The sequence below is a fragment of the Fibrisoma montanum genome (assembly GCF_003583365.1).
Classification (GTDB): domain Bacteria; phylum Bacteroidota; class Bacteroidia; order Cytophagales; family Spirosomataceae; genus Fibrisoma; species Fibrisoma montanum.
The window spans coordinates 57,672-173,014 of the sequence record NZ_QXED01000010.1 but is presented as its reverse complement, the minus strand read 5'-3'; the positions used below and the strand labels follow the sequence as shown (position 1 = coordinate 173,014).

The 115,343-nt window shown below is 54.3% G+C and carries 92 protein-coding genes (2 of these 92 cut by a window edge); 47 read left to right on the top strand and 45 right to left on the bottom strand.

Annotated elements, in window-relative coordinates; genetic code table 11:
- Both DYU11_RS27635 and DYU11_RS27630 read right to left on the bottom strand, forming a co-directional pair.
- Positions 1 to 794, bottom strand: the 5' portion of a protein-coding gene (locus DYU11_RS27635) for a TspO-related membrane protein (protein WP_119670977.1). It extends 79 nt beyond the left edge of the window; the window shows 794 of its 873 coding nt (coding positions 1-794); the start codon lies at positions 792 to 794; the stop codon falls past the left edge of the window.
- A 96-nt stretch (positions 795 to 890) separates the two neighbouring features.
- Positions 891 to 1,547, bottom strand: coding sequence for a MarR family winged helix-turn-helix transcriptional regulator (locus tag DYU11_RS27630; RefSeq protein ID WP_119670976.1), 657 nt, complete (start codon positions 1,545 to 1,547; stop codon positions 891 to 893).
- Positions 1,548 to 1,681: 134 nt separating this feature from the next.
- Here DYU11_RS27630 and DYU11_RS27625 point away from each other — a divergent pair, with 134 nt between their 5' ends.
- The 17 genes from DYU11_RS27625 to DYU11_RS27545 all read left to right on the top strand — a co-directional run bounded on the left by DYU11_RS27625 (position 1,682) and on the right by DYU11_RS27545 (position 27,958).
- Positions 1,682 to 2,074 (top strand): BlaI/MecI/CopY family transcriptional regulator, encoded by a 393-nt coding sequence (locus DYU11_RS27625; protein ID WP_119670975.1) that lies wholly within the window; start codon positions 1,682 to 1,684, stop codon positions 2,072 to 2,074.
- Complete coding sequence (locus DYU11_RS27620; protein WP_119670974.1) at positions 2,071 to 3,600, top strand: M56 family metallopeptidase; 1,530 nt, start codon at positions 2,071 to 2,073, stop codon at positions 3,598 to 3,600. The genes DYU11_RS27625 and DYU11_RS27620 overlap by 4 nt, the downstream gene beginning before the upstream one ends.
- Positions 3,597 to 5,006 (top strand): M56 family metallopeptidase, encoded by a 1,410-nt coding sequence (locus tag DYU11_RS27615; protein ID WP_119670973.1) that lies wholly within the window; start codon positions 3,597 to 3,599, stop codon positions 5,004 to 5,006. The genes DYU11_RS27620 and DYU11_RS27615 overlap by 4 nt, the downstream gene beginning before the upstream one ends.
- A 520-nt stretch (positions 5,007 to 5,526) precedes the next feature.
- Entirely contained in the window at positions 5,527 to 8,598 is a 3,072-nt protein-coding gene (locus DYU11_RS27610; RefSeq protein ID WP_374756011.1) for a SusC/RagA family TonB-linked outer membrane protein, read from the top strand.
- Between the two features lie 39 nt (positions 8,599 to 8,637).
- Positions 8,638 to 10,164, top strand: coding sequence for a RagB/SusD family nutrient uptake outer membrane protein (locus DYU11_RS27605; RefSeq protein ID WP_119670971.1), 1,527 nt, complete (start codon positions 8,638 to 8,640; stop codon positions 10,162 to 10,164).
- A 199-nt stretch (positions 10,165 to 10,363) separates the two neighbouring features.
- A complete protein-coding gene (locus DYU11_RS27600) occupies positions 10,364 to 13,072 on the top strand; it encodes a c-type cytochrome (RefSeq protein WP_119670970.1) in 2,709 nt (902 codons plus the stop codon).
- Positions 13,073 to 13,271: 199 nt separating this feature from the next.
- Positions 13,272 to 14,057, top strand: a complete 786-nt coding sequence (locus tag DYU11_RS27595) for a 3-keto-disaccharide hydrolase (RefSeq protein WP_119670969.1) — start codon at positions 13,272 to 13,274, stop codon at positions 14,055 to 14,057.
- A gap of 101 nt (positions 14,058 to 14,158) precedes the next feature.
- Positions 14,159 to 15,229, top strand: coding sequence for an aldose 1-epimerase family protein (locus DYU11_RS27590; protein WP_119670968.1), 1,071 nt, complete (start codon positions 14,159 to 14,161; stop codon positions 15,227 to 15,229).
- A gap of 69 nt (positions 15,230 to 15,298) precedes the next feature.
- Entirely contained in the window at positions 15,299 to 16,522 is a 1,224-nt protein-coding gene (locus DYU11_RS27585) for a class I mannose-6-phosphate isomerase (protein ID WP_119670967.1), read from the top strand.
- Between the two features lie 168 nt (positions 16,523 to 16,690).
- Entirely contained in the window at positions 16,691 to 17,752 is a 1,062-nt protein-coding gene (locus DYU11_RS27580; protein ID WP_119670966.1) for a sugar phosphate isomerase/epimerase family protein, read from the top strand.
- Positions 17,753 to 17,778: 26 nt separating this feature from the next.
- The gene (locus DYU11_RS27575; protein WP_119670965.1) at positions 17,779 to 18,951 is read left to right on the top strand and encodes a Gfo/Idh/MocA family protein; all 1,173 of its coding nucleotides are present in this window, start codon (positions 17,779 to 17,781) and stop codon (positions 18,949 to 18,951) included.
- A gap of 184 nt (positions 18,952 to 19,135) precedes the next feature.
- Positions 19,136 to 20,635 (top strand): sugar ABC transporter ATP-binding protein, encoded by a 1,500-nt coding sequence (locus tag DYU11_RS27570; RefSeq protein ID WP_119670964.1) that lies wholly within the window; start codon positions 19,136 to 19,138, stop codon positions 20,633 to 20,635.
- A 4-nt stretch (positions 20,636 to 20,639) separates the two neighbouring features.
- On the top strand, positions 20,640 to 21,617 hold the full coding sequence (locus DYU11_RS27565) for an ABC transporter permease (RefSeq protein ID WP_119670963.1): 978 nt from the start codon (positions 20,640 to 20,642) through the stop codon (positions 21,615 to 21,617).
- A gap of 91 nt (positions 21,618 to 21,708) precedes the next feature.
- Positions 21,709 to 22,656 carry a sugar ABC transporter substrate-binding protein gene (locus DYU11_RS27560; protein WP_119670962.1) on the top strand — a complete coding sequence of 316 codons (948 nt, stop codon included), beginning with the start codon at positions 21,709 to 21,711 and terminating at the stop codon, positions 22,654 to 22,656.
- Between the two features lie 70 nt (positions 22,657 to 22,726).
- A complete protein-coding gene (locus DYU11_RS27555) occupies positions 22,727 to 23,620 on the top strand; it encodes a ThuA domain-containing protein (protein ID WP_119670961.1) in 894 nt (297 codons plus the stop codon).
- Between the two features lie 4 nt (positions 23,621 to 23,624).
- Positions 23,625 to 26,828, top strand: a complete 3,204-nt coding sequence (locus tag DYU11_RS27550; RefSeq protein WP_119670960.1) for a PVC-type heme-binding CxxCH protein — start codon at positions 23,625 to 23,627, stop codon at positions 26,826 to 26,828.
- Positions 26,829 to 27,067: 239 nt separating this feature from the next.
- Entirely contained in the window at positions 27,068 to 27,958 is an 891-nt protein-coding gene (locus tag DYU11_RS27545) for a sugar phosphate isomerase/epimerase family protein (RefSeq protein WP_119670959.1), read from the top strand.
- 44 nt (positions 27,959 to 28,002) lie between these two features.
- Here DYU11_RS27545 and DYU11_RS27540 read toward each other — a convergent pair whose 3' ends face one another.
- Positions 28,003 to 28,737: a LytR/AlgR family response regulator transcription factor gene (locus tag DYU11_RS27540; protein ID WP_119670958.1), complete on the bottom strand. Its 735-nt coding sequence runs from the start codon at positions 28,735 to 28,737 to the stop codon at positions 28,003 to 28,005.
- 93 nt (positions 28,738 to 28,830) lie between these two features.
- A complete protein-coding gene (locus tag DYU11_RS27535; protein ID WP_119670957.1) occupies positions 28,831 to 29,904 on the bottom strand; it encodes a sensor histidine kinase in 1,074 nt (357 codons plus the stop codon).
- Between the two features lie 256 nt (positions 29,905 to 30,160).
- On the opposite strand from DYU11_RS27535, the gene DYU11_RS27530 reads away from it, so the two are divergent.
- Positions 30,161 to 31,210, top strand: a complete 1,050-nt coding sequence (locus DYU11_RS27530; protein WP_229366082.1) for a DUF5694 domain-containing protein — start codon at positions 30,161 to 30,163, stop codon at positions 31,208 to 31,210.
- A 110-nt stretch (positions 31,211 to 31,320) separates the two neighbouring features.
- On the opposite strand, the gene DYU11_RS27525 is transcribed toward DYU11_RS27530, so the two are convergent.
- The 15 genes from DYU11_RS27525 to DYU11_RS27455 all read right to left on the bottom strand — a co-directional run bounded on the left by DYU11_RS27525 (position 31,321) and on the right by DYU11_RS27455 (position 47,357).
- Complete coding sequence (locus DYU11_RS27525) at positions 31,321 to 34,617, bottom strand: M4 family metallopeptidase (protein ID WP_119670956.1); 3,297 nt, start codon at positions 34,615 to 34,617, stop codon at positions 31,321 to 31,323.
- Positions 34,618 to 34,634: 17 nt separating this feature from the next.
- Positions 34,635 to 35,114: an FAD-binding oxidoreductase gene (locus DYU11_RS27520; protein ID WP_119670955.1), complete on the bottom strand. Its 480-nt coding sequence runs from the start codon at positions 35,112 to 35,114 to the stop codon at positions 34,635 to 34,637.
- A 566-nt stretch (positions 35,115 to 35,680) separates the two neighbouring features.
- Positions 35,681 to 36,568, bottom strand: coding sequence for a helix-turn-helix domain-containing protein (locus tag DYU11_RS27515; RefSeq protein WP_119670954.1), 888 nt, complete (start codon positions 36,566 to 36,568; stop codon positions 35,681 to 35,683).
- A gap of 74 nt (positions 36,569 to 36,642) precedes the next feature.
- Entirely contained in the window at positions 36,643 to 37,467 is an 825-nt protein-coding gene (locus DYU11_RS27510) for an SDR family NAD(P)-dependent oxidoreductase (protein ID WP_119670953.1), read from the bottom strand.
- A gap of 370 nt (positions 37,468 to 37,837) precedes the next feature.
- The gene (locus tag DYU11_RS33875; RefSeq protein WP_262697183.1) at positions 37,838 to 37,969 is read right to left on the bottom strand and encodes a recombinase family protein; all 132 of its coding nucleotides are present in this window, start codon (positions 37,967 to 37,969) and stop codon (positions 37,838 to 37,840) included.
- 16 nt (positions 37,970 to 37,985) lie between these two features.
- Positions 37,986 to 38,246 (bottom strand): recombinase family protein, encoded by a 261-nt coding sequence (locus tag DYU11_RS33870; RefSeq protein ID WP_262697182.1) that lies wholly within the window; start codon positions 38,244 to 38,246, stop codon positions 37,986 to 37,988.
- Positions 38,247 to 38,372: 126 nt separating this feature from the next.
- Positions 38,373 to 40,394 carry a hybrid sensor histidine kinase/response regulator gene (locus DYU11_RS27500; protein WP_119670952.1) on the bottom strand — a complete coding sequence of 674 codons (2,022 nt, stop codon included), beginning with the start codon at positions 40,392 to 40,394 and terminating at the stop codon, positions 38,373 to 38,375.
- 238 nt (positions 40,395 to 40,632) lie between these two features.
- Positions 40,633 to 41,517 carry an SDR family oxidoreductase gene (locus DYU11_RS27495; protein WP_119670951.1) on the bottom strand — a complete coding sequence of 295 codons (885 nt, stop codon included), beginning with the start codon at positions 41,515 to 41,517 and terminating at the stop codon, positions 40,633 to 40,635.
- 134 nt (positions 41,518 to 41,651) lie between these two features.
- The gene (locus DYU11_RS27490; protein WP_229366081.1) at positions 41,652 to 42,299 is read right to left on the bottom strand and encodes a Crp/Fnr family transcriptional regulator; all 648 of its coding nucleotides are present in this window, start codon (positions 42,297 to 42,299) and stop codon (positions 41,652 to 41,654) included.
- A 440-nt stretch (positions 42,300 to 42,739) separates the two neighbouring features.
- Entirely contained in the window at positions 42,740 to 43,165 is a 426-nt protein-coding gene (locus DYU11_RS27485; protein WP_119670949.1) for a hypothetical protein, read from the bottom strand.
- Between the two features lie 35 nt (positions 43,166 to 43,200).
- Positions 43,201 to 43,578, bottom strand: coding sequence for a nuclear transport factor 2 family protein (locus DYU11_RS27480; protein WP_310589511.1), 378 nt, complete (start codon positions 43,576 to 43,578; stop codon positions 43,201 to 43,203).
- A 75-nt stretch (positions 43,579 to 43,653) separates the two neighbouring features.
- Positions 43,654 to 44,415, bottom strand: a complete 762-nt coding sequence (locus tag DYU11_RS27475) for a nuclear transport factor 2 family protein (RefSeq protein WP_119670947.1) — start codon at positions 44,413 to 44,415, stop codon at positions 43,654 to 43,656.
- A gap of 197 nt (positions 44,416 to 44,612) precedes the next feature.
- Positions 44,613 to 45,482, bottom strand: a complete 870-nt coding sequence (locus DYU11_RS27470; protein ID WP_119670946.1) for an AraC family transcriptional regulator — start codon at positions 45,480 to 45,482, stop codon at positions 44,613 to 44,615.
- Positions 45,483 to 45,761: 279 nt separating this feature from the next.
- The gene (locus DYU11_RS27465; RefSeq protein WP_119670945.1) at positions 45,762 to 46,268 is read right to left on the bottom strand and encodes a hypothetical protein; all 507 of its coding nucleotides are present in this window, start codon (positions 46,266 to 46,268) and stop codon (positions 45,762 to 45,764) included.
- A 567-nt stretch (positions 46,269 to 46,835) separates the two neighbouring features.
- Positions 46,836 to 47,357: a SixA phosphatase family protein gene (locus tag DYU11_RS27455; protein ID WP_119670943.1), complete on the bottom strand. Its 522-nt coding sequence runs from the start codon at positions 47,355 to 47,357 to the stop codon at positions 46,836 to 46,838.
- A 106-nt stretch (positions 47,358 to 47,463) separates the two neighbouring features.
- On the opposite strand from DYU11_RS27455, the gene DYU11_RS27450 reads away from it, so the two are divergent.
- The 3 genes from DYU11_RS27450 to DYU11_RS27440 all read left to right on the top strand — a co-directional run bounded on the left by DYU11_RS27450 (position 47,464) and on the right by DYU11_RS27440 (position 50,994).
- A complete protein-coding gene (locus tag DYU11_RS27450; RefSeq protein WP_119670942.1) occupies positions 47,464 to 48,846 on the top strand; it encodes a sensor histidine kinase in 1,383 nt (460 codons plus the stop codon).
- Between the two features lie 49 nt (positions 48,847 to 48,895).
- Positions 48,896 to 50,557, top strand: coding sequence for an FAD-dependent oxidoreductase (locus DYU11_RS27445; RefSeq protein WP_119670941.1), 1,662 nt, complete (start codon positions 48,896 to 48,898; stop codon positions 50,555 to 50,557).
- 164 nt (positions 50,558 to 50,721) lie between these two features.
- Entirely contained in the window at positions 50,722 to 50,994 is a 273-nt protein-coding gene (locus tag DYU11_RS27440) for a UBP-type zinc finger domain-containing protein (protein WP_119670940.1), read from the top strand.
- Positions 50,995 to 51,068: 74 nt separating this feature from the next.
- Here the strand turns inward: DYU11_RS27440 and DYU11_RS27435 are convergent, their stop codons facing one another.
- Positions 51,069 to 51,476 carry a T9SS type A sorting domain-containing protein gene (locus DYU11_RS27435; protein WP_119670939.1) on the bottom strand — a complete coding sequence of 136 codons (408 nt, stop codon included), beginning with the start codon at positions 51,474 to 51,476 and terminating at the stop codon, positions 51,069 to 51,071.
- A 210-nt stretch (positions 51,477 to 51,686) separates the two neighbouring features.
- A complete protein-coding gene (locus DYU11_RS27430; RefSeq protein WP_119670938.1) occupies positions 51,687 to 52,937 on the bottom strand; it encodes a nuclear transport factor 2 family protein in 1,251 nt (416 codons plus the stop codon).
- Positions 52,938 to 53,110: 173 nt separating this feature from the next.
- Here DYU11_RS27430 and DYU11_RS27425 point away from each other — a divergent pair, with 173 nt between their 5' ends.
- The 3 genes from DYU11_RS27425 (at position 53,111) to DYU11_RS27415 (ending at position 55,554) form a co-directional block, all read left to right on the top strand.
- On the top strand, positions 53,111 to 54,118 hold the full coding sequence (locus tag DYU11_RS27425) for a sensor histidine kinase (RefSeq protein ID WP_147368051.1): 1,008 nt from the start codon (positions 53,111 to 53,113) through the stop codon (positions 54,116 to 54,118).
- Positions 54,115 to 54,825, top strand: a complete 711-nt coding sequence (locus tag DYU11_RS27420) for a LytR/AlgR family response regulator transcription factor (protein WP_158600378.1) — start codon at positions 54,115 to 54,117, stop codon at positions 54,823 to 54,825. Before DYU11_RS27425 ends, DYU11_RS27420 begins: the two co-directional genes overlap by 4 nt.
- 108 nt (positions 54,826 to 54,933) lie before the next feature.
- Positions 54,934 to 55,554 (top strand): HAD family hydrolase, encoded by a 621-nt coding sequence (locus tag DYU11_RS27415; protein ID WP_119670935.1) that lies wholly within the window; start codon positions 54,934 to 54,936, stop codon positions 55,552 to 55,554.
- An 86-nt stretch (positions 55,555 to 55,640) separates the two neighbouring features.
- Here DYU11_RS27415 and DYU11_RS27410 read toward each other — a convergent pair whose 3' ends face one another.
- The 3 genes from DYU11_RS27410 to DYU11_RS27400 all read right to left on the bottom strand — a co-directional run bounded on the left by DYU11_RS27410 (position 55,641) and on the right by DYU11_RS27400 (position 61,289).
- A complete protein-coding gene (locus DYU11_RS27410; protein WP_119670934.1) occupies positions 55,641 to 59,528 on the bottom strand; it encodes a PAS domain S-box protein in 3,888 nt (1,295 codons plus the stop codon).
- Between the two features lie 497 nt (positions 59,529 to 60,025).
- On the bottom strand, positions 60,026 to 60,763 hold the full coding sequence (locus DYU11_RS27405) for a GAF domain-containing protein (protein WP_119670933.1): 738 nt from the start codon (positions 60,761 to 60,763) through the stop codon (positions 60,026 to 60,028).
- 73 nt (positions 60,764 to 60,836) lie between these two features.
- Positions 60,837 to 61,289 (bottom strand): hypothetical protein, encoded by a 453-nt coding sequence (locus DYU11_RS27400; protein ID WP_119670932.1) that lies wholly within the window; start codon positions 61,287 to 61,289, stop codon positions 60,837 to 60,839.
- Between the two features lie 121 nt (positions 61,290 to 61,410).
- Between DYU11_RS27400 and DYU11_RS27395 the strand changes: the two genes are divergently transcribed.
- Complete coding sequence (locus DYU11_RS27395; RefSeq protein WP_119670931.1) at positions 61,411 to 61,707, top strand: SCP2 sterol-binding domain-containing protein; 297 nt, start codon at positions 61,411 to 61,413, stop codon at positions 61,705 to 61,707.
- 99 nt (positions 61,708 to 61,806) lie between these two features.
- The gene (locus DYU11_RS27390; protein ID WP_119670930.1) at positions 61,807 to 63,243 is read left to right on the top strand and encodes a Gfo/Idh/MocA family protein; all 1,437 of its coding nucleotides are present in this window, start codon (positions 61,807 to 61,809) and stop codon (positions 63,241 to 63,243) included.
- Positions 63,244 to 63,333: 90 nt separating this feature from the next.
- Here the strand turns inward: DYU11_RS27390 and DYU11_RS27385 are convergent, their stop codons facing one another.
- Positions 63,334 to 64,131, bottom strand: coding sequence for a carbohydrate-binding family 9-like protein (locus DYU11_RS27385; protein ID WP_119670929.1), 798 nt, complete (start codon positions 64,129 to 64,131; stop codon positions 63,334 to 63,336).
- 194 nt (positions 64,132 to 64,325) lie between these two features.
- A complete protein-coding gene (locus DYU11_RS27380; protein WP_119670928.1) occupies positions 64,326 to 65,249 on the bottom strand; it encodes an SDR family oxidoreductase in 924 nt (307 codons plus the stop codon).
- A gap of 112 nt (positions 65,250 to 65,361) precedes the next feature.
- On the opposite strand from DYU11_RS27380, the gene DYU11_RS27375 reads away from it, so the two are divergent.
- Positions 65,362 to 65,724, top strand: a complete 363-nt coding sequence (locus DYU11_RS27375; protein WP_119670927.1) for a winged helix-turn-helix transcriptional regulator — start codon at positions 65,362 to 65,364, stop codon at positions 65,722 to 65,724.
- A gap of 84 nt (positions 65,725 to 65,808) precedes the next feature.
- On the opposite strand, the gene DYU11_RS27370 is transcribed toward DYU11_RS27375, so the two are convergent.
- The 4 genes from DYU11_RS27370 to DYU11_RS27355 form a co-directional block, all read right to left on the bottom strand.
- Positions 65,809 to 67,188, bottom strand: a complete 1,380-nt coding sequence (locus DYU11_RS27370; protein WP_119670926.1) for a RagB/SusD family nutrient uptake outer membrane protein — start codon at positions 67,186 to 67,188, stop codon at positions 65,809 to 65,811.
- A gap of 13 nt (positions 67,189 to 67,201) precedes the next feature.
- The gene (locus DYU11_RS27365; protein WP_119670925.1) at positions 67,202 to 70,219 is read right to left on the bottom strand and encodes a SusC/RagA family TonB-linked outer membrane protein; all 3,018 of its coding nucleotides are present in this window, start codon (positions 70,217 to 70,219) and stop codon (positions 67,202 to 67,204) included.
- A gap of 231 nt (positions 70,220 to 70,450) precedes the next feature.
- Positions 70,451 to 72,352: a YgiQ family radical SAM protein gene (locus tag DYU11_RS27360; RefSeq protein ID WP_119670924.1), complete on the bottom strand. Its 1,902-nt coding sequence runs from the start codon at positions 72,350 to 72,352 to the stop codon at positions 70,451 to 70,453.
- 186 nt (positions 72,353 to 72,538) lie between these two features.
- The gene (locus tag DYU11_RS27355; protein ID WP_119671030.1) at positions 72,539 to 73,039 is read right to left on the bottom strand and encodes a MarR family winged helix-turn-helix transcriptional regulator; all 501 of its coding nucleotides are present in this window, start codon (positions 73,037 to 73,039) and stop codon (positions 72,539 to 72,541) included.
- A 171-nt stretch (positions 73,040 to 73,210) separates the two neighbouring features.
- Here DYU11_RS27355 and DYU11_RS27350 point away from each other — a divergent pair, with 171 nt between their 5' ends.
- The 4 genes from DYU11_RS27350 (at position 73,211) to DYU11_RS27335 (ending at position 77,726) form a co-directional block, all read left to right on the top strand.
- Positions 73,211 to 74,299, top strand: a complete 1,089-nt coding sequence (locus DYU11_RS27350) for an HlyD family secretion protein (protein WP_119670923.1) — start codon at positions 73,211 to 73,213, stop codon at positions 74,297 to 74,299.
- Between the two features lie 105 nt (positions 74,300 to 74,404).
- Positions 74,405 to 75,982, top strand: coding sequence for a DHA2 family efflux MFS transporter permease subunit (locus DYU11_RS27345; protein WP_119670922.1), 1,578 nt, complete (start codon positions 74,405 to 74,407; stop codon positions 75,980 to 75,982).
- 28 nt (positions 75,983 to 76,010) lie between these two features.
- On the top strand, positions 76,011 to 77,357 hold the full coding sequence (locus tag DYU11_RS27340; RefSeq protein WP_119670921.1) for a TolC family protein: 1,347 nt from the start codon (positions 76,011 to 76,013) through the stop codon (positions 77,355 to 77,357).
- Between the two features lie 111 nt (positions 77,358 to 77,468).
- Positions 77,469 to 77,726: an acyl carrier protein gene (locus DYU11_RS27335; protein ID WP_119670920.1), complete on the top strand. Its 258-nt coding sequence runs from the start codon at positions 77,469 to 77,471 to the stop codon at positions 77,724 to 77,726.
- Between the two features lie 57 nt (positions 77,727 to 77,783).
- Here DYU11_RS27335 and DYU11_RS27330 read toward each other — a convergent pair whose 3' ends face one another.
- From DYU11_RS27330 to DYU11_RS27295, 8 genes are all read right to left on the bottom strand, one after another.
- Complete coding sequence (locus DYU11_RS27330) at positions 77,784 to 78,494, bottom strand: 2-phosphosulfolactate phosphatase (protein WP_119670919.1); 711 nt, start codon at positions 78,492 to 78,494, stop codon at positions 77,784 to 77,786.
- Positions 78,495 to 78,533: 39 nt separating this feature from the next.
- Positions 78,534 to 79,622: a glycine cleavage system aminomethyltransferase GcvT gene (gene gcvT / locus DYU11_RS27325; RefSeq protein WP_119670918.1), complete on the bottom strand. Its 1,089-nt coding sequence runs from the start codon at positions 79,620 to 79,622 to the stop codon at positions 78,534 to 78,536.
- An 81-nt stretch (positions 79,623 to 79,703) separates the two neighbouring features.
- Positions 79,704 to 80,294 carry a transporter family protein gene (locus tag DYU11_RS27320; protein ID WP_119670917.1) on the bottom strand — a complete coding sequence of 197 codons (591 nt, stop codon included), beginning with the start codon at positions 80,292 to 80,294 and terminating at the stop codon, positions 79,704 to 79,706.
- A 118-nt stretch (positions 80,295 to 80,412) separates the two neighbouring features.
- Complete coding sequence (locus DYU11_RS27315) at positions 80,413 to 81,042, bottom strand: outer membrane beta-barrel protein (RefSeq protein ID WP_119670916.1); 630 nt, start codon at positions 81,040 to 81,042, stop codon at positions 80,413 to 80,415.
- Positions 81,043 to 81,184: 142 nt separating this feature from the next.
- On the bottom strand, positions 81,185 to 82,657 hold the full coding sequence (locus DYU11_RS27310; RefSeq protein WP_119670915.1) for an energy transducer TonB: 1,473 nt from the start codon (positions 82,655 to 82,657) through the stop codon (positions 81,185 to 81,187).
- 70 nt (positions 82,658 to 82,727) lie between these two features.
- Positions 82,728 to 83,387 (bottom strand): deoxyribose-phosphate aldolase, encoded by a 660-nt coding sequence (locus DYU11_RS27305; RefSeq protein WP_119671029.1) that lies wholly within the window; start codon positions 83,385 to 83,387, stop codon positions 82,728 to 82,730.
- Between the two features lie 134 nt (positions 83,388 to 83,521).
- Complete coding sequence (locus DYU11_RS27300; protein WP_119670914.1) at positions 83,522 to 83,980, bottom strand: CHRD domain-containing protein; 459 nt, start codon at positions 83,978 to 83,980, stop codon at positions 83,522 to 83,524.
- 223 nt (positions 83,981 to 84,203) lie between these two features.
- Positions 84,204 to 86,195: a pseudouridine synthase gene (locus tag DYU11_RS27295; RefSeq protein ID WP_119670913.1), complete on the bottom strand. Its 1,992-nt coding sequence runs from the start codon at positions 86,193 to 86,195 to the stop codon at positions 84,204 to 84,206.
- A gap of 298 nt (positions 86,196 to 86,493) precedes the next feature.
- Here DYU11_RS27295 and DYU11_RS27290 point away from each other — a divergent pair, with 298 nt between their 5' ends.
- Together DYU11_RS27290 and DYU11_RS27285 are read left to right on the top strand one after the other, a co-directional pair.
- Positions 86,494 to 88,503, top strand: a complete 2,010-nt coding sequence (locus DYU11_RS27290; RefSeq protein ID WP_119670912.1) for an acetoacetate--CoA ligase — start codon at positions 86,494 to 86,496, stop codon at positions 88,501 to 88,503.
- 225 nt (positions 88,504 to 88,728) lie between these two features.
- Positions 88,729 to 90,366: a S41 family peptidase gene (locus DYU11_RS27285; protein ID WP_229366089.1), complete on the top strand. Its 1,638-nt coding sequence runs from the start codon at positions 88,729 to 88,731 to the stop codon at positions 90,364 to 90,366.
- Between the two features lie 94 nt (positions 90,367 to 90,460).
- On the opposite strand, the gene DYU11_RS27280 is transcribed toward DYU11_RS27285, so the two are convergent.
- On the bottom strand, positions 90,461 to 90,913 hold the full coding sequence (locus DYU11_RS27280; RefSeq protein WP_119670910.1) for a hypothetical protein: 453 nt from the start codon (positions 90,911 to 90,913) through the stop codon (positions 90,461 to 90,463).
- Between the two features lie 17 nt (positions 90,914 to 90,930).
- Positions 90,931 to 92,820 carry a T9SS type B sorting domain-containing protein gene (locus DYU11_RS27275; RefSeq protein ID WP_119670909.1) on the bottom strand — a complete coding sequence of 630 codons (1,890 nt, stop codon included), beginning with the start codon at positions 92,818 to 92,820 and terminating at the stop codon, positions 90,931 to 90,933.
- A gap of 228 nt (positions 92,821 to 93,048) precedes the next feature.
- Here DYU11_RS27275 and DYU11_RS27270 point away from each other — a divergent pair, with 228 nt between their 5' ends.
- Entirely contained in the window at positions 93,049 to 93,636 is a 588-nt protein-coding gene (locus tag DYU11_RS27270; protein WP_119670908.1) for a hypothetical protein, read from the top strand.
- Positions 93,637 to 93,733: 97 nt separating this feature from the next.
- On the opposite strand, the gene DYU11_RS27265 is transcribed toward DYU11_RS27270, so the two are convergent.
- Together DYU11_RS27265 and DYU11_RS27260 are read right to left on the bottom strand one after the other, a co-directional pair.
- Positions 93,734 to 94,597, bottom strand: coding sequence for an SDR family oxidoreductase (locus DYU11_RS27265; protein ID WP_119670907.1), 864 nt, complete (start codon positions 94,595 to 94,597; stop codon positions 93,734 to 93,736).
- A gap of 78 nt (positions 94,598 to 94,675) precedes the next feature.
- On the bottom strand, positions 94,676 to 95,245 hold the full coding sequence (locus DYU11_RS27260; RefSeq protein ID WP_119670906.1) for a Crp/Fnr family transcriptional regulator: 570 nt from the start codon (positions 95,243 to 95,245) through the stop codon (positions 94,676 to 94,678).
- Between the two features lie 462 nt (positions 95,246 to 95,707).
- On the opposite strand from DYU11_RS27260, the gene DYU11_RS27255 reads away from it, so the two are divergent.
- Positions 95,708 to 96,004, top strand: coding sequence for a type II toxin-antitoxin system HigB family toxin (locus tag DYU11_RS27255; protein WP_119670905.1), 297 nt, complete (start codon positions 95,708 to 95,710; stop codon positions 96,002 to 96,004).
- An 11-nt stretch (positions 96,005 to 96,015) separates the two neighbouring features.
- Positions 96,016 to 96,417: a helix-turn-helix domain-containing protein gene (locus DYU11_RS27250; protein WP_119670904.1), complete on the top strand. Its 402-nt coding sequence runs from the start codon at positions 96,016 to 96,018 to the stop codon at positions 96,415 to 96,417.
- A gap of 319 nt (positions 96,418 to 96,736) precedes the next feature.
- On the opposite strand, the gene DYU11_RS27245 is transcribed toward DYU11_RS27250, so the two are convergent.
- Together DYU11_RS27245 and DYU11_RS27240 are read right to left on the bottom strand one after the other, a co-directional pair.
- Positions 96,737 to 98,251, bottom strand: coding sequence for a flavin-containing monooxygenase (locus DYU11_RS27245; protein WP_119670903.1), 1,515 nt, complete (start codon positions 98,249 to 98,251; stop codon positions 96,737 to 96,739).
- A gap of 57 nt (positions 98,252 to 98,308) precedes the next feature.
- On the bottom strand, positions 98,309 to 99,028 hold the full coding sequence (locus tag DYU11_RS27240) for a hypothetical protein (RefSeq protein WP_147368050.1): 720 nt from the start codon (positions 99,026 to 99,028) through the stop codon (positions 98,309 to 98,311).
- A gap of 144 nt (positions 99,029 to 99,172) precedes the next feature.
- Between DYU11_RS27240 and DYU11_RS27235 the strand changes: the two genes are divergently transcribed.
- The 4 genes from DYU11_RS27235 to DYU11_RS27220 all read left to right on the top strand — a co-directional run bounded on the left by DYU11_RS27235 (position 99,173) and on the right by DYU11_RS27220 (position 105,549).
- On the top strand, positions 99,173 to 101,089 hold the full coding sequence (locus tag DYU11_RS27235) for a sensor histidine kinase (RefSeq protein ID WP_119670901.1): 1,917 nt from the start codon (positions 99,173 to 99,175) through the stop codon (positions 101,087 to 101,089).
- Positions 101,086 to 102,984 (top strand): sensor histidine kinase, encoded by a 1,899-nt coding sequence (locus DYU11_RS27230; RefSeq protein WP_119670900.1) that lies wholly within the window; start codon positions 101,086 to 101,088, stop codon positions 102,982 to 102,984. The genes DYU11_RS27235 and DYU11_RS27230 overlap by 4 nt, the downstream gene beginning before the upstream one ends.
- Before the next feature lie 92 nt (positions 102,985 to 103,076).
- The gene (locus tag DYU11_RS27225; protein WP_229366080.1) at positions 103,077 to 104,927 is read left to right on the top strand and encodes a sensor histidine kinase; all 1,851 of its coding nucleotides are present in this window, start codon (positions 103,077 to 103,079) and stop codon (positions 104,925 to 104,927) included.
- On the top strand, positions 104,911 to 105,549 hold the full coding sequence (locus DYU11_RS27220; RefSeq protein WP_119670898.1) for a response regulator: 639 nt from the start codon (positions 104,911 to 104,913) through the stop codon (positions 105,547 to 105,549). The genes DYU11_RS27225 and DYU11_RS27220 overlap by 17 nt, the downstream gene beginning before the upstream one ends.
- 281 nt (positions 105,550 to 105,830) lie before the next feature.
- On the opposite strand, the gene DYU11_RS34025 is transcribed toward DYU11_RS27220, so the two are convergent.
- A complete protein-coding gene (locus DYU11_RS34025; protein WP_374756010.1) occupies positions 105,831 to 106,073 on the bottom strand; it encodes a hypothetical protein in 243 nt (80 codons plus the stop codon).
- Between the two features lie 325 nt (positions 106,074 to 106,398).
- Between DYU11_RS34025 and DYU11_RS33725 the strand changes: the two genes are divergently transcribed.
- The 7 genes from DYU11_RS33725 to DYU11_RS27185 all read left to right on the top strand — a co-directional run.
- On the top strand, positions 106,399 to 107,034 hold the full coding sequence (locus DYU11_RS33725; protein ID WP_229366079.1) for a site-specific integrase: 636 nt from the start codon (positions 106,399 to 106,401) through the stop codon (positions 107,032 to 107,034).
- Positions 107,035 to 107,141: 107 nt separating this feature from the next.
- Positions 107,142 to 107,402: a tyrosine-type recombinase/integrase gene (locus DYU11_RS33720; RefSeq protein WP_229366077.1), complete on the top strand. Its 261-nt coding sequence runs from the start codon at positions 107,142 to 107,144 to the stop codon at positions 107,400 to 107,402.
- A gap of 731 nt (positions 107,403 to 108,133) precedes the next feature.
- A complete protein-coding gene (locus DYU11_RS27205) occupies positions 108,134 to 108,748 on the top strand; it encodes an RNA polymerase sigma factor (protein ID WP_119670897.1) in 615 nt (204 codons plus the stop codon).
- Positions 108,749 to 108,862: 114 nt separating this feature from the next.
- Positions 108,863 to 109,993, top strand: a complete 1,131-nt coding sequence (locus DYU11_RS27200) for a FecR family protein (protein WP_119670896.1) — start codon at positions 108,863 to 108,865, stop codon at positions 109,991 to 109,993.
- 211 nt (positions 109,994 to 110,204) lie between these two features.
- Positions 110,205 to 113,615, top strand: a complete 3,411-nt coding sequence (locus DYU11_RS27195) for a TonB-dependent receptor (protein ID WP_158600377.1) — start codon at positions 110,205 to 110,207, stop codon at positions 113,613 to 113,615.
- 67 nt (positions 113,616 to 113,682) lie between these two features.
- Positions 113,683 to 115,155 carry a RagB/SusD family nutrient uptake outer membrane protein gene (locus DYU11_RS27190; protein WP_119670894.1) on the top strand — a complete coding sequence of 491 codons (1,473 nt, stop codon included), beginning with the start codon at positions 113,683 to 113,685 and terminating at the stop codon, positions 115,153 to 115,155.
- A 164-nt stretch (positions 115,156 to 115,319) separates the two neighbouring features.
- Positions 115,320 to 115,343: the 5' portion of an endo-1,4-beta-xylanase gene (locus DYU11_RS27185; protein ID WP_119670893.1), read on the top strand. The gene runs 1,068 nt beyond the window's last position; 24 of the gene's 1,092 nt are visible here — the first part of the coding sequence; it begins with the start codon at positions 115,320 to 115,322; its stop codon lies off the right edge, out of view.

The window sequence follows — 115,343 nt, the reverse complement described above, 5'->3', positions numbered from 1 at the left end:
GCCGGTGCCTGCTGAGCAGTGGTCTGCGCATCCCGGAGCCGCTGGACGAAAACGCCGGCCAGCGCTACGGCCCAGGCAGCGGCCACAGCGGCAACGTCATCGTTACGGCCGCGCTGCTTAGCCGCAATGCCAACGAAGGCCGCGATGAGCGTAACGAGGTAGTACGGATCATTCAGTCGTTTTGAGACAACGATTCCCAATCCGCCGGTAGCCGATAAAATACCGTATGCCCAACGCCGGGCCGTTGCGGGCGACACGCGATAACCAGCCTGAAGCAGTAGGTTAGCCCCGCTGACGACCGTAGCTGCCGTTAACCAGCCGGTATACAGGCTAATCGATTTACGCAATGTATTTTCCGGTTCCGGTACTGCCGTCCGGCCAATTTCCAGCTGGCGATGCAGGCCCAATGACAGGGGCAGCAACGAAATGGTGGTTAACCCACCGCCTACCCGGCTGGACAAATCGGATTTTGAAAAGAAGTAGCCAAACACCAGATTCAATACGTAGTTGGCCCAGAGCCAGGGCCGGGCTTTGGCATAGCGAGGGTTATTGGCCTGCGACGGAAGGGCCTGGTGGACCGCCAGACCGATGGTGCCGGTGTAGATAACCGGCCAGGCAATCCCAAACGTAGCGTTGGCGGGTGTAGTCAGGTTTAAGTCCAGTTCCCGTTGCTGTTCGTCCGCTATGTCTGTGCGGAAAGCCCCCCGTTTTGGCCGACTGAAAAAGAAAGTACCGATGATGCTGCCGATCACAAAAGCGGCTGTAGCGTAGCGTTCAAGCTGGTTGTTTTTCATAGCGACTGCTGGTTATTCAGACATTATGAAAACAACGTAACCGCTTGTATTTTGTTCAATTTTGTACTTAATTAATTGATGTGATATGATATGGTATTAAATAACGTTGCTTTGAATTAAATCTGAAATCGAGTTGTCGCGGTCATTCAGGAATATAGGATTATGGAAGGTGTGCAGTTTTTGTAGTAGGCCGACCAGTACCATTTTCTCGGCAGTAGTCAGGTTACCACCCATGAGAACGGCAATCTGCCCCATGACCGGCCACATGCCCATCAGGAGTTCCTGTCCTTTGGGGGTCAGTTGCAGTCGTTTGCTGCGCTTATCCGTTTCATCGGCATACTGCTCCACCAGCCCGTTGGCCAGCAATCGCCGGATGATTTCGGTGCCGGTGGTTTTCTCGTGAATATTGCGCTCGATCAGCGAAATCTTGGTCATAGGCTGGTGTTGCCACAAAGTTGCCAGGTACGTAAAATCGTCGTAGGTAACCAGGGGCGTATTTTCCAGGCCTTTGCGGGCATACACCCGTGAGTAGCGATACAGATATCCGATCATGATACCGATGTAAACGTCGGGTGTCTGGTACGCATCGTGGGTATAGTCGCTATGCTGAGCGTGTTCGGCGGCCGAGGTGATCAGGTGCTGATTCAACCAGGCTACAAAATTGAACAGCGTTTGCTGATCGGAGTCGGGCTGTTGGTGCTCAAAGCTTTCCAGGTGACCGATCAGGTCCTGAATGAGCTGGTAATTTTTCATAACGACGGGGGCTGAATGGTTCTTCCGGCGAAAGTACAAAACCGGGCGGATAAAAAAATAAACAAAATAACTAAAGCATTAGTTGTGAAACTAAATCATTAGTCATACCTTTCGTTCGCTAAAGCACAGACCGTATGCAGCTCCGTGAACTTACCAAAGCCGAGGAAGAAATTATGCGCGTCCTCTGGAAGCTTAAGAAGGGCTTCGTGAAGGACATACTGGCCGAGTTGCCGGAGTCGGACCGTACCGACGGACCGGCTAAACCGGCCTACAACACCGTGTCGACGATTGTCCGGATTCTGGAGAAGAAAGGGCTGGTGGGCTACACGGCCTACGGCAAAACACACGAGTATTATCCGTTGATTACGGAGGAGCAGTACCGGCGTTTCCAGACCGAGCAACTGATGACCAACTATTTCGATGGATCGCTGAAGAAGCTGGTGTCTTTTTTCGTCAGGGAGAAGAACCTGAGCCTGAAGGAAGCCGATGAGATTATTCAACTCCTGAACAAAGAGAAAGACCAATGAGCGCCCTCGACTATTTTCTCAAGGCCAACCTGTTCCTGCTGCTGTTCTACGGCTGCTACTGGCTGCTGCTACGTCGGCATACATTCTTTGGGCTGAACCGGGCGTATCTGCTCGGCGCAGTGGCAACATCCTTGCTGCTGCCGTTGGCTAAACTGCCTGGCCAGGCTGCCGAGACGATTCCCGTTCCGGTGGGCGTCATTGCCTTGCCAATGGTTGAAGCAGCACCGGCGGCTTCCGTACAGGCTCCTGTAGAAACAAATTGGGAGCAGATAGGCCAGTGGGCGTACGTAGTGGTGGCGGTGCTGCTGCTCGTGCGGCTGGGCGCTCGTTTGTATCGATTGGTTCGTCTCATTCGCCGATCGCCACGGGAGTCGCATGACGGCTTTGTACTGGTTCGGCCGAGTGACGAACAGTTGCCTACGTTTTCGTTCTTTCGCTACGTAGTGTTGAACCCGGCCGATGAGCACAACGAACTGATCGTGCGTCACGAGCTGGTGCACGTTCGACAGTGGCATAGCGCCGACATACTCGCGCTGGAAATGCTGAGGGCCGTGTGCTGGCTGTGCCCGGCGCTGTGGTTATACGACCGGGCCATCCGTCAGATACACGAGTTTCAGGCGGATCAGGCGGCTGCGCAAACGACAACCTACGCTCATTTTCTGGTGGCGTACGCGTTTGGGGTTCAGCCCGACTCCCTGGTCAATGGCTTCTTCAATCCGTCACTGCTGCGGCAACGGCTCCGGATGCTGGGTCGGCGGGCAACGAGCCGGTGGGCACTGGGTAAATATGCGCTCGTGCTGCCGCTGGCGCTTGGTCTGTTAGCCATGACCAGCGTGCCGGAGGAAGTCGTGGCAATTGTGGATGAACCCGCTGATAAGTTCATTACAATTTCTGGCCGTATAACCGCCCCTGATGGTAAACCGTTGCCAGGAGCAACTATTGAGGTAAAAGGAGCTACCCGTGGCACATCCACTGATCTGCAGGGGCGATACGTGTTCTCCCATGTGTTTGGAAAAGACACGCTGGTCGTAGGTTTCGTTGGTTTTAAAAACCAGGAAGTGCCCGTAAACAACCGGACGGTGATCAATGTGCAACTGGCTCTTCAGCAGAAGAAAGTGGGTCAGGGCAGTAGTACAAAGAACCGACAAAACCCGGAAAAGCAGCAGGACAAACGGACAAGTATGGTGGCACCCTCACCGTCAGGTTCGAGAAAACCGCAGTTTACCGCCATACATGACAATAGCCCTAACGCCAGGTACTTACTCGTTAACGAAAGGCCGCGTTCGTATCCTGCTGTCGATTCAATGTTCAATAAAGGGCGAGCCAGCATACGAATCCGGGGCCTTGGTCCATTCGGGGAAGATCCGTTGTACATTGTAGACGGCGTTCATACTACGGCCGATACGCTGAAGAGCCTCAATCAGAAAGACATTCAGAGCGTTGAGGTGATCAAATCTAATTTTTCGACTACGTATGGTGCAAAAGCAAAAAATGGTGTTGTCATCATAACCACGAAGAAATCATGAGCGCCCTCGATTATTTCCTCAAGGCCAACCTGTTCCTGCTGCTGTTCTACGGCTGCTACTGGCTGCTGCTACGTCGGCACACGTTCTTTGGGCTGAACCGGATGTATTTGCTGGCATCACTGGTCGCTTCGTTGGCTTTGCCGTGGATTGACGTTCCGAATCAGGCCAGTCAGACACTGACGGTAAACGTAATGACGCTGCCGACGATTTCGGTAGGGGCAACCACCGAATCACTGGATTTAGTTTCGCTGCCAATGCTGCTGTGGCTGGTGTACGGCATCGGTGTCGTTTTTATGCTTTTTCAGCTTGGACGTAACGTCTGGTGGGTGCATCAGATCATAAATCGTGGCCAACGACACAGTGTGTCGACGTATATAGGTATACGTTTGCCTGATGATGTAGTTAGCTCGTTTTCGTTTGGCCCGTATCTGGTGCTGAATCGCAGTGATGCCCTGGCGGCCGACGAGGCTGTGCTACGTCACGAAGAAGCCCACATTCAACAGATGCATACAATTGATGTACTGCTTGTAGAATTCATGCGGGCCGCGTTCTGGTTCAATCCGGTGCTGTGGCTGTACAAACGATCGCTGCAGCAGGTGCACGAATACCTCGCCGACCAGGCTGCCAGCCGACTTATGAGCTCGTCGGATTACGCCCGGACGCTGGTAGCCTACTCGCTCAACGTACCGGTGGCCGCCCTGACTACCGCTTTTGTATCAATTAGTAACCTCAAACAACGAATCCATATGTTACAGAAACCTGCAACGCACCGCCGGGCTTTGCTTAGCTACGCGGCCGTGCTGATCCCGGCAACACTGCTCTGGATGTGTACCCAGAAAGACACCGAACTGACCTCTGAGAAGGGAGAAACCATTGAGGTGAACCAACCCGCCCGGCAAGCTGGTGTTGACGGCGAAATTTACACGGTAGTAGAAAATCAGCCGGAGTTTACCGGCGGCATGGAAGGGTTAATGGAGTACCTCAGTAAGAATATACGGTATCCAGCTGCGGCCGAACGCGCCAACGTGCAGGGAAGGGTATTCGTCAATTTCGTTGTCACGAAAGAAGGTGATATTGCCGATGTTAAGCTATTAAAAGGAATCGGCTTCGGGGCTGACGAGGAGGCCATTCGCGTTGTACAGAAAATGCCGCGCTGGAAACCGGGTTCGCAGAGTGGAGAGCCGGTGAATGTGCGATTTAACTTGCCAATCAATTTCCAGTTAAAAGCTGCCAAGCCGTCGACAGGTGAAGGTCAAGCAAGTCAATCCGGTGTGAAACTGTGGATCATTGACGGGAAAGAATACACGAACGAAGCCTATCAAAAACTCAATCTGGACCCCAACACAATTGAGCGTATGGATGTCGACAAAGAAAGAGGGGTTGTATCAATCACAACAAAAGAATAAGAAGCGGACTCTAACCAGGTAAGGCATACAAAAAAGCCCGTCAGGTATCTGGCGGGCTTTTCGCATTATCCGTCTTTACGTTATTTAATTCTCTACACTAATGACGATCAAAAGTAGTGTTCGTCATGTTTTGCGGCCCTGTTCTTAGTAAACGGTTGTTCCGGCTCATCCCTGTCCCGGTTTTCCTTCGGCTGCAACGTGTCGTTTTCTGATTATTAGTTACACAATACGTGTCAGAAGGCTCATTCATATGTGGGAAAGCTGAAAGTATTTATAAAAATATTTACAAAAGCAGGTAAGTATAGGAAAGTTGAGTATCGGAATGTGATAATATTTGACTCGCTATTGCTTACTGAACGCTTATAGTTCATTTACCTGAACCCTTAATCCTAATTCTATGAAACGTATCTATCAGGTTGTGACCGTTAGTATGGTGGCCGGTTTCTGCACAGGCTTTGTTCATGGACAAAGTAGTAACAGACAACCGGCTCTTACACGCCAGGACGGGCAGCAGGTTGCCATGAATACACGCAGGCAGCCCGAACAAAATAAGAGTACGTCTGTCGCCGAAATTCCTGTATCGGGCAAAGTGACCGATGAGCAGGGCAATGGCCTTCCGGGCGTAAGCGTGGTGGTGAAAGGTACGTCGCAGGGAACCACAACCGACAGCCAGGGGAGTTTCCGGCTGGCGGTGCCTAACACCAACGCAACCCTGGTCTTCAGCTTCGTGGGCTACGGCCGGCAGGAAGCGGTGGTTGGTACGCAGACGACGTTCAACATCCGGCTCGTTCCGGACGATCAGACGCTGAACGAGGTGGTGGTCGTCGGTTACGGTAGCCAGGTGAAAAAAGAAGTGACGGGTGCCGTACAGACCGTGAGCGCGCAGGAGATCAAAGACATTCCCGTGTCGCAGGTCGGTCAGAAACTGCAGGGCCGGTTAGCCGGGGTACAGATCAACCAGACCACCGGCCGGCCGGGAGCGGGTATCAACATCCGGGTTCGGGGACAGGTTTCGGTAACGGCCGGTAGCGATCCGCTGTATGTGGTCGATGGGTTCCCGATTACGGGTAACATCGCGCAGTTGAACCCCGACGAAATTGACGACATTTCTATTCTGAAAGATGCCGCTTCGACCTCGCTTTACGGATCGCGGGCGGCCAACGGCGTAGTACTGATCACGACCAAAAGAGGAAAAAGCGGTAAGACCAACATCAGCTTTAACGCCTTCGCTGGTACGCAGCAGGTTCCGGAACGCGGCCGAATCAAGATGCTGAACGCTCAGGAATTTGCGCAGTTCAAGAAAGAGTATTACGAAGATCAGGGCCAGGCCGTACCGACTGAGTTCCAGAATCCGGCAAGCTGGGCCGACAAAGACAACGACTGGTATGGTGCCGTTCTGCGGGATGCACCGATTCAGAGCTATAACCTGACGATTTCCAGTAACACCGAGCGCTCAAATACATCGCTGGTGGCCGGTATCTTTAACCAGGATGGCGTAGTGATCAACAACAAGTACAAGCGCTATTCGCTGCGGATGAACTCCAACTACAACCTGTCTGACAAAATCACGGTTGGTTTCAACGTAGCGCCTTCGTACGTATTTGACAATACGCCCCGGACCGACGGTGACCGCGGTACGGGTATTCTGTTCAACGCCCTGCATACCTGGCCGGTGATGCCTATCCGGGACGACCAGGGTAATCTGACGCTGGTGAACCGCTTCCCTGGCAGCACGGGTAACATTTTTTCGTATCCGAACTGGGTACGGGCCGCCAGTGAGCTGACCAACGAGACCAAGAATACGAACCTACTTGCCAACGCCTATGCGCAGTATTCACCGATTCCGGGCCTGACGCTGAAGTCGACCATCAACGTCGAATACCTGAACTCGCGGTTCTTCTTCTTCAACCCATCGACGGCAACCAGCCAGATCAACGTGCCCATTCCGACGCTGGCCGTTTCGATCCGCCAGAACCGGGAAGACATCTCCTGGCTGAACGAGAACCTGGCTACGTACACCCGGAGCTTTAACGATGCGCATAACTTCGAGTTACTCGCCGGTTTTACGCAGCAGCGTTATAGTCAGGATATAACCCGTATTCAGGCCGATACGTACGCCGATGATCGGCTACCGACCATTCAGGGGGGGCTGAACATAAACCGTGCGGGTTCTACCAATGCCATAAACCAGTGGAGCCTGTTATCGTATCTCTCGCGCCTGACGTACAACTACAAGGGCAAATACCTGTTTACGGCAGCTATCCGGACCGATGGTTCGTCGCGCTTTGGGGCTAACAACCGCTGGGGTACCTTCCCGTCGGTTTCAGCAGGTTGGGTAATTTCCGACGAAAATTTCATGAAGACCTTTACCCCGGTTTCGTTTGCCAAAGTGCGGGCCAGCTACGGAATCATTGGTAACAACAACATCGGTAACTACACCCAGTACGCGCTGGTGAATAATACGGTGAACGCAGCGTTTGGCAGCACGGTTGCGCCGGGAGCGGTGGTTACCTCCATTGCCAACCCCAACCTGGGCTGGGAAACCACCAAGCAGCTCGACCTCGGTCTCGACCTGGGCCTGCTGAACGACCGCATCAGTTTTGTGTACGACTTCTATACCAAGCGGACTACCAACCTGCTGTATGCCGTTCAATTGCCGCAGGAGTCGGGCTTCACGAACTTCAACGACAACATTGGTGAGATTAAATTCTGGGGTCATGAGTTCGCGCTGAACACCCGCAATACCACCGGTAAGCTGAAGTGGAATACCAACGCCAATATCTCCTTCAACCGGAACCAGGTGGTAGCGCTGGCTCCCGGCATCGACCGGGTGTATGGCTTATTCCACATCACGCAGGTAGGCCAGCCTTTTGGTCAGTTCTACGGGCTGGTCAAGGACGGCTTCTACATGAGCGCCGAGGAGCTGAGAAGTTCGCCCGTTATCCCCGGCCGTTCGGCGGTCGGTACGATCAAGCTGAGGGACGTGAACGGCGATGGCGTAATCACGTTCGGTGGTGATACCGACGACCGGGCCATCATTGGAAACCCCTTCCCGAAGTTCACGTACGGGATTGTGAACGACCTGCGCTACGGCAACTGGGATATGTCGATTACGGGTTCCGGTTCCTACGGTAACCAGTTGTGGGTGCGTCACCTGTACAGTACGGCGAACCTGGATGGCGTGTTCAACATGGTGGCCGGCGTAAAAGACCGCTTCCGGGTGGATAGCCGGGGCAATGTGATCACACCGGGCAAGGGGATGTTCGGGGCCACCAACGGCGGTGGTAACTTCACCGGCATCGAGCGCGACTGGCCCAGTTCGCTTTTTGTAGCCGATGCCTCGTTCTTCACCATCCGGAACATCACGCTGGGCTATACCTTCGGCGCTCTGAGGAAATTTTTCAATTCGGCCCGGGTGTACGCTTCGGCTCAGCAGGTATATGTGTTCACGAAGTACACGGGTGGCCCGAACCCCGAAACCAGCGCTCAGAACGATGGCCAGGGTGATGGCGGTAACCTGAGCCAGGGGGTCGACCTGTCGAACTACCCGGTTCCGCGTACGTTCACCGTTGGTGTTAACCTGAATTTCTAAGTTCCGGCAATCAGTCTTTCATCCTTACCCGACTACAGAATGAAAAAGAAAATCCTTTTAGCAAGTCTGATCGGCCTGTCTGTGACGAGTTGCAACAACGATACGTTTCTCACCGTGGTGCCCGAGACCGCGTTGAGCTCGGCTACTTTCTTTACCAAAGAAGCCGACTTTCAGCAGGCGGTGAACGCCATTTACGTACCGCTGCGGCCGATGTACAACGAAGCGGCCTGGGCTCTGGAGGAGATGCACTCCGACAATACCTACTACGCCCGGAACGTGCTGTTTGGGGCGGTGGATAACACCCAGAATCTGGCCGACTTTGCCATACTGAATGCCGGCGGGCTCAGCGCCAATACGATTATTCTGAACATATACCGTCTGAACTACCAGATCATTGCGCGGGCTAATCAGGTGCTTGCTCTGATTGATAATGTGTCGTTTGGCACCGATCAGCGAAGTACCGACTCGAAGAATAACCTGAAGGGACAGGCCTATTTTCTCCGGGGTTTTGCGTACTTCAAGCTGGCTCAGTTGTTCGGCAAAGCGCCCCTGCACCTGACCCCGGTAGCCGACCGCGAAGGGGCGGCAAAGCCCCTGGCACAAGCGACTGAGTTGTACGCGCAGGTGGAAAAGGATGTTGCGGAAGCGATCAAACTGCTGCCGCTGAAGAAGGATCAGGAAGGGGGACGGGCAACCTCGGGGGCCGCCCGAATGCTGCTGGCCAACCTGTACATGGTTCAGAAGAAATGGCCCCAGGCCGAAACCCTGCTCCGGGAGATCGTCACCAGCGGGGAGTATTTGCTGCTGCCCGATTACAATGATGCCTTCTCGACCACGACGGGTAACAAAAACAACCGGGAGTCGGTCTTTGAGGTGCAATACATCGAAGGGCCGGCCGGTCTGAACGGGAACCAGATTTACCGGTTTATTCCGGCACCGATCACGGCCGATGAGCTGAGGCCCATTACCGGTACGTCGAACCCGCAGGCAATCTCCGGCGAAAACAACAACGTTCCGACGCCGGATATCATTGCCGCCTACGAGCCGGGCGATAAGCGGAAAGACATATCCATCGGTACCGTGACGCTGAGCCAGAGCTTACGGGCTAATAAAACCTACCCGTACATCAAGAAGTACGCCCGGCCTCACTCGCAGCACAACAATACGGGTCAGAACTGGCCGGTGTATCGGTACGCTGAGGTACTGCTGTTCCTGGCCGAAGCCCTGAACGAGCAGGGTAAAACGGCCGAGGCTGTCCCGTTCCTGAATCAGGTGCGCAGCCGGGCGGGGCTGACGGCTGCTGCGGCTGGTTCGCAGGCCAGCCTACGTGAAGCCATCTTTAGAGAAAGACGCGTTGAGCTGGCGTTTGAAAATAAGCGGTGGTATGACCTGGTCCGGACCGGTCGGGTTAACGAAATTATCACCGCCTACGGCGCCCGCATCAAGGCCAACCCGCAGGAGTATTACTTCCCAAGCGGTGCGGTGCCCCCACCGAACGCGTTCACTAATCTGGAGGTGTATTATCCATTGCCGGCCGTTGAAGCTGCGCTGACTCCAAACTTCTGACCAGCAGTCCTTCCGGCGGCTCGATTAAGCCGCCGGAAGGACTGCTGGTAAACGATATTTTGGTTCGTGCCCGCAAATTAATCAGTAGAATAAGCCGGGTATCTATCTCTTAGTAATGCCTGAAAAAGCCAACTGCGGCTATAAATCAGACAAGAACTCGGGCCAATGGAATTCTGTCAACCCCTTATGCAACATCACCATGTTTTCTAAAGTCAACAAGGCCAAACTCGGATTAGCCGTCGTGGCCCTCGTTCTGATCGGAACGTCCTGGATTAGCATGCAGAGCTCGGAATCGGCGAAATCAGCGCCCGACAATCCTAAGCTGGATAAACTAAAACTACTCCCTGGTTTTAAAGCCGAACACCTGTATAGCCCATCCGACAACAAACAGGGGTCGTGGGTGGCGATGGCATTCGACGATAAAGGCCGGATGATCACCTCCGACCAGTACGGGTTCCTGTACCGGCTCGAAATGCCGCCGATCGGGTCGGGTGGACAGCCTAAAATCGAAAAGCTTCAGATAGGGGCTGTGCAGCCCGGCGATACGAGTTCAAAAGTAGGCATGGGCTACGCGCAGGGTCTGTTGTACGCCTTCAACAGCCTGTACGTCATGGTGAACAACCGGGAGAACAAGAACTTTGAAAAGAGCAGTGGGTTGTATCGCCTGCAGGATACCAACGGCGACGACCAGTTCGACAAAGTAACGCTGCTGAAAGCCCTGAAAGGGGAGGGCGAACACGGGCCGCACAGCATCGTGCTGTCGCCCGACAAGCAGTCGCTTTACGTGATCTGCGGGAACCATACCGACGTTCCGGAAATGGATGCGTACCGGCTGCCCGCCAACTGGCAGGACGATAACCTGTTTCCCAAAATTACGGATCCGCGTGGTCATGCCGCCACCCGCAACGCGCCCGGAGGGTGGATTGCCAACATCGATCCCGAGGGCAAACGCTGGGAGCTGGTCAGCGCCGGCTACCGCAACGCATTCGACATTGCGTTCAACGAGGCCGGGGATATGTTTACCTATGACTCGGACATGGAGTGGGATTTCGGTTTGCCCTGGTACCGGCCTACGCGTATCTGCCACGCGACCAGCGCCAGTGAATTTGGCTGGCGTACGGGTAACGGCAAGTGGTTGCCGGCTAATCCCGACAACCTGCCTCCGGTGCTGAACATCGGACAGGGGTCGCCAACCAACCTGCTCTACGGCCAGAACGCCCGGTTTCCGCAAAAATATCGCCAGTCGCTGTACGCCTTCGACTGGAGCTTCGGCATCATCTATTCCATTTATCTGAAACCGAAAGGCGCTTCGTATGAAGCTGAGCGCGAAGAATTCGTATCGGGGTCGCCACTACCCCTGACGGATGGCGCCATCGGGCCGGACGGCGCCCTGTACTTCCTGACGGGTGGTCGTCGGCTGGAATCGGACCTGTATCGGGTGTACTACGGCGGGTCTGAGTCGACCCAGGCCGTTGCCAAAGCGCCGGCTTCTTCTAAAGAGCGCCAACTCAGAACGGAACTGGAGCAATACCACGGCAAACCCAATCCGGCAGCTCTGGCAGCCGCCTGGCCTAACCTGAACCACCCGGATCGGTTTGTCCGGTATGCAGCCCGGCTGGCCGTTGAACACCAGCCCGTGAGCCAGTGGCAGGACAAGGCGTTGACGGAAACCGATCCGCAACGGGCAACGCAGGCAATCATTGCACTCGCCCGGCATGGAGATGCCGCTCTGAAGGGCAAACTGCTGAATGCCCTGATGAAGATCAACATGGGTTCGTTGTCCGAAGCGCAGCAGTTTGATCTGGTGCGGGCGTTTGAACTGGTGTTTACGCGCATGGGTATGCCCGACCCGGCCGACAAAGAAAAGGTGATTGCTTACCTGAATCCACGCTATCCAGCTAAAACTGCGCTGATGAACCGGGGCCTGAGCCGGGTGTTAATTTACCTCGAAGCACCGGGCGTCGTGTCGAAAACGCTGGCGCTGATGGACCTGAAGGATGAACCGGGCAGCAAGGATCTTGGGCTCGAAACCGCTACGGCCTCGTCGGATCTGATTCTGCGCAACCCGCAGTATGGGCTGGACATCGCCAAGATGCTGGAGAAGGTACCACCGCTGCAGCAGACGTTCTACGCCGTTATGCTGAGCCGTCAGGAAACCGGCTGGACGCCCGAACTCCGCAACAAATACTTTACCTGGTTTGCCAATGCATTCAAATACCAGGGTGGCCGCAGCTACGTCGGCTTCATCGACAGAGCCCGCAAACTGGCCATGGCTCATGTGCCCAAAGACCAGGTTGCGCGGTACGATAAGCTATCGGGTGGGGAGCTGCTGACTAAGTCCGGCAATGATCTGGCCCTGGACTATACGCCCAAAGGACCGGGCCGTCCCTGGAAGCTCGACAATGCGGTGGCCATAGTGGACAGTGCTATGGGGAGTCGGGATTTCGATCGGGGTCGAAAAATCTATTCGGCCGTGCTGTGCAGCCGCTGCCACTCGATGCGGGGCGAAGGCGGAGACATCGGGCCGGACCTGACCCAGCTGGGTACGCGCTTCTCGAATAAAGACATGCTGGAAGCGATTATTCATCCCGACAAGGCCGTATCAGACCAGTATGCGTCGACCATTTTCTTGCTGAAAAACGGTCAGTCGGTGCTGGGGCGGCTGGTAAGCGAAGACAAAGTGAATTACTCGATTTCACAGAACCCGTTCGCGCCGGATCAGCTACGCAAGATTCCGAAGAAGGACGTAACATCGAAGAAGTATTCGACCGTGTCGATCATGCTGCCGGGGCTGATCAACAGCCTGAATCCCGACGAACTACGCGACCTGATGGCGTATCTGAAGTCGGGCGGGAACCAGAGCCACGAGGTGTATAAGAGCACAGACGGTGGCGCGAAGGGCAAGTAAACACATGCCTCCGAATACCGTAGCGTGAAGCTATGTCAAGTGCGGTCGGATTCAACACCCCACTGCACTTGACACAGCCTGGCTGCATTTGTAAAGCATACGTACTGAACCGCCTAGCAGAGCTGACCCGGCAGGCTCCTGAAACTTACCGGGTCGTACATCACAGAGAGAGGCTATCAACCATACTCCGGTCAATAAAATGATTGAAAGAAAAGCACCCGCGTCCATACAATTACTACTCATTCTGGCTGCCGTACTGATCGGTGGATTTATTACCGACGGCCGGGCTCAGGGCAAAAAGGATAAAGAGGGGTTCGTGCAGATATTCGACGGTAAATCGCTGAAAGGCTGGGACGGTGATCCAACGTACTGGCGGGTTGAAAACGGCAATCTGGTCGGCGAAATTACGCCCGCGACGCTCCTGAAAACGAATTCGTTCATCATCTGGCGGGGTGGCGAACCCGCTGATTTTGAGTTTAAAGGTGAGTTCAACATCACCGAAGCGGGTAACTCCGGCATCAATTACCGGAGCGAACAGCTGACCGACGTACCTTTTGCGCTCCGGGGGTATCAGGCCGATATCGATGGAAAGAACCGCTATACCGGTCAAAACTACGAGGAACGTAAGCGGACTACGCTTGCTTATCGTGGCGAAAAGGCAAAAATCAACGCGTACGACGGACCGTCAACGCCCGAGGGCGTCAGGGCCAACGTGAACAGGAATGCGTGGAACGGCCGCACGGTAGTAGGTTCATTGGGTAACTCTGACTCCCTGAAGACTTTAATTAAGAGTGAGGACTGGAACACGTTTCACCTGATTGTGAAAGGCAATCACCTTCAGCACTACATCAACGGCGTGCTGATGAGCGATGTCGTTGACGAAGATACCGTCAACGGCAAAGGTAAAGGGTTGCTTGGCGTTCAGGTACACGTAGGGCCGCCGATGAAAGTGCAGTACCGGAATCTGAAGATAAAGCAGTTGTAATTCATATTACCCCTAATCAGCCTGAGGGGCGAATTTGGCACGATACGATTCGGATTCAACCGTCACGTTCAGGCAGTATGGGGGTTAGGCAGACTTGAATTTTGACACAGTATCCCTGGAAAGACAAAGTATCGAACCCGGCTCAACTGGGCGGCATCGAAACGTCGGTGCTCGACAATGGCGCTGGGCGGGGCGTCCGGATCGCCTGGATCAACACCGGCACGGGCCTGCGCTACAAGGTGGTGCTAGACCGGGCCATGGACATTGCCGAAGCGTTTTACAACCAGCATAGTCTGGCGTGGCTCAGTCACTCCGGTACTACGTCACCTCAGCCATTTACTGAGCGGGGGATTAACTGGCTCCGGACGTTTGGCGGGGGGCTGCTGACGACCTGTGGCCTGTCGCACGTGGGTGGTCCTGAACAGGACGAATACGGCGAGCGGGGCCTGCATGGGTACATCAGCAACACCCCAGCTGAGATAGAATCCATCATCCAGCCCGATCCAGCTATTGGCAAACTCGACTTCAGCATAACCGGCCGGATGCTGGAAACGACCGTGTTCGGCCCGAGTCTGGAACTGAAACGAACCATTTCGGGAACACTCGGGCAGCCGGTGATTCGGATTCACGACGAGGTAGTAAACCGAGGCAACGCAATGGCTCCGCACATGCTGCTGTACCACGTCAATTTTGGCTGGCCACTGGCCGACGAGGGTACGAAAATCATCTGGCAGGGTGAGTGGCAGGCTCGTGAGGGAGGGATTAACGGCGATATTTTCCGCGACGATTACGACTTCCGTACGTGCCCGGCTCCGCTCGATGCGCACAGCGGTACGGGCGAAGCCGTAGCATTTATCGACCCCGCGCCCGACGACGCCGGTCAATGCGCGGCCGGCTTGTACAATGAAAAAGCAGGCTTTGCGGTGGCCCTGCGATTCCAGAAAAGCCAGCTACCGTGGCTCACCAACTGGCAGCACTGGGGCAGGGGTGAGTACGTAACGGGCGTGGAGCCGGGCACTCATCCGCCCATTGGGCAGGCCAAAGCCAGGGCTGACCAATCGCTCCTATTTCTGGAACCGGGCGAACGTCGCAGCTACGATCTGGACATTGAGGTGCTGCACAATCAGGCTCAGATCAACCAGTTCACTAAACAGAAATCAATCAACTTGTAATCCGTTTGCCGTTTGTGGTAGTAGTTAAGTTGCTGCCGACAAACGACAAACCACAAACACGAGTCCTTAATGGAAACAACGACGAACGTAAGCTTGGCGGAAAAAGCGCTGGAACAAGGCAAAGGCATCCTGCGGCTGGCCCCCACCTGGGTACCCCGGTCATTCTGCGTACCGGGTCGACGTATCAAGCTGCACCCCGACGATTACTACGTACTCGGCGGAGTCCGCGGTGGTATCGATGAACGCTGGTTGTCGTCAACAACCCCTGCCAAAAACGGGCCGCTCACCGGCGAGAACGAGGGCTTAAGCATGATCGTCTTCAACGACGGTGGTCAGGAAGTACAATTCCTGCTGCGCGATGCCATTGACGAGTTGCAGGGCGCGATTATTGGCGAACGGCTGTGGAATGAGTACCAGAGCTGGCCCATGTATTCCAAGTTTTTCGATAACATGGGGCCGCTGCCGCACCACGTGCACCACAACGACGAGCAGGCCGCCCTGACCGGTCAGTTAGGCAAACCCGAAGCGTATTATTTCCCACCGCAACTTAACAACCACGGCGGAGACTATCCGTACACCTTCTTCGGCATCGCGCCCGGCACCACGAAAGAACAAATCCGCGAGTGCCTGATGAATTTTACCAAAGGCGACAACAAGATCACCAATTACTCGTCAGCGTATCGGCTTGAGCCGGGTACAGGCTGGGACGTTCCGCCGGGACTGCTCCACGCGCCGGGTAGTCTGTGTACCTACGAACCGCAGAAAGCCTCCGATATTTTTGCCATGTACCAGTCGCTGGTGAACGAGGCCATTGTTCCTGAAGAACTGCTCTGGAACGGTACCCCCCAGGACCGCATCGGCGATTATGACCTGCTCATGGAAGCCATTGACTGGGAACTCAACACCGACCCGAACATGATGGCGAACCGGTATATGGTACCGAAGCCCGTGAAGGACATGGCCGAGATGGAAGCCGAAGGCTACATTGAAAAATGGGTCTGCTACAAGTCGGATGCCTTCAGTGCCAAGGAACTGACCGTACTGCCGGGCAAAACGGTAACGATTCGGGATAGTGCCGCCTATGGACTCATCATGATGCAGGGCCACGGCAAAATGGGCGTATGGGACATCGAAACGCCCGCCCTGATCCGCTACGGTCAGTTGACCAACGACGAGTTTTTCGTCAGTGAGCAGGCAGCTACGGAAGGCGTAACCATCACGAACCCGTCGACAACCGACCCAATCGTAATGCTCAAACACTTCGGACCGGGCAACCCTGACCTAGTTCTATAAAAATTTGTGCTGGGTGGTTTGTAGTTTGTAGTTCGTGGTTTGTGCCGGGCCGCCGGGAGGTTTGTAGTTATTGTCGCATCCTGGCTCTTGCGCAGCAACTACAAACCACGAACTACAAACCACAAACCGCCCGGAACAAACCACAAACCTTAAAAACCATAACCTCTCATGAACGACAACAATTTCCCCAAACTCCACAACGCTACCTGGCCAGGGCTCGTTGGGAAAGGCGAAAATTCGGAGCCGCCTATTTCGTTTGATGACATGCTGAACATGACCGCTGCCGCCGAGGTGGACGGTGTAAAGTTCGACGGTATCGATATTGGGCTGATGCCTCCCCATTTCGACGTCGACACCATGACGGATGACGACATCAAACGCCTGGCAGATAAAGTTGCGTCCAAAAACCTGAACATTGGCAGCATGGTAGCGCCCATTTGGGGAGGCCCCGCCATGGGCAGCAAAGACGACCGGGCTATGTTTGTCAACATGGTACGCCGGTCCTGCGAGATTGGTCAGCGCCTGCGCGAACTGGGGGTTCGTCCCTACGGTGTTATCCGCATCGATTCGGCCAGTTCCCCGCAGGAGTGGGAAAAAGACCCGGTGGGTAATTCTAAACTGATTGTAGAGACCTTCCAGCAAGCCTGCGACGTAGCCGCCGATTTTGGTGAGCGCCTGGCCGCTGAGGGCGAAATCTGCTGGGGGGGTATGCACAGCTGGCGGGTAATGGTCGAAACCCTCGAAGCCGTAGACCGTCAGAACATGGGCTTCCAGGCGGATATGGCTCACACGCTGCTGTACCTGATGGGCTACAACCATCCGGAGGACCGTATTCTGCCCGAAAACTTCGACTGGAACGACCGCGCTACGTTCACCGAAGCCCTCAAGACCCTGACCCGGGCGCTACGTCCCTGGACCATCGACTTCCACGTAGCTCAGAACGACGGTACCGTATTTGGCTCCGGCTCGCACGACAAAACCGGTCGCCACTGCCAGGCTACGGACCCTAATGGCAAGCTCGACATCGTGACCGATGCGGGCCTGTGGCTCCGCGACGAGAACGGCGAACTGACCAAAGCGTTCAAGCACATCTGCTGGGATGGCTGTATGTTCCCCAATGCCGTTATGACCAACCAGCAAACCTGGAACGACATTCTGGCTACCATGATTAAGGTGCGCCAGCGGCACGGCTGGCACCAGCAGGAGGAAGTAGCCGCAGGCACAGTGTAATTTGAACGTCAACCATCATACGCAACATGTCAACCAGGAAAGACTTACGAATTGGAATAATTGGCACGGGCTTCATGGGGCGGACGCACTCCAACGGCTACAGCCAGGTCAGCCACTTTTTCCCCGAGCTGCAATACCGGCCCATCCTGAAAGCCGTCTGCTCCCGCAATGCCGAAAAGGTGCAGACCTTCGCCGACCAGTGGGGCTACGAGTCTGTTGAAACCGACTGGCGGGCCCTGATCGCCCGCGACGATATTGACGCCGTCGACATCTGTACGCCCAATGATTCACACGCCGAAATCGCCATTGCGGCCGCCGAAGCCGGGAAGATGGTGCTGTGTGAAAAACCATTGGCCCGTACTGTGGCCGAAGCGCAGCAAATGCTCGACGCTATCGAAAAGGCGGGTGTGGCCAATACCGTGTGGTACAACTACCGCCGATTACCGGCCGTTACGCTGGCCAAACAGCTTATCGACTCCGGGAAGCTGGGTAAGATTTTTCACTACCGGGCTAACTTCCTGCAGGACTGGACCATCAGCGCCGATGTGCCGCAGGGTGGTACGGGCACCTGGCGGATGGACGTTGAAGCAGCCGGTTCCGGCGTAACGGGCGACCTGCTGGCTCACTGCATCGACACCGCCATGTGGCTGAACGGCAGCATCACCGACGTATCGGCCGTGACGGAAACGTTCGTAAAAGAACGGATGCACGCCGTGACCGGCAAAGTGCAGCCGGTTGGTATCGACGATGCCTGTATTTTCCACTGCCACTTCGAGAACGGCTCGCTGGGCCTGTTCGAGTCGACGCGCTACGCCCGCGGCCACAAGGCGCTGTACACCTTCGAAATCAACGGCGAGCACGCGTCGATCCGCTGGGATCTGCATGATTTGAACCGGCTGGAGTATTTCGACCACCGCGACGAAGGCATTGTTCGCGGCTGGCGGTCTATCCACGTAACCGACGGTGATCAGCCGTACATGAACAAGTGGTGGGTGCCGGGCCTCGGCATCGGTTACGAGCACAGCTTCATTCACCAGGTTGCCGACTTCCTGAAGAGTCTGGAAACCGGAGAACCCTGTTCGCCAACCTTCCAGGACGCGCTCGAAACCCAGAAAGTATGCGAAGCCGTGCTTGAATCGGCGGCTTCCAGAAGCTGGAAAGATACCGGCGTAGGCACCACCGTCAGCCAGGAAGCGTAAGTGATTTCTTGATTTTTGTCATGCTGACGAAGGACGCATCTCGGGTAACTAACTAAATGGCTCATCCGAAGATGCTTCCTCCGTCAGCATGACAAAAATAGGTATATTAATTATAATGCATTAATAATCAATATATTAGTGCCAGTCATGTGAATGGCTGGCACTTCTGAATTATACCCCAGATATGCTTTCTGACCGGGACTACCTGCTCACTATCCGTGGCTTAACAAAAACGTTTTCGGGCGTGAAGGCGCTGGATAACGTCGAACTGACCGTGCGGGAAGGCGAAGTCCATGCACTGATGGGGGAGAATGGGGCCGGCAAATCTACCCTGATGAAAATTCTGATGGGCTTGTTAAGCCCCGACTCGGGTGAGATTACGCTCGAAGGGCAGGCGTTGAAAAATGGCAGCGTCAACGAAGCCATGAAGCGCGGCATAGCCATGATCCACCAGGAGATTATGGCGGTGCCGGAACTGACTGTAGCGCAAAACATTTTTCTGGGGCGCGAAACGACGGGCGGCCTGTTCGGCTGGCTGAACGACAACCGCCTGAACCAGCAGGCAAAGCAGCTCCTCGACCAGATAGGCGTCAGCATTCGCCCCGATACGCAGATGAAGTACCTGAGTGTGGCCGAGATGCAGATGGTAGAAATTGCGAGGGCCATTTCCAACGACGCCCGCGTCATTATCATGGATGAACCAACGTCGGCGTTGTCGGACAAGGAAGTCACTACGCTGTTCGGTATCATCCGGGACTTGAAGCAAAAGGGCGTGGCCATCATCTACATCTCGCACAAGATGGACGAGATTTTTACGATTGCCGACACCATCACGGTTTTGCGCGATGGCCAGTACATCGGTACCAGACCAGCCGCCAAACTCGACATCGATACGTTGATTGCCATGATGGTTGGCCGGCAGCTTGACAGCCTGTTTCCGGAGTCGACTATCCGCACAGGGAAAGAAGTCCTCGCCGTTCGTCAGCTCAGTCGGGCGGGGGTATTCTCGGACGTGAGTTTCACGGTACACGAAGGCGAGGTGCTGGGCATCGCCGGGCTGATGGGGGCCGGCCGGACCGAGATTGCTCGTGCTATCTTTGGGCTTGATCGCATCAGCAGCGGTGAAATCCGGATCAAAGGCCAGCCGGTGACGATACGGTCACCACAGGATGCCATTCAGCACGGCATTGGCTACGTTAGCGAAGACCGGAAGGGGTGGGGCTTTGTACCACGGTTGTCGGTAAAGCAGAATATTACGTTAGCCAGCCTGCAAACCTACGCCAGCGGACTTTTGATTCGGGAGAAGAGCGAAACCGAGGCCGCTACCAAACTAATTGCCGATCTGCGCATCAAAACGGCCGGCCCGGATCAGGAAGTGATGTATCTGAGCGGTGGCAACCAGCAGAAGGTAGTCATCGCAAAGGTCTTGCTGGCTTCGCCGGACGTGATCATCCTGGATGAGCCCACCCGCGGTATTGACATTGGCGCTAAAGCCGAAATTTATAAACTCATCAACCAGTTGAAAGCCAACGGCATCGCCATCGTTATCATCTCGTCCGAACTGCCGGAGATCCTGGGATTAAGCGACCGGATACTGGTGTTGACAAAAGGAAAACAAACGGCGATGCTTTCCAGGGAAGAAGCGACGCAGGAAACCATTATGGCGTACGCCATGCACTATTGAACCCATGAAAAACGCGATCGATACCTACTTCAAACCGGTGCGGGAGTCGTACAAAACCCGCGTCAGCCGCCTTGGAAAAGCCGGGATTTTTGTGGCGTTCATCGTGATTTGTGTTATACTTTCGCTGGTCACACCCCGCTTTCTGACCGTCCCGAACCTGATGATTATCGTGACGCAGGTATCGATCAATGCGTTGCTGGCGTTCGGAGTTACGTTCGTTATCATCACCGGTGGCATCGATCTGTCGCTAGGTTCAATGGTGGCCGTAACGGGCGTAGTCGCAGCCCTGTTCGCCCGCCAGGATACGTATCCGGTGATCGTGCCCGTTCTGGCCGGATTGCTGAGTGGTGTGCTCTTCGGGGCTTTCAACGGGTTCGTGATTACCCGCAGCAAAGTCCCGCCGTTTATCGTTACGCTGGGCACCATGACCATCGGGCGTGGGCTGGCTTTGATCCTGAGCAAAGGCCGACCAATCTCTAACTTATCCGACTCATTTAATTTTATCGGGGGCGGTCAGGTGCTGGGCGTACCCATGCCGATCATCATTCTGATCAGTATGTTCGCGGTTTGCTCTGTCATCCTGAAAAAGACCGTACTGGGGCGCTATATGTACGCCGTGGGAGGCAATGAGCAGGCAACCAGAGCGTCGGGTATCCAGATTAGCAACATCAAAATGGCGGTTTACACCATGAGTGGCCTGCTGGCAGCTCTGGCCGGGATTGTCCTGACCTCGCGCATCACGACGGGCCAGCCCAACGCCGGAGCCGGGTTTGAACTCGACGCCATTGCCGCGGCCATCATCGGAGGCACCAGTACGTCGGGCGGCACCGGAACCATGACGGGTACGTTGATTGGCGCCTTGCTGATCGGCGTCATCAGCAACGGTCTGGATTTACTCAACGTATCGTCGTATTACCAGCAGGTTGTGATGGGCGTCATCATCATCGGTGCCGTTGTGCTGGATAGTGTGAACCGGAAGTAGTCCGGGCCATCTTTGGGTCAAGCTCCAGCTTGGCCTGTTAATGTAAAGCTGTACTACTAAGGCCAAGCTGGAGCCTGGCCCAGACAATACCATGAAATCGACAGTCCTGACCTTAGTTATCACGGCATCACTCCTTACCGGCTGTAGTAACCAATCCACCGAAAACAGCCAGGGCGACGGGGGCAAAAAACTCGTTGTGGGGGCTACCATGCTCAGCATGCAAAACGAGTTTATCGTCAATGTCAACGACGAAATGGCCAGGAAAGCCGAGCAGGCCGGCGTTGATCTGATCACCGTGGATGCGGAGCGGTCGGCGTTGAAGCAGGTCGAGCAGGTGGAAAGCTTCATCGCCCAGAAAGTCGACGCTATCATCATGAACCCCTGCGAAGTGGAGGCCAGTTCGCCGGCCGTAGCAAAAGCCCTGGCCGCGAAGATTCCCATCATCAACGTAAACTCCGAAACCAGCACCAAACCGTCGGCCTTTGTCGGTTCCGACGATGTGGAATCCGCCCGCATGGCGATGACGTTCATTGCCGAAAAACTCGGCGGAAAAGGGAACGTCGTGATGATGCACGGGTACATGGGGCAGGCTGCCCAGATCAAACGGGAGCAGGGCGCCCGGGAAATTTTGAAACAGTATCCCGGCCTGAAGCTCATCGCCCACCAGACCGCCGAATGGGACCGGGCCAAGGCCATGAGCCTCATGGAAAACTGGATTCAATCCTACGGGACCGAAATCAACGCCGTATTTGCGCACAACGACGAAATGGGTATGGGTGCCGTAAAAGCCCTGACCGACGCCGGACTGAAAACCAAAGTCATTGTTGTCAGCATCGACGCCATTCCGGATGCATTGCAGGCCGTTCAGAAAGGAACGCTGGACGCTACGGTGTTTCAGAACGCCGAACAGCAGGGGTCGAAAGCCATCGAGGCTGCCGTAAAACTGGCTAAAGGCCAGTCGGTTGAGAAAGAAACGCTGATCCCGTTTCAGCTGGTCACGAAAACCAACGTGGCTCAGTTTATGAAAAAGCCCGACTAACCGAACCGGGTAAATTCGGGAAAAATTCGTCTTTTCTTCATAGTCTATCAGTTGACTTAAACCTGCCTTCATGAAAACCCAACGCCGAGATTTTTTACAACAGGCTGCCAGCTTACTGGCGGTAGGCGGCCTGTCGACCTGGACGGATTCCGTTGCCGCTTCGGCGAGCAATGCCAATAAACCGTACGTCGTGTTCGTAACCGGCGATCATGAATACAGCAGTGAAGAAACAATGCCGCTGTTTGCTGCCGAACTGGAAAAAAACTACGGCATGCGGACAACTGTCCTGAAGTCGGTGCCGGACTACAACGGCGAAAAAGACATTCCCGGTCTCGAAGTCCTGAAAGAGGCCGACCTGGCGGTGTTTTTCCTGCGGTGGCGCTTGCTGCCCCAGGAGCAGCTCAATCACATCGAGAATTACCTGAAATCCGGTAAGCCGGTGATGGGTTTCCGCACGACCACCCACGCGTTCAACTACCCGGAAGGCGACGACCGTCGGCGGTGGAATGCCTTCGGAGAGTTTGCGTTTGGGAGTCCTCCGGGCTGGGGCGGTGCGGCCAAGCATACGCACTACGGCCACAACAGCACCACCGACGTAACGGTCATACCCGAAGCCGCCAAACACCCCATCCTGACCGGCGTTGAGCCGAGCTTTCACGCAGCCTCGTGGCTGTATCGGGTCAAGCCGGACTACCCACCCAAAGGGGCGGTGCCCCTGCTGATGGGCAAAGCGGTTAATCCCGACAAGGAGGCTACTGAGAATCCAGTGGCCTGGACCTGGCAGAACCAGTGGGGCGGTAAGGCGTTTCTGACCACGCTGGGCCACCCCGAAGACTTCCGGGAAGAGCCGGTGCAGCGCCTGGTTATCAATGCCATTCATTGGGAGCTGGGCCAGCCGGTGCCGAAGCGGTGGAAAGGTAAAATGAACATCAACGTGCCGTATGGCCACCCTAAAAAATCGTGACGGTATGAAGCGGCTTATTCTCCAGAAAAGAAATATCTACGGTCTGCTCGTCGTCCTGGCCCTGGTCATTGGATTTAGTGCGTTCCGGTTCTACAGCGCCCAGACGCTGCAGGTGAAGCAGGGCGCCCGTATTGTCCTGCTGGGCAACAACCTGGGCTCCCGGATGATGAATTACGATCATTTCGAGACCGAGATGCACCTGCGCTACCCCGATAGTCAGCTGTACATTCGTAACATGTGCGACGGGGGCGATACGCCGGGGTTCCGGCCCCACGCCAGCCGGTTTTCACCCTGGGCTTTTCCGGGCGCCGAGAAATTCCAGACCGAGCTGGCTACGCCTTCCGAGAGTGAAGGACATTTTGACTCGCCGGACCAGTGGCTTACCCGCCTGAAACCGGATGTGATCATCGCCTTCTTCGGCTACAACGAATCGTTTCAGGGACCGGCCGGGCTGGCCAACTACAAAGCTGAACTCGATGCGTTTGTTAAGCATACGCTGAAGCAGCCCTACAACGGCACGACGCCCCCGCAACTCGCGCTTGTTTCGCCGATTGCGTTCGAGGATTTGTCGGCCATGTATGACCTGCCGAACGGTAAAAAAGAAAACGTGAACCTGGCACTGTACGCCAAAGCCATGAAGGAAGTGGCCGATCAGAACAACCGGAACGCCGGAACGGTCATCTATGTCGATGCGTTCACGCCCTCGCAGAAGTGGTACCAGGACAGCAAAGAACCGCTGACCATCGACGGCTTTCAACTGAACAACGAAGGCTACAAAAAGCTGGGCGTTTTGCTGGCCGACCAGGTCTTCGGCAAGGTGCCGGTCAAGGCAGAAGCCAACCGCAAGCTGGTGTACGACGCCGTTATCGAGAAAGACTGGATGTGGCACAACGACATCAAAATCCCGAATGGTGTGCACGTCTACGGCCGTCGCTACAACCCGTTCGGGCCGGACAACTACCCGGCAGAGATCGAGAAGATTCGCGAGATGACGGCGAACCGGGATACCGCGATCTGGCTGGCGGCTGCCAAAGGGCAAAAAATGGACCTGGCTGCCGCCGATGCCCGGACCCGGCAATTGCCCGAAGTAAAAACGAATTACAACCCTCAGAAAAACGGTAGCCTGACGTATCTCTACGGGCAGGATGCGCTCAGCAAACTGAAAGTGCCGGAGGGTTATAAAATTGAACTGTTCGCGTCGGAGAAGGAGTTTCCTAACCTGGCTAAACCGATGCAGATGTCGTTCGATAACAAAGGCCGGTTGTGGGTGGCCTGCATGCCGAGTTACCCGCACTACAAGCCGGGTGATCCGAAGCCGGACGATAAGATCATCATTCTGGAAGATACCAACAACGACGGCAAAGCAGACAAGGAAACGGTTTTCGCTGATAAACTGCACCTGCCGCTGGGTTTCGAAATTGCACCGGAGGGCGTGTACGTATCGCAGGGTACGAACCTGAAGCTGTACGTCGATACCAACGGCGACGACCGGGCCGATAAGAGTGAGATCCTGCTGAGTGGCTTCGATGATCACGATACCCACCACAACAGCCACGCGTTCACCACCGATCCATCAGGAGCCATCTATTCCGGCGAAGGCGTGTTCCTGCATACGAACGTAGAAACACCGTACGGCCCCGTTCGGGCTACCAACGGCGGCTTCTACCGCTACGCCCCCCAGCTTAAAAAACTGGAACGTACCGCGCAGCTGGCCATCCCGAACCCCTGGGGTATTGCCTTCGACGAGTGGGGCCAGCCCTTCTTTGCTGAAACGTCGAGCCCCGACTTCCGCTGGATGCTGCCCGGTACGGTGCTGCCGCGCTACGGTGAATCGACGCACAAATCGAAGCAGTTGATCGAGGAAGCCCACCGTGTGCGACCAACCTCCGGGGTCGAGTTTGTATCGAGCCGCCACTTCCCGGACGAGGTACAGGGCGATTTTCTGATCAACAATACCATCGGTTTCCTGGGTACCAAAATGCACACGCTCGAAGACGAGGGCACAGGTTACAAGAGCCGCCACCGGATGGATCTGATCGTGAGCGACGACCGGAACTTCCGGCCGGTGGACATGGAGTTTGCGCCGGATGGCTCGCTGTATGTCATCGACTGGCATAACATCCTGATCGGGCACATGCAGCACAACGCCCGCGACCCGCTGCGCGACCACATGCACGGACGGGTGTACCGAATTACGTACCCGTCGCGGCCGCTGGTGCAGCCCGCCAAAGTCGCCGGTGCATCGATTGACGAACTGCTGGACAATCTGAAACTACCCGAATACCGCACCCGCTACCGTACCCGTCGCGAACTGCGCGGCCGGAACACAGATGAGGTGTTGGCGAAGCTGAATACGTGGGTGGCGAAGCTCGACAAAAACGACCCGCGCTACGAACACCACCTGCTCGAAGGGCTGTGGGTGAGCTGGGGCCTGAACAAAGTGGATCAGAAACTCCTGCGCCAACTGCTGAACGCAAAGGATTACCGGGCCAGAGCCGCGGCTGTTCAGGTCGTACGTTACACCGGTCACCAGGTGGCGGATCAGGCTAATCTGCTGATGCAGGCGGCTCGGGACGACAACAGCCGGGTTCGGTTGATGGCCATCGTGGCCGCTTCCTGGCTTGGCCCGGAAAAAGGGCTGCCGATTCTGGCCGAAGCTCAGAAGAAGCCACTGGACGACTGGATGGTACACGCCCATGAAGCGGCTGTGGCGCACCTCAAAGGCGAACCGGTCAAGAAAGAAAAGGAGATTGCCACGACCTCGAATCTGCGGGGCGAAGACCTGGCGCTGCACACGCTCGGTAAGCAGCTTTTTGCCAAGGAAGGGTATTGCATCACCTGCCACCAGCCCGATGGCAAGGGGCTGGCCGCATCCGGCTTCCCGCCGTTGTCGGGTACCAAATGGGTGCTGGGCGACGAAGAGCGGCTGATCAAAATTGTGCTGAAAGGCTTGATGGGACCGATTGAGGTAAATGGAAAAACCTACCCCGGTCAGGTTCCCATGACACCCTACGGCGGGTTGATGAACGACCGCGAGGTAGCCGCCGTGCTGACGTACGTGCGGAATGCCTTCGGTAATCAGGCCGCGCCGGTCTACCCCGATAAGGTAAAGAAAGTCCGGGCGACTATCGAAAGCAAAAAGGATTTTTACACTCCTGAGCAGTTGCTTAAGGAACACCCGATGGAAAAAGATGTGTCGGCCCGATAATACTGTGCCGTGAATTATAGCCAATGATACGGAATCAAAATCAGCGGATTTCTGTCATCCCGACGACAGAAGGGATGACAGAAACAATGAATCAATGGCTTAGCTAACAAGTTATTACCTCACTAGCATCCATAATTCATGTTGCTTCAGGGTCAGGGTTTCAGGTTCAGCTTGTCAGCCCGGCTGACGTTTAAGTTGGAATGTTGACCTTGACACGTAACATGTCAAACCAGTTTCCTATGCCTTCAGCAACTGAATCAACACAACGCTCACCCATCGGCTTCAACCTGTTAGCCTGGTCGGCATCGATATCGGAGAAGATGCATCCCATTACCGAACGGCTCAAAACCATAGGCTACGATGGCATCGAATGCTTTATCGACAACCAGGACGTCAGCGCATATCGGCAATTTGGCGATCACCTGAATCAGCTTGGCTTGCGGAGCACGACCGTGATGGTGATCGGGCCGGACGAGAACCCGGTGAGCGAATCGCCTTTGGTTCGGGAGAAGGCCGTTACGTACCTGAAAGGGGCCATCGACCGAGCCCACGCCATGGGGGCCACGCTGATCGCAGGACCTATGCACTCGGCCTTCGCAACTTTCAGTCGACGGGAGCCGCAGCAGGACGAATACGCCCGCAGTGCCGAAGTACTTCATGCCGCGGGTGAGTACGCCAGACAGGCCAATATCGTGCTGACACCCGAAGCGCTCAACCGCTTTGAGTGTTACCTGTGCAACACCATGGCACAACTGGAGTATCTGATCCGGCTGACCGACCACCCGAACGTACGGGCCATGTTTGACACGCACCACGCCAACATGGAAGAGAAACGCTTCCCGGACGCCATACGTACCATTGCGCCGGTGCTGGCCCACGTCCACATCAGTGCCAACGACCGCGGTACGCCCGGCGACGACCACATTCCCTGGGACGAAACGTTCCGGACGCTGGCTGAGGTGAACTATACGGGCTGGATGACGATAGAAGCCTTCACGCGCAACGACGTTGATTTTGCCAATTCAATCGGGGTCTGGCGCGAATACAACGACCCGTGGCACATCGCCGAAAAGGGCCTGCCGTTTATCAAAACGATGCAGGAAAAGTACGCGAAAAAGGAACTGGTCTGAGATCGACCGGCTGGAGTGTTATTGTTGATTCTGTAAAGCCGGAACTACCCATCTACCCGACGAAAAAACTCGTCGCGGTACGTATCGCCGATAGGGATCACCGCCTTACCGATATAGATTCGGTTGCGCTCGATGGACTCAATTCGGTTGAGGGCGACGATGTAGGATTTATGCACCCGCACAAAGCGACTGACTGGTAGTTTCTCTTCCAGGTGCTTCATGGTCTGCAAGGTCAGCAGGCGCGTGGGGTTGGCAGGCTGGCCCGTGTACAGCGAAACGTAGTCTTTCAGCCCCTCGGCATAGAGAACGTCGCTCAGATCGACTCGCTGGAGCCGGTATTCCGTTTTAACGAAGATAAAGTCGGGTATACCCTCAGCCGCCGGGGCTACCTCGGTAGGTTGACGCGGTTCCGGGTGGGAAACGGCACCCGGGCCAGGGAGGAGCTTCTGCACCGCCCGGTAGAATCGCTCGAATGAAATGGGTTTCAGCAGATAATCCACTACGTCGTGTTCGTACCCGTCGAGAGCGTACTCCGAGTAGGCGGTGGTCAGGATAATACGGCAACGGTTACCAACAATCTTAAGAAACTGAATCCCCGTTAGCTCCGGCATCTGGATATCCAGCAGTACTACGTCCACCTCACCGGCCTGCACACGCTGCAAAGCCGCAATAGGGCTGGTTGTGGTGCCAACTAACTCAAGAAACGGCACTTTACCCACGTAATCACCCAGGATCGTGAGCGCCAGCGGTTCGTCATCAACGACTATAGTACGGAGCATGGCGAATAGGTGAATGTTGTATTGGAAGTTTAGGGGATGAACAACTCAGTAATAGGCACAATCAGTCAACCGGTACTGCCTCGCGCCGTAAACCTACAAACGTACCGCAAGCCGGCAGGCGTAGGTCTGCTCATCGTCGTCAATGTGCAGCGTGTATCGGTTGGGGTACAACAAATCTAAGCGTCGGCGCACATTCGGCAACCCAATGCCCCCCGTAGTATCTTTCTGATGGTGGCTTTTTTTGTTTAGAATGTCCGCCTGTAGCTGCCCCTGCCGTACGCTGAGGTGAATGACAAGGGGCTGCTTAGGGTCGGTCAGGTCACCGTGTTTGAAGGCGTTTTCCACGAACGAAATGAGTAGCATCGGTTCTATACGATACAGGTCGGTGTTGCCCTCAACGTCAAACTGTACCTGCGCGTTGGGGACCCGAAGCTTTTCCAGATCAACCAGATTCTGCACGTATTGAATCTCTTTTGTGAGCGGGACTTTGTGGGCTGTTTCTCGGGAAACGGAGCCGTTGCCGGTTGGTGCTGGTGCGGGGCCGGTACTTTCATAGAGCATATAGCGCATCAGGTCCGACAGCTTCAGGATAGCGCCCGGTGCGGCATCCGACTTGGTGTAGGCCAGTGCGTAGATGTTGTTGAGCGTATTGAACAGAAAATGCGGGTTAATCTGCGACTTCAGAAACGCCAGTTCGGCCGTTGTTTTCTCGCTGACCAGCGCCTGTCGCTCCTGCTGATGCACAAACCAATCTTCGATCAACTTGAAGAGGATGCCCAGCCCAACGGCGGTAAAGGCGTAGTATTGATTATCCTGAACGTAGTACCTAATCGTCAGGTTGCTGGGGTCATAATTGATAGAATTGAATAGGATGGATGCCAGTTGCTGCTCAATCAGGTAACGAACCGCGACGAAAAAAAACAGCGCCCCGACCGAGCCGACAAGAGCCGCCCAATACTGTCGACGGTCCAGGAAACGATTCAGGATAACGACATGCTCGAACCAGGCCGTGAGCAGAAAGACCAGGTTGAAGGTGATCCCAAATAAACTATACTGGTAGCCCGTTTGGCTGGGGTTGATGAGGTTCAGCGAAATGGGTAGTAACAAAAGCCCGACATACAACAAGTTGCGAACGCGGGCGCGGTTGGGTCGAAGGGATACAGTCATGGGTATTGCTGTAAAGTCGAAAGAAGGAGCGGAATACCTGTTGTAAACGGCTATTCTGGCATGATACAAACGTCTGACCTGGGGAACGGAATCCCAACGCCGTTCGACCAACTCCCTTTTTTTGCCGACCAACAGCCCCCGCACTTTCGTCAGGTGTTGGACGATTAAACCGGCGGGTTGGTCGAATTGAGTCGTTGACTGCCAGGGGGCTGCTTCACTTTTGTGTCATCAATCGCACAACAAAAAACGCAACCCCATGAAAACGTTCATCACCTTCGCTCTCTTTCTCTTCGCCTGCTTTGCCAACGCCCAGAACCAACCCCTCGACGTATTGATGGTAGGAACATCGCACAGCTACGGCAAGCAGCCCGTTGAGAAATTCGACGTACTCATCGACAAGATCGCTGCTTTCAAACCCGATGCCGTATTTGGCGAATTTCTGTCGGCCGAGGATTACGACGCTATCAAGGAGTACTGGAATAAGAAGGCAACTGAAAAACGTTTTGCCTATCTCAACAGTCTCAACTATCCGACGCCCGCCAACCCGGATCGGTTCATCCGGCAAACGCTTGAACGGCTGCGCAAACACCCGAACCTGCATCAGGATCGGATGAAACTGGCGCGGGCGTTGTACCTCAAACACGACATTGCCAATGCCCGGTACCAACTATACCGGCTGGACAAAGCCCGGCCGAACTTTGGCCCGGAGGAAGTGGCGGCTTACCAGGCTATTCTGGGCGTACCGGATTCGTTGTACAGCAATCGCTCCAACGAATACCACAACCTGGTGTTTCCGCTGATGGACAAACTCGCCATCGATCAGCTTGGCGCGATGGACAGCCAACGCCACGATCTGGCCTGGCAAGCCGCCTGGGACAAAGCAGATGCTTTATTTCGTACCTGGGAGAAAACGATGGACGATACGACCTCGGCCGATGCCCGGCGGTATGCCGCGCTGATCGCCCGAACGAAAGCGCTGGGTAAGGCCGACAAGGAAGCGGGCCTTGCGGGGAAAGAAACGTGGTATATGAACTCACCCGACGGCGACGAACTCCTCAATATTGTGAATTTCTACGGTGCCCGGCGGTTATTTGGTACCAAAGGGTTTCCTGAGAAGGAGGTTGAGGCCATGCTCGCCCAATGGCAAAACCGCAACGACGACATGGTACGCAATACCGTTGAACGGGCTCGCAAAGCCGGCGCAAAACGGGTGGTTGTGTTTGTCGGCGCAAACCACCGAAAAATCATGGTCGACGGTTTTAAGGCCACTCCGGGAGTGACCGTTCATGAGCTGAATTCGTTGTGAGGGCTGGATTGACTAACCTCACCCCAACCCCTCTCCTTTTGAAGGAGAGGGGCTTTTGACTCTGTGTTTGTAACGAAATTCTTTCGTTGGATGGGAATTTACCGCACCAGTTATTCCTTGACCACCTTCCGGTTCACGACACCGCTTGGTGTCTGGACCTGGAGCAGGTACAGGCCCTTGCTCAGTTGGCCCAGATCGAGCGTTACCGTACTGGTGCGGCTGCGGGGCGTTGTCTGCACGGCCGTTGAACCGCTCAGGGTCGTCAGCGTGAGGGTCTGGATCGGGGCGGTCGTCGGCAATTCCACGGTCAGGGTGCTGCCGGCGGGGTTGGGGTACACCTTCAACTGGTCGGCCAGCGTCGGTTCGAGCCCCAGAACAGCCAGCACCGTAAACGTACGGTCAACCGGTGTGGCGGCATTGAACGTTGTGTTGCCTTCCTGCGAGGCCCGGATCGTCACGGTACCCGGTCCCGTAATTTTGAGTTTGGTACCGGTAATCTGAGCCGGTCCGCTGCGTACGGTGAACGTAACCGGCAGACCCGACGAGGCCGTGGCTTTCAGCGTTACGTCGCCCTGATCGGTATAGCGGTCGGTGATGGCGTCGAAGGTGATCGTCTGGCTGGTTTTCGTTACCGCCCGCTGGCCCTGGGTGTACCAGACCGGCCATTTGGCGTCGGTGTAGAGCACGGTAGCATTGCCGACCACACTCAGCTTGTCAGCGGCCAGATTAATACCCGCTACGTCTTCGCGACCACTGGTTTCGGTGCTGAATACCAGTCGGTTGTCCAGACGCGAGAAGCTCGGGAAGCCCAGCGTATTGTTTTCGTACATCACCTTCAGGTTGCCTTTGCTGAGGTCGCCCCCGAGGACGTAGTAGGTGTCGTCGTTTTCGTTGAAGTAATCGAACGCAATGATGTCGGGTGAGTTCTTTGAGAACGACGGGTTACCAATGCTTTCGCCCTCGTCCAGGCTGGGAATCAGCTTCTCAATCTGGCCATCGGCGAAGTTGTTGGCGGCTTTGTCCCACACATGAATGAAACCCACGTCCCAGTAATCAAGCGGATTACCATCGGCTTTGGTCAGTTCATTATACGCGTCGTACACGACGTATTCGCCGGAGAAATCCCATTCAAAGGAGTCGGCATATTGAACATCGCCGGTCTCTACGCCTTCGGTATAGGTCGGGTTATACAGTTTGAACTGCTTCCATTTCTTCAGGTCGTAGCTGTACACCCAGATCGACGCGTCTTTCTCGTTGGTCAGAGCCGCCAGCTTTTTCCCATCTTTCGAAATCGTGACGTTGTCCCAAACGGCCTGATCCGTCAGCTTTTCTTCTTTCGGGGTTCCGGTCAGGTTAACAGCCCGGATGTAGTTGTCCGACGATACGTAGTACGCAAACTGACCATCGTCCGTAACGCTCGGCCGGTGGAGCAGCGAGGTTGCCGTTTTCTTATCAAATTTGGCCGGTGTCACGGCTACGTCCGTCGAGTACAGGTTCTGGCTTTCCGTATCGGTGAGCAGGAGCAGGTCGCGGCCGTTGGCTACCGGTACGTCAGGCTGTTTGCCGGGGTCAGGATTCTGCGTGTTCTCCGTAATGCCCACGGCGTCGAAGGCGGCTTTGGCGGCCGCTACTTCCGCGCCGGTGGCTCCGTACAGATCGCCCGTGGCTTTGATCACCGCCAGCCGCAGGTCCAGAAACTGCGACGTCCGGACGAGGTAATTCGTCAGCGCCCGGTAGTAGACCTTCTCGGCTTTGTCTTTGCCGACGCTGTTGTTGGTGGCAAACAGGTAGAAGGCATAGTTGCTGATGCCGCTGTTGCTGTGTACCCCGCCGTTGTCGTCGGTCGTGTTGTTATACTGCGCCATCGTTTTGGGCTGGTACCCACGGGTGCCCTGACCGTTCTGGTTGGGGTTCGACAGGCTCCGCATCGCGCCCGACGGATAGACCTGCGTTTTAACGATGTCTTCGCCCAGGGTCCAGTCGTCGCGGTCGATCATCGCCCCGAAAATGTCGGCAAACGACTCGTTGAGGGCCCCCGACTGGTTCTTGTACTGCAGGTTAGCCGTGTTCTGAATGACGCCGTGAGTCATTTCGTGACCGGCGGCATCGAGCGCCCCGGCCAGCGGTTTGAACGCTACGTTCCCGTTGCCGTACGACATAAACTTGCCGTTCCAGTACGCATTGTCGACACCTTTACCTTTGTCGTCGACGATGTTGATAACCGATATGATTGTGCCCCCGTTGCCGTTGAGCGCGTTCCGGCTGAAGGTCGTGCGGTAGTAGTCGTAGGCGATTCCGGCGTTGTAATGTGCCGATACGGCGGTCGCGTTCCAGTTGGTGTTGTTGGTAGACGTAATCTGGTACGTTTTCTCGTTATCGCCGTAGGTTTCGCGGGCATCCAGCGTCCAGATGGCCCCCGTTGGGCTGCCCGGCATGGTCGACCCTTTGGCGTTGAACATGGGCCGTGAGGCATCAATCAGGTAGTAGCCACCCTCGTGCTGATAGGTCTGGAAGGTACGCGAAACGCCGTTGAGGTCCCGGGCCGTTGCTTTGGATGGCCCGTCGAGTGAGCAGGTATGGTTGTATTTGTCCAGTACTGCTCCTGTCCGGGCGTCGATCACGTACTCCCAGCGTTCGAGCAGGTTGGGCCTGACGGTCAGTTGATACGCCAGGGCGGCTCCTTTCTCCGATGTAAAGACGCACAGTTCGCCCTCCACCGGTTTCATGTCGAACAGATTCGCCCCGAACGTACGAACAAGGGCTTCTTTGCCAACGTCTTTGAGGGCGCGGCTGCCGGCGTCGCTCAGCGACAGTGCAGGCTTCGTGGACAGGGTAGTCGGTACGGGTTGGTAACGGCCGTTCAGTACGGTTACCTCGCCATCGGTCAGGTGAGCAACCAGTTCGCCACCCAGCACGGGCAGTCCCTTGTGGGTTTGGGTCAGGCGCACGTGGGTCTGCCCCAGGTCGTCGGCTTCCGAGCGCATCACCTTGAAGCTGGCTTCGGGATTGTCGATGTTCAGCAGGGTGCGGACCTGCCCGAGAAACTGGTACGTTGCCGCCGTCGCGCTGACGCGGGCGTTCCGGTTGGTCCGGCCGGGCGATTTGGCGGATGGCTTACGCTCGATGAAAACCGGCAGACCCGTGGCCGTATCGCGAACCACGCGTAACCGCAGGGGCTGGCTGACCAGTTGCCGCCCGTTGGCCATCAGAGATTGCCCACCCAACCGGCTGCTGGGCAGGGGCGCTATGTCGGCACCCAGTTTTTCGGCCAGGCCGGGCGTTGGGGCCGCGGTCTTGTACTTGTGCGTAAAGCCCTGAGTGGTTGAATGTGGCTGCGTCAGACCCGGTTGCTGGGCCAGTACGGCAGAGGATAAAAGGAAGGTGAACGGGAGTAGATGTGGTTTCATGTGGTTACTGGATAGCGTTACAGCCGCGATGACGCCGGGATCATGGCCATGAATGAGGTATAAAAGCGTGGATAAGCGCCGGGAACGGCGGTATCGGGAGCACCCCAGGTGACTTTATACGTTTGCCGCCCTTTTTTCCAGCCGACAAACGTGTAGGTGTTACCGGGGTTATCGAACCGGGTCGACTTGATTTTGCAGGCGTTTTCCAGGGCGGTGAATACCCGTTTGGTGTTGGCAGCCGTTTGCTGACCAATGAACCGGAACCCCGAATCCTGGCCGCGCTTTCCGAACAGCCTGCCGTTATCGAGCAGGTAATACGTTGTCGATTCGCCGGTGAAGCCACCGCCTGTGCCGACCATGATTTGCCGGCCCGAGTACGTAGCCGGGGTTTTGGTCGCCGACGTTTTGCGAACCGTTACCGGTACGGTGCCGGTTGATTGAGCACCGGCTGCGGTGACGAGTAAAGCAATCAGGAACGTGTAGAACAGGCGTTGCATACGGGACTGGTTGATTGGGTGGTTCAGGTGGATCCGTTGCGGAGGGGACCGTAACGCTCGTTGACAAAGGTATCAGCGAGTAATAGTGGGGGCAATACTGCATTTGCATGATTTGTCATTATCAAATCATGAACCGGAGAACCGGATGCCTAAAGCGTACTGAATTGTCGCGGACCGGGCGGTTCGGGTCGGTCAGGAGGCCGCCTTATTTTGTCAGGGGAGATTGGTCAGCAGCAGGTTACAACCGCTGGCATTTGCCCGAATGGAAGGGAGCACATTTACGAAGTGGTTCGTTGCTGCTTTATAAGGGCTAGTTTGCCGTCCACTCGTTCTTACAATAGTGCAATCAGGCCACTGGCCGGTAGTGTGTACTTTTATGATGAGTGTTGAAGAACTAAGATCAGGTTCGTTGATTGTTCGTAGACTGCTATATTCCTTCTTCAGAAAGAGCCTTTTGTAAGAATGTTTTCAATTAAAACTGTCCAGTGGTTCCGCTCCGACCCTGCCGGGGAGCCGGTACCGACCACGCGGTCTACTCCTAGAACAGGCCAACGGCACGAAGATGTTCAATTCAACTGATGCTTTTTATACTGGTTGGGACTGATCCCGGTCTGCTTCTTGAATAAGCGGGAGAAGTAAGGGGGGTTGTCAAAACCAAGTCGGTAGGCGGCCTCCGAAACGGTATAATCCTCACTATTGAGCAAATTCTTGGCCTCCGAGACTAAGGTGATGTGGATGAGCTCCAGGGCAGTTTTCCCCGTTTCCTGCTTCAAAAGATCGCTCAGGTACCGGGCCGACATGTTCAGCTCAGCCGCAAGTTTGGCCACTGTAGGTAATCCTCTTTCGGATAAAGAGCCTTCTTCCAGGTACGCTGATAAAATGGCATTGAACTTGGTGGCTGTTGTTCCCGAGCCAATCGTACGGTTTAGGAATTGCCGTTTATAAAATCGCTGGGAGTAGTTGAGCATCGATTCAATATGGCCCAGAATAATGTCCCGGGTGAACTCGTCCTGGTTGTTGGTATATTCAGTCTCTATTTTCCTGAAAAGCTCCCAGATAATCTGCTGCTCCTTAGGGGATACATGGAGTGCCTCATTCAGTTCGTAATTGAAATAGCTGTACTTCTTGATGGCCGTATGCAGCGAATGGCCGCTTAGATAATCGGCATGAAACCAGATCTCGAAGCCATCACTTTCCAAAGCGATGTCCTTCAGTTGAATGGCCTGTTGCGGTTTCAAAAAATACATCGATCCGCTCTGGTGGTCGTAGCGTGTCCGGCCGTAACGGATCTCCCCAGAGCGAAGTTGTTTTAAGGCGATAATATAGAAATCCGTTGTCACTTCATAGCTGAATACGTTCCGCAACGGGTTGCAAGTAAACAGCGTCAGTAGCGGATTTTCCGGGCCTGGATACTTATTGCAGGCATGTACATCACTCAGGCTTTTAAAATGCATCCTAGTAAATGGTAAGATCAGCCCACGCACAGGTGTGGGCTGACCGGTTATCAACGAACGACTACGTCAGGCCACTAAAGGCCATGTGCCTCTCTAGCAACGATATTCCACTCTTCCCAGTTAGCCAGGCGCTGCTGATAAACCGCTTTGGCCAGTGGGAGCGCTTTTTTGCCCAGAAACAGGCGCAGCGGAGGATTGGTTGCATCTACCAGTTTCAGGATTGCTGCCGCCGTTGCAGTGGGATCGCCGTAGGTATCGCTTTCGGTCATGGCTGGATTTGAATAGAGTGCGGTCCGGACCTGGTCATAGGCGGCAATAGGCTTACTTTGAATCGTGGATGCCGTGAAGTCGGTAGCAAATCCATTGGGCTCTATGATCGTGACATGAATACCCATGTCTTTAGTTTCCAGGGAAAGGGCTTCACTAAAGCCTTCAACCGCAAATTTACTGGCGCTGTAGATACCCACGGAAGGAAACGTATACACACCCAGTGCACTGGATAGTTGCAGAATATGGCCGCTGCCTTGTGCTCTTAGAATGGGTAAGGCCGCCTGGGTAACCCAGAGTGAACCAAACAGGTTGGCTTCAATAATGTCCCTCGAGTCCTGCTCGCTGAGTTCTTCCACCATGCCAACCACACCCATCGCAGCATTATTGATGACCACATCTACCCGCCCAAACTGAGCTTTTGCCTTTTCCAAAGCCGAAAAGCAGGCGGCCCTGTCGGTTATATCCAGTTCCAGGGGCAGCACTGCGTTGCCATACTTTTCGACCAACTCGGTTAGTGCGCTGGCTTTTCTGGAGGTAACCACGACCTGGTCTCCCCGCTCTAAAAACGCTTCCGCCCAAATTCTGCCAAATCCGCGGGATGCCCCGGTAATAAAAATTGTCTTAGCCATTGCCTCTTCTATTTTTGATGAGACAAAATTACCCGGCTAACTACCCGTGTTCCTTATACAAAACAACAGAATACGGATACGTTTTTACGACGAAACGAAAGAACCAAAAGGAAGCTGTTCCAATGCTGATTTGCAAAGGATGACTGGTGAGAAAAGTGTCGCGAAAAACGCCCATTCTGAGAAACAACGTCCTTCATGAATAACGGTCATTTCCCTTCTTGCCAAGCTAAATACCGGTAAACCGTCGCTCGACTTATGTGAAATGATTGGCCGATCCAGCAATCGTGTTTAGTTTATTGGCATACATGGTCTTAACCGCTCGTGCTTTTATTTGAGCTTCTGGAGTGAGACCTTCAGGACGGCCGCCAATTCATCTTCGTGCACGGGCGGCAGCCAGTCCAGCTTTGGTTCGCTCCCGAATCAGGTCACGTTCGAACTCGGCCAGCGAAGCAAATAGATTAAATACTAAGCGGCCTTGGGTGGTGGTAGTATCGATGGCCACCGTGGCGCGGCATCATTCAGACTGCGGAATCCAATATCTCTGCTCTGGAAGTCCCCAAAGTAAAAAGCTCCTTAAGGGACCGGCCTAATTGATCCAACTTCCAAACGATGGTGTCTCCTTCCCTAAGCACATCCAGCATTTTCTGTAGCTGCGGTCGTACCTTAGCCGAAGACACCTTTTCCTGAAAGATTTTCTCACAGCCAGTCTTTTCCAGATCATCCAATTGCAGGGACAAAGTTTGGTCCTGTGTTGATACGCGTGCATAACCAAACAACATAGCGGTACCCGATCCGGCGAAGCGGTTTAAAAGAACGTACTGGTCATGAAAACTTTCCCGTCTTATATTGGAGAGTCTTTTTAAGAGAATAACTAAAACGGTGATTACATAGTGGACGTTGTTTTCTTAAGCGGTATGCCCACCGGGTATGCTTCTGGCTAACACCTCTAGAAGTAGACTATAATCCACCGGTTTTAGCAGATGCTCATCAAAGCCAGCCGCCCGACTGCGTTGCATATCAGCTTCCTGACCAAAGCCCGTTATCGCCACAATTGTGATGTGATCGCCCCAAGGCTGAGAACGAATGCGCCGACTGACGGCATAGCCATCCAGAGTAGGCATACCAATGTCCAGCAGGATCACCTCCGGCCGTAAGGATTCGGCCGCTTCCAGACCCTCGGGACCACCATACCGCACGTGCACCTCGTAGCCATTCATCTCGACCAACCGAGCGGTCATGTCGGCTAAGTCTTTGTTATCATCCACCACCAGCACGCGGCCACGGGATGAGCCAGACAGCGTTTGGGCTGGCCGTTGGGCTGGTGGCGCGGATACTCTGGTCAACGGCAGCTCAATCCGAAACTCACTCCCCTGGCCAGGTCCCGCACTATAAACCGCAACGCTACCGCCATGTCCCTGCACTAATTGCTTGACCACGGCCAGGCCTAGACCCAATCCACCCTGCGGACGATCCAGCGAGGTGTTGCCCTGAACAAAGACCTCGAATATGGCCGCTTGTTCCTCTTCAGGAATGCCTATGCCATCATCCTTCACGCGCAGCAGGGCATTCGGCCCCTGAGCTTCCAGACTTACCCAGACGTGCCCCCCTTCCAGCGTGTACTTAGCCCCATTGGTCAACAGATTCATCACCACCTGAGCCAGCCGAGTAGTATCGCCTTCTACGTACAAGGGCTCAAAAGGCAAGTGAGCCAGTAACTGGCGGTTGCTTTCCTGGTAAAGTGGCTGAGCCCCTTCGACCGTCTGGCCAACGAGCTCACCCAGGTCGATTCGTTTTCGCTCCAGCTTGATCTTACCCTGTCGGATGCGGCCCACATCTAACAGGTCATCGACCATTCGTTTGAGATGACGGGTTTCCCGACTCATGAGCCTAACGGCTTTGTCATACGATAAACTCGAATCGGCTCCCTGGGTTAGTTCCAATAGCAGCAAGGTATTGGTTACGACAGCCAATGGGTTACGCAATTCATGACCGAGCATGGCCATAAACTCATCCTTGCGACGATCTTCCTCCCGCAGGGCTTGCTCGGCGCGGGCTCGTTCCAGGGCTGCCCAGGTCCGCTCCGCCGTTTCCTCGACCAGGGCCACTTCCTGAGCCGTCCACTGGCGAGGCTGACCATGATGCACGGTTAGGCTAGCTACCCAGCGCCCCCCTTTTCGCAAGGGGATACCGATAATGGAAACGACTCCAGCGGCCAGATACGACCGCAAATGCTCATCGGATTCGTCTACCTGATGGATGTCGGCTAACACCAGTGTTTGGCCCAAGCGTTGCGAGTCCGGCGTTTTTCCAAAATCGCTCAACTGAAAGCAGCCAATCATTTGGGGAAAGGGGGGCTGCACATAATTGGCGGAAATGACAAAATGAGCCTCGTCGGGCTCTACTTCGGCATATAACACGCGGTCTACCTGTAAGTGCTGGCCCAGGCAATGCAGGGCCGCCCGCTGAATTTGCTCGGCGTCCGCCAGCGGCCGTAGCGCATCGCTCAACGTCAACAGATAGGCCTGTTGGTTTTCTGCTTTTTTGCGTTGGGTGATATTGTCAAACAGGGCACCGATCCAGTAGGGGGCTTCCTGCTTAACTCGAAACACACTAACGGCCATCCAACAATCGAGCGCTGCTACATAGTGCTCAAAGTGGGTGGGTTGCCCCGTCAAGGCCACCCGCTCATAGTGTTCGAAAAGTTGGGGTTCGACCGGAGGTACTAGTTGCCGAATGGTTTTGCCCTCTGGCTGGTGTATGCCGAGTTGCTGTTCAAAGGCTGAAGTGGTCAACAAAAACCGAAAATCAGTGGCCGTCCCAACTGGATTATCTATTTTTTCCAGCAAACAAAAGCTCTGCAAACTATGCTTAAACGCTGTGCGATAGACCGAAAGCAGCGCTTCGGTTTGTGGTCCGGGTGTATCCATCAGTTATTCCGGAAATTTTAAAAAAAACCGACTACTATCCGCTTTGTTTAGCATAAAGTGGTCCGGAAATCAAGGGGGGCTAACTATCTATCTTGCGCCAGTTAATGGATTCGTACTGTTCCCTAAAACGCCCATTTATTTACAACTATGTTTGGTCAATCTATACTGGCCATGTCGTTATACACAAGTGCCCGGGCACGTAGAGGTACGTATCCGGGCACTTGCGGAATTGAGTAAATCAGTGCTCGAAATAGTGGCCCGCGTTGAGGTCATCAATCAGGCCGGGGTGCGTGGGCTGCCAGCCCAGTTGTTCCCTGGTTTTTTCGCTGGATGCCGGACCATCGAACTGAATAAATCGGCTCATCCAGTCGAAGTGACTGACCGCTTCTTCAGGGGAGATCGAAACCACGGGCAGGTTCAGATGTTTGCCGATCAGTTCCGCAATCTCCCGAATGGGGATGCCTTCGTCACCGATGCTGTTGTACAGGCTCCCGGCCGTTCCTTTTTCCAGCACCAGCCTGAACAGATGAGCCGCATCAAGCCGGTGTACAGCGGGCCAGCGGTTACTGCCATCGCCTACGTAGGCCGATACGCCTTTCTGCCTGGCCGTGTTGATGATGTACGGCATAAAGCCGAAATCACCTCTGTCGTGAACCGAGGGAGGTAGCCGAATGACCGACGCATGAACTCCGGCTTCCGCCAGCGACATGGCCGTTGCTTCTGAGGCACGCGGGAAGTCGGGTGCGGGATCATCTTCGGTGGCGGGAATGCCATCGGTTCGTAACCCCAGTATGCCGCCGGTAACGACAAGCGGACGGGTAGACCCTGCCAGAGCGGAGCCAAGGGTCTCAATAGCCCGTTTGTCGGTTTCGGCAGCCGCCAGATAGTTGGCAAAATCGTGAACAAAGGCCGTATGAATCACGCCATCTGCCTCTGTAGCCCCTTTTTTTAAACTGTCAAGGTCTTCCAGATTGCCCAATAGAACCTCAGCACCAGCCTCCGTGAGTGAGTTAGCTGAGGCTTCTGAACGAGCAAGCCCTATAACCTGATGGCCTGTACGTAATAGTTCCTGTACAATGGCCGAGCCGATGAAGCCTGTGGCTCCTGTTACGAATACACGCATAGTTATCAATGATTTGGTTGTTGACCGGATGCCGCGCCATCCTGTACCTGTGATCAGGTTGAGGTTTTCTCGGCACCCTTATTTCATCGGCCAAAATTGATACGTAGGCGGGCGGCAAACGAGGACATTTGTCCCTATTTTAAGGAACGCTGAAGCTGCGACTGCCGGATGCGGGTGAGGGTTTTGACGGAAACGCCCAGGTAGGATGCCACCATGCGCAACGGTACACGTAACAGAATGCCGGGGTAGGTCTTTATGAAATCCTCATATTTCTCTTCCGGGGTGGAGCTAATGACTTTATAAAGGCGATTCTGGCTGGAATACAGGTTTCGGGAGATGAGCTGATCGGAGAACGTTTTAAGGGCCGGAATCTGGTTGTGTAGGGCGTCAAACTGATCTCTGCTCCACATCATGAGTTGACTGTCTTCCAGGGTATCAATGTAGTAAGCCGATTGGATACGGTTCGTATAGCTTTCGCCTTCGGTCGTCCAGGTCAGTTCCGGCGAAAACTTCATGATGTATTCGTTGCCGTCGGCACCTATCCGATAGGTTCGCAAAAAACCAGTGATGACAAAGAGTTTAAAGCGGCAGATTTCGCCTGCCTGCAACAACGTTTGTTTTCGGGGGACGGTCTTTTCCGTCGCAGCCGCGCCGATCAGTTTGATCTCCTCATCAGACAAGGCGATACCCTGCGCTTTCATGTATTTTTCGAAAACCGTAATCATTTCCTCCTGCGATGAACGTAGTTTGAAACCGCTTTTAACCGAGGGAAGTTCTAGCATTCGAGTACCTGGCCTATCATTCTCTTATTTGTTGCTTAGTATATCGTGAATTTCGGATAAATGCCAGAGCGGTCCGCTGATAGATAGACAGATTTACTCCTATTTGTTAGACGGTGTAGCCATTGAAGCGCCTAACCATATGTGGTCAACGGATATACCGTACATTCCGATGGCCAACGCATATCTGTTTGCAGGCTTACCCAGATGGCTTAGCTTTTGAGCGCGGTTTAGCCAGGTACTTTCATTTTTATAACTATAGCCGCAAACACCAGTCGCTGGATTACCAGACGCCAGCCCAATGGTCTATTGAGGGTACAAAGGGGAAGAAAATACAGTTTCGCAGTCGGCTGGTATTATTCTAAATTGCACCACTGTATGTTGCTTGAATTAGTTATTCCCAGACTTTTGCAAGAGCCACTGGCATTATATCAGTTAAGTAATCAATTCTTGGTACCGGAGCCGCTTACGATAATGCCAGTATTATGATAGATGAGATAGGGATTGGTAGTCGATGAAATTAATTTTGTGTACAGCCTAGCAGGATTAAAGGCTTCCCCACAAGCCTTTTGGAACGCGTCAATATCTACTATAGCCTTTACCCTTACATCAGCAGAACGCTTCTCAAGTGCTTTAATCAAACCTACTATCAGCCTGGCGTTGTCTCGACTAGCTTTACAAATAAACAGATCGACACCGCTCTCTAACTGATAATACAAGCCTATCACTTCATCACTCAGGTTACAACTGGTGAGCTGCTTAGTTTGATTTCTGGCTTCTAGCAAGACCATACAAGCCAAAGTGGTAAGTCCCACTAAGAATAGAAGATGTGTCATTAGGTCGGCTTCCATGAATCGTTGTAATGCCATAGTAGTAAAGCTAAGGGCCGTTTTTGTGAGGACTGTTAGAAAAGTCCATTATTGTTGGCAGACTCGCCGGAGATGATCTGCAACACGTCCCAATGTTCGACAATCTTGCCGATTTTATCAAATCGAAAAATGTCAATACCGGCGTAATCTGAATCGCCCGGCCACTGCTGAAAGCAATGAAGCACGACTAGATTACCTTCGGCTATGACGCGCTTGATGGTGACACGCTTGCCCGGATACTCCACTGCCATACGCTCGAAGTAAGCAATGAAGCCTTCCTTCCCATCGGCTACATGCGGGTTATGTTGAATGTAAGTATCGCCCACATAGCGGGCGACTGCTTGAGCGGGTTGACACTCGTTGAACATCAGTTCGTAGAAGGCAACTGCCGTTTGTTTGTTTTGCTCAATCATGTTCATAGGCCGTTTGGTTAAAGCCCCTTCACCAATCGGTCTGATTGGTGAAGGGGCTTAGCAAATGATTACCGTTTAGAACTTACCATTGTTGTTTTTCCACTCTGACTTGGCCGGAATGGTCTCGATGGTATCCCAATGCTCGGCAATCTTGCCGTTCTCCACGCGAAACAAATCATAAAACGAGGTGGGTTTTCCACCAAAGCTTCCTTCGCTCTGCACCAGCACGAAGTTGCCTTCGCCAAGCACTAAGTGAATCTTGTCGTATTTCATGGTGATACCCTGCTTCGCCATTGCTTCCAAGGCTTTGCCTAATCCTGATAGACCATCGGCAATTTGAGGGTTGTGCTGGATGTAGCTGTCACTATTGAAATAACCCGCGAGCTTTTCCATACGTCCGTTGACTAGGATGTCATCGACAAAGGAACGAACGAGCGTTTTGTTAGCCTGCGTTTTAGCCTGATCGATAGCTTGGGTAGGGCCATCGGTCATCGTGTGGCCACTGGGATTGGCCGCCGTTGGTGTTCCTTGCAGATTGTCCCAGTGCTCTACGATTTTCCCGTCCTCAAAGCGGAAAATATCAAACCCAATTTTAGGGCCGAAAAAATTATAATCGGTATGGGTGAACACATAGGCGCCATCTTCAAAAGTCCGAACCGTATTAACCTTAGCCGATCCTTTCGGTAACTGCGCCAGTAATGCCCCGAAGCCTGCCAGCCCGTCAGCGGCCCCTAAATTGTGTTGGATGTACTTAGCAGGGTTGATAACGGCAACGGGGCCCGCTTGGCCCGTTTCGATACTTTTTAGCAAAGCGAGTGTCTGATCTTTCTGGCTCATACGTGTTACTTCTTTTTGCGCGCAACTAGTGGTGCTTATGCCTAGCCCAATAGCGAGGGATAGCCCTACCGCGGCTTGTGATAAATTCATGACAGTTAGCGATTTGTCGTTTTCTTTTGACAATGCAAAGGTCATTCACCCAGCCGCCTGGGAAAAGATAGAAATGAGAGAAAGAATGATCAAAACGCGAAATTTGCTCACCTAACGAATGCTTTTCGAAATTCAGCCGGTGTCTGGCCGAGCTTCTGCCGAAAGAAGCGGGTGAAATTGGTCGGCTCCTCGAAACCAAGCGCGAATCCAATTTCTTTGATGGACTGATGGGTGTGCACCAACAAGCGTCTGGCTTCGAGAATGAGCCGCTCCTCTAGAAGTTGTTTGGGTGATTTGCCAACGGTTGCCGCCGTTGCCTGCTGAAGCCGCCGGTGTGTAATGCCCAGCTGATTGACGTAGTACTGAACCGATTTTTGTTTCGTAAACTGCTTTTCCAACAGTTCATTGAACAAAAGCGTGTAATCCAAACTTGGCCCCTTTTTAATTTCGGAGAAGCCCTGATTGCGTCGTTCTCGATCTGCTAACAGTAATAGATTATGGAGTAGGTTTTTCAGAACTAGCTCGTGAACCGCGTCGGCGGGGACAACTAACTCATCCCGCAATTGCCGAAAGACAAGTGACAGATCGGTTTGCGTCTGGCCCAGTTGAAGAGTAGGAATATCCAATAGGTCGTGAAACAGGATAGTTTGGCGCAAAAACTGGGCATCTTGGGGGGTGTGGCTGAAAAAAGCGTCGGTAAATAGCAACACCCATCCGTCATACTGGCCGGACTGATCAAAAAGGTGAACGCGATTCTTATTGATGAATAATAGCGTATCAGGCTGGATTGGAATTGGGATAAAATCCACCGTATGAACGGGTGTACCCTGGGTAAACCAGAATATATGATAAAAATCGGCTCGGTGAGGCTTGATGACCTTTGCTTTATGCTCTTGAAAAATAGTGGAGATCGCCACTAGTTCAATTTCAAGCGAAAGACCAGGCTTGAAATCATAGGTTTTGATCGGGTCTGCCACAGCTAAAAAACATGTATTGGGCCAAGTCGCATCAACTAATGACCGACAATCCAGCTTATAATAGGGTAGGCCTTAATTTGTGCATGGCACAAACATCTCTTTAAACGCTTGTTTCTGGCGGGAATTACCAAAACTCGACTGATTACGTTAGTTCCAGCGATGCTCTATCTCGAGAATAAGCGTATAGTTTTTAAAGTAGACCTGATTTTGTGAGACTGGTTTTTCTTCCAAACGACGAATCGCCTTAATCATGAATTGAGATTCAGATCGGAGACTGCTTCAGTTGGTCTTTGTGAACTCGACTGACATGCGGGCTACGTATTTTGGTAGCTCTGACGTACCACTCGTATAAGTTGGGGGAGCAAACACATAAGCAGCCCAATTCGGAGACTTATCGGGTGCAGAAGGAGCTGCAATAACAAGTTCGCTTCCTAACTGATTATTCGGCTGTGAGGTGTCTGTTTCCAACGTCAGGTAGTATCCCTGTGGCTTTGTCAGCACATCTACATTCTCATAAGTGGTGTCTCTGGCGGGTGAGTAAAAGTCGTTAGCTGGAGCTTGCACTCTAACTCGTACTTTGTCGGACGAAATGCGTTCAATCTGAAACGTTATCGTCTTCCCATTGATAGGGTAGACTTTCACACTGGGGATACGTGATAGAGTAGCCGTATAAAGGCCTGCAATGACTTTAGCGGCATCGGGAGCCACTACTGGTTGAACGACTGGTGCATCGTGTTTACAGGCAGCACACAGAGTAATTCCCAAAATAATCAGTTGCTTTTTCATGCTGTTAAGTGTTTAGGCAATTGGTAAAACCCTTTGTTCCCGGGAGCGCTGAAGAGGCTTATTTTAGATTATTTACTTCTTCTAACAAAGAAGGTAAATAAATACGAATGTTCGACTTTAAAAAGTAACAAAATCTAGTCATTAGGTCGGTTTACCATTGAGCCCAGTAGAACAAACTCAATATGCCGGCCCACATCACTGCGGTATACAAGCGATTGGGCATTACAATCACCATGTAAACGGCCGATACCCAGAGGCAAAGTTCCTGGCTGACTAGATCGCTTACCTCATGAAGACGCGTAACCCCATACCCAGCCAACGCGAGCAAGATAATCTTTAGGGGACGCCGTTTCAATGGGAAAATGGTTTGCAGATACGCTTTCATACTAAAGCTGAGATCATCTTTTGTTGCATAAGTACGATGGCTGACGGGCTTTTGAAACAGCCACTGTATCTATGAATTTAAAGATTTACAGTATAGTTCTGTCACCTATTCTGATGTCAGGATGACGGAAAGGCCTGTTGGATGTTCGGAAGTTAGCCGTAAATAGCGTTACCAGATGCGGCTTATGGAGCCGTCGGCTGGCCGTACGTCCGCTGATCGAGGGACACGGATTTGCCGAACGGTTTCTGTTTGATGCGTACAACCAGCAGGTTATCAAAGTCGCCGGACTCAATCTTAGATAGGGTCGGCTGGGTACCCAGGCCTTTCGCCAGGTCGAGGATCGTGTTGCTGTGGCCCACCACCAGTACGTCTTTTCCCCGGATGCGTTGGAGCCGCTCAACGATCCGCTGCGTCGATTGCGCCGGATAGTTGACAATCGGAAGGCCTGTCTGTCTGGCCAGCGGTTCGGCGGTTTGTCGGGTACGGCGGTACGGCGTCGAGAAGATCGAGTCGATACCGGCGCTGCGTAAGGTTTCGGCCAGGGCTGCGGCCCGTTCGTGTCCGGCCGGGGTGAGATCGGTCGAGTCCGTTTCGTTTACCTTTTCGGCATGGCGGACAATATAGACGGTTGTGGTGGCGCAGCCGGAGGCCATCAGATAGATAAGCCCGGCCGTAATGTATTGTACGAAGGAGAGTATGCGCATGAGTGGGAGATTTTTAGCAAATTACCTGCAAGTAAAGCCACAACGCGAATTGTAACTAATCAGATCTGGTTTTCGTTACGGTCTAACCAACTCCTTTTCCCATCGTATGCCTTCCGTCGAAACCCTGAAGCAGTTTCCGGCCTTTTCCGCCGTTCCGCCCGAGCAACTCCGGTGGCTGCTCGACCGCGCCGAAGAAGAATCGTACCCCCGTGAGCACGTCATTACCAAACCCGGGGAACCGATCGATTACCTGACGCTTGTACTCGATGGGCGCATCCGCATCGACGGTGGCCCGAACGGACAGGCCGACGAAATTGCCGTGTATGACCCGCATAGCATTCTGGGCTTGCTGCCGTTTTCGCGCCTGGTCAAAGCCGTAAGCCGGGTGGTGGCCGAACAGCCATCGCACGTACTGCTGCTCCACCGCAACCACCTGCATGAGATGCCCGCTGCCTGCTACGAACTGACCGAAGCGCTGGTCCACCAGATGACCACCCGGGTCCGTGATTTTACGAAACTCGTGCAGCAGAATGAAAAGCTGACGTCGCTGGGCAGGCTGTCGGCGGGGCTGGCCCACGAACTGAATAACCCCGTAGCGGCCGTGGTGCGGTCGGCCGATACGCTTAGAGAACACATGCGGGCCACGCCCGATGCGTTCAAAGCCATTATGCGCCTGGACCTGAGCGACGAACACGTGGACGCCGTCAACGAAGCCCTGTTCCGGCGGCTGGATCAGCCCCCTCCGGCCCTGACCCTGATTGAGCGGAGCAATCTGGAAGATGAACTCACCGACTGGCTTGACGACCACGACGTACCCGATAGTCTGGATCTGGCCGGCCCACTGGTCGAGTATGGGTTTAAGGTCGAGGATCTGGACTGGGTACTCGACCGGGTGGGTGACAACAACATCGGCGGAGTGACCAACTGGCTGGTTAATAACCTGGTCACTGAGAAACTGGTCATGGACATCAGCGAGGCCTCCAAACGCATCTCGACGCTGGTGGGATCGATCAAAAACTATACCCACATGGATCGGGGGGCGGGCCGCGAAAACGTCCGGCTAGGCGAAGGCATCCGCAGTACGCTGACGCTCCTGAATCACAAGCTCAAAGCCAAGCACATCAGCGTTGAGATGAACGTACCGGACGATCTGCCGATGATTTGCGGATACCCGGGCGAACTGAATCAGGTCTGGACGAACCTGATCGACAACGCCATCGACGCCCTGCCCGACGGCGGTAAACTGATGATCACGGGCGAAATCGACCGGGAGTTTGTCCTGACCAAAGTAATTGATAACGGTACCGGCATTCCCGACGACGTAAAAGATAAAATATTTGACCCGTTCTTTACGACTAAAGGCATAGGGCAGGGCACCGGCCTGGGCCTCGATATTGTGAAGGGCATTGTCAAACACCACAATGGTTCCATTAAAGTTCAGTCGCAACCCGGCCATACCGAATTCAGCGTCTGCATACCGATTGAATGATTGACTATTAATTCAATCATTCAACAAGTCAGTCATATAAGTAGCTCCCATGAAACTACCCATCATCCTTTCGATTGACGATGACCCGCAAGTGCTGCAGGCCGTTCAGCAGGATTTGCGCAAACAATACCGGAAGCAGTACCGAATCATCTGTACGACATCAGCCCAGGAGGCACTGGATTCCCTGACCGAACTGAAGAAGAAAGGCGAAGTGGTCGCTATGTTCCTTTCTGACCAGCGGATGCCCGAAATGGCCGGCGTGGATTTCCTGACCAAAGCGAAGGCTATCTATCCCGAGGCCAAACGGGCGTTGCTGACGGCCTATTCCGACATCGATGCGGCTGTGCGGGCGATCAACGAAGTGCAGCTGGATTATTACATCGCCAAGCCCTGGGATCCGCCCGAAGAAAAATTATATCCGGTACTCGACGATCTGCTCAGCGACTGGCAGTCGAACCACAAGCCGGATTTTGAAGGGCTGCGTCTGATTGGCTACCAGTTTTCGCCCCGGTCGCACGAACTGAAGGATTTTCTGGCCGGAAACCTGTTTCCGTACCAGTGGCTTGATATCGAAACGAACTCCAAAGCGCAGGAGTTGCTAGACCTCTACAGCGTCGACCGCAAAGACCTGCCGGCCGTCGTACTCGCTGATGGGACTGTGCTGTCCCACCCCAGCCTGAGCGAACTGGGCGAAAAGCTTGGCCTGAAACCGAAAGCGATGGAGTCGCTCTACGACCTGGCCATTATCGGTGCCGGACCAGCCGGGCTCGCGGCCGCCGTATACGGCGGCTCCGAAGGACTGAAAACCATTCTGATTGATAAGCGGGCTCCGGGTGGACAGGCTGGTACCAGCTCCCGCATCGAAAACTACCTCGGGTTTCCGTCGGGGCTGAGCGGGGCCGATCTGGCACGACGGGCCATTACGCAGGCGCAGCGCTTCGGGGTAGAGTTTCTGGCTCCGCAGGAAGTGGTCGAGATCAGTTCGCAGGGGCAGTACAAGCACATCCGGATGGCCGACGGCAGCGAAGTGCTGACCCGCGCCATTCTGCTCAGTACGGGGGTGGCGTACCACAAACTTGAGAACGAAAGCCTGGATAAATTCACCGGCGCGGGTGTTTACTACGGTGCTGCCACCACCGAAGCCTACGCGTTCAAAGGGCAGCCGGTGTACATCGTCGGGGGCGGAAACTCGGCCGGTCAGGGGGCCATGTACCTCTCCCGAACAGCCTCGGAGGTGTTTATCTGCATCCGCCGGTCCAACCTGGGCGAAACCATGTCGCAATACCTGATCGAGCAGATCAAAAAAACGCCGAACATCACGCTGCTGCCCTGCACAGAGATAGTGGAAGGTCTGGGTAATGAGCGGCTGGAGTGCCTGGTGCTCGAAGACATGAACACCCAGGAACGGCGGACCGTGAAAGCCGGTGGCCTGTTCATCTTCATCGGTGCCAAACCCCTGACCGACTGGATTGAGATGGACATCATCAAAGACAACCGGGGCTTTATTGAAACCGGCCGGAGCCTGGCTCGCTACGATGACTTTAAGCGGTCGTGGAAGCTGAATCGGGAACCCTACGCGCTGGAAACGTGCAGTGCCGGCATTTTTGCCGCCGGCGACGTGCGCGCTGGGGCCATGAACCGCGTTGCTTCCGCCGTAGGAGAGGGAGCCATGGCGGTTAGTTTCGTGCACAAGTACCTGGCCGAGAACTGAGTTTGTGGTTTGTGGTTCATGGTTTGTGGTTCATGGTTTGTGGTTGCTCCGCTGTTCGTACCATCCCCGTATAACCACGAACTCTAAAACTACAAACCACAAACTCTAAAACCACGAACTACAAACCACAAACCACTACGTTATACTTAAAACCAACCTGCTTTATGCCTAAACAACAGGTATGCAGCCATCTGGCCGAATTGACGGAGATCAAACCTGCTCAGGCGTACGTTTGTGATGAGTGCGTGAAAGTAGGCGGTACGTGGGTACATCTGCGCACGTGCCAGACCTGCGGCACTACACTCTGTTGCGATTCATCGCCGTCCCGTCATGCTACCCGGCACTTTCACGCGTCGGGCCACCCGGTAGTAGCATCGGCCGAACCGGGTGAGCGCTGGGTGTGGTGTTATACCGACCAGCAAATGGCGCAGTATTAACAGGCATTTCTGTATACATGCAAACGCGCCCCGGTCAGCTGACCGGGGCGCGTTTGCATCTGTAGTTATGTTGTTTACTGCAGGCTGATCGTACGCTCAACCACAGGGGCCTTTGTTGATACCGAGAACGGATACGTATTTGAAGTCTGTCCGTCGTTTACTTCGACTTTATATTGACCGTCGGTTACCTGCTGGAGGTTGAATTTAACCCGGTAGGTACCTGCCTTGCGGCCCAGCGACTGAGCTGCCAGCTCGTTGCCTTTGTTGTCAACTACCCGAATCTGGAGTGCTTTGGTAGCTGGTTTCTCAATGATTACGTTCAGAACGTCGTAGTTAGCCGTCGGGAAGATCGCTACCTGGTATGAAGCTTCAGTTTTCTTAACGACTACGTCGTCGAAAGAAGGAGTCGTTGTTTTAGCATCGGCGGCATAAGCGGTTGTCAGAGCTAAAGCGACCAGCAGGGATTTGAAAACAGTTTTCATGGCGTGTAAATGGTTTTTGTGTTGTTCTTTGTTGTTTACGTTTCAAAGGTATGGCGGCTTCAGAACGTGCACACTATGGAGTTACGTCAATGGTTAAAAATCAGGGGTGAACCGTACAAAATTCGGTTTGAATGGTTTTGTGTTGATTGTGTACGGTAAAATGGCCTAATAATGCGGTTTATTACCAAATAAAGTAGAAGTACGCAATATTTAACTGTCAAACTGCGCAGAACTACGCAATCGTTCTACAAGCCGGTCGAACTGCCTAATAATATGAACGTTTTCCTGTAGAGGTTTTCCCCGCTTTATCCGTCCGAACAGTAGCGTCTTTCCACCATCGGTCAGGGTGGGTGCGAACTCGGCGTCGGCCGTATTGACGTCGGCTCCGAGGTTCTGTGGCCGGCTCCACCGACCATTGCGATTGAACGCAATCACCAGGTCGCCATCGCCGTAGTCCTGCTGGCTATCACGCCCGACGTAAATCATGAAGTCCTCATCCGGCGCGATGCAGGGGTTCCCTTCGTAATCGGTGGTGTTTACCGTATTACCGAGGTTTTCCGGCTTCTGATAAACGCCATTGCGTTGAACGGAGCGCCAGATGTCAGTTTTACCCAGTCCGCCCTGCCGGGTAGACGAAAAATATAAGGTACCGTTGGCAGCTACGCTCGCGTAAAAATCGGATGAGTCGGAGTTGACCGTAGCGCCCAGGTGATACGGATCGCTCCAGCCCCGGTTAGTCCGGCGAATAGCCCAGATGTCAAAATCGCCGGGTTGGCTTCGGCCGGGTTTGGGTCGGGTTGAGTTGAATACCATCAGGTTGCCGTCCGGCGAAAAGAACGGATCAATGTCTTTGTAAGTGCCCGAAATGCTGGCTTTAGCTGGTTTCTGCCAGTGACCATTCTGCCGGCTGGTCGTGAACAGGTGCAGCGTGTCCCGCCCGCCGTACGATTTGACAAAATAAGCCGTCTGCCCGCCGGGGGCGATAGTCAGACCAAATACGTCGTTGGTGGAAATTGTATCCGGTGCGTATAGCGGGGCTTTGTCGCTGCGGTTGAAAATTTTGCTCACGACCTGCCAGCGCCCGTCGATCTTCAGCAGGTTGAAATAATCGATGAACGTGTGGGTTGGAGCGTTGATTTCGAGCTTGGCCTGAGCGGCCGTTCCCGTGATGTCAATGGACAGAATGCGGGTCGTGCGGTTAGCACGCTGGCCAGCCGATCCTTTCGCACGGTTCAGGTAGTCGGCAATGGGCACGTCGCGGAACTGGCCCGTGGATTTGTCCACAAACTTCATCGTTGCCGAAGGGTGAAAGGCCCGAATCAATCGGGTTGTGTCGCCAAAGGTGCCGCCGTCTAGGTAGTCGAGTACGGTTGCTTCAACCTGGGCACGTTCAGTTTGCTGGGCTGCGACCGGCAGGCAGCCAGTCAGGAGCAGGAGGACGGTTGTCAGATGCGTTTTCATCAGAAGAGACGATTTGTGTCGGCAAGTTTCCGTAACGACGTAGCGATCAGCAAGTAAAGTAGACACCTGCCCTGGTTTTTTCGGCCGGATGGCTCAACGACCGTCCGTCGAAAAAATAAGCCCACCTGTCGAAAAACCGGTCGTTGCCCGGTTGTTTCCAGTATATTCCCGGAATGAAACAGCCTGTATTACCGTGGGTCCAGGTGGGAGTGTGGGTGATGGTGTACCTGCTGCTGCTGGTGTACACAATCCAGAAGTGGAGCGACTGGCCCTATGGGTTCACGTACACCACCGTTGGGGTCGTGTTCTACATTATGACCGTGTATCTGCACGCGAACTGGTTGTTGCCACGCTATTTTTACCGGGGACGTCGTAGTTTCTATGCGCTGTTTGCCGGTTTGCTGCTGGTTGGGCTGGTTGCTCTGCGGATGTGGGTGGAGTACGAACTGCTGTTTACCCGGATGAACCGGCATCCCTTTTTCGGATGGAATTTTGCCCATGCCGCCTTCGATGCAATCACGATCCTGCTGGCGTTTCTGTTCGGATTCCTGCTGCGGGTGGCTATCAACTACGTGGATCTGCTTCAGCGCGAAGAGCGGTTACGGAGCCGGCAAACCGCCAGCGAACTCGCCCTGCTAAAATCGCAGGTGCAGCCGCACTTTCTGTTTAACACGCTGAACAACATCTACGCCCTGGCCGTGGCCCGGTCGGAGCAGACAGCCGAGGTAGTAGCCCGGTTGTCGGACATCATGCGGTATTTCGTCGACGAAGCGCCCAAAGACCGCGTACCTCTGTCGTCTGAAATGACCTTTATACGTAATTACCTCGAACTGGAGCAGATTCGGCTGCGTTATCCGCTGCCGGTGCAGGTCTGCATCAACGTCGTCAATCCAGCACCCGCCATCCCGCCCATGCTGCTGATCCCATTCGTGGAGAACGTATTTAAGCACGGCATTGATAAAACCCGCCCCGACAACGAAGCGGAGATCCGGCTGACGTACCAGGAGGAGCGGCTGGATTTTCTGGTGCGGAACAAAGTCTTCCAGACGTCGGAAGGGCCATGGCGCGGGCTGGCCAATCTGCAGCGTCGGCTGGAACTGGTTTACCCCGGCCGCTTCGAGATGCGGGTGTTTCAGGAGAAAGAGTATTTTTATGCGTCGCTTGCCATTTCTCGTCCATGAACCTGACCTGCCTGATCGTCGATGATGAACCACTGGCCGTGCAGTTGCTGGAGGGGCATATTCGCCTGACGCCCTTTCTGACTCATGCTCATACCTGCTACCACGCCCTTGAAGCGCTCAAGTGGCTGGAAACGAATACGGTCGACCTGATTTTTATGGACATTAACATGCCGTATCTATCGGGAATTCAGTTGAAGGTACTGTTGCCGATCCAGCAGCCGGTCATTTTCACAACGGCTTATTCCGACTATGCCGTAGAGAGTTATGAACTCAACGCGATAGACTACCTGCTGAAACCCATTACGTTCGACCGCTTCCTGAAAGCCGCCATGAAGGTCCGCAAGACTGTGGAGCAGGCTCAGGCACCGCCGGTTTCGGCTGCATCTGAGCCGGAAACGCACATTTATATCAAATCGGGCAAGGACTACCTGAATGTGGCATACAACGACATTTTGTACATTGAAGCGTTGAAAGACTACGTCACCGTTGTAACGCCAACCACCCGGATCATCGCCTACAAACGCCTGAAGGATCTGGAGCAAACGCTGCCCGACCAGTTCAGCCGTGTACATCTGTCGTACATCGTCAACCACAACAAAATTCAGAAAATGGTGGCAAATCACATCTGGATTGGCGCGCAGCAGATTCCGCTCAGCGATACGTACCGAACGGCGTTTCTGCAACGGATTGAGCAGCAGCTTTGGTAGCCGGTGATTCCACGTTCGAGCCATTCGGGGAGTGAAAATCAGCCGGTGGTGCAGGCAAATCATCGATGATGTGATAATTTGCAGCGGCCTGCCTAGTGCCGATCAGTCATGACGACAACACAACCTATCAAAGCCCTCTTTCTCGACATTGGGGGCGTATTACTGACCAATGGCTGGGACCGGAATGCCCGGCGCCGGGCCGCCGATCTGTTCGGCCTCGATCACGACGAACTGAACGAACGCCACCACCTGACGTTCGATACGTACGAAGAAGGCAAACTAAGCCTGGACGATTACCTGAAGCGGATCGTTTTCTACGAGGAACGCTCGTTTTCGGAGCTGGAGTTTACCCGCTTCATTATGGAACAGTCGCAGCCGTTTCCCGACATGATTCAGCTGATCAGCCAGTTGAAGCAGCGCCACGGCCTGAAACTGCTGGCGGTGAACAATGAGGGTCGCGAAATCAACGAGTATCGTATCAAACAGTTTGGGCTCGGTGCGTTTATCGATGCGTTTGTGTCGTCCTGCTACGTTCATTTTCGCAAGCCCGATACCGATCTGTTCCGGCTGGCGCTGGATGTAGCGCAGGTCGACCCGCAGCAGGTCGTTTACATCGATGATCGACACATGTTTGTGGAAGTAGCCCGGTCGATGGGCATGAACTGCCTGCATCATACCAGCTATGAGTCGACCCGGCAGGTGCTGGCAGATTATGGCCTGTCGCTGTAGGAGGAGGTAGCGTTGGTTCGGTTGGATACGGTAGCGGCCGGTGCAGTACCGGCCGCTACCGTATCCCGTCTATGCGCCAGCCGTGGCTACATGGGTTGCTGCACAGGCAGGATAACATGGAACGTAGCGCCCTGTCCCTCAATGGATTCGGCCCAGATCTCGCCCTGGTGGTTCACCACAATGCGCTGGCACAACGCCAGGCCAATGCCGGTTCCTTCGAAGCGCTGCCGGTGGTGGAGCCGCTGGAACAACCCGAAGATTTTCGGCGCAAACGCCGGATCGAAGCCAATGCCGTTGTCGGCGACGATGATTTCGCAATGCGGTACCTGCTGGTTCAGGTGCTCGCGGGCCGCCAACTCCCCGGGGGTGAGCTGACGGGCTGATATGGTAATGACCGGTGGTACGTTGTCCCGCACAAACTTGAGGGCATTGCTGATCAGGTTGTAGAACAACTGCGTCATCTGCAAAGGAATGGCGTCGATGGTGCCAAGTTCGTCGTAGTTGACGCGGGCCTTCTTCTGGCTCAGCAGCAGGTCGAAATCCTTTAAAACGGCCGTAACGGTGTCGGTCAGGTTGACAGCCCGGACAAACCGGGATTCCTGATTGGTGCGCGAAAAGTCAAGAATGTTCTTGATCAGCACCGACATTCGGTGGGCTGATTCCCGCATCTTGGTCAGGTAATCGAGATCTTCCTGGCTGATGTTCGATTGCAGTCGCTCGGAAAGCAGGCTGGCGTAGAGCTGAATCTTGCGCAACGGCTCCTGCAGGTCATGCGACGCTACGTAGGCATAGCGTTCCAGTTCCTGGTTCGATTGCTGAAGCTGTAGGTTCGATTTTCGGAGTTCTTCCGTGCGTAGCTGAACCTGACTTTCCAGTTCATGCTCCGTCATCCGCTGGGCCGTAATGTCCTGCGAGGTGCCCCGAATCAGGTACGGCATCCCCTCTTCGGTAAACAGCACGCGGGCCTGCGTACGTAAAATGCGCTCCTGACCGGTTTGCTGGTTCACAATGGTGTATTCCAGATCCATCCGTCCGCCCGATTCGGGGTGCATGGCCGCCAGAATCTTCTGGTCAACCTGCTCCCGATCTTTTTCATGGATGCACCTGGAGATGAACTCGGGCGTAACTGCTTCGGTAGCACCCAGCCAGTCTTTCACCCGGTCGGAGGAGGTCATATCGCCGGTCACCAGGTTGGTTGTCCAGGTGGCCAGCTCGGCCAGATCAACGGCTTCGCTGAGCCCCTCCTGCACTTCCTGCAGCTTTTGTTTGGCCAGCACGTGGTGCGTTACGTCGACGGCCATGTTCAGAATGGCGTACACCGTCCCGTCAGCGTCGTGCAGTGGTTTGTAGGAGAAAGTGAAGTAAAAGCTCTGCAACACGCCGTCAACCACCAGATCGGCGCGGTCTTCGGTGGCCCGGTACGTTACACCGGTGGTATACACATCGGTCAGCAGCTGATGGAACGGCTGCCCTTCCAGTTCAGGCAATGCGTCGCGCAGCTTTTTGCCGATTACGGATGCGTCTTTGCCCCATAACCGCAGCATGGCTTCATTAGCCAGCTGGATGACCATATCCGGACCGGCGTAAACGGCCGTGGCGAAGGGCGCATCCAGGACTAGATTCCGGAATCGTTTTTCGCTTTCTTCCAGTTCTTTTTTCGCTTTGACCTGCGGAGTAACCTCCGTAGCCACCGTCAGCACGCCGTTGATGGAGCCGTCGGTATCGCGGACGGGTGCGTAAACGAAATTGAAGAAGCAATCTTCCAGCTGGCCCTTGCGGTAAAGTTTGACGGGCGTTTCGTAGCCATAATACGGATTGCCGGATGTGTAAACGCCTTTGTACAGGTCAATAAACCCCTGATCTACAATTTCGGGAAGCGCTTCGGACAGGGGCATGCCTATGATTTCGGCGGTCCGGCCCAGCATGTTGAGCATGTAATCATTGGCCGATTCGAAGATCAGCTCAGGGCCCCGGTGCAGAACGATGGCAACTGGTGCCTGCATGATCATACTCCGGAACCGTTCCTCGCTTTCCATCAGGGCCCGTTGGGTAGCCATTTCCGGGCGCATGTCCCGCATAACGGCCCCTACGGCAATCGGATTGCCACTGACGGGATCGTCGATCCGGATCGTGTTGTTGAATACCGGAAAAATGTCGCCGGTTTTCAGGTTGCGGACCAGCATCTTGCCCGACCAGCGGCCGAGGTTCATGACGGAGGGCAGTACGTCCTGCTCTACCTGCGAAAAATGCTCGGGCGCGTGGAGGTCGGAGATGGGCGTTTCCTGTACCTGTTGAAACGAATCGAAACCGAGCATTTCCATCCCGGCTTTGTTGAGGTAGGAGTTTCTGCCATCCAGTTCCAGAATCGACATGAGTTCAACGCTGTTGTCGACCAGCGTAAGCAGTTTTCGCTGGGCTTCTTCGGCGGCTAGTTCCGGGCGCAGGTCGCGCATGGTGAAGCCCCGGCCGATGGGCTGGCCCGTACGCAGATCGTCGATCCGGATTCCGCTGGCGTGGCAGGGAATCGATTCGCCCGTCTGGAAATGCCGCAGGGCTACGCGCCCCGACCAGTGCCCTTGTTTCAGCAGGGTCGGAACGGCGACGTCGCGGATGAGGCTGAACTGCTCCGGTGCGTAAAAATCAGCCACAATTTTTTCGGTAACCGAGTCTGCTTCGCCAAGGCCGACGAGTTCCCGGCCGGCCCGGTTAACGTAGGTAACTCGTCCGTCGAGCGTGGCAATCGCCATAAAGCTCTGGCTGTTTTCGACCAGCGTCAGGAGCTTTTGCTGTTCGTCCCGCAGCGCTACGTCGGCGGTAATGTCTTTAACGATGGAGAAGAGGCTTTCCGGGCGCCCGGCATCATCGTAGCTGATGGTGGACTGGCTGTCGGTCCAGATGACCCGGCCATCTTTCCGGACCCAGCGACGCTGGACATGTATGGTATTTTCCGCGCCGGGCGGTACGGTTTGCAGCCGATTATGAAAATCAGGGAGTTCGTCGGGGTGCAGAACAAGGGTGAAGTTGCTGGTCTGGAGCTCGTCGGCCCGATAGCCGGTCATCTGGCAAAACGCCTTATTGAACTGGATAAACGTACCGTCGGGTTCAGAGATAACGATCCCTACCGAGGCATTGTCGAAGGCCGTCTGAAACCGGTTTTCAACTTTCCGCACGGCATCTTCCCGGCGTCGCTCTTCGGTAATGTCGAGCATGGTTCCGGCGAATCGATACGGTCGGCTCTGGTCGCCGGCCGACACTTTGCCCCGGCAGCGAATCCACCGCAGGTGCTTATCTCCGGCCCCGACGATGCGGAACTCGCGGGCGAATCGACTGCCTGACCCCGTCTGCAACGCCTGCTTCATTCCTGCATCGACCTCGGCGCGATCGTCAGGGTGGACGTGGTCCAGCAGGTCGGCGAGCGCGATGAACTCCCCGGCCGAATAGCCGAAGAACGACCGGCAGCGCTCGTCCCATTTCAGCAGGCCCTTTGCCGGGTTCAGATTCCACGTGCCCAACTCGGCCGACTCCAGGGCAATGTGCCACTCTTCCTGTTTTTCCTGCTGTGCCTGCTGCAACCGGATGCGGTCGGATATGTCGGTCATTGAACCCACCATCCGGATGGCTTTGCCGTGGTGGCGAATGGTGAACCCTCGGTCGTAAACGTAGGCGTAAGAACCGTTAGCCAGCCGAAACCGGTATTCGTCCGACCACTCGCTGCCTTGCTCGATAACTTCCTGAATTCGTTTGACAACCCGTTCTTTATCGTCGGGGTGAATGCGGTCGTACCAGAATTCTACCCCCGGTTCAATCGCTTCTGTCTGGCTGCCAAACAACGTTTCAAACCCCTTATTCCGCCAGATCTGGTTAGTCTGCAGATTCCAGTCCCAGAAAATATCATGAGTCGCCCGGGCCATAAGGTCAAAACGCTCATGGGCCGATGTGGTGTACTCTTCAACGGGTTTTTGGTGGTCAGGCATGCGTACCTTTAACTTAATTGGTGTTTACGGAAAAGAAAGTGCAGCGCATAACCCATTTGTTACCTGAACAATACACGGTTTGATGAATGTACAGCAAGAAATGGCCGGGACGCTGCTTCATAACGAACGTGCCGCACCAGCAGCCGTCTGCAATGAACAGTTCAGTGCCCCGAATATACTAAGATCCCCGGCTCGTTAAAACTCATACTCTATACTACTGAAAACCAGCGGGCTTTGTTACTTCCCAGGCTGGATACTGATTGCCGGAGGTACTTGAAAAACAACAAAATAGCCCACAGCGAAACACCGTGAGCTATTCGGCTATTCCATTTTGTACTCAATGGATGAGACAAAGTTACAGAATTATACGTCAGAATAGATTTTGCGTATCACCCAAAACTGGTCAGGCGGACCAGTTTTGGGTAAAATTGATGCTGCTACACCTGGAATCGGGTAGTCCCCAGCAGGAAAGAGAATGGGTTATAAGGGTGTATTGCTTATTTCGCCGACCCCTTACCCGTATAAAGAGTCTTCAGCAGTTGACCGAGGGAGTGGCCGTTCTGTTGAATGGCAGAGATGTGGGGTGCCTGATCGGGACGAGGGTCATTGTCGGCCAGGGTATTCGACGCTGTAATGATAGACTGAAGCAGTGGCTGAGCATCGGTCTGGAGCGCATACCTGGTCGTGATGATGGCCTGGTGGTCGGCTTTTTGTTTTTGCCGGGCTTCATCGAGTGCCATTTGTGTTTTACGGAGTTCAAACTGCGTACTAACCCATTTCGCCAGAGCCTTGAGTGACATCAGCTGGTTGTCCGTAAGGGTTCGGGGGCGGTGGTCAATAACGCACAGAGAGCCGAGCGCATGCCCCTCGGGATTTACCAGCGGTACGCCGGCGTAGAACACCACGCGCGGATCGCCGACCGTGTAGGGATTGTCGAAAAAACGATCGTCGGCCCGGGCGTCCGGAACGATAAAAATTTCGTCGGGCTTTAGAATAGCGTGGGCGCAGAACGAGTAGTCGCGGTGGGTTTCATCGTCGGCCAGTCGCTGTTTTGATTTAAACCACTGGCGGTCTTTATCCACGAGGCTGACCAGCGAAATAGGCGTCCGGCAAATCTCCGAAGCCAGCCGCGTTATGTCATCGTACACATCTTCCGGCAACGTATCAAGGATGTTGTATGACGTTAAGGCTTTCAGGCGGGCCGGTTCGTCGTCGGGTAGGGGAGCTGATTTCATCAGATAAGTACGGTGATAAACATCAAAGATAGCGACAAATCCGAACGCAATTGTAACGGCCCGGCCAGAAGCGCTAGCGCATGTCGCGGAGGTTAAAGCCGTAGAGCACAGCGAAGATCACACTGAAAAAGACCCCGAATGTATGCAGGAAGGCGTCGCTGCCGGCCAGTACGAACGGCAGAATCAAGCCGATCAGTACGCCCAGCAGATAAACCCAGAACCCAATCCGGCGGAGCTGAAACATCAGGATTGCCCCAATCAGTGTCAGCAGCGAATAGGCAAACTGGGCAATGGCCAGCGACCGGATCTCTTCCGGATCGCCGGGCATCGGCGCATCCCCCGACGACCGGTCTTCGAAGTATTCGGTAGGCTGTTGTTTTTGCTGCTCGGGGGTTAACGTCCGTTTGATGTAGGGCGTTTGCGAAATGGCATCCGTCCGCCAGAACGAAACGGCCGAATCGATGAGGCCCCAGCCGCAACTCAGAAAGGTTAATACGCAAAGAAGGGTTAGAAATTGGGAACGCATGCTAGCAGGCGGGCTATGACCCGCTTTTACTCGTTTGAAACGGACAACCGTCCGCTATACCTAAAAACCTTATTTTCGTGCGAGAGTTTCAATAGTGAAAACTCAACAACTTGCAATTCGTATGAACCTCCAGGAACTAACTGAACAGATCCGCACCAAAGCTACTCACGCCGACAGCCTGAACGCAACGGCCAAGATCGTAACCGAACAGGGTGTCGTTTACATCGATGCCACCCAATCGCCGGCCGTTGTGTCGAACGACGACCAGCCCGCCGACTGCGAACTGCACGTCAAGGTGGATGATCTGGTGCGGATGGGCACCGGCGACCTGAACCCCATGATGGCGTTTATGTCCGGCAAGTTAAAAGTAAAAGGCGACATGGGCGTAGCCATGAAGATGGGCCAGGTGATGGCGTGAGGTTAATGAGTGAATTAGTAAATGAGCGAGTTAGTGAATAAGCGATTCCGTATATTCGCTCATTCGCAATTCACTAATTCGCTCATTCGCTCTTTGACTATGCCTAACCCCTCACGACGTAAATTTCTGCAAACCAGTGCCCTGACGGCGGCTGCGTTTTATATCGTGCCGCGGCACGTATTAGGAAAGGGTTTTACGGCACCCTCCGACAAACTGAATATTGCGGCCGTCGGCTGTGGCGGGAAAGCCGATTTTAACATTCAGCAGGCGTATAACAACGGCTCCGACAACATCGTCGCCCTGTGTGACGTTGACGACCGGCAGTCCAAAAAATACCGCGAAAAGTTTCCGTCCGCTCCCTATTTCCAGGATTACCGCGAACTGCTCGATAAATCGGGTAAGACGTTCGACGCGGTAATCATAACCACGCCCGACCATATGCACGCGCCCATTGCGATGGCCGCCATGCAGCTTGGCAAGCACGTGTACGTAGAGAAACCCCTCACCCACGACATTTATGAGGCCCGGATGCTGACGGAAGCCGCCCGCCGGTTTAAGGTAGTGACGCAGATGGGCAACCAGGGCAGTAGTGGTGATGCGACGCGGATCATCGAAACGGCCATTCAGAACAAGACGATCGGACACGTACATACGGTCTATTGCTGGACCAATCGCCCCGTCTGGCCGCAGGGGGTGAAGTCGCCTAAAGATAAAGGCGAGTCGCAGCCGGTTCCGCCCGAAGTGAACTGGCCGCTGTGGCTCGGTACGGCCCCGGCGCGGGCGTATCACGAAGCGTATATGCCGTTCCGGTGGCGGGGCTACTGGGATTTTGGTACGGGTGCCCTCGGCGACATGGGTTGCCACTTCATGGACGTACCGTTCCGGGCGCTGAAGCTCAAATACCCGACCTCGGTCGAGTGCAGTGTTGGGTCGGTGTACGCCGATTTCTTTCAGGAAGCCTTCTTTGACGATGTCTGCCCACCCTCGGCCGCTGTTCACCTTACGTTTCCTTCGGAAGATCGGAAGGTGAAAGAGATTAAACTGTCGTGGTTCGACGGCGGCATCCGCCCGCAGCTACCGGAAGGCGTCGCGTACGAAGATGTTTTTCGCAGCATCGATGGGGGCGTTTTGTTTATCGGTACGAAAGGGATGCTGGCGGGTAATCTGTTTGGCAACGACCCGATTCTGCTCCCCCGCGACAAGTTTGAGAACAAACCCCTGCCGACGCCCGAAAAACCGCTCGTGGAGGGTAAAACCGAAGGCCACCAGCAGCAGTGGGTCAAAGCCTGCAAACAGGGCTACGGGGCCTACACATCGTCCTCGTTTGAGGAAGCCGGACCACTGACCGAAACGGTGCTGATGGGCAATCTGGCTACCCGCAGCTACATGGCCCGCGAAGACCGGGCCGACGGACGCGGCTCTACCTTTCCGGGTCGGAAAAAACTGTTCTGGGACGGCGAACACATGCGAATCACCAACTTCGATTTCGCCAACCAGTTCGTGAAGCGCCAGTACAATGGGGGGTATTCTTTATAAGGGGACAAAAGGAGGAAAGGGAGGAGGGAGGAAAGGCGTTCTACCACTGGAAAACGACGGTCCCTGCTACATCATCAATACGGCCCGGTGTCAGCTTTGAAACTCCACAACGCTCCAGCGGTCGGGCTGGTGGGTATCGTACAGCCCGTGCGGGGTCATAACCATGGCCGGGTGAGGCTGCACTTCCTGACCCGAAACGGTCAGCTTCTGGAAGCGGCCGAGGAAAAGCCGCCACTGATCGCCGGGCTGCGGTGGGAGCGAGCGGCCATTGGCCAGCCACGTCAGGCTTTGCCACGGAATGGCAATTTCCAGGCTCCAGCCCCGGTCGATGTCGCTGTTGTCATTTAACGTACCGTCGATCTGAACGGCCGTTTGCAGTCCCGGCATATCGTAGTTCAGAAACGCCCAGCGCGTACCACGGGGATGAGTGCCGTGCCAGAACGAAGGGCCGCTGCGGTCGTAGTCGCCCCCGAAGGTCATGGCCTGCGGCTGGTGGACGTCGAAAAGTGGTACGTCGAACCGGCCACCCCGCTGGTAGGCGTCGCGCCAGATGAAAAACACTTCGTAAATGGTGTTGCGGGCGTTTACCTCCAGTTCGTAGTAACAGTCGCCCCCGTCGATAAAGAGTTCGAGGTCGTTTTCGAGGAAAATGATTGAATCACGCTGGGTCAGGTGGGCTTCCACAAAGGGTTCTTCGGTTGCAAACGCGACGTAGAGATGGGTGTCGTTCCAGAGAATGGCCGCCCGCGTATCATAAAGGCCGGCCGCGCCGGTAACCATGTCGACAAAGCGCTGACTCCACGTAGCCGACTGCCAGACCGGTTTGGTGGTGTCGCCGTTGATGGCTATGGTCTCGTCGATTTTTCGGGCAATGTAAGGCTGTATCATGGCCGATTATTTAGCCAAACATACGGCGAATCCCGTTATGTCGATGCCGTTACCATCAGGACCAACCGACTAATTCGCCCGATCGGGTAGGGGCACCCATCGGTACTGCCCGCTACTCCGCCGAAAAACACACGTACCCAGCCCGGCATTGGTATAGTCAGACTAGGTACGTATTCGAATAAACTCTGTTCAATCTAAACCGGAACGGGCGCGGCAAAAACGGCTTTGTGCCGGGCAACCCATTCGCTGATGGACGTCATCCGAACGGGGAGCTTGTCCAATACCGGCTGCATATCCGCCCGGAAGTCCGGGCGCTGGTCGGGGAAGTCCCACATCCGCTGGTATTCGCTGGCCGCAGCGGCTCCTGCCCCTGGCCCGAACAATTGATCCAGAATACCCCCGAAGTCGCGTGGCGGCATGGCGTAGTAGTCGATGGGGCGGCCTAATCCTTCGGAAAAGGCCCGGGCCAGGGCGGGACCATTCGGGTTTTCCAGACCGCTGATCGGCCAGTTGGCGCCCGCTAGTTCGGGGCGTTCGAGGGCGGCCACAACCAGGGCACTGACATCGTCGGAGGCAATCCAGCTGATCGGCATATCGCCCGGGGCCGGGTACGCTACCCGATTTTCGTTGGCAACGAAGGGGGCCGTCCAGGGGCCGAGCAGGTTTTCAAGGTAGGCACTGGGCTGCAGCACGACGTAAGGCAAGCGGCTGCCTTGCAGGTAGTCCAGGATGTCAATGCGTACGTCGATCGATGGATTCCCCGTCCGGACGGGCAGAATAAACCCGCTCGTGTTCCAGACCAGCAGCTTTACCCCGGCGGCTTTAGCGGCATCGATTGCCTGACGGCCGTAGTTGATCACCTCGGCGGGGTTAGCGAAAAACGGGATCAGCAACGACACAGCATCCATGCCCTCGCTGAGTTCGCGCAACCGGTCGGCGTCGGCCATGTCGCCCTCTACAATAATTGCTCCGGCCTGCGCATGGTGCGTTGCCTTGTGGGTCGAGCGGGTGAGTACGTACGGCTGATGGCCGCGTTCCAGCAGCCGCGTCGGGACCGCGCCGGCCTGCGAGCCCGTGGCACCGTAGACAAGTACGTTAAGCGGTTTGTTGATATTCATGACGGATCGTTTAGTTAAACTACGCCACAAAGGTGAGAGGGAGTTGGTATACAAATTATATGGCTATACTTTTGTATAGTACTATACTTTACAATAGTCGCTGAGAATCAACATGAAAGAAACGTACTGCACGGCGCACCTCCGCTCGATCTCCGATACGCTGGAGCTTATTGGCGGCAAATGGAAGCTGCTTATTCTGACGTTATTGTTCTCGGAAAGTCCGATGCGGTTCAGCGAAATCGAACGGGCCATTGGTACCATTACGCCCCGGATGTTGTCGAAGGAACTGAAAGAGCTTGAAATGAACGAGCTGATTGAGCGACGCGTGTACCCAACCATGCCCGTATCGGTAGACTACCGCCTGACTGACTACGGTCGTTCGCTGGATAGCGTGATGGTTGCGCTGGGCGATTGGGGAAAGAAACACCGCAAACGGATCATGCATCCGGTAGTGGTGGAGAGCCTGCCGGCCTGATACCGTATTGCCGAAAAGCACCGAAGCCTTTGGACAACGTGTGTCCAAAGGCTTCGGGTTTATCCGGGTTGCAGAGTTGGGCAATCAGCGATTCTTTACGTACTCGTCCCAGTTGATTTCTGCCTGCGGACGGGCCAGTTGCCGGAAAATGGTGCCCCGATCGATCGTTACATCTACGTTCTGGGCGTTAAGCCGATCGTAGCGACGCAGATCGACCCAGCGGTGCCCCCAGGGCTCGGCCCAGAGTGAGTACCGGCGCTGAAACAGAATTTCGTTGATCAGTGCATCGCGGGTCGTAGCGCCGGTGTAGGGACCAATGCTGGCGGCTGTCCGCACCCGGTTGATCGCGGCAACGGCGGCCGTTGTGTTGCCTAACTGCGCGTTGGCTTCGGCCAGGATCAGAGCCAGCTCTTCGCTGCGGATAAACTTAACCTCGCTCGTGTTGACTGGAAACCGCCGGTCCTGAAACAGCCCGGCCAGGGACGTACCGTCGGCGGTAACCGCAACGGGCGCGGTTCGCCGGAAGAACTTGGTCCGTACCCGCGCATCGCCGGGGATCGTGTCCCGCAGCACCGACGGATGAACGACCATCATGGTGGTTACGTTGGCGTTCAACACAAAAAACAGCGGGTTGAACGAGTCGGGAGGAGCGCCGTAGGTATGGGCCGGTCCCGCGTCCAGACTACCCGTTGCGTTGTAGAACGAGCTGTTTACGGCCGAGATTGCCCCCTGCCAGTCCTGCTGGTACACAGCCAGCCGGGCGGCAATAGCGCGGTTCATCTGACGTAGGGCGGCAATTGTCCCGAATCCATTTCCGGTAAAGCCACTCGTCAGGCGCAGGGGGAAATTGCCCGTACCCGCGTTGGAGAGTTCCGTATCGCCTTCGTCGATGATGCGCTTGATCTGGGCCAGGGCTTCGTTGATGGGCAGAAAGGGACCTGGATTCTGCAAGTCGCTGACGTCGATCCGGATGCCGTTGTCGTATTGCCCCATGGCCACAACCAGGTACTGATACGCCATCAGCGTTTTGGCAAAGCCGGATACGGCGTTCTTTTCCTGATCCGTAAACGCATTGGTATTCCGAACGGCGTCAATCGTGGTCAGCGCCTGCCGAATTGCAAAATAAGGGTTCTGATACGTAGGCAGATAGCCGAACATATTGGCCGTTGCAGTGCGCCCGTTTATACCCAGCCAGTCGGTTTGCCAGCGTGGGTCGGAGGCATTGAGGTACCAGAGTTCGCGACCCATGGTGCCATACAGCATCGTTACGGTAAATACGTAGTCGCGGTGGCGCGATTCCAGCCCGGTAACCAGGTTCTGCACCTGTGTCCGCGAGGCATTCTGGGATACACTGCCCAGCGACGGGTTATTGGGATCGTTCGGGGCTTCCAGTTCAAAGAAACTGCAGGCATTCAGCAGGAGCAGCCCTGCGAGCATCGGTATGTATATAAGAAGTTTTTTCATGGGTCAATACGGCTTAGAATTCAACAACGAGATGGCCAAAGAAACGACGCTGCGTGGGGTAGGGGGCAATGTCGACCCCTGAGCCAACGGCCTGCACGCCAAACGTAGAGGTTTCCGGGTCGTAGCCGAAGTATTTCGTAAACGTCAATGGATTCTGGCTCGATGCACCGATGCGGATCCGCGACACGCGGTTGCTGAACCACTTGCCGAAAGACTGTACCGGCAGGTTGTAATAAACAGCGACCTCGCGCAGCCGGACGTACGACGCATCCTGCACCCAGCGGTCGGCGCCGTTGTGCGGAGCCAGGCCGCGCTGCCGGCCATTGGGAGTGCCATCCCCGTTGTCGTCATCGTTCCAGTCGGGCGTTGTGCCGCCCGAATCCATCAGGAACTGCGTCAGGTTGATGTTGTCGCCCCCTTGTTTCCAGTGCCAGAGCATATTGATGTCAACTTTGCCGAACAGCGTGAACTCGTTCAGCCACGACATCTGAAAATCGGGCTGGCTGTTACCCAGGACAAAAGCCCCCGTGCGTACATTCTCGGCCAGCGGGGTGTCGGTGGCATCACGTGCCGGCCGGGTTCCGACGATGGTCGTGGGCGAGAACCCTTCCTGATACAGGAACGTACCCAGGGTTACCCCAAACGCCCCCAGGTTGTACGGCGGAATACCCAGCCGGGTCAGCAGCAGGTTATTACGCCACCACATCAGCCGGGTGTTCCAGCGGAAATTGGCGAGCTGTGCCGGGACAACGCTCAGGGCCAGTTCAATCCCCCGGTTTTGCAACTGAGCCAGGTTCGTCGGAATGGTGCTGACACCAACGGCGGGCGATAGCTGCAGGTTCTGGAGGTTGCTCCGCGTCTGCTTGTCGTAATACGTGGCCTCCAGCGAAATGCGGTTGTTGAACAAGCCTAAGTCGAGCCCAAACTCCAGTTCGCCGGCCCGCTCGGGTTCAATGACATTGTTGCCCGCAGCCGTGGTGACGACTGATCCCAGCAAACCGCCGATATTGGCCGAGTTGAGTGGGGTGAAGGTTGTACCGAAAGCCGGTACCCCCGCCGTTTCGCCGTAGGCTACGCGGGGTTTGATCTGCGAGAAAATCTTGGCTAGACCCGACGACTGGATGAAGTTGAAGTTGGCCAGGTTGACGGCCAGCGAGGCTTTGGGAAACGCCCAGAAGCGGTTGGCATCGCCGATAAGTGTCGATTTGTCGAAACGAATGCCTGCCGTAGCAATGATTTTATCCTCCCAGTTGGCTTCCTGCTGGGCAAATACGCCTACGTCGGTAACCGACTGGAACCGCTGGTCAAAAATCTCCTGGACCGTTCCCTGCCGCAGGTTGTTCTGCCCCCCGGCCAGACCCCGCGACCGGTTGAGCAGGCGGTCCTCCCGGAAATTCAGACGAACAACCCCTACCTGTGACGTGAGGTTGACGCGGCTGACGTTCCAGTTAAGTACCAGAGCCGCCTGCAGGTTCGTGTTAACGTTTTCGGTTTTTCCCCAGATTACGTCGCCCGGGTTGCCCTGCGCCCGCTGGAATTGTAAATCCTCAGGCAGGTACACCTGTGTCGTGTTCTGCGCAAAATCCAGCCCGCCCTGGCCGATCAGCTTCAGCACGGCCCGCTCCGATTTGTAGAGATTAGCCGTCAGGTTGAACGACTGAATGAAGCGGTTTACGTTGGAGTTGTTAATGCCCCGATCCGTAACGGCCACCGGATTCTCCGAGAAATACGGGTTGTCGGGATAGCGACCGCTGGCATCCGGGAACAGGCTAAAATAATTGGGTACGTAGGCGATGTTGTAGCCGATACTGGCCCCGGAGTTGTTCTGGTTGCCGGTGAACCCCCGGTCGGTGTTGCTGTTGATGTAGTTGGAGCCAACCGACAACGTAATGTCCTGGGTCAGTTTATGATCGATGTTAGCCCGGATAGAGTACCGTTTGAAGCCCGTCCGCCGGATGATGCCTTTCTCGTTCGTGAAGGCTCCCGAAATGTAAAACCGGGTTTTGTCGTTACCGCCCGACAGGCCCAGCCGTGTGTTCGACAGCGGGGCCGTATTGCCATAGAAATACTTTTCGTAGTCGTACGTCTGCCCATTGGCCGCCCGGAACCGATCCAGTTCGATCGGCCGACGGGCCGCGGCAAAGAACGTATTGATCTTGGCCTCCGACCAGCTATCAACGCCCAGCAGCCGCTGCGCTACGGCAAATCCGTAGTCCTGCGCAAAGGTCAGGCGGGTTTTGCCGGCGGTGCCCCGCTTGGTGGTGATGATGATAACACCCGCGTTGGCACGAGTCCCGTAGATGGCCGCGGCTGAAGGTCCCTTCAGTACCTCGACCGTTTCGATGTCGTTGGGGTTGATATCGGAAATCCGGTTGGCTGCGTCGTCCTGGGTTTCAACGGCCGATGCGCCGGTCAGGTTGCCCCGGCCAGTACGGTTCACGGCGTTGTTGGCGTAGACGCCATCGATGATATACAGGGGCTGCGAGGCTCCCACCAGCGATGAAATACCCCGCAACTGAACGGAAACGCCACCGCCCGGTGCGCCACCGTTGGTGTTGATGTTTACGCCCGTCAGTTTGCCGTAGAGGGCATTGTCAACGGTTTGTATCTGCGTTGTACCGATCAGCTCCTTGGCCGAGACCGTCGATATGGCGTTGGCGAGGTTCGATCGTTTTATGCTGGTTGCGAGCCCCGTCACAACCACTTCTTCCAGATTGGCAACGTCTTCAGTGAGTGTAACATTCAGGGTGTTGCCTGAGCCAACGGCTACTTCCTTGGATTGAAAACCAATTGACGAAAAGACCAGCGTAGCATTGCGCTGCGTGACGTTGAGCGTGTACGTTCCGTCGGCCGTACTGGTCGTACCGGTAGAGGTGCCTTTCACCACAATGTTGGCCCCCGGGATCGGCGTACCGTTTTCTGATTTGATTGTACCACTTACTGTTGTCTGAGCAAAAGCGACTGCGTGTAACAGGCACATCCCCGACCACAGCACAAACCTGGCCAGCAGGCGATAGGTAGTTGTTCTCATGAATGGATATGTTTAGGTTGATGATTTATACCCAATATGGGTGTGATATATTGGGCGCATTAAAATAGCGTTAAAAACTAGATTAATAAAATAGTATGTAAGAATATGAATACAATTTGGGTATAAACGCAACGCGGTGGCCCCCAATCGAAGGCCACCGCGTTACGTATATACAATACCTATAATTACTTATGTAAGGCCGCGGGAAAACTACAGGCGGCCGATAGGAATTTATCGCTTCTTGTTCCGGGAGTCGAACGGCTTTTTATACGTCGATTTTTTGGCGTCTGGTTTTTTAGGAGCCCCTACCAGCTTTTCGGCCAGATCGGGGCGGTTCAGCTTGTTCAGCCGATTCCGAATCCAGTCCCTGAATTCAGGTTTATACCAGAAGAAGTAGCGGTTCTGCGCCTGTTTTTCGTCGCGGGTTTTCGCCGTTTTGACCGGCTTCAACGTGTACGGATGAACTCCGGAGTAGTATATAACCTCAGCCACCGTCATGGGGGTGGGCGTAAAGTCCTGCACCTGTTCGAGCTGGAAACCCATATCCTTGGTTTCAGCGGCCAGGTTCGCCATGTCCTGCTCTTCGCAGCCGGGGTGCGATGAAATGAAGTAGGGAATCAGCGGCTGCTTCAGGTTGTGCTTATCCTGAATCTTGTCGTATTTCTTCTTGAACAGCTTGAAGTACTTGAACGACGGTTTGCGCATGATCCGTAGCGTATCATCCGACGTATGCTCCGGCGCTACCTTCAGCCGACCCGATACGTGGCGCGTAACGAGCTGCTCCATGTATTCGTCGTGGTTGCCGTCTTCATTGTTCTTGTTGAAATCGTCGACCAGCAAATCGTAGCGCACACCTGAACCCACAAACGCCTTCTTAATCTTCGGGTTGGCGTCGACCTTGCGGTATAGCTCCGTCAGCGGTTTGTGCGACGTATCGAGGTTCGAGCAGATCACCGGGTGAATGCAGCTTGGGCTCTGGCAGCGGGCGCAGATCGACTCATCCTTACCCTTCATTTTGTACATGTTCGCCGACGGTCCACCCAGATCGGAAATATACCCTTTGAATTCCGGGTGCTTTGTGATTTCGTCGACTTCCTTCAGCACCGACTTCTCACTTCGCGAGGCAATGAACTTACCCTGGTGCGCCGAAATCGTGCAGAAGCTACAGCCGCCGAAACAGCCCCGGTGCATGTTGACCGAGAACTTGATCATCTCGTAGGCCGGAATCGGACCCCGCTTTTTGTATTTCGGGTGGGGCAGACGCGTATACGGCAGATCGAACGATTTGTCGATTTCGGTTTCGTCCATCGTTTTGAACGGCGGATTGATCACCAGAATCTGGTCGCCCACCTGCTGCGTAATCCGGTTGGCCTGCCACTTGTTCGACTCCACCTCCACAATCTTGAAGTTGGCCGCGTACCTGATCTTGTCCTGCAGGCAGACTTCATGGCTGGACAGTTCAACCGTTTCCCAGTTGTTGTAATCGCGGAGGTCGCCGGTTTTGGTATCGTGCAGAAATGCCACCTGGTTGATGGTCCGCATCGATGAAAACGGCACCCCTTTCTGTACCAGTTTCAGAATCTCGCGCAGGGGTTGTTCACCCATGCCGTACACGAGCATATCAGCCCCCGAATCGACCAGGATGGAGGGCATGAGCCGGTCCTGCCAGTAATCGTAGTGAGTGACCCGGCGCAGCGACGCTTCGATACCGCCGAGCAGCACCGGTACGTCGGGATACAGTTCCTTTAGGATTTTTGAATACACGATAGTCGCGTAGTCGGGGCGGAAACCCGCTTCGCCACCGGGCGTGTAGGAGTCATTGGAGCGCAGGCGCTTGTTGGCCGTGTAATGATTGACCATCGAGTCCATGCACCCGGCCGTAACCCCGAAGAAGTATTTCGGGCGGCCAAATTTCTTGAAATCGCGCAGGTCGTCTTTCCAGTTCGGCTGGGCGATGATGGCTACGCGAAAACCTTCACTCTCCATAATCCGACCAATCACAGCCGTGCCAAACGCCGGGTGATCCACATAGGCATCGCCCGACACCAACACGATATCGACTTCGTCCCAGCCTCTCTTCTCTACTTCCTGCTTCGTCAGCGGTAACCAGTCGGTAATTGGTCGTTCAAACATGAGTACGTGCAATAGTCTACCTGAGAAACATCGAAATTACAAAATAATTCCATCCACACGGGCCTGAACTGTCGTTTTTTAGCCGCGTGCGTCTGGGTTATTTAGTTGGCAGCGAATGAATTATGGGGAATTGAGAATTCTATAAATCTGGTTGAGAGAAGCGCTGTTCAAACCGTAGCTGCCGCACTATGACTGAGTGCGGCACTCGTTGTCTTTATCCAGTTCCGTAACCAGGTCAACCATCGTATCGATGACCATCTCCATACGGTCGTGGCCAACAATGGCGTCGAAGTGGTTACGGGCTTCCTGCATACACTCCCGCAGCGCGACGAAAAGCTGCTTCCCGCGCTCGTTGAGAAAGATCACGCTCGACCGGGAATCGGTCGGGTGTTTCTGCGTATAAATATACCCTTCGGTTTCCAGCAGACTGACAATTTTACTCATCATCTGCTTGGTCACGCAGGCGCGTTTGGCCAACTCATTATTTGTAATGCCTGTTTCGTTGATGTTAGCCAGAAACATCAGGTAGCTCATTTTGAAATCAGTATAACCCATCGCGTGCAGGCGGGGCTCAATGAAGTTATCCATGAACCGTTTCAAACGCCAGATCAGACGGCCCAGGGCCCGGCCCCGGATGAGCTTAAACTCCTCAAAGTCAAACGCTGTATTGTCTTTTTCGACGATCATATTGGCAAAATAAAATAATTCGCATGAATTCACGAACAATGTCTGTACAAATATAGTCAACTTTCTTGACTATGTAGTCAACTCGGTTTACTTTTGCGACAGGATAGTCAAATAGGTTGACTACATAGTTTATTTTCAACAAGCATCCAATCAGCAAGCAGATATACGTTCATGGCAACCGAAGAACCCAATTCATTTCGCAAGAACTTATTCCGCATCATCATCGGCATTGTGTTGCTGGCGGGCGCCTTCTACGGCTTTCAGTCATACCGCTACAATCAGAAGTTTGAAACAACCGATAACGCTCAGATTGAAGGTAGTTCAGCGCCCGTTCTGGCGCGGGTGTCGGGCTACGTTCAGGAAGTAAATGTAGCCGACTACGCAATGGTTAAGAAAGGGCAGGTCATTGCTACCATCGATCCGCAGGAATACGGTGTGGCTCTGCAGCAGGCGGAGGCCGATTATCAGTCAACCGTGGCTGATTTGCAGACGGCCCGGGCAGAACTGGCCAATGCCCAGGCGAACCTGCGGAACGTACAGGCCGGTCTGAAGGTAGCGCAAACAAACGCCGAGGTGCAGGAGATCCGTCGCGATAAGGCCCGCAATGACTTGAACCGCGACCAGAACCTGTTCAAAGAGCAATCGCTGACCCAAAAGCAGCTGGAAGATTCGCGCAACACCGCGCAGGTACAGGCCAGTCAGTACCAGGCCACGGTTGAGCAGGTGGCGCAGGCCCGTACGACCCAGGGCGTAGCGCAGGCGGCTATTCAGCGGGCGCAGGCTAACATTCAGAAAGTGGAAGCGCTGCTGAAGGTGAAGCAGGCAGCCATCGAAAGCGCGAAACTACGCGTCGGTTATGCCCGGATCGTGGCCCCCATCGACGGCAAGATTGGCCGGAAAAACGTAGTGGTAGGTCAGTACGTGCAGCCCGGTCAGAACCTGATGACCATCGTCGCCGACTCGACGTTCTGGGTGGTTGCCAACTTTAAGGAAACCCAGCTGGAAAAAATGAAGGTCGGGCAGCCGGTCAACCTCAAGCTCGATGCCTATCCGAACCTGGACATCAAGGGGAAAGTCGTATCGCTCTCGGAAGCGACGGGGGCCCGGTTTGCCCTGCTGCCCCCCGACAACGCGTCGGGAAACTTCGTGAAAATTACGCAGCGGGTGCCGGTTAAAATCGAAATCCAGAATCCGCAAAAGTACAAAGATCAACTGCGGGCAGGGCTCAGCACAGAAGTCGCTGTTCAGGTAGGTAATTAACAGAAGGAGGAAGGGAAGAAAGGGAGGAGAGGGGGAAAGGGGGCTCAGCGGTTCCATTCACTCTTCGCCTTTCCACCCCCTCCTCCTTTTCTCCCTCTCTAAATCATGGCACAAACTGGATTTCGGCGGTGGGTCGTCGTCATAACGGCTGTTTCGGCGGCTATTATGGAACTGATCGACACCTCCATCGTCAACGTCGGCCTGACCGACATTGCCGGAAACCTCGGCGCCACCATCGAGGACGTTTCGTGGGTGGTTACGTCGTACGGCATCGCGAACGTGATCGTGATTCCGATGACGAGCTTTTTGCAGGGGTATTTCGGTCGCAAGAATTACTACATCGGGTCGATTATCCTGTTTACGCTGGCTTCCTACGGCTGTGGGGTAGCCCCGGACCTCTGGACGCTCGTCGCGTTCCGCTTCCTGCAGGGGGTAGGCGGTGGCGCCTTGCTGTCGACCTCGCAGGGAATTATGTTCGATGCCTTTCCGCCCCAGCAGCGGGCACTGGCTTCGGCGCTGTTTGGTCTGGGTATCGTGCTGGGACCAACGTTCGGCCCGACGCTGGGTGGCTACATTATCGACAATTACCACTGGAGCTGGATGTTTTACATCAACATTCCGGTGGGCATTCTGGCGGTCTTTCTGAGTTTAAATTTCATCGAGAAGAAGGAGGATGAGTACGATATTGACCGCAGCCGGATCAGCATCGACTGGACCGGGATTCTGCTGCTTACCGTGGGCGTTGGTAGTCTGCAATACGTACTGGAGCGCGGGGAAGCCGACGATTGGTTCGAGGACAACATCATCCTGTACCTGACGGTGGCTGCGGTTATTGCCATACCGTTGTTTATCTGGTACGAACTGCGTGGTACCAAAACGCCGGTGCTCAACCTACGGGTGTTGAAGAACCGTAATCTGGCGCTGGGGGCTTTTCTGGTCTTTGTGGTTGGCTACGGCTTGTTCACCTCCGTGCTGCTGTATCCGCTGTTCGTACAGCGCGTGATCGGCTATACGGCTACTAAAACAGGGCAATTGCTCATTCCCGGTGGCGCTATTGCGGCCATTTGTTTCCCACTGGTAGGGCGGCTGCTGGCCAAGGGTGTATCACCCCGCTACATCGTGATGGCCGGCTACATACTCTTTGCCATTTTCTGCTTCATGATGTCGGGCTATAACGCCGAAACAACCGACGGCTATTTTACGCAGGCGCTGCTCATTCGTGGGGTCGGGCTGGCGTTTCTGAACGTACCGCTCATTAACTCCTCCGTCTCGACGCTGAAACCGGTTGAATTGCCGACCGGTATTGCGTTCACCAACATGACGCGGCAACTGGGCGGAGCGTTTGGGGTGGCGATTACCAACACCTACATCGCGCAGCGGTCGGCGTATTACCGCGTCGATCTGGTAGCGAACATCAACCCGGATAACCCCCTGGCAACTGACCGGATCAACAGTATGGCGCAGGCGCTGATTGCGAAAGGCGTTAATTCGCTCGACGCCATAGCGGGCGCGTACCGTACCCTCGAACTGGCCATTCAGAAACAAACGCTCCTGCTGGCCTACCTCGATACGTTCCGGCTGGCCGGGGTGTTTTTCATCGTGTCGTTTCCGCTGCTGTTTCTGTTGCAGAACAAAAAAATGGATGCTGCCACGGCCAAAGCGGCCGCTGAAGCAGCGCACTAAAACTGGTCAAACTCTCGTGACAAACGCAATGAAATTAGTTTATATAGTCGTCGCTACGCTGGCAGGCAGTGCTGCGTACGCTCAGACACAACCGGTGCCGCTGCCCGACGAACTGCGGACGCTGATTCAGCAGGCCAACGCCAACTATCCGGTTCTGAAACAACAGGATCAGCTGATCCGGGCCGGTGAGTTGCGGATCGATGTCGCCCGCACAGCCCTGCGGCCGTCGGTCAACCTGAACGGCAATTACACCTACATCACGCCGGTGCCGCAGGTTACGTTTCCGGTCAACGGGCAGGAGGCTAATCTGAAGCTGGCCCCGAACAACAACCTGAACGGCAACGTCGGGATTGGGCAGACAATCTATGATTTTGGTCGGACGGAGGCTGCTGTCCGGCAGGCAACCGACAACGTACAGGTGCTGCGCCGGACCTACGAACTGACTCAGCAGACGCTGGGCTATCAGGTGGCCTCGGCTTACTACGGGGTCGGGTTTCTGCAAAAGAGTCTGGCTGTGCAGGATTCGGTGATCAAAACGGCAAGTGCCAACGTTCGGCTGCTGTCGACGCGGCTGCAAAACGGCGATGCCCTCGAATACGACGTATTGACGCAGGCCGTACGGGTGAAAGCCGCCACCAACCGCCGGATCGAGATCCAGAACCAGTTGGAGCGCCAGCTGGCCCTGCTGACGTACCTGACGGGGATTCCGAACCCGAACGTAAGTCAGGCTGTAAATCAGTTCAACGCCGGGGTGGCTGCGGCAGGCGTACCGGCCGCCGGTACGTCGGTTCAGCCGTTTAATCTCAGCGGGGATGTGCAGGGTGTACTGGCCGGCAACAAGGATGTTCAGCTTGCTCAGGAGCGGCTGCGGGCCGCTGAGACCGACATCCTGGTGACTAAGCGGGCCGGGCAGCCCAGCATCGCGTTCAGCGGGTCGGCGGGTTTTAAAAATGGCTATCCGCTGGAGGTGGAGAAACCACGGGCCAACATGGCGGCCGGTATCAACATCGTAGTACCGCTCTATGCCGGGAGTCGCTATTCATTGCAGAACCAGGCGGCTCAGCTTAATCTGAACGCCAGCCGATACGCCCTCGAAACGGCCAACGCTCAATTGCGGCAGAGTATCGCGCAACTGAACGCCGATATCCGAAGCAACCAGAGCCGCCTGCAAAACCTTGAAACGCAGGTGCTTCAGGCCCGTAAGGCGCTGGACATCGCCAATGCCCGGCTGCGCAACGGCGTGATTACAAACGTTGAATTGCAGAGTGCGGAAACGGGCGTGGAAGAAGCCGAACTGGGCCGGTTGACGTTCCAATACCAGTTGTTGCTCAATCAGCTCGAACTGAAGCGGCTGCTCGGGGAAAGCCTGCAATAGACTTGTTAAAAATTCTAAAATTGACTACGTCGCCACATACCAAATTTCGTGCGGAAGAGTTAGTAGTAACGTAAGCAGATCACCCATCAACCTTAAAAAAAACCGCTGAGTATGAAAGAGCGCGTTATCCAGCTACTCAAAAATTTTGGCATCCAGGAGTCGGCCCTGGTCGAACAGGCCGGCCGGCCACTGCATTTCAACCGCGATCTGGGCTTTGATAGCCTCGACAGTGTGGACCTGATTATGCAGCTTGAACAGGAGTTTGGTATCCGTATTCCCGACGAAGATTACCCTAAACTGACCACGCTACAGGGGGTTTATGACTACCTGCAAAACGAACAGCAGGTGGCAGAGGCCGAAGTGGCCTGATGGTAGTCCGCTCAATACAACCGAAAAGCCAGGCCTGGATGCCTGGCTTTTCAGTTTTTACAGCTCCATGCTAACCAGTGAGCTCCCCCGCAGCACCGGAATAACGTCGTAGAGGTCATGCTGCAGACAGTAGGTGATGTCGCGCTGAATGCCCAGGCGCTGCAACCGCCGGATGTGCGACGAGTTGGCGAGGTAGCTGAGCAGGTTGTCTTTACCCTGCTGGTACAATCGCCAGGCCATCAGGGCGCTGTCTTCGGCGGTCATGAAATGGCTCTTCATCCGGTCAACGAGGGCGCCCGCAAACAATGTGTCCTCCAGATTGACCTTACCCTTCCAGCCCGCGCATAGCACCAGCACGTCGTACGGTTCCGAACGAAGATACCGCGCAATGGCTTCCAGATTCAGAAACGAACCAACCAGCACTTTCACCGCCGACCGCGACCGGGTGATGGCATACGTACCGTTGGTGGTGGTCATGGCCACTTTTTCGCCCCGAATCATCTCCTGCATATACGTAAATGGCGAATTATCCAGTTCGAAGCCGTCCACTTTACGGGCGTTACGCTCGGCTGCGGCCAGGTAGCCGCGTTCCTGCCAGAGCCGGCACTCGTCGATGGTGGCCACGGGAATGATGCAATCCACTCCGTAAGCAAAAGCCGTTACCATGCAGGAAGTCGCCCGGAACACATCGGCCACGACGACAATGGTGTTGTCCATCCTGTGCAGATGCAGGAGTTCCGGCGTCAAACAAACGTCGATTTGTTTCATAGTTGTCAGAACCGCACAGGCGGGCCTGTGCGGTTCAGCTTATTTTTTTACAAAGGGTAGCTTAACAACCTGCGCTTTGAGCAGCCGGTCGCGCACGTTGACGAAGAGGTCGGTGCCGGGTTTGCTGAAGGCCGTCGATACGTAGCCCAGACCAATGCCTTTTCCCAGCGTGGGCGACTGCGTACCGGACGTTACTTCGCCGATTACGTTGCCGTCGGCATCGCTGAGGGCGTAGTGGCTGCGCGGAATGCCGCGGTCGATCATTTCGAAGCCGACCAGTTTCCGGCTGACGCCCTGCTCTTTTTGTTGTTTGAACCGGTCTGCCCCGATGAAGTCATGGGTAAATTTGGTAACCCAGCCCAGGCCGGCTTCGATGGGTGAGGTCTCGTCGGTGATGTCGTTGCCGTACAGATTGAAGCCCATTTCGAGCCGCAGCGTGTCGCGGGCCCCGAGCCCGATGGGTTTGATGCCGTAGGGTTTTCCGGCTTCCAGAATCGCCTGCCAGACTCCTTCGGCCTGCTCATTGGCGACGTAGATTTCAAAGCCGCCCGCGCCGGTATAGCCCGTAGCCGATACGATGACGTTGGCCGCTCCGGCAAAATCCGTTTTCTCGAAGGTATAATACCCCATCGAATCCAGTTTGGCCGGAGTCAGGGATTCGAGCGCTTTGGCCGCCAATGGCCCCTGCACGGCAAACAGGCACATCCCATCGGAGATATTGACCATATCGACCTGACCGGTATTGTGCCGGCTGATCCAGTTCCAGTCTTTTTCAATATTCGACGCGTTGACAACGAGCATGTATTCGACTGCACTGATCCGGTACACGAGCAGGTCGTCGACAATGCCGCCCTGGTCGTTGGGGAGGTAACTGTACTGTACCTTACCGTCGTAGAGCGTGGACGCATCGTTGGCCGAAACGCGCTGGATCAGCTCCAGCGCACCTTCGCCTTTAAGGATGAACTCACCCATGTGCGATACGTCGAAAATCCCGACCGCGTTACGGACGGTGTTGTGTTCGTCGAGATCGGAGGTATAGCGAACGGGCATTTCGAAGCCCGCGAACGGCACGATCTTCGCGCCTGATTGCTGATGAACGTGATGGAGAGGAACTTGCTTCAGGGACATTTAACCGGGGATTATCCGACAAATTTATCGAAAAATGGGGATAAACCGGCTAAAGACCCGAATAGAACAAATATGAGTCAGCTAGCCGCGCTTTCGGGCGACGGTATAAGAAAGACCAAACTGAGGGTGAATGTAATAGCCTTTGTACCGACGACTGGAGAAACCATCGGAAAGCGTACGTACGTTATACTGAAAGCCGTAGCTCAATTCGGCACGGAGGGCAGGAGAGAGCCCAATGCTTAAGCCCGGCATAAACAGCGCCGACCGCTGAAGCCCTGGTTCCTGCCTGGTAACACCCGGTGAAGTCAAGGTTCGGCGTTCAAACTGATAGGATAGCTCAACGAAAGGTGATACGCGAGTTCGCGTAATCTGCCAGTGCACCATAGGTCCGGCACCGAGGGTTTGATAACCAGCTTTGCCAAACCACTCACGGGTGTACAGACCAGACACCCCCAGGAGTAATTTGTCGGCTACGAAATAGCCTGCATTGAGTTGTGCATTGATCCGATTTCGGAATAAAATGCCGCGCAAATAGCCGCCACGGGCAGTAAATTGCCAGTTACCCCGATCAAACGATTGGCTAAAGGCAGGGCGAATGGGCTCCTGTTGGCTACTTGCTTGAGCGTTGACGCAGCAAGGCAATAGAAGGCAGAGATACAGGACGTTTTTCATGAGGATAGGAGGTTGACTCGCCTAAAACGTCCGTTTGTTGATGGATGATATGTAACTCTATATTAAATTTTTTAACGCACCGTTACAGGCTGACATGGCATTGACGACGGTAAGATCATTACTGAGAAACCGGCTGCGCGACGGCCCGCTTTTTAAACGAAAACCGGTAGCCAACACCCAGACCCGCCATACCGCTTATACCACCATCGATCAGATCCGCGTACCCAATTCGGCTGTGCAGCGATATGTTTGGTTTGATCAGGTACTCGTATTCAACCGTCAGGTGGTAGCCAAAATCATTCGCCTGACGGCGCTCGCGCTGCACCGATGTGGTGGCAAGGCTACCATCCGGCAGCCGGACCAGATAATACCCGGCCAGTATGTTGTCGTCGCGGTACCAGAGCGAGGGGCCGGCTCCTACCCGCAACGCATGGCGATTGGTCGGTAGAAAGTCATAGAGGAACGTAAGGTCGCCGGTTATCCGGGTTCGCTGGTCCTGGCCTAAGGGTACGTCCGTAAACGTCTGCTGATCGGCCGAATACGTCAGGTAGCCAAAGCTGGCGGCAATGACAAACCGGTCGTTGAGAAAATGCCGGGCAGCCTGAACACTGAAACGCAGGCCTGCATCGTCCGGGTTGGCCAGCGTCATATAATCTACGGTTGCCCGCACCGAGTTTTTGTGCAGGGGAAACTGGGCGTACGTGAGTGAGGCATTCAGGAAGAACAGAAACAGTAATGTTTTTCTCATAGCGTGGTTAAGTATAAGTAGTCACCCACTGGCTGGCGCGTCGACCGATTCCGATGACCCGACCAGCCGCTATACATGATGACGTAAAGTAAGCGATCCGCAGCCAAACAAATAGACAGGAAGGCTTCTTCACGCCGGAATATTATTGAAAGGAAAAGTTGATGGGCAGATTGTACCTTACCCGTACCTTGCGGCCCCGTTGAATACCCGGTTTCCACTTGCCGCTCATTTTTTCAACAACCCGGATCGCTTCTTCATCTGCCCCAAAGCCGATCCCCTGCCAAACCCGTACGTCGGAAAGGGTGCCGTCTGTATTCACAACAAAACTAACCTGAACCCGCCCTTGTGCCCGTGCTTTCTGGGCCTCGGCAGGATAGCGGAGATTTTGCGACAGAAACTGGCCCAGCGCCTGCATACCCCCCGGAAATTCAGGTTGCTGCTCAGGAACGGTGTAGCGTAGTGTATCGGCGCCAAACGTAATTGATTTTCCACGCTGGCAGATGCCTTTGTCATACACCTCTTCGTAATAATACGAGCCATCTTCGTAGCTGCCGGTCCAGACGCCCTGTTTGAGTCCGTCAACCACCTGTCCTTTTTCAACGAACAGCGTCTGCTGAGCCGTATCTTTTTCAGAGCGCTGGTTGTCAGTCAATACAGCCAGGCCATTGCCTTCTCTGACAAGGTGTTCGCCCGAACTGTTCCATAAACCCATTATTTTTCCAGGTGCAATCGGTTCCGGGGCTTTATTGCTTCCTGGTTTGGGAGTAGGCCCGACCAGGATCTGCCGAAGCTGCCCATTGGGAAACCACGACGTAGTGACTACCTGCGTGTCGTAGGGCTCCCGCTTTTCCAGCAGGACGCCGGACGGGGCATACTGAAGCGAGGTGCCGACTGCGCGCCCTTTTTCATACGACTGCTGGCTGCGGATTATGCCCGCTTCGTCAATCTCGTACACGATACCTTCCCAACTGTTCGGTCGGGATTGGTAGCCGGCCAGAAACCGGCGCTTCTCGGTTGCTTTGCTTTGTTTTACCTCTTCCCGGACTAACCGTAGCCGGTTGTACTCCTGCCAGGACTTGCCTTTGCGCTCGAATACCACGACGTCGGCGGTGGGCAGCCCGGCCGAATCCATCGGACTTACCTGCTTGTAGCGGACTTGCTCCGTGCTGTCGGGAAGCTCCTTAAAATCCTTGTCATAATAGCTGATGGTTGCGCCGTCGACATACAGAAACGGCTGGTTGGACTTGAACAGAATCGGGAATGTGACCTCCTGCCATACCGGTTTGTCGGCTTTCCGGGCGGGCGCCCAGTTTTTATACAGCGAAAACACCCGCAGGGCTTCGCGGTCGCAGTCGGGCCGTAGGGACTTGATAACCTTTACATCTGTCGGAGAACCATCAGCCTGAATAACGGCGCTGAGAATCACGCGGCCAGTGATGTTCTGCGCCCGGGCTGGTATTGGTTTGCGGAGGTTCGCCTGAACGAACGCGTCGAGGTATTGCGTGCCGCCCTGGGGTTCGGCTGGTTTGTCAACTTCAAAGGATTTAAAAACTTGTTGTTGAGCAAACAGGGGCAAATGGAAGAGAAAGAAAAGCGAAAGGAAACTGATTTTCATTGGTTGGTTCGTGATGTAGCTAATCGCAAATTAACCAAGAATAAGAACGTAACAGAATACGTACAAAAGTTTAATTATTCGATAACGTAGCCAGCGACGAACCCAGTGCCAGCCGTTCTACACCGGCCGCTACCAGCTGCTCCATCTCGCTTTCTGAGGCCCCATCCACTACAATTTTGACCCCCACCGACGAAGGTACTATGCGTCTGAACGTCAGGGCGTCGTCGATAGTGAAACCGCTGGTCAGATCTACGCCGGTCCGGTTTTTGATGAAGTCGGTGCCGGCGTCGGCTGCGAGTTTGATCAGGCTGGTCAGCTGCTCCCGATCCAGCAGCGACGACTCCAGGATGACCGTGAACAGTTTTTCCTCGGCATGGGCCAGCGCAACCAGTTTGACTAGTTCGATCTTCAGCCAGACCGATGTTGGAGAGAACAGCGCCGAGGTGTTCAGCACCGCTTCGATTTCGCTGGCTCCGTCTTTAAGCGCCCATTCGACTTCGGTTTGTTTGGCTTCCGTGCGCTGGTAGCCGTAGGGATAGCCAACGACCGTACTCAGCACGGCCGGGTGCGAATCGCCTAGTTCGCGCCGGAATTTTTTGACCCAGAAAGGCGCGACCGTCAGCCCGGCCAGCCCCAGCTGCGTGACTTCGTCCATGGCTTCGTACTGCTCGTTGATCGTTACATCCGGATGCAGCAGCGTTCGTTCGATGTAGGGAAAGAGGTGGTTCAAAGGCATGGGAATTGATCGTATACGATAAGACCAAACCAGGGGCTGCGTTGTTTGCGCTGATCAGCTATAGTACGATAAAAGCCCCGAAATCGGGGCTTTTGCTCGTGTACGAATGGTGGCGATATGAAGCCCTGTTAATCAGTCTGGCGAATGTTCCCCCGGATTTCTCCGTTCGGGAATTGCGCCGAATGCAGATTGGCATACGTCCGCCGGGCATACATCTCGTCCTGCTGGGCCTGCGTAAGCGTAGTTTGTCCGACGATTGGCGAGGTCAGCGAGGTAAAGCCAATGGAAACCGGCCCGTTGTTACCCTCGGCTGTGGTAGCCGTTACGGAATGGATGTGCCCCATAGTCGGCGTAAAGCCCTGGTAGGCTACCGTGTAGCTCAGCACCCGCGTTACCCGGTTGTAGTTGGCTGCGTAGGTGCCGGTAGCTGTCGAGCTGGTTGGCGGCACTTCCTGACCACCGTTCAACGTAGCGCCAAACGTATCGTTCGGATCGTCCGGGGTCGAATCGTCGTCGTCGTTGCAGGAAATCATCAGGATTGGGGCGGCCATCAGTGCCAGGGCCATGAGCAACTTTTTTGCATTCATAACGTAGTGATGTTTAGTTGGATAAAGCAATAAGCACACGAAAGGATGTTCAAGTCATATTTCATGTGTCTTTCTTCTAACGGGTCGTTCGGGACTTTTGTTGAGTTAGTCCGGTCATTTCTATCAACGAACCTCCGCTAATCTTCGTGAAAATAACCCGCTGAAAATCAGAAAAGCGGGCCCTCTGTAAAGGAAACCCGCTTTTACGGCTGTCTGAAAAAAATTAGTTGAAGTACTTTAACTTAACGACTTCTTTCGGCTCCAGGAACCGCCACTTACCCCGCGGCAGGTCTTTCTTGGTCAGCCCGGCGTAGGTGGTGCGGTCAAGTTTGGTTACCTCATACCCGAAGTGTTCAAAAATCCGGCGCACGATCCGGTTCCGGCCGCTGTGCAGTTCAATACCGATCACCTGAGCGTCGGGCGTCACAATGCTGAGGGCGTCTGGTTTGATAAACCCATCTTCCAGTTCGACTCCCTGCTGAATGGCTTCGAAGTGCTCTTCCGTGACGGGCTTGTCGAGTTCGGCCTGGTAGATTTTCCGGATGTTGTTCGACGGGTGCGTCAGCTTGTCGGCCAGTTCGCCGTCGTTGGTTAAAAGCAGCAGGCCGGTGGTGTTACGGTCCAAACGACCGACCGGATACAGCCGAAAGTTACCCGCATCGGCGATGAGCTCCATTACGGTACGGCGCTCTTCCGGATCGTCGGTTGTCGTGATATAGTCTTTCGGTTTGTTCAGCAGGACGTACACCAGTTTTTCCGGGTTCAATACCTTGGTGCCGAATTTAACGATGTCGCCCTGTTTCACCTTATAGCCCATCTCGGTCACAACGTTGCCGTTCACCGAGATGTCGCCCCGTGCAATGAGTTCGTCGGCTTCCCGGCGCGAACAGATACCTGCGTTGGCAATGTACCGGTTCAGTCGCGTCAGGCCCGGCTCACTGGTACGGCTGCTGCTGGTCTCTTTATCCATTTTAACCCGTTGCTTTGCCGGTAAACCATCGCGGATCGCTTCGAAGTCATAGTCCGGCGACCGGTCAAAACGACCCGTACGCCGATCGCGCGACTCGCTGCGCTGCTCGTTCGTGAACCGGTTTTCGGCATCGGGTGCGGTGGGCCGTTCAGCGCGGTCATCCTGCCGTTTCGTATACCGGCGATCATCAGTGCGGTCCTGGCTAAACCGGGGGCGATCTGAACGGTCGGCGCTCCGACGGTCGGCACCGCGACGGTCATTGTTGTCCCGACGGTCGGCGTCCCGACGGTCGTCGGAGAAGCGGGGTTTATCGCTACGTCCGTCGCGGTCAAAGCGGGGACGGTCACTACGGTCATTGTTTCGGCGGTCATCGTCGCGCCGATCAGAACGTGGTCGCTCACTACGGTCATCCCGGTTCGGGAACCGGCGCTCACTACCTGCATCCCGGCGCTCAAAGCGCGGCCGGTCGTTGCGGTCGTTATCCCGGCGATCGGCGTCGCGGTCGAACCGCCGGCGGTCCGGCCGGTCGGCACCCCGCCGGTCATTGTCCTGTCGATCGTTACGCTCTTCAAAACGGCGCTCATTACCAAATCGGTTATCGCCCCGCTCGTTGCGGTTTTCACTACGCCGTGCATCACCAAAGCGGTCCGGGCGTTCAGTGCGATTGTCGAAGCGTGGCCGGTCCGAACGATCGGCACCGCGACGGTCATTGTTGCCCCGACGGTCAGTGTCCCGACGATCGTCGGAGAAGCGGGGTTTATCGCTACGTCCGTCCCGGTCAAAACGCGGGCGGTCGCTACGGTCATTCTGCGGACGGTCGGCGCGGTTGCCGAACCGGCGCTCACCTGATTCATCCCGCCGGTCAGTCCGTGGCCGCTCAGTGCGATCGTCGCGGTCACGATTGAATCGTGGCCGGCCCTGATCATTCGTGCGGGGGCGGTCGTTGCCGGTTGGGCGGTCATTGTCCCGGTCCCGGCTGAAGCGCGGGCGCTCTGACCGGTCGTTACGGTCGCCATTCCGGCGATCGGCGTCGCGGTCGAACCGCGGGCGGTCCGGCCGATCGTTGCCCCGGCGGTCATCCCGACTGGAGCGCGGCTCGTCGTCGCGACTGCGTGAGTCCGAGCCCCGGTTAAAACGTGGTTGGCGGTCATCATCCCGACGACCCGATGAACGATCATTCGGTGGTTGTGGCTCACCATCCCGGCGGCCGTTGTCCCGGTCGTTCTGTTCAAAATCCTGATTCATGGAAACGTACAGTAATCACTACTGTTGTGAAATGTATTGATGCTGATTTTCAGCGGATTGGGGTATTTCTATAAAGAAAGGGCTGCAAAGTTACGGCTTTTGTTGGTAACTACCTGCTTCGCCTTTTACCGACAACGTTTTTTGTCAAAAAAACAATCCGGATACGCAAGAAGTAAACACAAATACGTTTACAAAAAGGCAATGCCCTTGTTGCCCCATTGCAAACCAACTGTCTGCCAGGGCAGGCATCTGGTTTGTTTTTCGTATCCTGACACAAACCTTCATCATCGACCGACACATGGCCGGCTCTACACTGACACCGCTTTATACACCCACTCCGCGCAGCCGCGAACAGTCGCTGCTGAAACGATACATGGATTGGCTCTTCATCAAAAAAGGGCTGTATTTACGTGATTACGATGACTTATGGGACTGGTCGGTAACGGACCTGGAAGACTTCTGGGAAAGCATCTGGCAATTCTTCGACGTACAGGGGCATACGCCCTACAACCAGGTTATCGTCAAGCCAGGCACCCGGTCGTCGGCTGCGGGGATGATCGGTACGCAGTGGTTTACGGGGGCCACGCTGAATTACGCCGAACACATCTTTCGGCATAAAACCACGCAGCGACCCGCCATGCTGTTTGCTTCCGAACAGCAACCCCGGCTCATGACCATGTCGTGGTTCGAACTGGAGGGGCAGGTCGCGGCCGTTGCTGCTTATCTCACCCAGCAGGGAATCGGCGTTGGCGATCGGGTCGTATCGGTGCTGCCCAACTGCCCCGAAGCTGTAGTGGCGTTTCTGGCGACCAACGCGGTAGGAGCGATCTGGTCGAGCTGCTCGCCGGATTTCGGAACCGCCAGCATCGTCGACCGCTTTCAGCAGATCGAACCGAAGCTGCTCTTTGCCGTCGACGGCTACACCTACAACGGTAAACCCATCGACAAGACCAACGCCATGCGCGAACTGCGGGTCAGCCTGCCGACGCTGCAGCGGGTCGTGTGGGTGCCGTATCTGCACCGAAACGGCCCGTATAAGACCGAAAAGCTGGAACGCTCTACGCTCTGGACCGACGTACTGGATACTCCGGCACCCGAGGGACTTCAGTTTGAGCCGGTGCCGTTCGATCATCCAATCTGGATTCTTTATTCATCGGGCACGACCGGCAAGCCCAAAGCCATTACGCACAGCGTGGGCGGGTGTTTGCTGGAGCATCTTAAAGCGCTGGGGCTGCACCAGGACGTACGGGCTGGCGACACCTATTTCTGGTATTCGACCACCGGCTGGATGATGTGGAACTATGCCCTCGGCTCCATGCTGCTGGGCTCAACGCTGGTGCTGTACGATGGGGCGGCCGGTTACCCCGATCTGAACGTGCTCTGGAACCTGGCTGAGCAGGCCCGGATCAATCATTTTGGCGGGGGGGCGGCTTTCTACCTGGCCTGCCTGCGGGCGGGAGTTCGGCCGAATCTGCTGAACCGGTTTCCGAATCTGCGTACCATCGGCTCCACGGGTTCTCCTTTACCGCCCGAAGGTTTTCAGTGGATCTACGAAGCTGTGAAATCCGACGTATGGCTGATCTCACTGAGTGGCGGTACGGACGTATGCAGTGGTTTTGTGGGGGGGAATCCGTTATTGCCGGTGTACGCCGGCGAAATTCAGAGCCGGTTGCTCGGCTGCAAGGTCGAAGCCTTTGACGAATCGGGGCGACCGGTACGGGGTGAGCTGGGCGAGATGGTGATCATGGAGCCGATGCCTTCCATGCCGATCTACTTCTGGAACGACCCCGGCAACAAACGCTATTTCAGCAGCTATTTTGACCAGTATCCCGGTATCTGGCGGCACGGCGACTACATCCGGATTACCGAACGTAACGGCGTCATCATCTACGGCCGCTCCGATGCTACGCTGAACCGGGATGGCGTTCGGATTGGAACGAGCGAAATCTACAGCGCCGTTGAGGGCCTGCCCGAAATTGCCGATAGCCTGGTGGTGGGACTGGAACAGCCCGGTGGCCGGTATTTTCTGCCGCTGTTTGTGGTACTCCGGGATGGGTATGCGTTGACGGATGAACTCGTTGGCCGGATCAAACAACAGCTGCGCACGCAGTTCAGTCCGCGACACGTACCGGATGCCGTGTATGTGATTCCCGAGGTGCCGTACACGATCAGCGGCAAGAAGCTCGAAACGCCGGTAAAGAAAATTTTATCCGGTGTTGACCCATCTCTGGCGGCCAGTAAAGACACGCTCCGTAACCCAACGGCGCTGGATGCCTTCGTTCATTTTACCATCGATAGTGAGTCCTGACGTTAACTTTTTGTGGTGCGCATATTTTTTTATCCCGATTAGGACTTTCTCCTAAACATTTAGCTATATTCCAAACGTTTAGGGGTACATACGACAGTTATTCAGGACGAGAAACGAATGGAGGAGAACGTACACTTCGGCGATGAGTCGACCGGACGCAGCGACGCCCGGCAGAAAGGCAGCAGACATCGGATTCAGAACGATAAAGCAACGGTTCGTTTGCCGATGCTGATGGGAATTACGCTCGCGGGCGGCATGTTGATTGGCGCGACGTTTTTTGGGGGAGCAAAAAGCCTGAATAACATCGGACGTGGATACACTAAGTACCGTGAGATACTGCAACTGATTGAAAATAACTACGTAGATACCGTCAATACCGACGAACTCGTGGATTTTTCAATCAACAAAATGCTGGAAAAGCTTGATCCGCACACGGCTTACATGAATCCGCAGGAAGCCGTTGCGGCCCGTTCGCAACTGGAGGGCGGCTTCGATGGCATTGGCGTAGAGTTCAATATCTACAAAGACACGGTCTATGTGGTGACGCCCCTGGCGGGTGGCCCGTCGGAAACGGCCGGCATACAGAGCGGGGACAAGATCATTCGGGTGAACGATACGGACCTGACCGGCAGCAAAGTAGATAACGCCAAGGTGTTCCAGACACTCCGGGGCAAACGCGGTACGGAGGTGAGGCTGACGATCGTGCGCAAAGGCGACGCGGAGCCGAAGGTTTACACCGTCACCCGCGACCGGATTCCGACGTACTCGGTCGACGCGGCCTACATGGTCGATAGTAAAACCGGCTACATCAAGGTGAACCGCTTTTCGGAAACGACCTACGACGAGTTCAAAACGGCGCTGGCCTCGCTGAAACAGCAGGGCATGACCCAGATGATGCTCGATTTGCGCAACAATCCCGGCGGCTACATGGACCGGGCAACGAGCATTGCCGATGAATTCATTTCGGGTAACAAACTGCTGGTATACACCGATGGGAAAGATAATCGCTACGACCGCCAGACTTATGCCCGCATCGCCGGACAGTTTGAAGAAGGTGCACTGGTTGTCCTGATCGATGAAGGCAGTGCGTCGGCCTCCGAGATTGTGGCCGGTGCCCTGCAGGACCATGACCGCGCCCTGATCGCTGGGCGCCGGTCGTTCGGGAAAGGGCTGGTGCAGATGCCGGTCCAGTTGTCCGACGGTTCAGAACTGCGGCTGACCATCTCGCGCTATTTCACGCCGAGCGGCCGCAGCATTCAGAAACCGTACGTACCGGGTCAGGCCGGCGACTACGAGCACGAACTGGAGCAGCGCTCGAAACGGGGGGAGTACTTCATTGCCGACAGCATCAAGAACGACCCGTCGAAGAAGTTCAAAACCGACGCCGGCCGGGTTGTATACGGTGGCGGTGGCATTACGCCGGATTACTTCATTCCGCGGGATTCGAGCTGGCAGACGAACTACCTCGTGCAGCTCTACGGCAAGAACATCATTCGGGAGTTTGCGATGGAATACGCCAACGACAACCGGAAGAAACTGGAGAAAATGCCGTTTGCCGAGTTTAACAAGGCGGTTGTTATTAATGATGAGCAGATGAACCGGCTGGTGAAGGATGCCACCGCTCAGGGGGTTAAGTTCAACGAGAAAGAGTATAACCGCTCGAAGAACTACATCCGGACGCAGGTTAAAGCGCTGATCGCCCGGTATGTGTACCAGAAGAATAACAAAGGCGGGCAGAACAACGAGTTCTTCCAGGTGCTCGGCGACGCGGACGATACGTATCAGAAGGCGCTGAAGCTTTTTGACCGGGCCAACAAGCTCGAGCAGGGAGCATATACGTACAACACGCCGGAGAGGAAGTAATTGTTAGGGAGGAAAGGAGGAAGGGGAGGAAAGGAGAAGAGGACGCCGGATAGCATTCCCTTTCTCCTTTCCTCCCCTTCCTCCTTTCCTCCCTCTATTCTTTTTTCTTAAACTGATAGACCACGCCGAGGAACGACTGCAAAACCCCGACCCTGAAATTCTTTTGCGAATAGGGCGCAATTTCGAACGCTACCCGAAGGTTCGGTACGGACAGAATAGGCTTAACCCGGACACCGACGTGCAGCGCATACCCTTCCAGTACGTCCCGGTTGTCGATGCCGTTCAGGGCGTTGAAACGTACGCTCAGGCCGGTGTAGTAGTTGACCTGTTCGCGCCGGGCTACGTTCACCATCGGCGCGAGGGTGGTACTCAATGACCCAAAGAACGTATTGGTCTGCACGCGGGCGTCGAGCCAGAAAGCCCGGTCGGCGTTGGTACTGACACTGATGAGGGAATTGAACGGGTAATAGGCCACGGATGCCTGGCCGAAACTAAGCTGACTGCCCAGACCGAACAGCAGCGCGAAGATAGATGAGCGGATTGTCATGCCGTAAAGATAGTAGCTCAGCGCAACACCATCAGGCTCCCACGATAGAGATTCTGATCGTCGCCAAGCCGAATCTGGTACGCATACGCCCCCGCTTCGACCGGAACACCCCGGAACCGGCCGTCCCACGGCTGCGCATACCCCACCGACTGAAAGATGACACTACCCCAGCGGTTATAGATCGTTACTTCGCAATCTGGATACGTACCGATGCCCGGCAGGTCCCACGTATCGTTCAGACCGTCGCCGTTGGGGGTGAAAGCCGTCGGTATAGACACCTGCCCGAACACCCGAACCGGTACGCTGGCCGTGGCCGTGCAGCCCGCCGGGTCCGTTACGCGGATGGTGTACGTCTGCGATTGCTGGGGACTGGCCTCGGGCTGCAGCAGTTCCGTGTCATTTAACCCGTCGGGTGGCGACCATTGTACCCGTACCTGGCTGTTGCTGGCGCTGACCGCCAGCGTGACTTTACCGCCGGCCAGGATGGAGTAGCCGCCCGGTACGTTCAGTTGAATCGGCTGACCCACCTCGGCAATACGTTGCTGAGAGATCCTGCAGCCACTGGAATCGGTAAACGTATATCGAATAGCGTGACGCCCTGCCCCGGCCGCACCCGGGCGGAACGAGCTACCCGTAACGCCGGCACCCTGAAACTGACCTCCCGCCGGACTGACGTTCAGCGTAACCGTTGGTGAGTTGGGATCGCACATCGGCGGGATGGAATCGAACCGCACCGTTGTAGCCGACTGGTTTACCTGAACCGGTTTGGACACCGTGTCCCGGATGCAGGTCCCTGTTGAGCTTTTGACTACGGTATACAAGCCCGTTTCCCGGACGTTCAGGGTTGCCGAAGTAGCACCGGGGATGTTAGCGCCGTTGCGCTGCCACTGGTACGCCCAGGTTGCGCTGGTCGGTACGCTTAACCGCAGGGAGTCGCTGGGGCAGAGGCTGACCGTTTGGACGGGCGTATTGTTACGGGAAATAACGGGCGGTTCAAGGGTGGACTTTGAACAGTCGACAACGAGTAGGTAAAACTCACGCCGGGTCAGTCCGATTACCTGACCGTTACGCTGTTCGGTCACCTCTACCGCAAACGCAAACAAGCCTGTGCGGTTTGCCGACAGGCTCAACTGGCCCGTACTGGCGTTAATCTGAAGGGGGACCGAACCCGGAATGATGTTGTTGTCGCCATAGCCGGTCTGCCAGCGGATGGTCGGGTAGGAGGTCCGCGGGGTCGGGTTGCCTAAAGGAGCGGTTTGCGTCGTGTACCCCGACCAGGGAGTTACCAGGCGGTAGGAAAGCTGATCGCCGTCGGGGTCGGTGGCGTTAAAGGCAAGCTGAAACGGCTGATTCAGACACGCATACGTACCGGGTACGGTCGAGAATTCGGGCGCTGAATTAACGATGTCCTGCCCGTTGCTGCGCATGGCGGGAAATTGCAGGTAAAGCACAATACCGGCCTGGCCTGCGTTTGCAATGTTGATGAGGTCGGAATTCCGGCAGCACCGCTCCCAGACCAGGTAATACCCATCTGGATCGTTGTAGCGGTTTACGTCAAACTGATGATCGGCTTCGTACGTCACCTCCACGTTCTGAAGCTTGTTGGCTTTGGCACAGGCCGGGTTCTGGTAAATCAGTGGCCGGTTGTTGGTTTGCCGGAGGGGAATTGATTCCATGTACGTATTTGTCCGGCGACTGAATACGTATATAGAGAGCGAGCTTTCGTTGGCCGTACGGGTGGGGTCGTTTGGGTCTTCGTTCCAGTGCTGCTTCATGAAGACGCGGAACTGACCGGGTTTGCCCAGATACGTCATGCCCAGTTCGCCCCCGATGAGGTGGTTAGCGTGCAAAGGTAGGGAAGCCAATAAAAGCCAGGAGAGCAATAGTAAGCGTAAAGTCTTTGGCATAACGTACTGAGATAGAAACCGTAGCTAAAAATACGGTGATAAACAGAAAAGCCCGACAAATTAGTCGGGCTTCTCTTAAACGGTCTTAAACAGCCGGGTTAGCGCATCGTTTTGTCTGTCTTAAGCAAGCAATCGGTTATAGTTTACACAACCGGCCGAATAGCAGTGATGCAGCATCTGAGTACGAACCATAACAAAACCGCCGGCTAATCAACTTCCCTGTTGTTTATGAAACAGTCAACTTTGCTTTGGTTATTTACCATTTGTGCCGCTACTTCCTGCCAAAGTCAACCGTCGTCGATCGTCTTTGATGGGTACGTGTTAGTGTTCCCAATAACGGTCAGGGAGGCTGTAGAGCGTTACAAACTCTCGTATTCCCCGCCAGGTTACTATTACCGCAGGCAGGGCGGTCAAACTCTATCCATCTACATAGCTTATAACCCCGGAGATTATGATAACGAACTCCAGCCTAAGGAGGTGTTGTATGATCGTGAGGTCATCTCCTACGTGTTCACGTATGATGGTGATGAGTCAAAACCAGACGCTGTCAAAACGAAGGTAGAAGCGTTGTGTCGTTGTCGGCTAACATTTCGTGAGGACTCCTTATCGCCGGACCGTAATCCCGTTTTTCTGCCATCGACCATAAAACAGTTGCCTCGTCAAGGAACGCATAGCTACGCAACTGCTCCGCTTGGTAACGACGTAGTGGTTGGCTTTCGGAACAAGCCGAATGTCAAAGGGGAGGTGATTCCGGAGGTCAAGTTTTTTTACAGGCAAGCTCCCGAACAGATCCAAAAAGCGATGATGACGTACTGAAACGTTGGCGTCGGTATGGCGCTCCGCAATAGTTGGACAGGATTTCAGCGTCTCATTGATTTTAATAGGATAATTCAATCTTTGCCCCAATACGAACCTATTTTAGCAACCCTTCCATTCCGAATGCGATGATACCTTTTGCATATTCAACGGCTACAGCCTCGTTGGCATTCTTTACAAATTTGCCTGTAGATGGATCAACCACTGTTCTCAATGGTCTTTGTCCTTTTGGCATATTTATCAGGTTTACGACCGCATCGGCTACGGCCTGCGGGTTAGGTTTGTTGGTGTCAAACATCTGTCCAATAGCGGCAAACGCTTTGTTAGGATAGTCGGCAATGGCCTGGTAGCCATCCACAACGGATGTGTCTGAACCGGTCCCCGACTTTTGCCCCATTTCAGTAGGGAATGAACCGGGCTGTACAATAGCCACATCAATACCCAGCGGGCGTACCTCATAATGCAGTCCTTCGCTGAGTCCTTCCAGGCCAAATTTGGAAGCTGCATACACAGCAAAGAAAGGAGCAGAAAACCTTCCCCAGCCACTGGAAACATTAATAATAAGCCCCTCTGATTGCTTACGCATAAAAGGCAGCGCCAGCTTGATCAACCTCCAGGGTGCAAGCGTATTAATATCAAACATTACCTGCACATCAGCAGTGCTAAAACTTTCCGCTACACCCATAGCGCTATAGCCGGCATTGTTTACCAGTATGTCGATCCTGCCTTCGGCAGCAATAATGGTGTCGAAGGCGTTCTGTACACTTGCTTCATCAGTTAGCGATACATCCAGAACAGTAATATTTTCTGTGGCGGATAAGGCTTTGGCTTTCTCGGCATTTTTACCATTTGTGTCCCGCATGGTAGCGTATACCTTGTGTCCCAAAGCCGCCACACTATGGGCGGTAAGCCATCCAAATCCACTATTGGTTCCTGTAATCAAGACTACTTTCTTGCTCATTGTTTTTCTGTTTAAATCAACTCAGCAAAGGTTGTTAGTGAAAACAGGGAAGCATTTACCAATTGGTAAAAAGCGATTTTACCGGATGTTTCTTCTGATCCTGCTTAGCGATTGCTGGGTGATTCCCAGGTAAGAAGCGACAAAGGCCAGTGGAACCCGATTGGCCAGTGAGGGGAATCGCTCGATAAACGATAAATAACGCGTGGTAGCATCTTCTGACACCAGTGGGCTTCTGCGGTCGATGGCTTCCAGCAGGCACTTTTGGTAGATTTTGGCGACGATTTTATCCCAGCCGACAATGGTGTTCAACAGTTCATCCCAGTTTTTTTTGGAGAAAACCAGCAGCTTGCAGTCGGTAACGGCCTGTATATATTCTGAGGACGCGACGTTCGATTCAAACCTGGCATAATCCCCTACAAAGCTGTTTTCTTCCACAAAGTTGTTCGTTATTTCTTCGCCCTTGTTGTTGTAGTAACAAAACCGAAAGACGCCCTGTACAACAAAACCTATGTACCGGGGTATTTTCCCGGCTTCGGAAAAATAGTCATCTTTCCGAAGTTCCAGTTCGGTTGCTTTGCTGGTAATAAGGTCGATTTGTTGTTGGTTCAACTGGCCAAATTGTAGAATGTAATTGATCAACTCCTTCATGGGTGAAAGCTAGCAAGTGCGGTGGTCCGTCAATTTATCATTTGGTAAAAAAGCAGCTCTCAGAATATATGCTTCAGTTCGAAAAATTTCAGCTAACGTTTGTGAAATGACCAGGTAAGCTATCGGATGACTCCTATATTTTAAACTGGCTTTATTGAATGGCTGCCGTGTGGTTGACCTCATCCCGGAAAACAGAGCCCTTATCAAGTAGAGATAGCAGGTGATTTCGTTAGTACAATAAGAAAATGCCCTACGCATGTTCATGCTGGGGCTTTTTCGTTGACTCAAAGCTGTCAATGTGATTTCATCAGCACGGTGTACCGCTGTAATCAGCTATTCATTCAGTACAATCACGGACAACCTAATCAATTAACAGAACACAAATGAATTTTTATCGTGACAACATAGAACTTCCCATTTTGGGAAAATGTTGTAACTTTGTAGGCAATCTAAACCCTAGCCATGCGCATTTTCTCGAAGGGTACCCTACGGACGTTTTGGGAGGAGCACCCTGATGCTAGAGCTTCCCTTGAGTTCTGGTATGATACCGTCGATAAAACAGGTTTTTCTAACCCTAACGAAGTTATTCAGTTCTTCAATGGGGCGGACACGGTGGGTAATGGCCGAGTGGTATTTAACATCGCCCGTAATAAATATCGATTGGTGGTTAAGTTTGAATACGAACGGCAGTTTGCTTTTGTACGCTTCATTGGTACCCACAAAGAATACGATCAGATAGTCGATATTGCTAACCTCTGATTCTACAGACAATGAAAACACTAGCCATCCAGTTGGATGACATCATCATCAAGCCCATCACCAATGATGAGCAGTTTCAAGAAGCCAGTCAGTTGATTGACTACTTAATCGATGCTGATTTGTTGGAGGACGTTCAGGAGCGTAAGCGGGCTTTAGACATCCTGGAAGCCTTGACGGTGCTGGCCATCGACTATGAGAAGAAGCACTACGCCATACCCAAACCTGATCCGATCGAAGCCATCAAGCAACGCATGGAACAGTTAAACTTATCCCAACGAGACGTGGCTGCTTATTTTGGTGGCGAGAACAGAGTCTCGGAGGTGTTAAACCGTCGACGTAGTCTAACGCTGAAAATGATCAAAGCGCTGCACCAACATCTGGGCATTCCCACCGACACCTTGTTGGCGGTATAAGGCTGCTGCTTTTGGCTTGTGGAGCGGAATTCGGTGAGCCGAACGATAAATCCATTGTAGCAGCATACTGTGCTGATGAAGTCATATTGAGATCCTTAAATCAACGAAAATGGCCGACGCATGTTCATGCATCAACCATTTTCGTTGTGTATTGCCATAATAACCACTTAGCAAAAACGATTAGAAACTGATAAGGTAGCCACAACCATGCGATATCAGAAGCCGTCATTTTCGAAAATCTGCCTGACCAATAGGATTGAAACGTAGGTCTGTGGCAGTGGGCTATTTCGGCAAACTCCTACTGCCCTGGTTTGTAAGTTCAGACCTCAACCAACGAGGAGGTCTTTTCTGCCCTTACATTTGCCGCGTTTAGCGTCTGTAACTCCTGCGCCAGACCCTTGTACATGACCGGGTTGAAGGGAGCCATGAATTCGGTGATGGGGTTACGGGTCCGACGGGTTGGCAACCCCATGTCGCGCATAAGCTCGTCGGCGTGGTGGAACGAAAACGGAATGATGCACGTACCCGATGCGCTGCTGTGCGGTGCACGTTGCCGTAGCCAGTCGTGGTGCAGACCAATCTCCCGTTTCATGGCTACGGTACCGGGCAGATTTAGCTGACCTTTGAAATACTGAGCGGAGTAATGCGCGGCCAGTTCGGACGTAAAGGGGGTGAACAGCGAAGGATTATAACCCACGAACGAAAGATTCGGTACGTCGGCGGGCAGTACATTGCGGTACAACTGGAACCAGCCCCTCTGATCACGAAGGCGCTGACGTACCAATTCGTCAAAAAATGGCACCGTCTGCCGGAAACCCGTTGCGAAGATGACCTGATCGGCCACAATGTGCCGGCCGGTGTTTAGCACTACTCCATCCGGCACAAAGTGAGCGATCTCGCCGTTCGCCAGTTCGATTTCGCCCCTTGCCGCCCGCTCGTAGAAGTTGTCGGAGGTTAGCCCGATGGAGCAGTTGGCAATGCTATCGAAGGGCTTGTCGGGCAAGAGGCCGCTTTTGCGGAGCTTTAACTGAGTTGCTACAAGCCTGCCTAAACCTTTCACCAGCAACCCTGTAACGGGTTTGCCCAGTGGCCCATGCAAAAACCGATGGATACCATACAGAGACCGGTAAGGAAACAGTGACTCACCCAAGCGGTGGAGCAACAGATACTTGACATTCAGCCCCCAGAAGATACGGGGCATCTTCCATTTAGCCTCGCGGTAAATGCAAACCGGCCTGCGGGATACATTGCTTACCTGCGACAGGATATCGTGGGCTGATTTGGCGAAGCCGACGACGGCTACTTTTTGCTGCCGGGCCGCGTCGAGGTGCTGCTGACGGAACTCGGTACTGTGCAACACCGTTCCCCGAAACAAATCGCGCCCTGGAATCCGGGGAATATTTGGTTCGCTGAACACGCCGTTGCAAACTACTAAGTAATCGACAACTGTCTGGTTGGGTTGCCCCTGTTGCCGGGTGTGAAGCAGCCAGCCGTCCTGTCCGCCATCGAGAAGCTCCGCCCGCTCCACTATGGTACCGAACCGAATTGAAGGCAGGAGGCTGAAGTGCCGGGCGTAATCAGTCAAATACGCCTGTACCTGCTGACCGGTGGGCCATTCGGGGTAGTGTTTAGGCATCGGAAAATCCGAGAACGTGTACGTATCGCGAGTATTCTGTGTCGTTACGTTCGGGTACCGACGGGTCGAGGCCCACACCCCGCCAAGTTCACTTTCCTTTTCAAAAACCACGACCGAGAAACCGTGTTCACGCATGGTTTTGGCCGTTACTAGGCCACTCACGCCCGCGCCGATAATACCAACTGTTTGCGTTTTCATGCTTGTTTAAGGTTTAGTAAGTGCGTTTTTTGGCAACTGCCTACCGCATGCTCATAATTACTCGTTCGGCTCGGCTAAGTAGACCTCAATAATCCGGGGCGTCATCGATACAATCCGGATGCCACCGTACTGATCCGGCGTTTCCGTGTTGTGATCAATTATTCTAAAAAGGTAGATTTCGCCCGGTTGGTAATTAGCGATTTCCGTGAAAGGGGATATAGCCTCATGCTCCCAGTAGATTTTAAAAAGTTCAGGCCTTCCTTTCACCCAGGTTTCGACCGAAGCGGCTGAGTGCTTGGTTTTATTGAAGTAGGTCGTTTCCATTTTAGACCCGGCATTGAAGGCATGGGTGAGTTCAGCCCAGAGTGTATTGGCCGTTTCCAGTTTAGTGTTGTGGTACAGATTGAAATTAGTCTTGTACGTGTTCGCTGCCGCCGTATTGTTCAGGTAGTTAAAGCTGTTTAAACCCCCGCTCTTAACCGAAAATACCGTCGGAATCAGGTTGGCATTGGTGCCGACTGGATACGTTGGCCACGTGATCCGCCAGGCGCGGCATCGGGTATGGGCAAACAAATCATTAGCTGGAACGTACGTCTGCTCGGTGATGGTCGGCAGGGGCAAAGACGGACCGTTTTTAATAGTGCCTCCGAGGGCTGCCGGCGTAGCATTGGCAACAGTCGGGTCGATGGCAGGCGTTGTTTCCTGCCGCGTGATTGATTGGTCTTCACAGCTGAAAAAGGCTCCTACCAGGAGGGAAAAGGCAATTGCTTGTTTCATTGATTTCATGTTCGTATTTTTTTTAAGGTTTTGTCCCGTTTGGGTGATGCAAAATTGGCTCATCCGGCAGGGGGTAATCCATACAACCTTGTTTGTATTTTTAGGAAATACGGCGTTCTTTTGGTATACCTTCCTGCCCTTTTTATGAAACCTTGCTACTGTCTCTGCCTGCTGTGGCTACTGGCCGCTTCGGTGAGGGCGCAGGCGAACCCGCCACCGATGATGCTGCGTTCCGATGGTACAAGTGAGGTGTCGATGCGGGGGCATTTGTCGCGCTTTGTCGATTCAACGGGTCAACTGAGCATCCGGCAGGTGATCGACCGTCAGCAGACGGGTCAGTTTCGGCCCGCCGTCAGCCTGACCGACCGCCAGGATTTCGGCTACAACACCACCGCCACGCACTGGCTCTATTTCGAACTGGTGGCTCCCACAAACATACCCAAGCCCGTTCGGTTGATGCTCGAAATCGAATACGCCAATCTCGACGAACTGGAGCTACTTGAAGTCAGCCATGGAACCATTCGATCGCTGGGGTTGACGGGCAATCACTTCGTGTTCAGTCAGCGACCTTATCGCAACAACAACTACGTCTTTCCAATCCAGCTTCGGGCCGGGCAAACGGCCGGGTATTACCTGCGCTTGCGCCAGCCCTACGCTATCTTGTCGTTCTTCGTGCGACTCTGGCATCGCCCGGCGTTTCTGGCCTCCGACCGCAGCGAATACTTCCTGTGGGGGATGTTCGTCGGCATCATCTGCATCGTGGCCGTGCTGAATCTGGTGATGCTCCTGGCCCTGCGCGACTGGATTTACTTTTGGTACAGCCTATACCTGCACTTCATCACGATGCACCTGTTTTCCGACGCAGGACTGGGCTTTCAATACCTCTGGCCTACCCTCCCGCACCTGAACGACTACCTGCCGGTGTATCTCTACGTCTGGGCCGCTATGGTGGCCCAGCTCACATTCATGCAGTACTTTATCCGCCAAAACCGCCACAATAGCCGAATTTTCAGGTGGGTAAATGGCTTCAAAGCGTTCGTGACGTTTGCGCTGGTTGCGGCCATAACCGTGCAGTGGCTTGGGGTGCCGGGACGCGAACAGTACCTCTACCGGATGGTGTCGCTGACAACGTCGTGCTTCGTACTGGTAGTCACTGGCCTGACGATTCTCAGCCTGCTGGAACCGGGACGCCGTACCGGAACTCGTGAACCCATGGTACGGTACTATGGATACGCCTTGGCCGTGCAGTTCATGGGTTATGGACTGGTAGCAACGATCAATTTCTGCCAGGGTCAGGGCTGGGTGCTGCCTTTTGATGTAGAAACTTACATCGTGCTGGGATTGACTGTGCTGATTGATCTGGTGTTCTTTACCTACGGATTGGCTTACCGCTACACCCATGCCCAGCACCGGAATCAGCAACTCGAATTGAACGTACTCCAGAGCCGACAGCAGGCTCAGCAACAGGTTATTAACTCGCTGGAAGAAGAGCGCCGACGACTCGCCCAGGATCTCCACGACGACATCGGCCCCCTACTGGCAACAGCGAAAGGTTACCTCTCCCGACTCGACCGGACTAGTCAGGCAACGCCATTACAACAGGCTCAACGACTGCTTGATGAAGCCGCTGACGAACTCCGTACACTCGCTCATCAACTAATGCCCAGGGCATTAGAGCGAAACGATTTAGTTAATGCCATTGCTGAAGTCAGCCGGGTGTTAAGCCGCCGGGGGATTCCGGTAGAATTTGTGAGTGCGGGGGAGGTGAAGCCACTGGACGGGCAACGGGCGCAGCTGGTATTTAGCATGGCCACCCAGCTCATCCGCAACGCCCAGCGCCACCAACGCGTTACCGATGTTACGGTTCAACTGCTTTATCATGACAACTACCTGACGCTGTCGGTGGAAGATAACGGCCTGCCAACTCCGATCGCCGACACGGACCGAGCCAACCTCCGGGCTAAAGCCGACCTGTTGAAAGCCGACCTGCTGATCGATAGTACCGACGATGGCAATTCTGTAATGCTGAGCGAAGTCATCACTAATCCGGTTCCGGCATGATTCGTAAGCTACTCGTATTGTTCGGGCTGATCGTGGCCGCGCTGCTGAGCTTAACGGCTTACCACCTGGCTTCCGTTAAGTCAATGGAACCGCAGCTGGTTCCTATTACCCACTGGGAAGACCGGAGCGGGTCAGCTACCATTCGGGACGTACTGCGGGTTCGTTCCTTTACACCCGTGCTTCAGCACCGGATCAACATCGGCTATACAGAATCGGTACATTGGTTTCGCATTCGGTTAGCCACTAGTGATCAGTTGACGGAACGGTCACTTGAGATTCGCAACCCTACCATCGATCGGCTCGAACTGTTCCAGGTAAACGATTCAATCATAACCTCGCTCGGTCAGGCGGGCAGCCGGTTACCCTTTGCCCAGCGCCCCTCACCGACCAAAACATTCGTATACCTGCTGCCGGTGGACGCGGTGCCCTACCGGACCACGACCGACTTCTACCTTCGGATCGACAAACGTTACGAAAATCTGGCCACCGAGTTAACGGTCTGGCAAACCAGCGATCTTGAAGACCGTGAACAGCGTGAATACTTTTTGTGGGGCATTTTTGCGGGCGTAGTGGGGCTGGTTGTACTGCTGGCGTTCTTGTTTTACGGCGCAACCCTCGACCCGGTTTATAGCTGGTACGGCCTATATATCCTGGGGCTTGCTTTGCGGCAGTTTGCCGATACAGGGCTGGGTTTTCAGTACCTCTGGCCCAGGCTTCCCGCTATCAACCAACCCGATGCCGTTATTGAAGCCCTTTGGCTGTACATTCCAGCGCTGCTCCAGTTTCAGCAGTATTTTCTACGCCTGCGTACCGAGTCGAAACGGGTGTTCTGGGCCACTCAGGTTTTCAAATGGACATTTGCCGGGCTGTTCGTTGCGTTGGTAATCGGTCAGTTAATGGGTCTTACCGAAACCCACACGGGCGCTTACCGACTTATCACGCGGGTGCACACGATATTGGCCAGCGGAGTCTTTCTGGTGTTTATCGCCGTTGCAATTGTGGGGCTGAGAACCACCGCTGCCGTAACGCGGCTATATGCTGCCGGGCTAAGCATTCAGATGGCTGGGCAGTTACTGATCATTATCCAGAACACAATGCGGAATCAGTCCGATGGCGTTTTTTTCGTGGATGCCTACATGCTTTTGATCGTCAACTTTTTTATCGATCTGGTCGTACTCTTTTACCTGCTGGCCTACCGCTACCGAAGGTCCATCGATGACGAACGGCAACTACAGATTAGCCTGGCCCAAACCCGGCAGCAAACCAACGACGCTATCATCGACGTATTGGAATCCGAACGCCAGCAAATCGCCCGGCTGCTTTTGACTGAGGTGGGGGGGCGACTAACCAACACCCGCGCCATGCTGACGGCTCTCCCGCCCGTACCCTTGCTAAGCGAAGCTGTTGATCTGCTTGATAAAACCGACGCTAACCTCGACCAGATCCTGCGCGATGACCTGCCCCCTGATTTGATGCAGAAAGGCTTGCCAGCCGCTTTGTCAGAACTGGTTGAGCGGTGCTGCCGGACCAGTGACTTTCGGCTGGTCTTCCAGGCCGAAGGCTGTCAACCCGCTCCCGGCCAGCTGCCCGTTTTGAGCGCCACCGAAACCCGGCAACTATACCGAATGACCAATGAACTGATTGCAAACAGTATTCGGCACGCCAAGGCTACCGAAGGCCTTGTGTCACTTCAGTGCACCTCGGCGGGTTGGCAATTGATCGTGTCAGATAACGGACAGGGTTTCGACGTGAAACAAGCGCTGATCACCGGCGGCATTGGTCTGAAAAATCTCTATAACCGCGCCCAAACCATCGACGCGACAGTGCAGCTTGACGCGGGCCCAACCGGTACAACGGTGCGTTTACTTCTGCCTAAGAAAATACAAACAAGTTAGTATTTTAGGCACCGGCCCGCTCGTCTACTTTTGAGTAATATCAAAGAGTCTATCAAATTCAGCAACCGTTGCGAACTGCCATTACCATAGTCGTGCTACTCGTTCTGGCCGTTTGTTCGGTTCGCGGCCAGCCAACGTACCACGTGAAGCCGGGTGTAAGCCATTCGCTGGATGGTTTCGTGGCGCATTATGAAGACAGTACGGCCCGGCTCTCTATCCGGCAGGTAACAAACTACCCGTTCAGGGTCCTACCCGGCAGTCTGCTTAACGTGGGGTATACGGCTTCGCACCACTGGCTGCGTATTCGCCTGAGGAGTCGAAGGCCCCAAACCGTTTTTGTCGAAGTGGACAATCCACGCATCAATATCGTCTGGTTTTACCAGTTGACGGGTGGGCGGCTCGTCCGCCAGGTTCAGACGGGCGACGCTCTGAGATTTGAGTCAAGGAGGTTTCCCAACTATAACTGGGTGTTTCCGGTCGAACTGGATGGTAAATCGCCGACGGACGTGCTTATTATGGCGGCCAAGCGGTACGAGGTACTGGGCCTGCGGGTTCGTTTATGGGACGCCGGTACGTTTGACCAAAAAGACCGACGTTCGTACCTTTTGTGGGGGTTGCTGACCGGCTTCACCGTCCTGATTTTGCTGATCAACGTAGTGGCGTTTGCGGCTACGCGCCAGGCCGTTTACGGCTGGTTCATCTGCCTGATACTTGCCATTAGTTTCCATATCTCAGCCCAATCGGGACTAGGGTTTCAATATCTATGGTCCGATGCGCCCGCCTTCAACCGGCTTGATCCGCAACTGCTGTCGGGCTGGCTGATTATGCTCAGTCAATTGCAGTTCATGCAGCACTTTATTGGTCAGCAACCCGGTCAGAGCCGCGCGTTCTGGGTGGTGCAGGTGTTTAAATACGGCTTAATTGCTTTGCTCGGGCTTAACATCCTGCTGCGGGTAGGGGACGTATTCCCGCAAAGTCACTTCCAATGGACGTTCAATGCAACACTGGTGTTCACCGTTATGAGCATCCTGCTCGCTTTCTGGTCAATCTCTGAACGGATTCGCCGGCGCGAAACGGTAGTGTTGTTTTATACCTTCACCTTTGCAGTCCAACTGGTTGGCTATCTACTGGTTTTTCTCATTAATCTTGCCTTTACCCAGGGCCGAGAGCCGCTGTTTCAGATTGACAGTTACGTAGTCGTTGTCATTAATTTTCTGTTTGACCTGCTCATTCTCTCATCGGGCATTCTCTTTTTCTGGTTTCAGACCTACCGGCGGCAGAACGAACAGCTCCTAACGACACTCCACCAGCAGGAGCAAGCGCAGTCGGAACGGATTATTGAAGCCCTCGAAATTGAGCGGAACCGGATCGCAGAAGACCTCTACGACGATGTCGGCGCTATCCTTTCTACGGCCATCAGCTACGTATCAAATGTGATCAGGAAGCCCGAAGTACGCGAACGGTTTCCGCTGCTGACCGACGCCCGTCAGCTACTGGATCGAGCCGTGGAAAACCTCCGTACGGTGTCGCATAATCTGATGCCGAAAAACTTTGCGGAACTGGGTTTGGCCAGGTCGCTGGCGGAAACAATCGACAAAGTATCGGCCAGTACCGACATTCGGTTTGAATACATCGTGGCCGGTACAGAACGGCGTCTGGATGCCAGCACGGAGGTTCAGGTTTTCCGGATCGCCGTCGAGCTAATCAATGGTATTGTTAAAAGCGCCGGAGCCACCCAAGCTACATTGCAATTAATTTTTGGAACCGATAGCTTACAACTGATGGCAGAAAACGACGGTCAGTACGCTCCGCAGTATAATAATCTACATGCTAAAGTGGCCTTCATCAACGGCAAAATCGACACAGATATTGGCCTCGAAAGCGCTACCGTCTTTATTGAAATACCTTACCAAATCGTTCGCCCACATGGAAACCTTCATTAAAATCCTGATCGCCGACGACCATCAGTTGTTCAACGATGGTATGAAGATGATGCTTTCGGCCGAAGACAATCTGCAAATTGTCGGGCAAGTGTTCAGCGGTAAAGACGTCTTAGATGCCGTTCACCGGCTTCAGCCCGACCTGGTGCTGCTGGACATCAACATGCCCCACCTTAATGGACTGGATGTGGCCGGTAAGCTGCTCAGTAGTTATCCGAACGTACGCGTGATTATGCTTACCATGTACAGCGACCGTAAGTTTGTCGACGACTGCCATCGACTGGGCGTTCCGGGTTACATCCTGAAAAACTCCGGCGTGGATGAGGTACTGAACGCGATCGACACGGTGCTGGCCGGAAAGCGCTACTACGATCCCAAACTGACCAAAAGCACAACGCCCAACCAGCACGCCGACGATTCGTTTCAGAAACAATTTCAGTTAACCAAACGCGAAATCGAAATCATTAGCTTGATTGGGCAAAGCTTTACCAACGAAGAAATTGCCGATAAACTGTTTCTGAGCGTCGCTACGGTAAAAACCCACCGTAATAATATCAACCTGAAGCTGGGCATCAACAAACCCGCCGATCTGGTGAAGTTCGCTGTCGAACATGGCTTGGCCTGATGATTCGCGTGTCAATAAAAACAATTGAAACACTTGCTATTGATACGTGAATTAGCCTGTAAAGAAGGCAACCTCTTTCTTTCGAAAGAAAGTAGTAATCAACTTGGGACAGGCCTGGAGTGCAGCTAAATGCATGATAATGGCCTCGGTCAACTGCGTCAAATTGCAGAATACTTGGTTAGCTAAGTTCCGCTTCAGCTGACGCCAGAGCAACTCGACCGGTTAAGTTCAGGACTGTAGGCCGGTAAGCATTCCAGATGAACCCGACCGGGCCGTTTCTTTTACCAATCTTTGACTGCCTGACTACGATGAATGGCTGCCCCGTTCCAAATCACCAGTAGGTTCCGTTTCCGATACCGGCGACACAAATAGGCCCAAAAGTTCAGCACGTCCTCACTGCAAAAGGCTTGATCCTGCCCACTTACATAAAGCCGACCAGTGGGCGCAATAGCATCAATCAAGCTGAGGTGGCTACGCCCGGCCTGTTCTAAGAGCATAAGCGTTTGCCCTTTAGGGGACCACATCTGGCTCAGCAACGGTAACAGGTAGCAGGCCGATTCATCGATATAGACGAGCACAGGGCCTTTGTTCAACTCGACAACCAGTTGGGTCAATTGCTCCTGACTTAGTCGACAGGATGGCCCAGCCAATTTTTTCCAGGTGAGGGCCTGAAGACCGTCTGGGCGATATTTTTTGAGGGTCTGGCTAACCCAGCCTTCAGTGAGCCCCAGGGCTTGAGCAATCTTGACCTGGGACCAGTTTTGGTCTTTGAGGGCGCCACAGCGCCGTCGAAGCAGTTCGTAATCAGCCGGTGAGAGAGTTGCAATATCGGTCTTTATAAACCTACTAATGGATCAATATCTTGCCCGGCCAATCCGCCTGCTTTCCATGAAAACCTCGTCTGCCCTTCGCATCAATACTCGTCAAGCCACCTCAGTCGTGGTCCCTTCGACGGAACAGCTTACTCAACAGACGGCCAACTACTTTCGCAAAGGCATCGAAGGGGCGGTCAATACCCGCATCGCTTATACGGCCGACATCAAGCAGTTGCGAAACTGGTTGGGTCAGCAAGGTATCGATGACTTACCCATTAGCTCGGCCACGCCGGCCACCTATCTGTCCGACCAGGTCACTAGCCATAAGTGGACCACCATCAGCCGGCGGCTGGCTGCTATTCGCAAATGGCACCGCCTGCACAAACACCCCGACCCATCCGCTGACGAAAATGTGCGGGTCGTCCTGGAAGGCATCAAACGCAGCATCGGTATCAAAGCCACCCAGGCACCCGCTTTTGACATTCACGAATACAAAGACCAGGTAAGGCCCATTCCGCCCACGCCCTCCGGTATGCGCAATCGGGCCTTGCTCCTGGTGGGTTTCGCCGGCGCCTTCCGGCGTTCTGAACTCGTGGCCATCGACATCGACGGGGTGCAGTTCATCCGTCAGAGAGCGATTCTGAGCTACCGGGGCAGCAAAACCAACTAGTACGGTAAGATTGAGCAAAGGCCTTATTCTTCAGCCCCGACACCTGTCCCCTGCGTGCCCTACAGAATTATATGGGCTTGCTGGACAGGACCACTGGACCCCTATTTGTGCGGATCCGCAAAGGCGAACGAATCACCACCGACCAGCTGTCTGACAAGCAGGTGGCCCGAACGGTGAAGCAGTATCTGGGAGACGACTACTCAGCCCACTCGCTGCGGGCCTCGTTTGTCACCATTGCCAAGATTAACGGGGCTGATGACTCTCAGATCATGCAGCAGACCAAGCACCGTACACTCACCATGATTGACCGCTACACCCGTGTCCAGCAGGTCGTCAAACACAATGCGGCTTTGAAGTTAGGCTTGTAATCCTACCTTCATGCCATTTCACCTGTTCTCCATTCCCTTCCAATAGCAATGTAATATACCCATCAAATATTAGCTATATCGGCCACAATGTGCCGGCCGGTGTTTAGCCCTACTCCATCCGGCACAAAGTGGCGATCTCGCCGTTCGCCAGTTCAATTTCGCCCCTTGCCGCCCGCTCGTAGAAGTTGTCGGAAGTTAGCACAATGGAGTAGTTGGCTGCTATCGAAGGGCTTGTCAGGCAAGAGGCCGCTTTTTCGAAGCTTTAACTGAGTTACGATCAGCCTGCCTTAGCTTTTCACAGCAGCTTCGTAACGGGTCCTCACAGTGACCCATGCAAAAAAGACCGGGAAGGAAACATCGACTCTCCCAAGCGGTGGAATGATATTTACTTAACATCCATTCCCCAGAAAATACGGGGCATCTTCCACTTGGCCTCGCAGTAAATGCAAACCTGGTCAGATACCGATCATTGCTCTGCCACAGACTCTCACTAGCCTCTTCCCGGGCTGAACTGTTATGCTGGCCACAATTAGCGAGATCTGCTTAGTTAAATCAGGCAATTATTCACCTAGTTGGGCAGCCACCATTGAATAACAAGGTCAACTTAAGATGTGTAGTTTGAGAGTTCGAGCAGTTTTTTTGCTCACCCTGATTATATTTTCAGCCTTATAATCATTCAAAAAAATTATACTTTCGTGCTATATTCTATAGTAGACTTACTATATTCCTGAATGCCCGACTCTACGCAATTTGCCACGGACATCGCTCTTTGGAACGCCTTTCGGGAGGGTGACGTTCGCGCATTTGAGCAGATATACCGGGCTCACGCCGAGCCACTAATGAACTACGGCAAACGGATAAGCAGCGATGTGGAACTGGTCGCCGACGCTGTACAGGATGTCTTTCTGGAAATCTGGAAACGTCGGGCGACGCTAACGACACCGAATACCATTCGCTTTTACCTGTTTCGAATATTGCGTAATCGGCTAGTGGGCCACTTAACCCGAACTACCGATCCGTTGTACCAGGCCGGTGACCTGACGGACGTTGACGGCCGGATAAATTCGCCTTCCCTGGAGACTTTACTGACCGAATTAGATACCCAGCAGCATCAACAGGTGCTGTTACGTCGGGCCATTGAATCGCTTCCACCCCGCCAGCAGGAAGCACTTGTGCTGGCCTATTATCACCAGTTTAGTAATGAAGAAGTAGCTCAGGTTATGGGAATAAACCCGCAATCGGTTACTAATCACATCAGCCGGGCTATTTTAGCCTTGCGTCAGCTACTCAATGGGACATTGTGGACGGTTGGCTGGATGCTGATCAATCTCTCAAGACAATGGTGACTGTCGCTTTCAGGTTGTTCTTGACTTACACTAAACCAAAAAAATAAATATTTCTAGAGTTAAATGAGTTAAAACCGGTTGTTGTGCCCTCTTGTCGGTGAGATACCAGCAAGAATGAATTACGACAACTATACGGTAGAAGACCTGGCAGCTGATTCTTTTTTCCGGCAGTGGGTGCTCCAACCCGATCAGGACTCCGATCAGTTCTGGGTAAACGTGCTGCAACAGCATCCCCAGCAAGCCGCTACCGTGGTGCGGGCAATCCAACTGGTGCGCCAGCTCAATCAGGCGACCACCCCGGAGCAATCAGCGGCTGATCCAGATCAGTTAGACGCGATCTGGCAGGCCCTCCAGAAAAAAGTTGATCAGGAAGCTTATCCGCCATCGCCGGTGGGCCGGGTGGTCCGCGTCCATTCATTGTGGGGTCGATGGGCTGCTGCGGCTGGCATCGTGCTGGCGTTGGGCATTGGCTGGTGGTTCGCAAACCGCCCCGGATCGGTCCGGCCAACCGGGACCGGTTCAGCGCTGATAGCGACCAAGGGTGAATCACTACGTGAGCAGACCAACAACACAACCGAGGTCATCCTGATTAAACTGACCGATGGCAGCACCGTAGAACTACAACCCAACAGCCGAATCAGCTATCCCGAGTCGTTCGCTTCCGATCGGCGGGAGGTCAGCTTGAGTGGCGATGCTTTCTTTCAGGTTACCAAGAATCCGGGCCGCCCTTTTCTGGTCTATGCGGGCGAGACAGTTACCAAAGTCGTAGGAACCAGTTTCCGGGTGCGGGCTTTTGAGCAGGACAAGACGGTAAGCGTAGTCGTGCGTACGGGCCGGGTATCCGTCTTTTCACGCCGGGATTTTGACCGCCAGCAGCAGCAGGCTGCGGCCCAGGTGGCCGGAGTTCTGCTGACGCCAAATCAGCGGGCTACCTTTCACCGTTGGAACGAGCAGTTAGCCAAAGACCTGATTGAAGAGCCATTGCCTCTGCCTTCTACGCCCCTGAACCAGGAGCTGGTTTTTGACGACCGGCCGGTTGCGGATGTGTTTAAAGCCCTGGAAAGTCAGTATGGCCTGGACATTATTTTCGATGCCACAACGCTGAGTCATTGCTTGATTACCACCACACTATCCAGCAACGAAGGACTTTACAAGCGCCTTGATCGAATCTGCCGGGCCATCGGAGCTACCTACGAGACGGTGGATGGTCAACTTATTATCACCAGTACCGGTTGCACCCCTTAACCCCCCGCTGCCTATGATCTAATCCGACCATTGTTTTACGCATGGAAAAGCCGGTAATGGTTCCAGCATTACCGGCCTGATACGCATCCCGGCTCGTGGCTAAACTGCCTCATTTCTGAGGTGCCGGGAATTTTTGCCCTTTCTAAACCAGACAAAAACAAGTAAATCTATGCAATTTTTACCACATTCGCACAGGCTGCTGTACCGAATTATGAGAATCACCGTCTGTCAGTTGCTGCTCGCCTTGCTTTGTTCGGGTCTTACTCTGGCCCGCAACGTCCACGCGCAGGAGCTGCTGACCCGTCGGGTCACGCTGCAAGTGAAGGAGCAGTCGGTTAAAACAATCCTGACCCGATTGAGCAAGCTAACCCATGTGCGGTTTACCTACAGTTCGGCGTTGATTCGTGCCGAACGAAAAGTAACGCTCAATGCCAGCAACCAACCTTTAGGCGAGGTGTTGGACGAACTCCTTAAACCCCTGAAAATTGAATACCGGGTCGAAACGGACGAAGTAATTCTGAACCGGGTTCCTGTGGGTACTTTACCCCATACCAATTCAGACCAGGCCGGTAGTACTCCTGAAGCGGCAGACATTACCGTTTCAGGTACGGTTACCGACGAGCGGGGCGAAGCCTTGCCAGGGGTAAGTATAGTGGTGAAAGGCACATCGAGAGGAATCACTTCGGATCAGAAGGGGAACTTTCAGCTTAACATTCCAACCAGGAATAACCGCGATGCCGAGCTGGTTCTGGTCTTTAGTTTTGTTGGCTATGAAAGCCAGGAAATCACGATAGGCAATCAAACGGTTTTAAAAGTCAGTTTAAAAAATGACATCAAAGCCCTGAATGAAGTGGTGGTGGTGGGGTACGGCACGGTGAAAAAGACGGATTTGACCGGGTCAGTTTCATCCATTTCCAGTAAAGATATCGAATCGGTCCCGATTGCCACTACGGAGCAAATTTTACAGGGCAGAGCTGCCGGGGTTGTTGTGACCCAGAATAGCTCTGAACCAGGCTCAGGAGCCAGCATCCGTATCCGAGGAACCAACTCCATTGGCGCCGGAAATGAACCTCTGTTTGTGATCGACGGCTTTGCGGGGGCCGATAACCTGACCTCCATTAACCCCAATGATATTGACAATATTGAAATCCTGAAAGATGCTTCGGCCACGGCTATTTATGGAGCCAGGGGTGCCAACGGTGTGGTGATTGTGACGACCAAACGCGGCAAAGCCGGTGCTCCCCGCATTGATTTCGAGATGTATACCGGTGGACAGGAAATTCGTAAAAAAATAGGCCTCATGGACGCCTTTCAGTATGCGACGTACCGAAACGAAATTCTCTACAACGACAGTGTTTACCGCCAGTCTACAGCGCCGGTCATGTATTTTGCCTCACCGAATCGGCTTGAGTACCTGAAAACAAACTCCACCGACTGGCAGGACGCCTTGTATCGGCGGTCCGGTTTGAGCAACTATCAACTGTCTGTGAGTGGTGGTGACGACAAAACACGCTACCTCATCAGCGGCAGTTTTTACAATGAAAATGGGGTCGTTATCAATAGCGGTTTCAAACGGGGAAGCCTCCGGGTGAACTTCGACAAAACCGTTAACCCCCGACTGAAATACGGCCTTACTTTGCTGGGGACCCGTACGTATAACAACCGTACCCAATCGGTTCAGCCGGGTTCAATTGTGGGGGGCGTTGTGCTGAATACGTTCCGAATTAACCCTGCCACCCCCGTTTACAACCCCGACGGCACGTACAATCTTTACAATGTTGGGGCTGATAACGGCGATATTGACCTGATTGGTAACGCCGTCGCCTATGCCGAGAAAGTAAAAGACGACACTTACATCACGCGAATCAATGCCAACTGGTTTGGCGAATACGAGGTACTCAAAAACCTTAAGTTTCGGGTCAACCTGGGCGGTGATCTGTTCACCAGCGCGCGTGAAGCCTACATTCCCAGCGATATCTACGAAGGCACGAGAGACAATGGCACGGCCACGAGGGCTATCTCCAATCGGTATAGTTGGATTAATGAAAACTACCTGACCTATTTTTTGCCGTTCTCCCAATCCACTGACCTGACGCTGTTGGCAGGAGCATCGTGGCAGTTGTTCAATCAGCGCGGAACCACCGCCATCGGTCGGAACTTCTTCACCAATACCTTCGAAGACAATAACCTATCGGCCGCAACGGGGCAGGAAACTTCGTCGTCGCAATCGCAGAATCAGATTCAGTCATATTTCGTTCGGGCCAATTTCAAGCTGAACACGAAGTACCTCTTTACGCTGACGGGTCGGCGGGATGGATCGAGTCGGTTTGGAGCCAATAACCGGTACGGCTATTTTCCGTCGGGTGCGTTTGCCTGGCGGGTTTCGGAAGAACCCTGGGTGAAGAATCTGGGTCTTTTTGATGATTTGAAAGTTCGGACCAGCTACGGAATTACCGGTAATCAGGAAATTCCAAACTACAATTCGACAGAAGCCTATTCCACCCGTACAGCAACCTACGGTGCAACGCGCCAGATTGGGGCGCTGCAATCTCGCTTCAATCAGCCCGACTTGCGCTGGGAAAAAACGGCGTCCTTCGATGTCGGTCTCGATATTTCCGTGCTGAAAAACCGGGTTGGCCTGGTGATGGACTACTACTGGAAGAAAACCAGCGACCAGTTACTCAATATCGAAACGCAACGGGCAACGGGCTTTTCATCTGTACTCATCAACGCGGGCAGCATCGAAAACCGGGGGTTTGAGTTTGCTCTCAACACGGTCAATGTTGATACGCGGAAGGTGAAATGGACGACCAATGCCAACATCGCCTTCACACGCAACAAAGTGCTGGACCTGAATGGCGAAAAAATTCGGTACGTCGGCGCGGTTAACGTAGCCGGCATTGGCAACGGTGGGTCCGGTGTGCTGATTCCGGGCGAATCGATTGGCTCGTTCTACGGTCTTACGTTCCTGGGGCTGTGGCAAACCCGCGAAGAAATAGCCGCCAGTTCGCTGACCGCCAACGAAAAAACCCGTTTCCGTCCCGGTGACCCAATTTTCAAGGATGTTAACGGCGACGGAAAGATTGATCTGAATGACCGCACCATTATTGGGCAGGCACTTCCCAAATTCAACTATGGCATGACCAACACCGTCAGTTACAAAGGCTTTAGCGTGAGTGTGTTTATCAACGGTGTATACGGCAACAGCCTGCTGAACCTCAACCGAATCGACCTGGAGACGCAGGATAATTCGAACAAGAGCCTGCGGATGCTGGAACGCTGGAACGGCCCTGGCACAAGCAATACTGTACCCAGGGCGGGTAGCGGTGGGGTTCGGCGGCAGGTTTCATCCGATTTGTTGGAAGATGGTTCCTATTTGCGGCTCAAAAACCTGACACTGGCTTATCAGGTTAGCGCGGCATCGGGCTTCATGCGCCGGTTACGTCTTCGAAACCTGAAAGTATACACGACTGCGACGAACCTCCTCACTTTTACCAGCTACACGGGATACGATCCGGAGGTTAGCACATTTGCGGCCCAAAACAGTCTCGCCTTGGGTATTGATTACGGCTCATATCCCACCATCAAATCGGTGATTGTCGGACTGAAATTAGGTCTGTAGCTAGTTTCAGGCCAATGAGCCAGCAAAATACCGTTTCCAAACCCAGGTATAAATCATTTCTATTTTTATGAAAAGCACTACTAAATTCCTGCTTTTTCTCCCGCTGTTTTTGACACTGGGCAGCTGCAAGGACTTTCTGGATGAGAAAGCCTTCGATTTTGTCACCTCGTCTAATTTTTTTCAGAATAAATCTGATGCGCAGGTAGCCGTCAACGGTATCTATTCACAACTCCAGCAAAACAATGCTTTTTATGGCCGTCGGGTATACATTCTAAGCGACGTATTCAGCGACGAAGCCAAAGCGTATGGGACGGGTGAACGACCTGATCTGGAGAACATGACCTACAATTCGGCCAACTCCGAAATTTTCAACTGGTATACAATCCTTTATCAGACCGTCAATCGCTGCAACAACATCGTTGAAAAGATTCCGGCGGTTCCGGTCAATACTGCCTTCACGGAGGCTGAACACAATCGCATGATTGCGGAAGCCCGGTTCGTTCGGGCATTGATGTACTTTGAACTGGTTCGCTACTTTGGGGCTGTTCCGCTGGTAACTAAAGCCACGGCCAGTGTCGAAGACAACAAAAACTTCCCACGCAGTCCGGAGGCAGATGTGTATAAACAAATTATTGACGATTTGACCTTTGCCGAAGCAAACCTGGAAAAAGAAGCTGCCATCCCCAACACGTACAAAGGACGGGCCAGCTCTGGGGCTGCAACGGGGCTGCTGGCGAAAGTGATTTTGACCAGAGCCTATCTCCCCTTTGGCACACCCGATGATTTCAAAACCGCACTGGCCAAACTCAACCAACTCATTAATGCGAAGGAATACGATTTGATGCCAACCTATCCGGAGGTGTTTGATATCACGAAGGAAACGGGGAAGGAACACCTCTTTGCCATCCAGTATGATTTTTCTCCGAATAATGTGAGTGACCTGATCGGGTACATTACCCCCCCTCAAACTTCACCGGGGGTTTCGTATGGTAGCTTTGTGGTAGAGCGGCCGTTTTACGATGCGTTTCCCAACGACGATAAAATACGGAAAGGCTGGAATTTTTACACTAAATTTTTCAGACCGGACGGCTCTATTCTGATCGATTACGGTGCGCCCGGCAGAGACCCATTCGTTGCTAAATTCAGAGATCCGGGCCGTACAGCCGCCGTTGACCGGGTGAATTATTTCATTCTGCGTTATGCCGACATTCTGCTGCTTCAATCCGAAGCCGCTAACCGAGTGAATGCGGCTGATCCACTGAAATACGAAGGCATCAATAAAGTACGTGCCCGCGTACAGCTTCCCCCGGTTGCTCAGGAACCCGACATCGAAAAGTTTGAAAAACTTGTTCTCGACGAACGCCACTGGGAATTGTGTTTCGAGGGTCAGCGTCGGCACGACATCATTCGGGTCGGCAAGTTTGTCTCCATTCTGAAGGCAGCGGGTAAACCCTTTGTCGAGGAGAAACACCGGTATCTGCCCATTCCCGACGTGGAGCGGGGGTTGAATCCAGCCCTGACTCAGAATCCCGGCTTTTAAGTCTTCGCTTATCGCTGGCGGGCTTTCGTAGTCTGTTTGTTGCTGCGACGACGAAAGCCCGCCAGAACACCTCAAAATCGAGGTACACACGGAGTCTATTCCCTGATTTTTTCGGGGAGTCACCCTCGTCATGCCTTTTCAAATCGGTATTTCTCCCGAAACCAATGAAATTTTTCTTTTTCCCTACC

Bases quoted from the DNA above. Each gene is read 5' to 3' on its own strand.
- DYU11_RS27630 (WP_119670976.1), bottom strand. From the start codon at position 1,547: ATGAAAAATTACCAGCTCATTCAGGACCTGATCGGTCACCTGGAAAGC.
- DYU11_RS27625 (WP_119670975.1), top strand. From the start codon at position 1,682: ATGCAGCTCCGTGAACTTACCAAAGCCGAGGAAGAAATTATGCGCGTC.
- DYU11_RS27620 (WP_119670974.1), top strand. From the start codon at position 2,071: ATGAGCGCCCTCGACTATTTTCTCAAGGCCAACCTGTTCCTGCTGCTG.
- DYU11_RS27615 (WP_119670973.1), top strand. From the start codon at position 3,597: ATGAGCGCCCTCGATTATTTCCTCAAGGCCAACCTGTTCCTGCTGCTG.
- DYU11_RS27610 (WP_374756011.1), top strand. From the start codon at position 5,527: ATGAATACACGCAGGCAGCCCGAACAAAATAAGAGTACGTCTGTCGCC.
- DYU11_RS27605 (WP_119670971.1), top strand. From the start codon at position 8,638: ATGAAAAAGAAAATCCTTTTAGCAAGTCTGATCGGCCTGTCTGTGACG.
- DYU11_RS27600 (WP_119670970.1), top strand. From the start codon at position 10,364: ATGTTTTCTAAAGTCAACAAGGCCAAACTCGGATTAGCCGTCGTGGCC.
- DYU11_RS27595 (WP_119670969.1), top strand. From the start codon at position 13,272: ATGATTGAAAGAAAAGCACCCGCGTCCATACAATTACTACTCATTCTG.
- DYU11_RS27585 (WP_119670967.1), top strand. From the start codon at position 15,299: ATGGAAACAACGACGAACGTAAGCTTGGCGGAAAAAGCGCTGGAACAA.
- DYU11_RS27580 (WP_119670966.1), top strand. From the start codon at position 16,691: ATGAACGACAACAATTTCCCCAAACTCCACAACGCTACCTGGCCAGGG.
- DYU11_RS27575 (WP_119670965.1), top strand. From the start codon at position 17,779: ATGTCAACCAGGAAAGACTTACGAATTGGAATAATTGGCACGGGCTTC.
- DYU11_RS27570 (WP_119670964.1), top strand. From the start codon at position 19,136: ATGCTTTCTGACCGGGACTACCTGCTCACTATCCGTGGCTTAACAAAA.
- DYU11_RS27565 (WP_119670963.1), top strand. From the start codon at position 20,640: ATGAAAAACGCGATCGATACCTACTTCAAACCGGTGCGGGAGTCGTAC.
- DYU11_RS27560 (WP_119670962.1), top strand. From the start codon at position 21,709: ATGAAATCGACAGTCCTGACCTTAGTTATCACGGCATCACTCCTTACC.
- DYU11_RS27555 (WP_119670961.1), top strand. From the start codon at position 22,727: ATGAAAACCCAACGCCGAGATTTTTTACAACAGGCTGCCAGCTTACTG.
- DYU11_RS27550 (WP_119670960.1), top strand. From the start codon at position 23,625: ATGAAGCGGCTTATTCTCCAGAAAAGAAATATCTACGGTCTGCTCGTC.
- DYU11_RS27545 (WP_119670959.1), top strand. From the start codon at position 27,068: ATGCCTTCAGCAACTGAATCAACACAACGCTCACCCATCGGCTTCAAC.
- DYU11_RS27540 (WP_119670958.1), bottom strand. From the start codon at position 28,737: ATGCTCCGTACTATAGTCGTTGATGACGAACCGCTGGCGCTCACGATC.
- DYU11_RS27535 (WP_119670957.1), bottom strand. From the start codon at position 29,904: ATGACTGTATCCCTTCGACCCAACCGCGCCCGCGTTCGCAACTTGTTG.
- DYU11_RS27530 (WP_229366082.1), top strand. From the start codon at position 30,161: ATGAAAACGTTCATCACCTTCGCTCTCTTTCTCTTCGCCTGCTTTGCC.
- DYU11_RS27525 (WP_119670956.1), bottom strand. From the start codon at position 34,617: ATGAAACCACATCTACTCCCGTTCACCTTCCTTTTATCCTCTGCCGTA.
- DYU11_RS27520 (WP_119670955.1), bottom strand. From the start codon at position 35,114: ATGCAACGCCTGTTCTACACGTTCCTGATTGCTTTACTCGTCACCGCA.
- DYU11_RS27515 (WP_119670954.1), bottom strand. From the start codon at position 36,568: ATGCATTTTAAAAGCCTGAGTGATGTACATGCCTGCAATAAGTATCCA.
- DYU11_RS27510 (WP_119670953.1), bottom strand. From the start codon at position 37,467: ATGGCTAAGACAATTTTTATTACCGGGGCATCCCGCGGATTTGGCAGA.
- DYU11_RS33870 (WP_262697182.1), bottom strand. From the start codon at position 38,246: ATGTTGTTTGGTTATGCACGCGTATCAACACAGGACCAAACTTTGTCC.
- DYU11_RS27500 (WP_119670952.1), bottom strand. From the start codon at position 40,394: ATGGATACACCCGGACCACAAACCGAAGCGCTGCTTTCGGTCTATCGC.
- DYU11_RS27495 (WP_119670951.1), bottom strand. From the start codon at position 41,517: ATGCGTGTATTCGTAACAGGAGCCACAGGCTTCATCGGCTCGGCCATT.
- DYU11_RS27490 (WP_229366081.1), bottom strand. From the start codon at position 42,299: ATGCTAGAACTTCCCTCGGTTAAAAGCGGTTTCAAACTACGTTCATCG.
- DYU11_RS27485 (WP_119670949.1), bottom strand. From the start codon at position 43,165: ATGGCATTACAACGATTCATGGAAGCCGACCTAATGACACATCTTCTA.
- DYU11_RS27480 (WP_310589511.1), bottom strand. From the start codon at position 43,578: ATGATTGAGCAAAACAAACAAACGGCAGTTGCCTTCTACGAACTGATG.
- DYU11_RS27475 (WP_119670947.1), bottom strand. From the start codon at position 44,415: ATGAGCCAGAAAGATCAGACACTCGCTTTGCTAAAAAGTATCGAAACG.
- DYU11_RS27465 (WP_119670945.1), bottom strand. From the start codon at position 46,268: ATGAAAAAGCAACTGATTATTTTGGGAATTACTCTGTGTGCTGCCTGT.
- DYU11_RS27455 (WP_119670943.1), bottom strand. From the start codon at position 47,357: ATGCGCATACTCTCCTTCGTACAATACATTACGGCCGGGCTTATCTAT.
- DYU11_RS27450 (WP_119670942.1), top strand. From the start codon at position 47,464: ATGCCTTCCGTCGAAACCCTGAAGCAGTTTCCGGCCTTTTCCGCCGTT.
- DYU11_RS27445 (WP_119670941.1), top strand. From the start codon at position 48,896: ATGAAACTACCCATCATCCTTTCGATTGACGATGACCCGCAAGTGCTG.
- DYU11_RS27440 (WP_119670940.1), top strand. From the start codon at position 50,722: ATGCCTAAACAACAGGTATGCAGCCATCTGGCCGAATTGACGGAGATC.
- DYU11_RS27435 (WP_119670939.1), bottom strand. From the start codon at position 51,476: ATGAAAACTGTTTTCAAATCCCTGCTGGTCGCTTTAGCTCTGACAACC.
- DYU11_RS27430 (WP_119670938.1), bottom strand. From the start codon at position 52,937: ATGAAAACGCATCTGACAACCGTCCTCCTGCTCCTGACTGGCTGCCTG.
- DYU11_RS27425 (WP_147368051.1), top strand. From the start codon at position 53,111: ATGAAACAGCCTGTATTACCGTGGGTCCAGGTGGGAGTGTGGGTGATG.
- DYU11_RS27420 (WP_158600378.1), top strand. From the start codon at position 54,115: ATGAACCTGACCTGCCTGATCGTCGATGATGAACCACTGGCCGTGCAG.
- DYU11_RS27415 (WP_119670935.1), top strand. From the start codon at position 54,934: ATGACGACAACACAACCTATCAAAGCCCTCTTTCTCGACATTGGGGGC.
- DYU11_RS27410 (WP_119670934.1), bottom strand. From the start codon at position 59,528: ATGCCTGACCACCAAAAACCCGTTGAAGAGTACACCACATCGGCCCAT.
- DYU11_RS27405 (WP_119670933.1), bottom strand. From the start codon at position 60,763: ATGAAATCAGCTCCCCTACCCGACGACGAACCGGCCCGCCTGAAAGCC.
- DYU11_RS27400 (WP_119670932.1), bottom strand. From the start codon at position 61,289: ATGCGTTCCCAATTTCTAACCCTTCTTTGCGTATTAACCTTTCTGAGT.
- DYU11_RS27395 (WP_119670931.1), top strand. From the start codon at position 61,411: ATGAACCTCCAGGAACTAACTGAACAGATCCGCACCAAAGCTACTCAC.
- DYU11_RS27390 (WP_119670930.1), top strand. From the start codon at position 61,807: ATGCCTAACCCCTCACGACGTAAATTTCTGCAAACCAGTGCCCTGACG.
- DYU11_RS27385 (WP_119670929.1), bottom strand. From the start codon at position 64,131: ATGATACAGCCTTACATTGCCCGAAAAATCGACGAGACCATAGCCATC.
- DYU11_RS27380 (WP_119670928.1), bottom strand. From the start codon at position 65,249: ATGAATATCAACAAACCGCTTAACGTACTTGTCTACGGTGCCACGGGC.
- DYU11_RS27375 (WP_119670927.1), top strand. From the start codon at position 65,362: ATGAAAGAAACGTACTGCACGGCGCACCTCCGCTCGATCTCCGATACG.
- DYU11_RS27370 (WP_119670926.1), bottom strand. From the start codon at position 67,188: ATGAAAAAACTTCTTATATACATACCGATGCTCGCAGGGCTGCTCCTG.
- DYU11_RS27365 (WP_119670925.1), bottom strand. From the start codon at position 70,219: ATGAGAACAACTACCTATCGCCTGCTGGCCAGGTTTGTGCTGTGGTCG.
- DYU11_RS27360 (WP_119670924.1), bottom strand. From the start codon at position 72,352: ATGTTTGAACGACCAATTACCGACTGGTTACCGCTGACGAAGCAGGAA.
- DYU11_RS27355 (WP_119671030.1), bottom strand. From the start codon at position 73,039: ATGATCGTCGAAAAAGACAATACAGCGTTTGACTTTGAGGAGTTTAAG.
- DYU11_RS27350 (WP_119670923.1), top strand. From the start codon at position 73,211: ATGGCAACCGAAGAACCCAATTCATTTCGCAAGAACTTATTCCGCATC.
- DYU11_RS27345 (WP_119670922.1), top strand. From the start codon at position 74,405: ATGGCACAAACTGGATTTCGGCGGTGGGTCGTCGTCATAACGGCTGTT.
- DYU11_RS27340 (WP_119670921.1), top strand. From the start codon at position 76,011: ATGAAATTAGTTTATATAGTCGTCGCTACGCTGGCAGGCAGTGCTGCG.
- DYU11_RS27335 (WP_119670920.1), top strand. From the start codon at position 77,469: ATGAAAGAGCGCGTTATCCAGCTACTCAAAAATTTTGGCATCCAGGAG.
- DYU11_RS27330 (WP_119670919.1), bottom strand. From the start codon at position 78,494: ATGAAACAAATCGACGTTTGTTTGACGCCGGAACTCCTGCATCTGCAC.
- gcvT (WP_119670918.1), bottom strand. From the start codon at position 79,622: ATGTCCCTGAAGCAAGTTCCTCTCCATCACGTTCATCAGCAATCAGGC.
- DYU11_RS27320 (WP_119670917.1), bottom strand. From the start codon at position 80,294: ATGAAAAACGTCCTGTATCTCTGCCTTCTATTGCCTTGCTGCGTCAAC.
- DYU11_RS27315 (WP_119670916.1), bottom strand. From the start codon at position 81,042: ATGAGAAAAACATTACTGTTTCTGTTCTTCCTGAATGCCTCACTCACG.
- DYU11_RS27310 (WP_119670915.1), bottom strand. From the start codon at position 82,657: ATGAAAATCAGTTTCCTTTCGCTTTTCTTTCTCTTCCATTTGCCCCTG.
- DYU11_RS27300 (WP_119670914.1), bottom strand. From the start codon at position 83,980: ATGAATGCAAAAAAGTTGCTCATGGCCCTGGCACTGATGGCCGCCCCA.
- DYU11_RS27295 (WP_119670913.1), bottom strand. From the start codon at position 86,195: ATGAATCAGGATTTTGAACAGAACGACCGGGACAACGGCCGCCGGGAT.
- DYU11_RS27290 (WP_119670912.1), top strand. From the start codon at position 86,494: ATGGCCGGCTCTACACTGACACCGCTTTATACACCCACTCCGCGCAGC.
- DYU11_RS27285 (WP_229366089.1), top strand. From the start codon at position 88,729: ATGCTGATGGGAATTACGCTCGCGGGCGGCATGTTGATTGGCGCGACG.
- DYU11_RS27280 (WP_119670910.1), bottom strand. From the start codon at position 90,913: ATGACAATCCGCTCATCTATCTTCGCGCTGCTGTTCGGTCTGGGCAGT.
- DYU11_RS27275 (WP_119670909.1), bottom strand. From the start codon at position 92,820: ATGCCAAAGACTTTACGCTTACTATTGCTCTCCTGGCTTTTATTGGCT.
- DYU11_RS27270 (WP_119670908.1), top strand. From the start codon at position 93,049: ATGAAACAGTCAACTTTGCTTTGGTTATTTACCATTTGTGCCGCTACT.
- DYU11_RS27265 (WP_119670907.1), bottom strand. From the start codon at position 94,597: ATGAGCAAGAAAGTAGTCTTGATTACAGGAACCAATAGTGGATTTGGA.
- DYU11_RS27260 (WP_119670906.1), bottom strand. From the start codon at position 95,245: ATGAAGGAGTTGATCAATTACATTCTACAATTTGGCCAGTTGAACCAA.
- DYU11_RS27255 (WP_119670905.1), top strand. From the start codon at position 95,708: ATGCGCATTTTCTCGAAGGGTACCCTACGGACGTTTTGGGAGGAGCAC.
- DYU11_RS27250 (WP_119670904.1), top strand. From the start codon at position 96,016: ATGAAAACACTAGCCATCCAGTTGGATGACATCATCATCAAGCCCATC.
- DYU11_RS27245 (WP_119670903.1), bottom strand. From the start codon at position 98,251: ATGAAAACGCAAACAGTTGGTATTATCGGCGCGGGCGTGAGTGGCCTA.
- DYU11_RS27240 (WP_147368050.1), bottom strand. From the start codon at position 99,028: ATGAAACAAGCAATTGCCTTTTCCCTCCTGGTAGGAGCCTTTTTCAGC.
- DYU11_RS27235 (WP_119670901.1), top strand. From the start codon at position 99,173: ATGAAACCTTGCTACTGTCTCTGCCTGCTGTGGCTACTGGCCGCTTCG.
- DYU11_RS27230 (WP_119670900.1), top strand. From the start codon at position 101,086: ATGATTCGTAAGCTACTCGTATTGTTCGGGCTGATCGTGGCCGCGCTG.
- DYU11_RS27220 (WP_119670898.1), top strand. From the start codon at position 104,911: ATGGAAACCTTCATTAAAATCCTGATCGCCGACGACCATCAGTTGTTC.
- DYU11_RS34025 (WP_374756010.1), bottom strand. From the start codon at position 106,073: ATGTGGTCCCCTAAAGGGCAAACGCTTATGCTCTTAGAACAGGCCGGG.
- DYU11_RS33725 (WP_229366079.1), top strand. From the start codon at position 106,399: ATGGATCAATATCTTGCCCGGCCAATCCGCCTGCTTTCCATGAAAACC.
- DYU11_RS27205 (WP_119670897.1), top strand. From the start codon at position 108,134: ATGCCCGACTCTACGCAATTTGCCACGGACATCGCTCTTTGGAACGCC.
- DYU11_RS27200 (WP_119670896.1), top strand. From the start codon at position 108,863: ATGAATTACGACAACTATACGGTAGAAGACCTGGCAGCTGATTCTTTT.
- DYU11_RS27195 (WP_158600377.1), top strand. From the start codon at position 110,205: ATGAGAATCACCGTCTGTCAGTTGCTGCTCGCCTTGCTTTGTTCGGGT.
- DYU11_RS27190 (WP_119670894.1), top strand. From the start codon at position 113,683: ATGAAAAGCACTACTAAATTCCTGCTTTTTCTCCCGCTGTTTTTGACA.